Raw genomic sequence first — 115,343 nt, 5'->3', positions numbered from 1 at the left:
GCATCGTACGGAATGTATATCCTGCAATTACGTCTGCCATGTCTAGTTCTCCTCTTACCCTGTATATATCTATTGTAATCCAACGCATTGTTTGCAACTGGCATGTCATTGTTACCGTGTTGTATTCGGTGCGCTTTCTTCTCCAAGCTCCTGCTCGCGCTCTGCCTGCTTGCGATGGGCGATACGACTGCTGGCCGAGGCTGCAATCGCACCCACAATGTCGTCCAGAAACGTATGAATCGGCCCAAGGCTTTTATCGTTCAGGCGTTCCAGCACACCCGGTTTGAGCTTATCGACATAACCGTAATTGGTAAATCCAATACTGCCGTACACATTGACGATGGAAAAGGCTAGAATTTCATCCACTCCGTATAATCCCTCATCATTCTCAATCATATCCTGCAATGGGGGAAGAAGAGCCCCCTGTTCCGCGAGAATATCTAGCTGGATGCCCGTAAGCACGGCATTTTGAACCTCGCGCTTCATTAACACCTTGTCCACATTGTCCATACATTCTTCCATCGTTAGGTTCGGGTAATATTTTTTCTGTAGAAGCATAACCAGTTCTGCGATTTCAGTCATACTTACACCACGCTTGTGCAGCCACTCACGGGTGGCATCGGCTACCTTTTTACTATTCAGGCTGTAAGGTACTTTTTTCTTGTCCATAAAGTTGAAGTTACCCTCCTCGTGTAGATCCTAATTTTCTACTGCAATTATGACCAGTGTGTCCAGTCTGCTAAAAAAGTAGTTATTTTTTACGCGGGGCTCGTATACATATTAGTACAATCTGTACAAAATTGTTAGGGAGGAACTTCATTTATGAACATAAAACACCCATGGCGTATGACCTCTGTAGCCGGGCTGCTATCCCTGCCCCTGTTGTTGTCCGGATGCAGCCTTTTCGGCAACGAAGCCGCGTCCATCGACCCTCCGCCGTCCACGACAGAGCAGTCCATGATTAAGGCTGTAACCGGAAAAGCACCTGCCACTACCGGGCAGTTGAGGGCTGTTTTTTTGCAAGATCATAATGGTTTGCTGGCCCCTGTATCTTTACCGATTGCTTCAGGCGATGTACAGGCAGATGCCAAGTCGGCGCTGGAAACACTGGTTGAGGGCGGGCCTTATGCCGGCTTATTACCAGAAGGATTTAAAGGTGTACTGCCTCAGGGTACAGAAGTGAAAAGTGTGACAGTGGACAAGGATAACAAGCTGGCTGTTGTCGAATTTAACAAATCTTTCGCCAACTATAAGCCACAGGAAGAACGCAAATTAATGGAAAGCTTGACTTGGACCTTGACCGACCGTCCCGATATTAAAAGCGTGCAGATTTGGGTGGATGGTAAAAAGCTGAACGAAATGCCTGTTGGCGGCACACCACTGGACCATCCGCTCACGCGCGCAGTAGGGATTAATTTGGAGGTCGGTCATGGTGTGACCCCTCTGGATTCCAGTCCAGTCACCGTATATTTCTCTTCATCTTCGCCTGCTGGAGTACAATATTATGTACCTGTAACACGACTGGTCAGTCCGGAAAAAGATCGTGTCCAGTCCGCTCTACATCAATTAATTCAAGGTCCACAGACCAAGGATGGATTGCAGGAAGTGATGACAGGGGAGACGGCGCTGAAATCGGTAGAACGCTCCAAAGATAACGTCATTACGGTATCACTCTCGGATGATATGTTTGCCAAAGGGGAGGCCGTACCTGCTGAATTTTTGGAATCGGTCGTACTGACAGCAGCGGACAATTCGGATGATGCGGTCAAAACGAAGATTCGCATTGAACTGAATGGTGAGAAAAGCGTGATTGGACAAAATAATCAAAATTATGGAGAGCCTGTAGCCAAGCCGCAGCACATTAACGAAATTCCTCTTTAAGGACAGGGAATCGTCATTGGGGTGCTTTTGCCTGCACACTTTGGTAAAATAAACATATAAGAACAGGTTGCATACGACGTAGGAGGAAAAAGCATGAGTAGATCTAACGGACGAAACGGTGATGAGCTGCGCCCGATGAAATTGACAGCAGGAGTAAATAAATACGCGGAGGGCTCTGTTTTTATAGAGGTTGGCGAGACGAAAGTCATCTGTACGGCTACAGTGGAAGAGCGCGTTCCTCCCTTTATGAAGGGCCAAGGAAAAGGCTGGGTGACCGCCGAATATTCCATGCTTCCGCGGGCGACACATAGCCGCAATCAGCGTGAAGCTGCGCGCGGCAAGCTGACAGGCCGTACTATGGAAATTCAGCGTCTGATCGGAAGAGCGTTGCGTTCGGTTGTCAATTTGCAGGCGCTTGGTGAACGGACGATTACGTTGGACTGTGACGTCATTCAGGCGGACGGTGGGACACGTACAACCTCCATTACCGGTTCTTTCGTAGCGTTGGCGATTGCAGTAAATAAAATTGCAATCCAGCACAAGTTGCCTGTTTTCCCTATTACGGATTTCCTGGCTTCCGTCAGCGTAGGGGTTGTTGGTGACAAGGCGCTGCTGGATCTGAATTATGAAGAGGATTCCAAGGCTAAGGTGGACATGAATCTCGTCATGACTGGCAGTGGAAAATACGTCGAGCTGCAAGGTACGGGGGAAGAAAGCCCATTCGACCGTCAGGAATTGGATCAGCTGCTTAGCTTGGGTGAACAAGGGATTTTGCAAATGATCGAGCGCCAAAAAGAAGTACTCGGACCGATTGCCGATAAGATCGGTGCTGGACGTACAGGAGCTGGGGCCTAATGCGACTGGATGGTCCGGTTGTCATTGTCGCTACGAAGAATAAAGGGAAAGTGCGGGAATTTGCACATGCTTTTGCGCCGTTTGGCAAGGAAGTCAGAAGTATGTACGATTATCCAGACATTCCTGATGTCGTTGAGGATGGCACAACCTTTGCCGAAAATGCGCTGAAAAAAGCCAAAGCGGTGGGAGATGTGCTCGGATTGCCTGTGCTGGCCGATGATTCCGGCCTGTGCGTGGATTTGCTGGATGGTGCGCCAGGCGTATATTCGGCCCGTTATGCGGGGGAAGGCGCCAGCGATCACGAAAACAATATCAAGCTGCTTGATGTTCTGGAATCAAAGCAGCTTGGTGATGATACCGGACAGCCTTTGCTAAGCCCGGCTCAATTCGTCTGTACCTTGATTCTGTATAATCCACAGACTGGGGAGACGTTGGAATCGACGGGCTCCGTGGAAGGCTGGATTACGACTGAAACCGCAGGCAGCGGTGGGTTTGGGTATGATCCGCTGTTCTATTTGCCAGAGTTTGAAAAGACAATGGCGGAGCTGACGTTGGAACAAAAGCAGGCTATCAGTCATCGAGGCATAGCCCTGCGTAATTTGGCAACTAAGCTGGGAAATCCACAGGCATAGTTTGGCAGCAGGTTGAATATATACCTGTCATATACGAAAAAAAGGCTATCCGTCAGTCATAGGCGCGGATAGCCTTTTTGGTATTTTCTGTTCCACGTATAGCATGCATTGAGAAAAACAGGCGGTTACCATCTCGTAGTTTACGGCTTAAGCAGTTAGCACATTTTATCGAATAGCCACCTTGTAAGTGCGTAGCCAGTTATCCACTTGGGTCAAGTAAGCAAACAACTGCGGACCCGACATTAGCTGGCCAAACCAAGGCAGATTGGTGGATGCCTCCGGTGAGGCGGCAATATCCCGTATCTTTTTCGTATCGATCAGCTTGAGCAGTGGGGAAGAGGAATCATCCAGCAGTTGCAGCGCCTGCTTTTTCACAGCGGCAAGATAGGAGGGATTATGCGTTTTAGGATACGGGCTTTTTTTGCGATATAGCACATCATCCGGCAATACGCCCTCCAGCGCCTTGCGCAAAATACCTTTTTCACGTCCGCCTGTCATCTTAATGCTCCACGGAATGTTCCATACATATTGCACCAACCGATGATCGCAATACGGCACCCGTACTTCGAGTCCGACCCCCATACTCATCCGATCCTTGCGATCCAGCAGGGTAGGCATAAAGCGGGTGATGTTCAAATAGGACATGACGCGCATTTGCGCAGCTTTTCCTGTTTCCCCCGGTAGCTTTGGTACTTCTCCGACTGCTTCTGAGTAACGGTCGTTCAAATACTCCAGCGGCTTGATCCAGTCCCGCACTTCAGGGGATAGCAGACTCGCTCTCATATCGGGAGCAACCGCCCACGGGAATGTGCCTGAGTTCAGCATATCCTCCCGATGGAACCATGGATATCCGCCAAACACTTCATCCGCTGCTTCACCAGAAATGGCAACGGTAGCGCCCTTTTTAATCTCCCGGCAAAAGAGATACAGTGACGAATCCACGTCCGCCATGCCGGGTAAATCCCGCGTTAGCGTGGAGTTGTTCAGAGCGGCTACAACTTCAGGTGTATCGAATTCAATCCAGTGATGATTTGTCCCTAATTCATCGACCATCCGCTGTATCCAGGGAGCATCGGCTCCGGGCTGGAACGCATGGGCTTTAAAATGCTTGTCGTTGTCCACATAATCGACCGAATACGTATGAACTTGTCCCTGCCCGGTACGTTTGTAATAATCAACTGCTAATGCGGACAGAGCACTTGAATCCAGCCCACCAGATAATAAGGTACATACCGGTACATCCGAGATAAGCTGCCGTTCAACGGTATCCATTAACAGCTCTCGTACCTTAAGTGCCGTTTCTTCGGTGTTATCCTCATGCGCAATGCTTTCCAGCTTCCAATAGGCTTGAATGCGTACGCCGTCGCGGCTGTAGGTGAGGGTATGCCCGGGACGCAGCTCCTTCATCGACGAATAGACGCCGTGTCCGGGGGTGCGTGCAGGCCCAATGATAAAAATTTCTGCCAAGCCCTCGGCGTCTACTGCCGCCTCTACCGCTGGATGCTGGAGTAGGGCTTTGGGTTCGGAGCCAAATACAAATACATCTTCAGTTTGGCTATAAAATAGCGGCTTCACTCCCAGTCGATCTCGTGCCAGAAATACCTGCTCCCGCTCACTATCCCAGACCGCAAACGCAAAAATGCCGTTCAACCGATCTACACAATCCGGGCCCCATTCGATATAAGATTCGAGCAGTACCTCTGTGTCGCATTGTGTACGGAAAAAATGCCCACGTTGTTGCAGCTCTTTTTTCAGCTCAGGCGCGTTATATATTTCCCCGTTATATACAATCGTATAAGTGATATCCTCAAGCTGCCGGATCATGGGCTGAGCGCCGTTTTCCGGGTCCATTACGCTTAGTCTTCGGTGTCCGAAGGCACACGGATTGGATATCCAGGTACCCGCAGCATCCGGTCCGCGATCGGAGAGCGTTTGCGTCATATTCAGCAGCAGCTCAGATTGGTGCATTAAATCTCCGTTCCACTGTATGAAACCTGTAATTCCGCACATGTATATTCATCCTCTCTTTGTCGTGTTCATCCAGTGTTGGAATGAATCAAAAACTAAATCCCCAGTTCATCAGTATATATGCCGAAAAGAAGCATAAAATGTCTGTCCGTTCCGAAAACTACAGATGGGGCAACCCGCCTACACGTGAGGAAGGAGGGAGACAATGTACTACATCAAGGATGCCAAAATACGCCGCTTCACTGAACTTGACGGAGTGCGCTGCGCTGAGGTAGAAGTGCGTCCCGGTGCCGCAGATGACCCGGAACTGCTGGTTTATATCACAGCCTCGAATCAGAAGGATGGTCAGCCTGACTATGACATGGTAAGGATCATCCGCAATGATGCCGATCTGGAGCTGGATTGGTATGACAATAATCTGCATTCGGCATTTGAAGAAGTGACCGACAAGGCTTTTACGGACTCTACGCACATTACCGCTGGTGAGGAAAGGGAAAAGTTCAAAAGGGAATTGCTCTCCTATGGGCAGCTTAGTACAGAGTTTGCCAAGGAGTTCGGGGCATGAGGATATGGTGTGCACTACCTCGGCTTTTGTTAATTTGGACACCGGCGCCATCGCCAGATCAGCGTGAAAGGAGGGGGAAATCATAGACGGCAAAGCGAAGTATAAGAAAAACAAAGGCAGCAGTTATATTCATAACAATGAGTTCGCGGAAGAAGTGATGGAGAAAAATGTAAGACATGAGGTGCGAAGAAGTCCTAGACGCTTCGGTAATAAATAAACAGTCATAAACTGAGAAACGCTCATTTATAAATGACCCTGAAGAAGCCTCTGTATTCGTCAAAATTGCGAATGCGAGAGGCTTCTTTTGAATTAGGCCGCTTCACGCAGCGTCATGATCCCTTTGTAGATGTTATAGACAAAAACGCCGAGATAGACCACTACGAATAGCAGTACAAACCCGATAACCGAACCTGCATGATTGGCAGTGATAATAAAATAAACTAGCGGAATCGCCGCAATAATGGGGAAAATGTGCGATAAAATGGCTTTTTTCGCGTGTCCCTGAACATATTCGTCCCGGACTGCAATCCACACAATGACCGGCACCAGAAAAGGTGCGAAAAAAATGCTAAAATAACAAAGTGAAGACAAAAGGCCTCTCACGGATTAATCCCTCCTTTTTGGCATCGTTCTTTGTACATAATACCCCGTTAGCGTCCAAATGATTCCTTTTGCAGCCTGCTTTCCTGTATAATGAAAAAATGCTTTTGACAGTTGCCCAAAATGTGATATAATCATTAATGCACTGAATACATAAGGTTTTATGGATTATCATTTTGTCCCAGTAGCTCAGCTGGATAGAGCAACGGCCTTCTAAGCCGTCGGTCGGGGGTTCGAATCCCTCCTGGGACGTATAGCAAAAACTTCCTAATTCAATATTGGGAAGTTTTTTTTGTGTTCCAGTGTGGGATGAGAACCCCTTGGGGGGACGTCGGAGCTAAGCATCGTTAGCATAAACTTCGCAGTCTCGACCGTAGGGAGAGTATCCCTCCTGGGACGTATAGCAAAAACTTCCTAATTCAATATTAGGAAGTTTTTTTGTGTTCCGGCAGTATCATTGATTCTGGCTTTATACTGTCGCCTTCTCTTTATGAGCAAAAAATTGCGGCAGATGCTCTTTGTGTGCTTCCAGCAATTCATCCAGCACAGTTTGGGCGATATCGCCGCTTGGAACGAGCGGATTCAGGGTGAAGGCTTGCAGTGCTGTCGCATAGTCACCAGTGACCGCCGCTTCAATGGTCAGCTCTTCCATCGCCTTCATGACTTGCAGCAGTCCCCGTTGTGCTGGCGGGAATTTTCCGAAGTTAACGGGCTCCGCACCATGCGCGCGAATGACACTGGTTACTTCGATGGCGCTACCATAAGGGACATCATCAATCGCACCATTGTTACGCGTACTAACCACCATCAATGCGCCTTTGTTGTTATAAATAGAGTTGATGATTTCACAGGCAGCATCGCTGTAATGCGCACCGCCGCGTTTGGATAATTCCTCTGGTTTGTAATCCAGATTCGGATCTTTGTACAATTCAAACAGACTTTCTTCCAGACGTTTGACGACTTGGCCCCGAGTTCCTTCGTTTTTGGCCTCCTCTAATTCTTCCTTGAGCATGTTATCGGTCATATAGTAATACCGATGGTAAGGACAAGGCAGCATTTTCAATTGACGAACCTGATCATACAGGAAGCGCATGTTCTTAATATTTTCAACGACCTTCTCCGGTTTTGCGCCAGGAGCATACAGTCCTTCGATAACTTGTTCTGTTAATTCTTCTCCAGTTTTATCATAAACTTTGTGCCAATGAAGGTGGTTAATTCCTGCAAATTTAAAGAACAGCTCTTCTTCCGGTTTGTCCAGCACAGCCGATGCACTCTTGATCGCGCCGATTGGAACATTACATAATCCGATGACTTTATCCCACTGACCATAACGAAGCACTGCTTCGGTGACCATGCCCGCAGGGTTGGTGAAGTTAATCAACCATGCATTCGGACACAGTTCTTTCATATCTTCTACGATACTGAGGATAACGGGTATGGTACGAAAAGCTTTGAACATCCCACCAGCCCCATTGGTTTCCTGACCGATCATACCGTGTTTCAAAGGAATACTTTCATCTTTAATCCGGGCTTCCAATAAGCCTACCCGAAATTGGGTCGTTACAAAATCGGCATCCTTCAAGGCTTCCCGACGATCCAGTGTCAAATGTACTTCACAATCAATGCCGGCGGCTTTCACCATCCGTTGGGCCATGGCCCCTACGATCTCCAGTTTCTCGCGTCCTGCTTCAATATCTACCAGCCATAATTCCCGGATGGGAAGCTCTGCATAACGTTTGATAAAACCTTCTACTAATTCTGGTGTATAGCTGGAGCCTCCGCCAATAGTTGCGATCTTTATGCCTTTTTTCATGGTTAGTGCCTCCTGAGTATGTTTTTTAAAACCGCTTTCTTAAGCTCAAATTCACTGTAATCCCTGTAATGCATTACAGGTCAAGCGCTTTTAAAAAACTTATTTGGGGAAGGTGACAATTATAGGGCGGAGCCACGAAACATGCTAAACACGAACATGCTAAAATAGAAAGAACGAGGTGAGAAATGTGGCAAATATTCATGAAATTGCAAAGCTGGCGGGTGTATCCTCGGCAACGGTGTCTCGTGTCATTAATAACCATCCGTACGTAAGTGAACCGACAAGGCAGCGTGTACAGGAGGTCATAGACCGACAGGATTATGTACCTAATTTGAATGCGGTTTCATTAAAAAAGGGCATGACCAAGCTCATAGGAATTATTTCAATTTCTTTTAATGATTCATTGGGTTCATTTGTGCGTGGATTTACAACCTATGCCCAGGAGCATGGTTTTAATATGGCACTATTTATTACGAATGGAGAGAAGGAGCGGGAGCTTGAAGCACTGGAAATGTTGCGGAGAAAGCAACTGGACGCCTTGGTCTGTATGATTCGCGTCAATGAGTGGAGTGTGATTGAGCACTACACCAAATATGGTCCAATTGTGACATGGCAGCGTGTAAACATTGAGGCAATCCCGTCTGTATTTATGGACCAGTATCAGGGGTACATGCTTGCGCTGGAGCATCTGTATGCCAGAGGCTATCGCAGCATTGTGAATGTATATGGGAATATGAGGGGATTGAATACGAAGGAGCGCATACGGGCTTATCATGATTTTTGCAAAAAACATGATTTGAACGCTGATGCTTTCTCGCATTTTTATGGCTTAAATTCAATAGAAGCGGGTGAACAAATTGCTCACTGGTGGGGCGAACAATCCAACAAGCCGGATGCCTTCGCTTGTTCTACCGATTATTTGGCTGCAGGGCTGTTGACCGAAGCACGTAGGCTCGGTGTTTCTATCCCGAGTAATGTTGCAGTGGTGGGCTTTGATAACACCGAAATTTCGCATTTGCTTGATTTAACCACCATTCATTACCCGATTGACAAGCAAGCGGAAAATGCATTCATTATGATTCGAAATGCCCTAGAGGGGCTTCATGAAGAATTACATCCCTTGGAATTCAAGTTAGTAGAGCGAGCGACCACCTAATATCCTGGTTATTCTTTTTCGCTGTGGTTATCGGTGTGCTATTCAGGAATTAGTAAATAAAAATAAAAAAGGACTCCATAATAGAATAAATTCCAGAGGAGTCCTTCTTTGCACGTACTCTAATTCATCGGTCTCTCATATTTCCCATTACGAAATTAACGTCAGAATAAATGCACAGATCGTAAGTAGAATTAATTATTTAAAATAGGTATTTCCCCAAGCATATTCTTTAAGTTAATGGAATCCCATGGCATATGCTCCGTTATACCTAATCCAACAACATCGGTTTCTTCACATAGTTCTTTAATCAGATGAAGTAGTTGAGGTATTTGCATGGTTCCCGCAGGAGAAAGATTATAGGGAGCTTCAGGGTTGGCGAATAATAAAGAACGAAATGCTTTTGGATCAAGTACATCTAAATCAAGGTGAATCGCCAGGTGCTTGATGCCGCTTTCTTTAATCCACTCTTTTATTGATTCGGTACTGGTCGTTAACTCTTGGGTCCCAGCAGTTCGAATCCCTAATCTTTGAATTACTTCAGTATCTGTTTCTGTAGTGGTAACACCTAACCTTTGAAATGTCTCTGAAAATGCTTTTGTTTCTTCTTCTGTAGGAGCTGCTAATCCAGCGATAAAGACATTTTCAGGTTTAAGAGGTAATTTCACATGTTTTGCGAACTCCTCATCTCCTTCTCCTAATAGATTTCCAAGCGGTAATGTATGTCCGTTATCATAGCCCACATATCTAACTAAATCACTGTGAGCATCAATCCAAATTAATCCTAATTCTCCGCCGTATCGTTCGTTTAAATAGGCAAACGGGGCTTGCTCGACTAAGCAGTCACCACCAAACATTACTATGCGATCTGGCTTATGAGCGTCAATGATATGTTGAGCAGCCTCTAATTGTTCAAGTAGCTGTTTTCTCCCATTCATACCGTTCTCGTTATCAAGCGGGGTTCCATCATAAGCTTGAACTGGAACATGAATAAGGGGCTGATCATTGTCTGGGGCTAGCCAAGCCAGCAGTTCTGCTCCAAAAGAGTAGTTAGGATTGTTTCCTCCTTGCCATTGCGGCATTAATAGGCGTATTGTTTTAGTCATTTCTTTCTCTCCTTTACTTCAATTTACGGTTAGTATAAACTGAACGCAAATAAAAACGTAGTACGCACTAATTTGATAGGTACTACCCGAAAGGATAGTGTGAATATGAGTATGGCTGAATTTAAAGGTAAAGTTAAAAACATTCAAGATACACCTTTTGGTTATACAGTGTCAGTTATTGGTGGTAAATGGAAAATGGTTATTATTTATCTTCTGGCCGAAAACCAAGTGGTTCGCTTTAATGATATGAAAAGACAAATCGGAGCTATTACTTATAAAACATTGAGTTCACAGCTAAAAGAATTGGAAGCGGATGGTCTGGTGAATCGGAAAGAGTATCCCCAAGTTCCACCTAAAGTTGAGTACAGTCTTACAGAAAAAGCGGAAACACTATTACCTGTTTTGGAAGGGTTATGTGAGTGGGGAACCAAAAATCAATATAATTAAATATCGTTTTCTAATTGTTCTCGAATGCTATACGAATATTAGAAAAGACGATTGACATATATTTATAGTTAATCAGGTATTCAACGAGCTCAAGTGCACTGGGGATAGGAACGCTTAAAAATCAGTATCATTTGGGGGATGTGATATTTTGACTATGGCAATTATTTTATTTGTAGCGAATATTATACTTATTCTTGTTTCAATCGTTGGTATTGTTCTGCTCATGGGAATATTGTACAGGGGGTACATTTTGCTAGGATTACTTATTGCTGAGAAAAAGAACACAAGAAATCAAGCTGTAAAAGATTAATTTTATGACAACACAGAGCCTCATTTCTACTTTATTAGTGGAAATGAGGCTCTTGCGTAAACAATAAAAGTGACATAATGGGGTGAAGGAAGGGACATAGCATTTTATAGCTTTTGGGACATCCCCGGATGGTTGATGTTTAGCACTACCTTTTTCTTTAATTCCTCTGCAGCAGTTCGAATCTGTTTTGCCTGCGTCACAGCCGAAATCACCGCTACACCATCGGCACCCGCACTTACCACTTCCTCCACACGGTCTATCGTAATGCCACCGATCCCGACGATGGGCAGATCAATTCCCGCTTTGCGCATCTCATGCAAAATGGCTGGACCCTGCACCGCATGAGCATCATCCTTTGAGATGGTGGGATAGATGGGGCCGACGCCGAGGTAGTCCGCACCTTGCAGAATGGCTCGACGAGCTTCCTCAATCGTATGGGCGGAGACGCCAAGGATTCGGTTTCCGATCCGCGTACGCACAGAATCAGCCGATTCATCGTCCTGACCGATGTGAACACCGTCGGCGTTGAGCTCAAGAGCCAGCTCCACATCGTCATTGACGATAAAGGGGATACCAGCGTGGTGGCACAGATCTTGTAGCTGACGCGCAAGTTCAAACATAGGAACCCCTGTTAACGCGCTACGGCCCTTTTCCCGGAACTGGATCATGGTCGTGCCGCCAGCAAGAGCCTCCTGCACGACCCGATTTGGTTCCGCGAGGCAGTTCACGCTTCCAACAACCAGATACATCTGTAAATGCCGGCGCATGATCTCAGGTAATATTCGACCGCTCATTGGAGTATCTCCTGACGACGGCGGTAGGCCCAATGATTGGTTGGACCGTGTCCCTGGCCCAGATACAACGTATCTTCAATCGCCGCCTGAATGAAGGCTCTTCCATTCAAAATAGCTTCCGGTACAGACACGCCTTTCCCTAATTCAGCGGTAATCGCTGCTGAGAACGTACATCCTGTTCCGTGTGTGTGGACAGTTCGCACCCGCTTGCCGCCCAGCTCTGTGAAGGCTGTTCCGTCAAAGAGCAGGTCAATGACCTGACCGCTGTTTTCGCTCTCCTCATCGTGGCCGCCCTTGATCACAACGAATTTGGGACCCCGGCTGCTAATATGTCTCGCAGCTTCACGGCGCCCTTCCATCGTACGAATGCTTATCCCGGTTAAGGCCTCCGCTTCCGGGATATTTGGTGTGACGACCAGGGCCAAGGGGAGCAGGTCGTCGTTCAATGCCTGCACCGCTTCTGGTTGCAGCAGCTTTGCGCCCCCTTTGGCAATCATTACAGGATCGACGACAACCTTTTCCCAGCCGAACTTTCGGATCTGCTCGGCCACAAGACGGATGATGCCTGCATCAAATAGCATGCCAGTCTTTAGGGCGTCGACTCCAAGATCTGATCCTACAGCTTCGATTTGCTGCGCTGTTGCTTCCTGTGGCAACGGATATACACCGTGAACTCCCAAGGTATTTTGTACCGTAATGGCTGTAATAGCCGACATGCCGTATACGCCAAGCTCCTGAAAGGTTTTGAGATCGGCTTGAATTCCAGCGCCGCCGCCGCTGTCTGAACCGGCAATCGTCAGCGCTCTCGGTACATGCACGTCTCTCATCGCGCACCACCTGCTGTAGTTGTTCCAGCTTCACGGATCGTGACATGCCCCTCCAGCGAACCAGTATGTAGTTTGGCAAGCTCGTCGAGGAAGGCAATCTGGAAGCTGCCCGGCCCCAGCTTTGCGGTATGCGCTGCGGCTCGAGAAGCTGCTGCACCGTAAAATGCCAAACCTGCTGTGCCTGCGAGCAGCAGGTTGGGTTCAACTGCTGCAAACGCACCCAACACAGAGGTCAGCAGGCAGCCTGTTCCGGTTACCTTCGTAAGCAGCGCGTCTCCGCCACTAATCAATCGTACTTCAACTCCATCGGTGATGACGTCCTCTTTTCCAGTGATGACAACCATGGTATGGAGCGTTTGCGCAGCCCGAACTGCCAGATCGACATTACTGCTGTCAGCACTGTCGCCTGCATCTACCCCTTTAATTTCTCGGGCTTCTCCGATCAGATGAGCGACTTCGGCTGCATTGCCTCGTACTAGTGAGATGTTAACCTCGTTTAGAATTCGTAGTGCTGACTCGGTTCTAAAGCTAGTCGCTCCTGCACCGACCGGATCTAACAGAACTGGAACACCGTGAGCATTCGCCGATTGTCCAGCAAGGATCATGGCATCCACCAGCTCACGGTTTAGCGTACCGATATTTAACACGACGGCGCCCGCTATTTTGGCCATATCTGCTACTTCCTCGGGTGCATAAGCCATCACCGGGGAAGCCCCTAGTGCATATAGGCCGTTGGCTGTAAAGTTGGTGACCACCACATTGGTTATATTATGAACGAGGGGGTTGCTGTTTTGTACCTTTGTCAGGAGCGCCGAATAACTTTGTTCCCATATATTCATCATGTTTATCCTCTCTCATCTATACTGATTATTCCAAGACCGTAGCGCGCATCTGGACGGGCCATTGTTCCTGCTTATAAGCCATATCCCAGAACATATATTCCAGCTGGCAGCTTAGCATAAAATGCTCAATCATCCGCTCTCGCTCGGCAGCCGTGGCGACTTTCGCCCAAGCATCCACACGCTCTCGATATTTGAAGGTTACATCTTCAATTTGGTTGCCATAGAAGCAAATCCACTCATAGAACGGATGAGACTCGTCTGGTCTTACCTCATCCATTAGCCTGCGTCCAATTTCAAGATATGTCCATGGACATGGTAGCAGCACGGCCATGATTTCCCCAAGACTACCCTCATGTGCGACGGTCAGCATATGGCGGATATAATGATGAGCGGACGGAGCGAGTGGATATCCCTGCATCTCTTCATAGGTGACACCTGCGATAGCACAAAAATTTTGATGCGGATGAACCTCGCTGTTGAGAATAAAAGAGATCTGTTCGTTAAATACAGCCATATCCTCCCGGCTCGTGCTTTTGGAGATCGCGATGCCGTAAATCCGCATGTAGGCGTTCAAATATTCAAAGTCTTGTTTTACATAGTGAATCAGCTGTTCCCTTGTTAAATTTCCTTCAGCAATACCTCTCACAAAGGGATGCTCATAAATGGCTTGAAAAATGCCATCCGCCTGTCGACGGAGCTCTTGCGAAAAACTCATTTCCCCACCTCCAACAAAAATGGAGAACAAGAAGTCCCGTAAGATACAATTCTCGGAACAATGCCAAAAAGCCGCCCCGAAAACTGGAGCGGCTTCAACATAGGTTCAATGCGCAAAAACGCCTGAAACCCTATATAGAAGGCTCCACTTTCCTACGCTAGTACGAACTAGATCAGGTTCAAAGGGTCCAAGATTCATTCTTGTCTCAGCCATAATGGCTCCCCTAGTGGACTTTCCTATTCTTTTGACTAATACTGTACATTTGTTCCTATGTTATGTCAAACTGCTTATGCCTAGTGAAGGATTAGTGAGGGTGATGGATTACACTTTCCACGGCTTTGACCCTCACATATTCCGGTTTCCACATTGCATCCCGAATGGCTTGCTCAATATCTGGAAGGTGTGCCTGAGCTACCTGATCCTGAATTGCGGCCTTTGCTACCGCAACCGCAACCGCAAACGAAACATCACGTAATTTTCGAATATGGGGCAGCAGTGCGCCGCCAAGTTCATTCGAATCTACGGCGTTGGCAACGGCATCAGCTGCTGCGGTAAACATGGAAGGAGTGATTCTTTTAGCCTTGACCACAATCGTACCCAGACCCAGTCCCGGGAAAACAAAGGCATTGTTCGCCTGTCCAATTTCAAATTTCGTACCGTTATAGGTGACGGGCTCAAAGGGACTTCCCGTAGCAATCAATGCTTTGCCATCAGTCCATCGTATCAAATCCTCGGGTACCGCTTCAGCCAGATTGGTAGGATTGGACATGGGCATAATGATCGGGCGTTCCACATGCTTTCCCATTTCCTTGATAATCTCTTCAGAAAAGGCACCCGCTACACCGGAAGTCCCAATTAAGATTGTAGGTTTTACCTGACGGATGATCTCCAACAACGGTATTTTGCCGTCTTCCGATTGGGCCCATGAGCTGATTTCTTCCTTTTTACGCACATATGGTTTCTGATAATCGAGTACATCTTCCATATCGTCCGTTAATAATCCGCGATAATCAAAGGCCCAAAACGACCTGAATGAATCTTCTTCAGGAAGCCCGTCCTCGATCATAGCGCTCCGTATTTGGTCGGCGTTACCGATTCCTGCTGCCCCTGGACCAAAGACAAGTATTTTTTGTTCACGCAGCGGAGTTTTGGTGACACCTACCGCCGAAACAATCGCAGCTAATGTGACTGCTCCTGTGCCCTGGATGTCATCATTGAAGGTGAGAATGTTTTGACCGTATTTCCCTATAATGTGGCGTGCGTTCACGCTGCCCACATCCTCCCAATGCAAAAGCGCCTTCGGGAATTGTGTTAACGTTTTGCTGATAAAGGTATCAATAAATTGATGATAGGCTTCTCCGCGAATTCGTTTATGACGGTTTCCGATGTATAGCGGATCATTCAGCAGCTTCTCGTTATTCGTGCCCACATCCAGTACAATGGGCAGCACCCGCCCGGGATGAATACCTGCCGCAGCTGTATATACAGCAAGTTTGCCAATAGCAATGTTAATTCCCCCGACACCCCAGTCACCAATTCCCAAAATACTTTCTGAATCCGTGACCACGATCAGGTCAACATCCTCACTACGCAAGCCGGAATTATAGAACGCCTGTCCGATACCGTTCGGATGATCTATCGATAAATATACGCCCCCGGGACGGTTGTACTCATGGCTGTATTCTTGAATGGCGGTTCCTACAGTCGGTGTGTAGACTACGGGCAGCATTTCACTCAAATGGTCGGTTAGCAGCCGATAGTAAAGCACGACATTCCGGTTATGAAGGTCGTTAAGTGAAGCATTTTTACGCAGCATGGTGGGTTGTGCCAGGAATTGCTGATATGCCCGAACGCTCTGTTTTTCCAATGAAAGGACAGTGGGAGGAAGAATTCCTTCCAAGCCCAGTTCTTTGCGTTCTTCTTCTGTAAATGCCACCCCTTTGTTCAAAAGAGGGTTTGCTAGGACGTCCTTTCCTCGTAAGGGAGTAGATAATGACCCATCACGATTGACATGAAATGCTTCCATAAAAATACCTTCTTTCCCTATATTTTGATAATTATTCATGATGAAAATGACATGTTGTCCATAGTATGGACGTACAAATTGGTTTTATTCGCCTATCAATCTATGACAAAATGACCATATGTGTGTCTTTTTATTAATCCTATAGAACTATTTTTGTTTTCGGATACACCTTGTAATTCGTATAGTAATAGTCCTAATGAATCGGGTCTAAGTACTCTGTTTTTATCAAATATGAAAATTAGTTTTTCTTCTCTTGAATGCTTATATATCAAGGGATGTGAGCTATTATGTTAAGAAAATATGAAGTATTTGGACATTAATTTAATCTTACTAAGCAAACATTTTTAATTCTTTTTCAACAAAATAGAATTATTCGGAGGAAAAGGAGAGGTTTGTGTGCAGGGACCTATAGCCATTTTTAGCGATAACAACAGGGCTATTGATTATCCCAATGTGATTTGTTTTTACCAATATATACAGTGCGAGGACACGGAGGAAGCTTCAGTCTACGAGGGCGCAAGTTGCTGCCTGATAGATTATAGGGAGCCGGGGCAAGCCGTGCGAAAAGCTAATCAGATCCGTAGCCAATTTCCACAAATGCCATTGCTATTGGTGACGGATGTAACCTTTCCGTTCAGTGATCAGCATATGGTGCAGATTATCGGAGTAGGCCGATTGCGTCTGCTATTTTGGCAAGCCAATGATACCGAAGAAATACTTTCTGAAATACAAAGCTTGCTCTATCCCGAGTATTCGACTAAAAGCCAACATGTTGCATTCATCTTGTCTGTGTATAACGAAGAGAAACGTTTTGTTCATGTCAAAACCTTTGCTGAGCGACTGCAAGCCTTTATCCGCAGCCATATTATAGAGGGTTCGATTTATCTCATTGATGATGGTAGCCACGATGGCACGAATGCCTTGATTAAAGCGCTGGAGGCAGCAACGGACTTGTCCGTAAACCGGATTAACCAGAACTTGAGTCCACTGCTTCAAACAAGGGAATTGGGACGCAATACGCGCAAGGCAGGGACGTATCTGGAAGGAATGCGGACCATCGGTGCGGATTACTACGTATTTGTGGACGCGGACGATTCCTTTTTTATTGAGGATATTGCCAGAATGATCAATGTTGTTCAACAGGGCTACTATGATGTTGTGATTGGAACCAAAGATATGACCGCCGAGAATCGTTCTTTATTGCGATCTATCGTCAGCTTTGGCAAACGGGTCGTCTCTCGCCCCTTTTTACCAACCGGTGTAGTAGATTCCCAGACGGGTCTTAAAGTGATGAGCTCGGTTGCCGTGAAGCGGATGTTTCCACATTTGAAGGAACAACTCGGACTAGCGCTGGATCTGGAGATGATGTTCATTGCCAAGCGACTTCAGCTCCGTGTGCTGCAACTACCCGTCAAATGTATTGACCGAGATGGCTCGCACATTCATGTCTGGAAGGATTCCATTCGTTTTTTGCGCTCTATCATTGAGATTTGGCGACTGGATCGGCGGGTGAGATAACCACGTGAACAACCGATTGCGTTCGTTGATGTTCCCCCTCTTTAATGTGCTGCTTAACGGATTCAATTTTTTCTTCCACATTGCAGCGAGCTGGTATCTTACCGGACAAGCCTATGGTCAGGCGAACGCGCTGTTGGCCCTCTTTGCACTGTTGTCCGTATTGGGCTTATCCATCCAGCTGTTAACCGCCAAGCTGGTATCCAAGGCTGACCAGAAGCTTCCGCTACGCAGCTTACCGCTCGGTTCTCTATTACTAAAAGCACCTCTAGTGCTAACTTTGCTTGCCATGATCATTTCACTGTCCTTTCATCCGTTGCTGCGTTCGCTATTGGGCGTTGAGTCCGGCCCGCTGTTCATGCTGTATGCCTTGATCGGATTGCATATTCTGGTGAGTTCGTGCCGTGGAGATTTACAGGGGAGGGAACGCATGCTGGCGCTCAATGTGAACTATTACATTGAGGTATTAGGGAAGCTATGCCTGTTTTTTGTCCTGGCTGCCCTGGGGTTAAGGTTGGAAGCCTTACTATTAGCGAGCTGTGGGGGAATGCTGCTGTCGTTGCTTCACGGCTGGATCGTTTCGGCCCGAGGCTTGTCCCTATTGACATATAGAGGAGAACATATCCCTGCTGGGTTATGGAAGTCACTAGGTCAGGATTTCACCGATAGCCTTATGACGAATTTATTCATTCTGTTTTGTATATCCATCGACATGTTGTATGTACAGCATTACTTTCCTGAGCAGGCCAGCAGCTATGCCATTGCGCTGAAGTACAGCCAGTTGGTCTATTACGTTTCGTACAGCTTGATTGCTGCCTTTATTCCAAAGATCGGTGCGCAGGGGCATGACCGCCAGGCTTTGGGCAAGTTAATTGTAATCTATGCTGGATTAATGGCTGTAGCCGCGCTGTGTGTATATGTGGGCACAACTTATATATTCCCACCCTCTATTCCCATATTATTTGGAGCCTCTTACCAGGCGGCTGAGGCCTATATTCCATGGGGAGGCTGGGTGTATTGGCTTTTTTCCATCGTGCTATTTTTTGTGCATGTGCACGTATTAGTGGGCAGACGCACCTTTATGTTCAGTCTGATGGCGGGAGCCGCAGCTTTATTAGTAGCCTTTCATATGGCTCACACAGACCCGATCGATTTTTTGTTGTCAGAGTTCATTGTGTACGGAGCTATGTCTCTCTACTTTGTGATAGATGCCTATATGTATTTGTTCAAAATAAAGATAAGGGGAGGAATCACCCCATGAATACCATACTAGAGCAGGACGATAAAACCGTAGTTCTATTGCTTTCCTGGCGTGACATTCGTTCTCCGAAAAGCGGGGGAGCAGAAATTTTCACCCATGAAATGCTTAAACGCTCACAGCAAGGCCGGTTTCAGTTCATTCATTTCTCACCTCAATTTGAGGGGATGCCTGAGCATGAAGTCATTGACGGTGTTACGTATATTCGAAAAGGAAACATATACAGTGTTATTTATTATGCGATGCGCTATTACCGTCGTCATCGGCAGCAGATTGACTATGTAATTAATCAAGCGAATACGCATCAGTTCTTTACCCGATTTTGGGTGGAGGCATCCAAGCGAATTTTTTTCATACATCAGCTAACAAGGGAAATATGGTATGAAAATGCCAGGTTCCCGCTAAATATGATTGGATTTCATATGGAGCCCCTCATGCTTAAGCTGGCACGGAGGGATCGGACGCTCACCGTATCCCCGTCTACCCGGTATGATCTGCTTAAGCTGGGCTTTCATCCGGATCGTGTTCATCTTTTACCGGAAGGCATTGAGTTTGATCATTGGCCGCGTGAACAATTTTTGACGAAGGAGTCTAACCCAACCTTCATGTATGCCGGACGCTTTGTTAAATATAAGGGCATTGATCTGGTCGTTGAAGCCTTTGGGCGGCTCAAGGAAAAGTTCCCCCAGGCTATGTTATGGATTGCCGGAAAAACCGATAAAACCTATGTGACAGAACAATTATTGCCGATTATAGAACGGTATGGATTGACATACGGAGAACCGGATGAACAGGGACAATCACAAGCCGATATTACCTTTTATGGATTTGTTTCAGCAGAGTATAAGCTGGAGCTGATGAGCCGTGCCCATGCGCTCGTATTCCCTTCCCTGCGTGAAGGCTGGGGATTGACGATTACCGAAGCGGCAGCGGTTGGAACTCCCAGCATTGTGAGCAATTCTCCTGGTCTGGTGGATGCGACGGATTTCGGAAAAAGCGGATATTTATGCTTTCACGGCGATATTCGAGGATTGTCTGAACAAATGGAAAGAGCGGCAGAGGGTGGCGAAGATTACATGGCCATCCGTGAGCGAGCGTACCAATATGCGCTAAGATTTCATTTTGATCATACAGCTGCCGCGTTTGAGCAGTTGATGGAGAATTGGACAGAGGAGGCGGAACAGAGTGGACAAAGTGGTCATTCTCTTCTCCACGTACAACAATGAACGTACAATAGAGCCTTGTTTGCGAAGCTGTATGGGTCAAAATTACAGGGATCTGCATATTGTAATTGCCGATGATGGCTCCAGTGATCGGACGATTGAGACGATTCGTATGCTGTCCGCAGGGAGCTCAGTACCCGTTACCGTATTGGAGCTTCCTCATGGAGAGCGGGGAGTTGCTAGAGTCAAAGCGGTTGAGGAAGCGAAGCGCTTGGGTGCCGAATACATATTTGTATTGGATTCCGATATGATTTTAGCCGAACATCTAATTCAGCAAAGCATCGACTTTTTTGACGATCATCAAGATATTGGCGCCTTGGTTATTCCAGAGGAGGCATATTCGGAAGCAAATAATTTTTTCTCCAAAGTAAAGGTTTTCGAGCGGAATGTAATTAACAACGCGGGAGAGACCTTGGGAAAACGCTCCATTGAAGCTGCACGCTTCTGGCGAATGAGCGCTTACGAATCGACAGGTGGATTTAATGCGGAGCAAATTGCTTTTGAAGAAATACAGCCAACTTTACGCTATATAGAGTCTGGCGGAGTCATTCGCCGGGCGGTTTTTACACGGGTATATCATGATGAAAAACAGGTATATTTGCAGGATGTATTACGTAAAAAAGCCTACTACTTCTCGGTGATGGATCGTACGATGTCATCTGAGGAGGGCGGATTGCGAAAGGCACTGGAACGTTGGTACTTCTTCCGTCCGGTATTGTATACATGGGGGAATGTGAAAAACTACATCCGCCATCCGCTGCTAACGGGGGGGATGTTGTGGATGTACATCTGCCTGACTGTGATTGGGGTAGCCGCCGTGTTAAAGGGCGGCACCCGTCACTCAGGCGATCTCGCTAAGGCGGATAAGGCGTAACGATGAATGACCGAGGGTCAGCGTATCCAGCGAGTACAGGTCGGGATCGGAAGATTCCGGCTCCTCATACGGTATATATAATGAATGCGGAGTTAACTGAATACCTTCGCCATCAGGATGACGCAGTGAGCAGCCGACAGGATATAGCTCAGCAAGTGCAATGTGAACGGCGGTTACGATATCTTGTTCATTCAGCAGTACATACGGTCGGTACGGAGCATTCAAAATACTGTTTATAAATACCGGCAAGTCAGTTGCCACGTTCTGGTCTGCATGAAGACTTGTTCGATTGAGTCGAGCCTGATCGAGTGCCTCATACAGCATCTTTTTTAGCGTGTCATCATCTAGCTCCAGCGGTTTCGTTAAAAACCGGAACACGCCGACTTGATTAATGGCCGATAAAATGGACTGCGTATGCAGGTGACCAGATAAAATGATGCGTACGATATGCGGATAATCCTTCTTAATCATACGAAGGAACGTAATTCCGTCCAAACCAGGCATAAGCAGATCGGAAACGACTACATCAATCGGATACTTTTCTAGCACTTGCAGGGCTTCTTTAGGCGTGTGAGCGGTATGTAAGGTGAATGTTTCTTGCATCAATGTCCGTTCAAGCAGGGACAGAACCATTGGACTGTCGTCAACAAATAGAATGTTTTGGGGTGTCATAAGAACTGCGCAACTCCAATCAGGAAGTAAGAAATGAGGAACTACATGTATAATATCAGCGTTTTGGCATTTTTGAAAGATGTCAGTACAGAACGGGCGTTGCGTCTTTTTTGTGAACGATTTGATTCGGCTGAACATGCGCTCTGGGAAAAAGGGATGCGTCTTCTTCACGAATATCATGCTGCGCGACATACAGGGGTGACCTTGGCTGTCTCCAGCGCACTTCAGCATATGGACGATCGTCATGATATTTACGTTGTTGATCTGCGAGCATACAGCGAGGAAGATTTGGATCGTCTATATATAGCCAAAACATGCGAGTTGATCCTGCTGACAGACGGGGCAACGGAAACCGCTGCGAGGTTTGCCGCACTCCAGCGCCGCACTCCCCGGTTGCTGTGCGCACGGCTACCGCTGGTCAGCTACGAGCTGGAATGCCTGATGCAAGCGATTTTGAGCCGTCTTGAACAAAATGGAGGGGCCAGGTCATGAAGCAATGGGCTTTGTTGAAACCAAGTTGGCAAAAGCTGATCCTGTACCTGATGGTTTTGTGTGTGACAGTGTTCTTGGCCGCTGTGCTACAATGGTTCGTCATGCGGCAATTCAGCGGTCACTTGGCGGAAATTCAGAACGAGCAGCTCCAGGATGAGGTACAGGAACTGTCTGGCAGCATAACGGAGCATTATGCCGCATGGCAAGCTGAGCTAAAAGAGCTGTCGTCCAGTCTGGGCAGAGAGATGCTGAATCAGGGAACACGTCAATATGCTGTGGGGTTTAAGCGTGAGAGCGGGTCTTTTTATGTGCTGGATGAACAGTATCATGTGATGGTCGGACGTGACAATCGTGAGATGAGGAATGCGGTCCAGCAGATTAAATGGCTGCAAAATGGTTGTGCGGTAAGCTCTTTTGTGACTGAGGATCATCAGCCTGCCCAGTACATGGCGTGCAGGATTCAAGGGGCGCAGACGGGCGGTTTTATGGTGCGTACAGTTGACGCTGAAATGCTTAGTGGAATTGTTAAAAGTAAGCCGGTGAATCAGCATGAGACTTTATTTTATAACGGTCAATTCAAGATCGTAGCTTCCCGAAGTACTTCGGATATCAACCGGACGGACATCACGAGTGTAACCCGTAGGCTGCTGGAGGGCAATACGGGTATCGTTGAAGATCGTGGAGAGAAATACGGAATAGGATTCAGCCGCATTGGGGAAGAGGCCCTTTACATATCGGTTAAGGATATCAGTCAGGACACCCCCCAGCGAATTAGCTCCTTTCGCAAACAGTTGTGGATGGTGATGGCTCTAATACTCATTATTTTGTGGGCCATGCTCATACAGTTCCGCAAACGGATTGTGAAAGATGCCATCGTGAACAATCAAGTGCGTGACCAGCGGCGGGATGAAGATATGCGACAGCAGCAGGACACGTATTATTTGCCGTTAATGCAGACGATTGAGCAACAGCTGCAAGAGCTGCAAGAACAGACTAGCCGTCTCACAGGCGGCGATGATTTAAAGCTGTTGGGATTTTATCAAGATCTAGCCAACCGCTTTGAAGTGTCTTCCAGTCAGGGAAAAGGAGCATCTCATGAGGAACTGGAGTATTTCCGCGAGCTGAATGAAAATTTCATTCAGGGTCGTCTCAGACAGGAATCCTCACTAGGAGAATTACTGACAGGCGTCCGTAGTTTGCGTGATGAGCTGGAAGAGAAAATGCATGATAATAGCGGAATTAGCTTCACCGATATGAATGAGGTATTGTCCGAATCGCTGAAATGGGCGAACCGTTCGCTGAATATGAAGCACATTCAAGTGATCTTGCGGCAAGAGCCAGTTCCATCCATTGCAGCACAAGCACCCATGCTGTACAAAACAATTCAGGGGCTGCTGGAAAATGCAGTGCAGGCCATGAACCAAGATGGAGAGCAGCTGGAGGATCAGGAACGGAGCCGAACGGGTCTGCGGTCCAAGCGGCAATCTCATATGCTTAAGGTTAGCTCACGGCTGGAAGAAGCTGAAATTATGATTATCATTGAAGACACAGGCGGCGGGATTGATGACAAGATGCGTTGGAGCTATTTCCAGCCGGACTATTCCCAAAACGCACAGGAGCATACGTTCAGCCTGTATCACATGGATGCATATCTGAAGACTATAGGTGGTCGCTTAAAGCTGCGTAACACCGATCAGGGATTGCAGGCCATCGTTCATTTGAGAAGATAGATAGGCCCAAGATAACCAACAGATACAAGAGGTTCAAGAGAGGGGGACAAGCATGAAAAAGTGGATATTTCGCTACCGCTACGATATGGCGGCAATCCTATTGATGCTGGCTGCGATTGTCGCATATCTTGCCCCCATCTATGGATTAGGACAAATCGTATTCAGTGACATTGCCTTTGGAGCCACCTCTCATCGGTATCTGGAGGAAATAACCGGGGTATGGAACGAACGATGGTCTACCTCGACCTTGTTCAATGCTCCACGTATCCTGTACATCTTGCCCTTCTATGGACTTTCACTATTATTTGACGAAAGCGGCCCGGTCTTGCTCAAGTCGTTTATCACAGGCTTGTTATTTGTCTCGGCATTTTCGATGTATGCCTTTGCCAAGCGACTGGTCAGCGTGTATTATTCACCAAGTTTTACGAAAACCCGTATTTTTGCCATCATGGTTGGTTCGTTGTTTTACGCACTGAATCCGTGGGTTATTTTTCGCATCCAGCATATTTATTTGCTCTGTGGGTATAGTTTGTTTCCGTTAATGCTGCGATTCTTTTTCAGTGCGGTGGACCCCAAGTTTCAAATTCAACAAATTAAAAACTATCATCCCCATAAGTTGTATCAGCGGAACTGGATTGACCTGTTCCTGCTGGCTGCAGTATTCACTGTTAGTGCTGCGGCCATTCATTATTTTTTCTTCGGGATGATTTATTTGGGATTGTTCACCATGTTGCTGCTGCTCAAACTGACCTGGACTCATCGTAAAGCCGGGCGCGCCTATTTACAGCCCTTATACAGTAATTTTTTGCGTAAAGGCATGATTTTTGGTGTGTTTTTCGGACTGCTTAGTTTTTACTGGTTGTCCCTGTATGTAGGTAGCATGTTGATGGACGCTCAAGCGTCTCAGCATAATATCAACGTCGTGGATACGTTGTCTCTGTTCAGCCGTAATAGCAGTTTATATAATGTGGGTTATTTACTGAGCTATTGGTGGCCAATGTTCTCCTTTTCCTCACTGCCTGCGATGTTTTATGTAGGTGGGGGATTCTTATTGCTATTGATCGGATACGCGATGGTGACACGTTCACATAAAAATCCGATCATTCTGATCTTCTCGCTCCTTACGCTGTTATTTATGGTTGCAGCGACTGGAACGACATTTCCGTCCATTGCCAAGTGGTTTGTTATTTTGGTTACGAAAACCCCTGTGATTGGTTCGGTTTTCCGTGATCCTAACAAATTTATTGGACTGCTTTCCCTTAATTTCGGTGTGTTGCTGACCTTTGGCGTCATTCAATGTATGGAATGGTTTGGATCATCGCCGCTACAGCGTGTGTATAAAAAGCTGGCGGTTGTTATCGTCGTTTTGTGCCTGGGCGTATATTTTGCTCCCTTGCGTACCCAGTTCATTGAGGGGTACTACAAGCCGGTACAAGTGCCGAAGGCTTATAGTCAAATGGCTGAAAAGCTGACTGACCCAGATCGTTTTGACAGCAAGGCACTGTATTTTCCGATTGCTGATAATATGATTCAAAGCTATAACGGAGTAGCGACGCCCAAATGGAATAAAGGAAAAACGGCAACCGAGAAGGCGACCGGGGATTTTCAGGTATACTCTTCTCCTAAAAATACGATCTTTCATCATGAAGGCAATGATCCCGGTATCACATACTATATGAATTTTCTACAGTATGTTATGGACAACGGACTAAGCTCGCGATTAGGCTGGCTGTTCTCTACCTTTGGGGTCAACCAGCTGGTCTACCATGATGAATATGAAGGACAGGAGAAGCGGCAGGATTTCCACCTGTCTCAGCTGGAAGGTCAGACCGGGTTGAAACGTACGTATAAGAACGATTTGTTTTCCATATTCAATCTTGATCAGACACCGCCCTATATGAATATTCTTGCAAGTAAAATTGTGACACCTTACGGATTTAGCCGACTGGAGAGCTACAGTCATCTGCCTGGTTTTGATTTCAGCCGCTTTGGCGTGCTGTTCAGCGCGTTAAAGCCTGAGTTAAACACCATTCAGACGGTCAACAAGGGGGATTATGTGGAGGCAGCCTCCTTTAATGACTTGCTGTTGTCCCAGCTCCCGGCAGAGGATTACTTGCGGCCTTTTGATGCCATTGAGGATGGTAATGCATTTTTGAAATGGTCAAAAACTTTTGCATCAACCAACGATTGGTTGTGGTATTTATCCTCCCAAAATATACGGAACTTCCCGTTTGATATGGAGATGGATGCAGGGATTGCGGTCACCTTCGCCAGTAAGAAGCTGGATGTGGCACCCTATCAGATGAGCAGTATTGAAGGCAAAACGGTGCTTGATTTTGACTCTATGCTGAGAACGGAAACCTTTTTCAAGCCTGATAATCCACAGTTGTTCAGTGTGCAGGCTAACCCCCGAGAGGAATCGAACGACGTGCCGACTCTGCATGGTGAGATTATGAAGGGAGATCCGAGTAATATATGGCAGGTTGCTAGATCGGGATTGCTAGAAGCCAAGGAAAATAACCCATATCAGTTCCACATCACCGTTTCTGGTCGTGGGACGAACAAAATGCATGTAAAAATGAGGTTTTATGATAAGCAAATGCGTGAGCTGGGGGTTAGCTATGTTGTGGCGCCTTCAGAGGGATATAATTTTGACAGTGTAAAATTTTACGGGGAATACGTCTCGCCGCCTGGAAGCTATTGGATGCGAATGGATTTGTTAACCCTCCAGCGTCCGCAGCAAAAAAATTACTGGTGGATTCACGATATTCAGCTGCGTGATTTGGGGAAATACAGCAAGCCCAACACGTTTACGATGCATAAAAAGATAGAACAGCCTCAAACCTCGCATGTATATGCAAGAGTGTTCATGAATAAGGCAGGCGGGAAATTGCAAGTCACACTGCCGGATGGAGTGGCTAACATCAAGACCCGTGATGAGGGATTAAACCAATTTCATTGGGTTGATTTGGGAGAACATGTTTTTCCAAAGGGAGATAACCCAATCACGGTTAATAACCTGCAAGGCTTTAATGCGGTCAATCAATTTGCGATTGTTCCTGTGGATCAACTGGATCGGTTATCTTTTCCGGTGGAGCAGGCATTGAAGCGGGGTAAGCTCTTTTTTACCTTGGAGGCAGAGAACGATTTTAATGCTCAAGGGAATGTGCAGACGGAACGTGCTTTACCTAGACTTAGTATGGGGCGGGGAATCAGTTACCAAAAAGGGACGTTAAGCAGAGAAGTGGAAGTCGCCAAAACGGGAACCTATGCCACAGCTATTTTGGCTAACTTACCTGCCGGATATGAAGGATCGTTAACCATGAAATGGAAGAATGAAGAGACTGGAGAGGTGCTGACCAGAACGCTTCGTACGGAGGACTCTTATAAGCGATTACCCGCTACCTCTTTATCCGAAAAGAAGGTTATTGAAACGGTGCCCAATCAGGATGGTTTTGCCAAGAAAAGCATACAAATTCCCGGTCTGCTGAACGACTATGGCCGAGTCGAATTTAAAAATCTGTTCTTAACCAAGGGAAAATATCGCTTAACCCTTGTACTGGACAGTCAGGTGCCGTCATTGAGCCATTTTGCAGATATTCATCGAATGGGCGGGCAGGAAGTGATCGTGATGCCTGGGCAGGACACGAAGGAATCATTGAGCACGGATGTTGGTTGTGTAGCAGATATTCGACCTGGCCAGACGGATCTATCCATCAAGGACACAGAACTGTCCATCCGTTACGCACCTAGCTATTCCTGTGATTGGAATATTTATGCGTCCAAAAAAATGAAGGCGGAACCGCTGCAAGAGTATGCCGTGCAGTTGGATGCACGGTCAGAACAAATTGGAAGCCGGCACATGAAGGTCATTTTCTTAAATAAAGCGTCCCAGGTTCTTCAAACCTCCTATATTGATGAGGTGGAGGAGAGAGATAAGGAGCAATGGAATCATTATGACCAGATTGTAAAGGCTCCGGCAGGAACCACCATGATGCAGTTTCAGATTTTAGCGCATGCGCACAAGAAGCAGACGGGCTTATTTCAAATGAAGCAATATTCCATCATCCCTTATCAAGCGATGATTACAGTGGATCAATTTACGCTGTTTGAGGGAACGGATATGGATACCTTTTTTATAGCACCACACGCTGCGGAAAGCATTCAGGCTACTCGTGAAAATTCCATGGAACGTAGTTTTACGCTATATAATCCAATGCATCAGCAAGTGCTGATCCGGGAGACGGAATCACCCAATCCACTATGGGAGTTCAGGCTGGGTAACGAAAATCAGCGAGCGCGTCTATCTGTGAATGGAGTAACTACCGGATTCATAACGAATGGCAGCGGAAACGGTAAGGTTGTCGTTATTCTGGCTTCAGCCTACCGTTTTGGCTGGGTATTGTTTGTCATAGGGATCCTGGGCGGAGCAGCTTGTTTTCTTCCATATCGGCGATGGAATAAGCGGAAAATTCCATAAGAAGCAAGCTGCCCGGAGGGAAACAGGCGCCACAATATGGCTACATCTCGTATTTGTAGCCTCTGCCCCAAACGGTACGGATATGCTGAGGATTTTTAGGATCACGTTCAATTTTTTTGCGGAGGCTGGAGATATGTACGTCGATGGTACGGTCCAGATAAGCGCCATCTCCGCCTTTGACCCGATCCATCAGCTCGCTACGGGTAAAGACTTTCCCTGGATTGCTGGACATCTCTTTTATAATAGAAAATTCGATGTGAGTAACTTCGATTTCCTGGTCATCGACCAACAGGCTATGACGGTAATCATTCACCCAAACTCTTACCTTTTTAAGCTTTTGGGTTATCGTTCGTGATTCAGTGAGCATGTTGCTACCACTGCGGCGCAGCAAGGCTTTGATGCGGGCATTTAGCTCCCTCAGACTGAAAGGTTTGCATAAAAAGTCATCCGCTCCGTCATCCAAAGCCTTTATTCTTATATTCAGCAGGGTGTTATTAGAGATGACGAGCATAGGAACCGTGGTGAATTGACGGATGTGACTGATCAGCTCAGATTCGACTTTACCGGAAAACATTAGAGCGGTCACAATAATGTCCGGCTTAAAGTGCATTAATGTAGGAATTGCGAGTTTACAATCATAGATTAGTTCGGTATGATAGCCTTCCTCCTGAAGATGAAGAGCAATCATATCAGCCAAACTTTTTTGATCTTCAAGGATGAGTATTTTTATAGGCATGACTGACATCTCCTGTACGGACAAAGATACCATTAACATGGCATAACTATGTATGTTCTACGATGATACATACTTATGTATTCGGCAAAAGCACGAAAAGCAAACAGTCCAATAATGTAAGAAAATATGAATTTAGAGGAAGAAGGTTGCATCTTTGCGAATGATTTTATTATCCGGAGGCTCGGGTAAACGTCTATGGCCCTTATCCAATGTGAACCGTCCGAAGCAGTTTCTTTCCATCCTACGTCATGACGAACGGCCGGAAAGCATGCTGCAACGGATATGGAGGCAGTTGGATGAGGCGAATTTGGCAGATCAAGCCTATTTTTCTACGAGTGGAACTCAGGTCGAACTGATTCAGGGACAAATTGGTGGAGACGCTGTAGTGATTGAGGAGCCGACTCAGCGGGATACCTTCCCGGCCATTTCCTTGGCTACCGCTTACTTACATGACATTGCAGGTGCATCACGTGACGAGATCGTGGGGGTCATGCCGGTGGATGGCTATGCGGGGGATGAATTTTTCGAGCATCTGCGCAGGCTTCCTTCCATATTAGAGCAATCAGGAAGCCATATCGCGTTGATGGGGGCTGTCCCAACGGAGCCCTCAGATAAATATGGATATATTGTGCCTTCAGCTCCTTTACTTGACCAGGAATATTATAGGGTGAGTTCATTTGTAGAAAAGCCCGATCTGATTCGATCTGAAGCCTTGATCCGTGAAGGAGCCTTATGGAACTGCGGAGTGTTTGCTTTTAGACTCGGCTTTTTATTGGATGTGCTGGCGCAAATGAGTTTACCAGCCGATTATAAAACACTTTCGACAAATTACGCAGACTTGCCTAAAACCAGCTTTGATATTGCGGTAGTAGAGCACACTCGTAAGCTCTCCGTGCTCCCATATCATGGAGAGTGGAGGGACTTGGGAACGTGGGATTCGTTGGTGCGGGAAGTAAGTTCAAAGCTAAGCGGTCCCGGATATATTTCGGAAGCATCACATGACTCGCATATCATCAATGAACTGGAAATTCCGGTTAGCATCTGGAATGTCCCAAACATTATTGTTGTTGCTGGGCCGGATGGCGTGCTGGTTACGGATCGACAATCATCAACAGGAATTAAGGATATGGTGGCAGAAATTGAAATTGGACCGCGTTTTGAGGAGCGATTCTGGGGTAAGCAAACGGTCTTGTCCCATCAACAAGCGGCAAGCGGGTTACAAACGGTCACCAAACGTGTTGTCATTTCGAACGGGAGATTTATCAGCTATCATGAGCATCAGTTCCGAAAAGAGGTTTGGACCATTGTTTCAGGAACCGGAAGCGTCTGTATCAATGGGATGACACAGACAGTCAGCCCTGGTATGGTCATCGTTGTAGAACCTGGTACCAAGCATTTTATAGGTGCAGTAGAGGGAGATTTGGAACTCATTGAGTCACAAATCGGACATATCGTAACCGAAACGGATATTATTCGATATGAATTTCCCGATTCGATTGATGCTCGAACTGTATAATGCGCCTGCAATATAGGAACGGATGGGTATAAACAAGGCTTATCCGAAGCGAGTGAAGAGAGCTAGGAACTATTTTTAATCAGCTTGATGATTTGGACATTCTTAATAAAAGGTATTCATGCGTTGTTCGCTTGAATACCTTTTTTGCATGAACAACTCTATTATTCTCAATGAAATGGATAAAAAAGAGGCTTATAAAATGAGTTTTTTGGAGGTTAGCCATTCTTTTACGGCATCTGTACTGAGATCTCTTTTTGGCGTCCATTCTATTTTATCCACCAGCTTGCCGTTCCTGAATTCTGCAATCGTGGGGGTGTATTTTACGTTGTAATCTGCTTTGAACTTATTCCATTGGGATTTGTCCTTATGGATTTTGTGAACGTTTAAAAAAGTAATTTTGGAGCCCAGATTATACTGTTCAATCATCTTGTTAAAGTTAGGCTCAAACCGATTGCAGTCGCCACAACTGGGTCTGCCAACATAGACAAATACACTTTGATCCTGCTGAATCAATTGTTTAAAACCATCCATTGTAACCGCATTCAAGTGGTCATATATTTCGGGGTAATTGCTTTTGCTCGCTTGGATCTCTTTATCTTTCTGCTGAACTACCTGCTCCAGGTCTTGAAATTTAACTACAGCTGAAATAGCGATACCAATGATAAGCAACACAATGACACTTAACCCGGCGATATATCCTTTTTTCACAGAAATCCTCCTTTTTTTACAATCTCAAACTTACAATATATGATATTTCCATTTTTCGCTGTAACACTTGTCTCATGATGTATAAAAAAAGAAGCTTTCCATTAGGAAAGCTTCTTTTAGTCTGAAAGTTAAACGTTAGACTACAACGGTCAACAAGTAATCCTCACGCTTCACTTCCGTTTCCATGGTGTTCAGTACATCCAGGTATTGAGCGGAATTGGTTACGATGATCGGCGTAGTCGTTGTATAGCCTGCCGCTTTAATTTGTTCGATATCAAATTCAAGCAACAACTGTCCTTGCTTCACCACATCACCCTCTTTGACGCGTTTGTCAAAGAATTGTCCTTTCAGCTTCACTGTATTAACACCAACGTGAATCAAAATTTCTGCTCCGTCATTGGAAGTAATACCGATGGCATGTCCGGTCGGGAATACTGTTGTAATCGTTCCGTTAACCGGAGAAGTCAGCACACCCTCTGTAGGATCGATCAAGATTCCTTTTCCCATAGCGCCTGAAGCAAAAGCAACATCAGAAGATTGTTCCAATGACAGCACTTTACCTTGCAGCGGACTTACGAGGATTTCCTTTTCGATGGCTACTTCTTTTTTTACGGGTGCTGTTTCTGTTTTTGCAGCTACTTCTTTTGGATCATCAAAGCCCAAAATCATAGCCAATACAACTGCAAGTAAAAAGGCAACGAGTAAGCCGATAACAACCCACAAGAACCCAGCTCCAAAATAAGTTGGCAACGCCAGTAAACTAGGCAGGGAGAAGGATTTTGCAGTTGCTCCGCCGGAAGCGATAATCGCGCCCCCAATACCACCAGAAATACAAGCATAGATGAAAGGCTTTTTCAATTTCAAAGTTACACCATAAATTGTAGGTTCAGTAATCCCGAATACAGCTGCCAGTGTAGAAGAACCAGCCAAAGCTTTCATTTGAGTATTTCGTGATTTCAGGAATACCCCCAGTGTTGCACCTGCTTGAGAAAGTACGGCTGCTGTAAGCATTGGAAGCATCGTGTCATAACCCAATGTTTGAATATTGGACAGCATAATAGGAACGAAGCCCCAGTGTACGCCGAAAATAACAAATACTTGCCAGAATGCCCCAGCAACAGCTCCGGCAATCAATGGGCTTAAATTGTACACCCATGTAAAACCGTTCGCCAAGCCTTGACTGATCAGGTTACCGACTGGACCAAAGGCCAAAAACGTCAACGGAACAACAACTAGCAGTGATAGCATAGGGACGATAATGTTTTTAACCGATTGATGAACAAAGGAATTAAACCAACGTTCCACATAGGACTGTACCCATACCGCGAGAATAATTGGGATTACGCTGGAACTATATTTTATCAGAATGATTGGAATCCCGAGAAAAGCCAGTTTTGCCGGATGGTCCACCGCTGCAATAACATCCGGGTAGACGAGGGCTCCAGCAACTGCGACCGATACAAAAGCATTCGTCTTAAATTTACGGGACGATGTAATAGCTAGGAATATAGGCAAGAAATAAAACACGCTGTCCGAAGCGGCGTTCAGAATGAGATACGTACCGCTTGCAGTATCAATCCAATGGAGCGACGCAATTAAGGCCATAATCCCTTTGAGCAAACCAGCTCCGGCAAGAGCACCCAAGAGAGGTGAGAAAATGCTGGAAATGATATCGACCGCTTTGCCAAGAAAATTCGTTTTTTCGGAAGATTCTTCTTTTTTCGCATTTGGATTATCTGCATCCTGCAGATTTGTTTCTGCCATCATATGCTCAAAGACCTGACCTACATTGTTACCAATGACCACTTGGAACTGGCCACTGCTTTCCACCACTGTAATGACACCAGGTGTTGCTTCCAGTGCAGCTTTGTCTGCTTTTGTGCGATCTTTTAATTTAAATCTCAAGCGTGTAGCGCAATGGAATACCGAATTGACATTCTCTTCGCCGCCAACGAGAGTCACTATTTTTTTGGATAGCTCTTTATCACTCATGTTCAGAACTCCTTAAGTGTTATTCTTGCTACTGATAGGATTTACCGTTTACATTTGTTGCTGAGATGCGCCGGCGTGCATCTTTTTTAACCTTGTAAACAAGAAAAACCTAAACTCGTGGTGAAAACTGCGCACTCCTCCTATAAGGGAACGTCGATTTCACCATCAGTTTAGGTTTTGCCTGCCTTACCAGTCACAATCCATGAACCATGAGGATATAAAGTTTTTAGCCTGATATGTTATTACGCTCAGTTACCCGATGAATGTGAATCGTTAGATATACATACTCATCTTTGCTTAAATATTGATCATATGTTTTTTCCAGATACTCATTAATTTTTTGGGCACAAGCAAAAGCCTCGGTATATGTTTGCTTTACCTGGTTGTACAAAAATTCTTCACCACTGTGAATAACCTCTTTGCGAATCACTCGCATTGCAAAATATTGCAAATGGGTCAAAAATCTCGAATAGCTAAAAGAAGACTCATCCAGCACAATCCCGTAATGATACGTAATAATATTCAATATGTGTTGGACAATCTCAGTCATTTTTAGTGTAGCCTTCATTTCGTTACCGTCGATCCGCGCATTCACCATATGCAAAGCGATAAATCCCGCTTCGTCTTCGCCCAATTTTACACCGAGCGTATTTTCAATTTTTTGTAGAGCATCCAGCCCAACTGCAAATTCTTTTTTGTAAAAGCGTTTAATTTCATACAGCATCGCGTTTTTGAGTGCCAATCCTTTTTCTTCCCGCTGTATGGCAAAATGAATATGGTCGGTCAATGTTAAATAAATGTTATCACTTAACTCCGTATCCAGCACTTCGGCTGCATGGGTCACGATTTCATTCACGACCTCCAGATGAGACACAGGAATATCGTTTAGCAGCTCAGTTAGTCTGGCCGTGAACTCGTTTTCATTTAACATGAAAATCTTATCTATTTTATGATCATCGACTTGGTCCCCAGCCACCTTTTTGAAGGAAATACCTCTTCCCATGACGATGACCTCTTTGCCTTTATCGTTTTTAGTCAACAGGACGTTGTTATTGAGCACCTTCTCAATAATCATTGAAGTTCCCCCTCCCATCCTTTACCAATAAAAAATGCCCAAGCACAATTCAACACTATTGTTAGCAATAGCACTCAATTGAACTCAGGCATTGCCCGCATCACCGGTCACAATCCTTCGATATAGTGCTATTGTAGCACAAAAAAAAGCGATTTCAACATATTTTATTCTCTTTCGACAAAAAATATTTCAAATCAAGGCCCATTTGCCTAATTTGCAAGTCAATTGTGCCCTTAAGTGGTCGTACGCTCAATGAGACTGTATTCTAGCGAATGAAGCTCCATTTGGCGTCCAATCAGCTGAGGGGAAAGCATGAAAAAGGCATTTTCCGCCTGAGCCATAATGGGATTTTGAACCGTTGTAATCCCCATGGTGTGCGCCAGCTCCGTGTTATCAAACCCAACAATCGCCAGATCTTCCGGTACCCTCAGCAATTGTCTGCGCGCTTCGCAGAGAATACCCACTGCTACATAATCGTTAGCACACAAGATAGCCTCCGGAAATTCCTCCCGATGCTGTAACAAATTGCGCACGACCTGTTCGCCATCACGAATGTTATAAATAGAAGAATAGTTCCAGTGTGGCAGCATCGGCAGATTGTGTTCACTCATGATCTGCTCATAGGCTCGTTGTCTGCTGTGAGTATTGATGCTGCTTGGACGACCAAAAGCATTGGCTATACGTGTATAGCCTTTTTGTATCAAATGTTTTAATGCTAACATGTATCCTTCATACTGGTCCATAGCGACGGAGCGAATATCAGTATGCTCCATTCGTTGCCATGCCACGATCGGTCCATATTTGCAATAGGTACTCAAAAAATCAGTGTCATTCACGCAGGAAATGATGACCAGCGCATCGACTCTTTTTCTTTTTAAATCCTCGAAAGCTTGAAGCTCTTTCTTTTTGTCTTCTCCCGAAGTATAAATAATGGTTTGGAATTCATATTGGCCTGCGATTTCCACAAAGCTGTCCAGAAATGCCAGCACAATTTCATTGATAGTTGAAGTGATGATACCAATCTGAAGCGTCTGACCCTTGGATAGAGAGATCGCATTCCGATTAGGAACATAATCTAATTCCTGCATGATTTTTAAAATTTTAGCTCTAGTTTCGTGACTTACATGGGGGGACTGATTTAACACTCTGGAAACCGTAGCTTTGGAAAAGCCTGCCAGTTTTGCAATTTGATCAAGATTCGACATGATGCTTCTCCTCACCTAAGAAAAAAATACTTGACATGAAACGCGTTACAACAATTAGGATGCTTTATGAGGGCATTACGTCTATTTTAAAGCATCTGTCGATGCATTTCAAAGGAGAACGGTTACCGTTAGTTATGGATTCGCATTGCAGCACCTGACGGGTTACTGACTAAAGTGAAAACATTAAATTAAGGAAAGAGGTTTTCATACCATGACGAAGACGCTAAAAGGATTCCCGAAAAACTTCCTCTGGGGCGGGGCAACTGCAGCCAACCAATTGGAAGGTGCTTTTGACGTAGATGGAAAAGGTCTGTCCAGCGCAGACATGATAGCCTATGTACCTAAATCAGAACGTAAGAACGATCATGCTATAGAAATTTCGTCCGAACGACTGGAGGACATCTTGGCAGGGAAGGTAAACGCCCGTTTTCCAAAGCGTGAAGGTGTGGACTTTTACCACCACTACAAAGAAGATATTGCCTTGTTTGCAGAAATGGGCTTTAAAGTATTCCGGATGTCCATCCACTGGTCGCGGATTTTCCCGAATGGATATGATGCCGAGCCGAATGAAGCGGGATTGCAATTCTACGACAATGTATTCGATGAGCTGCGCAAGTATGGTATTGAGCCTTTGGTAACACTGTCGCATTATGAAACACCGCTAGGTCTGACACAGAAGTATAATGGCTGGTTGGGACGCGAAGTCGTGGATCATTACGTAAAATATGCCGAAACGGTATTTACACGCTATAAGGATAAAGTAAAATACTGGCTGACCTTTAACGAAATTAATGTCATGACTATGAGCCCGTTTACAGGCGGAGGTGTGGTTATTGACCGTGTAGAAAACAAGCAACAAGCGATATATCAAGCATTGCACCATCAATTTGTAGCAAGTGCATTGGCGACCAAACGGGGACATGAGATCATTCCGGGTGCTCAGATCGGCTGTATGCTGGCCCGCATTGAAAGCTACCCACATACGTGTAACCCAGAAGATATCCTGAAAGCACAGCATGAAAATCAAATGAACCTGTTCTTTACGGATGTGCATGCTCGTGGGGGATATCCCAACTATATGAACCGCTATTTTGAAGAAAATAATATTGTGATCCAGACAGAACCCGGCGATGCCGAAATTTTGAAAAATAACACGGTCGATTTTATCTCATTTAGTTACTATATGACCTTGACCGTATCGGCAGGGCCAGAAGGCGAAAAGGCAGCAGGGAACCTGATAGGCGGTGTGAAAAATCCGTATCTGCAGTCTTCCGACTGGGGATGGCAGATCGATCCGATCGGCCTGCGTGTTACACTGAATACGTTTTATGATCGCTATCAAAAGCCACTGTTCATCGTGGAAAATGGCCTGGGTGCGTATGATAAGGTAGAAGAAGACGGCTCTGTGCATGACACGTATCGCATTGATTACTTGCGTCAGCATATTGCCCAAATGAAGGAAGCGATTGCTGACGGTGTTGATCTGATTGGTTACACCAGCTGGGGACCTATCGACCTTGTGAGCATGTCTACGTCCGAAATGTCCAAGCGCTACGGATTTATTTACGTTGATCTGGATGATGACGGTAACGGAACGCTTCAACGCTCCAAAAAGGACTCATTTAACTGGTATAAAAATGTGATAGCAACCAACGGTGAAGAATTATAATTCCATATCGTTTTGGCGGGTACAGCAGAGAAAATCCTCAGGATGCAATCTGCTGTACCCGCTTTTTGTATAGACACTCTATTGATTCTTTCAGAGGGCTTCACAAATTTTTCACTTGTAATAAGCTGAAATTTTTCTGTATAATGAATAAAAATTTCATATGTCTGGTTGATGTTTGCGGGAGATGGAATGAAAGTTCCAACCGAAGGGGCAAAACTCTCAGGTGCTTAGGCTGATTTACAGCAACGAGCAGGGACCGTAAACGGACAGAACTCTGGAGAGACCCTTAATTGGGCGCCGAAGGTGCACCGCAGATCACATCTGCTTAAACTCTCAGGCAAAAGGACAGAGACGCGAATAACCTGTGACAGGGATAGCCCTAGGCTTTTTATAAGCTTTTAGAGGTGAAATCCTGCACAAGATGGTTGTATTTTTTCGTGCCTTTAACCTCTCCAAGAGTCGAATCAACAGATTTGACTCTTTTTTGTTTTCTACTATGCTGAAGGAGCGGGTTGAAATGAATTTGGTACATGTGTTAGAAACGATTGACAGTTGGATGTGGGGAGCGCCGCTTCTAATTCTCGTCATGGGCACTGGGTTGTGGCTAACGATCCGTCTGAAGATGCTTCAGATTATTCGATTGCCCTTAGCGCTCAAGCTAATTGGTAAAGCGCCGGACGAAGGCAGCGGGGATGTCAGTAGCTTTGGAGCATTGAGTACGGCACTTGCAGCTACTGTAGGTACGGGAAGTATCGTCGGTGTCGCAACAGCGATCAAACTGGGTGGGCCCGGTTCATTATTCTGGATGCTGGTTGCAGCTTTTTTCGGGATGGCAACCAAATATGCGGAAGGGCTATTATCCGTTAAATACCGTGTTAAAGACCGGAACGGACAATTTTCGGGTGGACCGATGTATTATATTGAAAATGGGCTTGGCCGCCGTTTCAAGCCGCTGGCGATGTTGTTTGCCTTTTCTGGTATTCTTGTAGCACTATTTGGAATCGGTACTTTTCCGCAAGTAAAGGCTATCGTTTCTTCTACGGAAAGTAGCTTTGGCGTGCCAACAGTAGTTACAGCAATCATTATTTCCGTGTTGACGGCTGTTGTTACGATTGGAGGACTCAAAAGTATCGCCAAGGTATCCACAAAGATTGTTCCATTCATGTCGGGGCTCTATATCGTGGTTTGTTTAATCGTACTCATTAAGTTTGCAGGAGAGCTTCCTCATGCGATCGCACTAGTATTACAAGGGGCTTTCTCGACAACATCTGCGACGGGTGGATTTGCCGGAGCCACGATTATGCTGGCGATGCGAAGCGGAGTTGCCAGAGGGATCTTTGCAAATGAAGCTGGTTTGGGAAGTGCGCCAATCGCAGCAGCAGCAGCTAAGACGAAATGGCCCGCAGAACAAGGGCTAATATCCATGACGGGCGTTTTTATCGATACGATGATTATTTGTAATTTGACAGGATTTACATTGCTGGTTACGGGAATATGGAGTGGAAATGATGATGGAGGTCTGATGACTCAGCATGCGTTTTCCAGTGCCTTTCCGGCTGGAGCAGAGCTCGTGACGATTAGCCTTATTTTATTTGCGTTCACAACGATACTTGGCTGGAACTACTACGGGGAACGCTGTGTTGAATATTTGCTTGGGGTCAAGTGGATTAAACCATACCGTTATCTGTTCATCGTACTGGTTGCCGGAGGCGCGTTCATCAAGCTCGATGCCATCTGGCTGCTGGCAGATATTTTTAACGCCATGATGGCTTTTCCGAACCTGATTGCACTGCTCGGCTTGTCGGGAATTGTTGTTGCAGAAACCCGGACTTATATGAATTCTTTGTATCCTAATAAGAACAAGGGTATTCTTGCTGGTGCCAATGTAGGGGCGGCTATCCAAGTAGAAGAAAAGGGACAAACGGTAAATTCATAAATACTAAAAGGGAGTATCCTCAGCCATCACAGGCTTGAGGGTACTCCTTTTTTTAGGTTATAAGACTGGTGATTACCGACATTTTATTTATTCTGAATATCTCTTAATCCATAACGTTTACAAACCTAAGAGTTATTACATGGGAGCATAATCGTAATTTGAAAATGCGAATCCGTAATAGTTGTATTTAAATAACCACCATATTTCTTTATCACTTGCTGGATGTTAAGTAATCCATACCCATGTTTTTTTAAAGGGGGATTGTATGTTTTGGTTGAGAATGCTGTATTGAGATAATTACTTTTTGAATTGCGAACATAAATCCATAGGGCAATATTATCGGTGAAAATTTCCAAATGAATTGAATGCTCTTTCTTTCTAGGAAGCTGCATTACAGCTTCAATAGCATTATCGAAAACATTACCTAAGACAATACATAGATCATGACTTCCAATACTAATATTTGCCGGGTTAATATGGATTTGATGGAAGAAAGCTATCCCACTTTTATTAGCGATGCTGAAAGTATGATTTACTAAAGCATCAATAACGAGATGTCCTGTTGTTATATGAAGTTTTGGTGAGTCTATATTTTTTAGAGTTTGGTTGATGTGATTAACACCCTCTTCCGTCCTCTGTTCTTGTAAACAAGCACGGACAAAAATTAACTGTTTTTTGAAATCATGAATACTTCGTTTGATATCACTAAGAGATCGAATTGTTTCTTTATAACGTTTTTCTTGCATCAGCATTTGCTTTTGAAAAAAGCATGAGAGGTTTGACTTTTCTATCAACTTGTCCGTTAGAAAGACATTAATCACGTTCATTCCAAGAATACTGATGATTGACATTATAAAGAATAAATTATGTTTCATAAAAGAAAATAAACCGTAATGTATGAGCAAGTTAAACGATGTTCCTATTAATATTACAAAATAATACACAATCCCTATCTTGTATTTTCTTCCTTTTTTAAAATAATGAACTACTAGTACTGTAATAAGTATGAAGTGTAAAGAGGCGAAAAGTAAAAAAAGGTTAACTATTGGATTGGAAAAATGACTTTGCTTTGTTGTGCTAAATAAAAATAAAGAGTAATTAGAAAACGAGGTGACATTAATGTAAACGCAATGATTCAAAAAACTCACCCTTCCTGAAAACGAGAAATTATAAAACGAGCATACGCCTCACGAAGTGATTTAGCGTGAGAACGACCTACAGGGAATTCTTGTTCGTTTGACATAATAACAGAAGTAGCTGAAAACTTACGTATATGAACTAAATTCACAATTATTGACCTATGTATAAACACAAACGGATATTTTAATTGTTCATAAACCGCTTTCAACGTTCCAGAAATAAAATAGTTGTGTGAATCCGTTGCAATACAAAGTTCATTATGGATGTAATTGTTTTCACCTTTTGAGATGGCTATGATCTCAGAGTGTCTCAATACAAGATGCTCAGTTTTATTTTTCACAGACAGAAAGTGGGATACTGAAGAACGCATATAATGACATAGTTTATTTATTTTTTCTACAAAGAGTTTATAAGTAAGGGGTTTAAGTAAATATTGAAATGCTTGTACTTCAAAACTTTCTAGCATGTATTCTGGATAGTTAGTTAGAAATATGATTTGAACTTCTCGGTCAGGAAAAAGGCGAATAAGTTTTGCAGTTTCAATTCCCGATAATTCCCTCATTTCAATATCTAACAAGATAATATGAAAGGGGTATCGCTCTTGTGAACTGTAAGATTTGATTAGATCTTCCCCAGATAAAAAGAATTGTAGATTAAAATCAAAGGATTCACTTACTGACATACACATGAAAAAGTGTTGTAAAATTTTATGCATTGCGGGATCATCGTCACAAACAGCAACTTGAAACAAATAGACCACCTCAAATATGTTATATAAATCCAGTATATTGTAAAAAAAGTCTATTCGAAGTGATGTTTTACATATGAAAAAAATTACCATCAGGTTATGGAATTTTTGTTAGTAAAAGTTCAAATGCATACTTATACTGTGGATAGGACGTAGCCCAGGCGAGGGAATGGATACGTTCTTCTTTATTGCTTAGAATAGGTAACAAAAATATTAATCTCACATGAAGCTGACATATTTGGTCGTTGAGATGGACTTTTTTGCATTTCAGGATACAAGCTTATTTTTTCTTTTTGCCTTATGCTACATTAAAAGCCGAGAAGGAAAAGCTATCTAGTATAGATATTGTCCAGAGAGAATAAAGTATATGAATAAACTATAAAGGTGTAGGATGGCTTTTAAATTCAGTCCGGTTTCGGATGATGGACATCTATTCTTGGTGGCTAGTGTGCACTGCGAGAATGCTATTACAACTCAGAATGAGCGTACATCTTATTTTTAAAACTTATGTGAATTTTGTCACTAGTTAATCGATTCATAATTACATAGGGACCGCATCCATTCTAAGGAGGGCTAAAATGAAAGCTTCGCAATATAACTTTATTTTTAATGACATTATTGAAAATACCGATAAAACGGTACTTTATAATTCTCGAACAGGTGCATTGGCAGTTCTTGAACCGGAGTACTATAAACAGTTTTGTGAACTTACAAACAATGGATTGGCAATAAATAATGATACTTATCTTAAAAATCTTATCGAATGTGGCTATATCGTAGAAGATAATATGAATGAAAAAGCATATGTAAAGGTAAACCTCTTAAAAAATCGGTTTGAATCTTCTAATTTAATGCTAACAATTGCCCCTACAATGGCCTGCAATTTTCGATGTGTATACTGTTTTGAGAAAGACCAATATCATAACAAAACTATGAGTGAAGAAACAGCTCAAAGTATAGTCAATTTTGTTAAAGCAAATGCTAGTAAACTTGACACTCTTAATGTTACATGGTATGGCGGTGAACCCTTGATTGCAATGAAGCAGATAGTTAGGATATCGGAAGATTTTTTGGAAATATGTAAAGAAAACAATATACAATATACGGCCAGTGTCATTACAAACGGCTATCTTTTAAATAAAGAAAAAGTTCAAACGTTAATATCATGTGGAGTAAATGATATTCAAGTCACTGTTGACGGTCCTAAAGAAGTACATGATCTTAGACGCCCTTTAGTAAGTGGAAGAGGGACATTTGATGTCATAATGAATAACCTCAAGCAAATTAAAGGGATGATTAAGATATTTATGAGAATAAATACTGACCAAGACAACTGGTTGAATTTACATGAAATCGTAGGATTCTTAAAGGAAAATTCTTTATTGGAAAATGTAATACCTTATCTAGGATTAGTTACGCCGACGAATGGAAAGTATGAGGGAACTAAGTGCTTGACAGACGAGATGTATTCAAAATTTAATTTAAAATTTATGTCGGAAAATGATATCCCAATTAGTTATATTTATCCTGCACCTAAAGGTAATTATTGTTCTGCGGACAAATATAATAGTTTCGTTATTGATCCTCTTGGTCATTTATATAAATGTTGGAGCGATATTGGAATTATTGAGCAGTGTGTTGGAAATATAAATGAAGATACATCAGTGAAATGGAATACTGAGCTTCTTGGTTGTTATTTATTATATGATCCTACTGAAGATGAAAAATGTTCAGACTGTAAGTACTTACCTGTGTGTTTAGGAGGATGTCCTCATAATAGAATGGCAGACTTTAACATATGTGAGCAATATCGTTATAATTTGCAGGAGTATATTACCGAGTGCACGAAAGTATTACTGGCTGGACAATTAACGGAAAATAAGAAGGAGGTTTCTGAATCATGTTAATGCTAAAAAAAATGTGTATTGTTTTATGTGGTTTCTTACTTATGGGGATGCCATTAGGTGCTTCAAGTAATGCAGCTTCAAATGATGTTAAGAATATCAATCTAACGGCTATAAATTGTAATGTCACCGTTACAAAAACTTCAGCAAGTGATTTTAGTTATGAGTATAACAAATCCTTGTATACTGTCACTTCTACATTAAGTGGATCTACAATTTACATCACAGTAAAGGGGAAAGGCTCAGCTAACGGCATTTCCGACAGAGTTAATATTTTAATTCCTGATAAAAGTTATGAAAAAATAACGGTAGAAAGTACAAAGTCTGGAGTTTCACTTCCAGAGCTAAATACTAATCTTGATATCACAGGTGTAGATGGTTCCTCAATGTCAGTTCGGGTGCCTGTAGGATACTCAAAAGCCATTAGTTATGACAATACAAAAGGTTCAGGTTCCTTAACTTTTAGTAAAGGAGCTTCGGATTACACAGTTACAGTTAAGACGACTGCAAGTGCATTAAGTGTTCCTGCGGGATGGCCATTGTTTAGACCAAACTTAACATATAACTATATAAATGGTGCAGGTAAAGCAAAGATAAATATCACGCTTGAAAACAGTGCATTTTCTATTGCAGCTCAAAAGTGATAAGTAGCATATAGTTTTTAAACTGTATGTTATTTATATAAATTAAATTTTAAGGAGGGAAAAACTATGGACGTATTGGTAAAAAGTGCTGTACAAGTAAGTGCACATTGTCCTTTCCACGGTTCAAGTGGCTGCACTCTTTCTTGTTCCTACAAGATGTAGCTTAAGAGAAGTAACATTACTTAGCGAGATGCTGTTTTTAGCATCTCGCTAAGATTTACCTAATATGAAACATAGGTGATGAATATGATAGTCCTAGAATACTTGAAAAAATACCTTTCAAAAACCCGCAAGTATGTATTTTTTTACATTGTTGTTACTTCAGTATTGTGGATTATAGGAATTATTGTTCCTTACATCACAGGCATATATATTGATTATTTAGTATCAAAAAGTAATATAAGTATCATTTTATATTTTGTACTGTTACTGGGGATTATAAATATAGTAAACATTCTCATACAATATTTAACTGCCCTTTTCTCTACGAAATTGAATAATTTATTATTATACGAAATCTGCAATGATATCTATCAAAAGATATTCAAAACTAAACTGTCGGTCTTCAAAGATAAGGATAATGCATACTTAGTTGACCAAATTAATAATGATTCATCCACAGTAGTTGACTTTTTTTCAAATAATATTTCCAACTTAGTATTGCAAGTAATCACAATAATTATCAGTGGTATTATTGTTTTAAAAGCTGATGTACTACTATGCGTTATAATTTTCTCGCTTATTCCTTGTTATATATTTACATATGTGGTTTTTAGAAAAAAATTGTATAAAGCAAATCTGAAATACAAAAAAGAAGCAAATGAATACTACTCTAAAAAAGTCGAACAAATTAACAAATTGGTTTTTATAAAGAAGAATGTACTCTTTAATGAAATGAATGAGCGGCTAAATAAAGCATTTAATTCATTATTTAGAGTTGCGACTTCACAAGTAAAAACTAATTATATTTTCTCCAATCTAAATCAATTTATATTGATCATCTGCTATATATTTGTAATCGGAATTGGAGGTCATAAAGTTGTAATTGGCCAAATGAGTATAGGGCAGTTCACCATAATTAACACGTACCTTTCAATGATCATCTCGTCAACTTCATATTTATTAAGCTTAGCAAGTTCATACCAAGAGACGAAAGTATCGATAGAACGGTTAAATGACGTTATGAACTCTGAAAATGATATTTATGGTAGTACAACACTTGAAGATTTAGAGAAAATAAGTATTAAACAATTAGGTGTTAAATATTCCGAGGAAAGCGTATTTAGAGACTTTTCTTATGATTTTTTTAAGGGGGGAATTTACGGGATTTGTGGTCACAATGGTTCAGGCAAAACAACATTACTTAATACTCTGATAGGTCTTTATAGTGATCTTTACACAGGAGAAATAGCTTTTAATAATTGCTCCATCAAAGATATAGATATGCTTGATATGAGGCGTTATAGAATTTCTTATGTAGAACAGAATCCGGAGTTTTTAAATCTACCAATAAAGGAATATTTGAAATTTGGAATTACTTTTTCAAAAGAGATTGCCAGTAATCAAGATGAGCTTATAACAGCTTTTGGGCTTGAAGAGATAATAACAAAAGCTAACCTTGAAAATATACTAATAAATGAAAATGGAAGCAACTTTTCTGGTGGTGAAAAGCAAAAATTAGCTTTGATTCGTGCATTAAGTAAAGATTCTTTCTTAACGATTCTTGATGAGCCCACATCAGCCTTAGATTCAAAGAGTGTAAGTGGACTTATAGAAATATTGACCAAGCAAAAGTCAAGAAGGATAACAATTGTAGTATCACATGACCAGAGACTATTAGCAGCATGTGACCATATTTTGAATATTGAAACCCAAGAGGAACGTGATGATATTGGATTCCACAGTTATGGAGTTCTTTAGAAACATCAAAAAACAGTATGGGAATTACTCACGATTGTTTAAGTTGTTTCAGACAAAGAATAAATCCTATTTGTATGATGTGGGCACAGGCAAAGTTATGGAATGCACTGAAATAGAGTATGTATTTCTAAATAACTTACAAGTGTACGGAGATATCGAAGAGGTAATAAAAACTACCAAAGTTAATGATGATACATTGACTATTCTAATTGACTTAATACATGTTGCGCAGGAACAGCATTTATTCCAAGCACCTCCTCTTTTATCCTTTGCACTATCAAAAGATGAGGTTTTAGAAAATGCAAGAAGTCATCTAGAACAGGTTACTCTGGAGTTGACCGAACAATGTAATATGGCATGCCACTATTGTATATATCATTCAGGGAACATAGACTTCAGGGAATTTGGACGCAGGCACATGTCCTGGCAAGTAGCAGAGTTAGCAATCGATTATACTCTGAAAAACTCAGGTAAAAAAGTGGCGGTAACTTTTTATGGCGGGGAGCCATTAATAGAATTTAAATTATTAAAGCATTGTGTAGACTATACTTTAAAAAATGGTGCTGATAAAGATTTAACATTTTCAATGACAACAAACTTAACCTTAATGACTGCTGAAATCGCAGAATATCTATCTACAGTTCCTAACTTTGGAGTAGTTTGTAGTATTGACGGTCCAAAGGAAATACATGATTGTAGGAGGGTATTTAAAAATGGTGAGGGCACGTATGACAAGGCAATTAATGGTCTTAAACATCTAATTAATGCTTATGGAGAAAAGAGTAATTCTCTTATATCGCTAAGCATGGTAACACCTAGACCAGCTAATGATGTAGTTATGAAAAAAATTCAAAATTTCTTCAATTCTCTTTCGTGGGTACCTAAGGATATTACTAAAAATATTTCTTATGTGAGACACTCGTCTGACATAGAAAAAACGATTACTGAAAAAAGCTCTATGCATTGTTATGATAACCCTGTAGGGAACTGGACAATTGATCTAATGTTAAATAATACTTCTATATCAAAAAATACTCCCTTTACAATCGATTTTTTACACAAACAATTCTCAATAATACATGATAGGATTTTAACTGAAACTCCTTACCCGGACTATTGCTTAAACGGCTGCTGTTCACCTGCCTCAAGAAGAATTTATGTAACGGTAAATGGAGACTTTCATTTATGCGAGCGCATTGGAAAATCACCTTCAGTTGGAAACGTTTATAGTGGTATAGACGAATCTGTATTAATCGATCGTTATATAGACGACTATGGTAAGGAGAGTTTGTCCCAGTGTTCCAAATGTTGGGCTATACGCCTTTGTTCGGTTTGTTACGTCGAATGTTACGATAGTGATAAGTTTAATATCGAAAAAAAGAGAATAGCTTGTAGGCGTTCTTTAGATATGCTGGAACATGCATTGATAAGCTATCATACTATCTTGGAACACAAACCACATTTATTAGAGGAATTAAACCATATTACATTGGTGTAATTCCAATCTATAATCAAAATGAGTCGAAGGAGGATTATAAATTGAGAATTGTAAATCCATTTGGAAGGAAGCCTTTAATGGCAAATACCCTTGGAATTGTTCCTTTATCTTGTATTTGTTCTTCCGGTGCTAATAATATACTTCATGACTTCGGACATGGCTCGAATTGCGCATGTAAATGTCGCTCTGATAGGCAAATGAATAGTAGTGCAAACTATGATATGGCTTTAAGTTGACCTATCAGAGAAACGCTTATATAATTTTTGAAAAATCGCTTCTACTCTGTTAAATGAGTGGAAGCGATTTTTATTAATCGTTAGATAACTATGGAGGCTAATTTACAAGGAAATATGGATAACAGGTAGACAGTACATGTTCAATCGTGTGTAAACTCAGCCTCGGAAGTAGCCTATTTTGTGTTCCGTTTAGAGCAATCGTTCCAATTAATAAAATCGCACGGAGCTCATAGTTGTGCAATTCCTCTCCAGAGCTTAAGTCCAGTTTCGATGACGCTTTAGAGCAAGTAAAAGGGGATTCAAGTGAAGGCTAATCTTTGATCGCTCCAGCGGCAAGATCGGAAATAAATTGGCGGCTGATGAAAAGAAACAAAATAATAAGAGGAAGTACAGCCAGCAGGGTGCCAGCAATGACCATCGCATAATCCGTATTGTAAATCCCGTTCAACTGCGACAATGCAATCTGGAGGGTGAATTTGCGCTCATCCGTTAAAACGATTAATGGCCATAAGTAATCATTCCAAGCTCCTATAAAGGTAAATGCGCCGAGAAAAGCGAACGCAGGGCGTAAAATCGGCAGTGCTACATTCCAGTACAGTCGAAAAAAGCTGCACCCGTCCATACGCCCCGAATCCAGGAGCTCCTTGGGAATAGATTCTTCTGCATACTGACGAATCCAGAAAATCCCGAAGGCATTTACCATACCCGGGATGATGAGCGCTTTGAACGTACCTACCCATCCAAAGGAAGCCATCATGACAAAGGAGGGAACGAGCGAAAGTTGTGAAGGGACCATCATTGTAGCTAGCAGAATGACGAATAGCGCCTTTTTGCCCGGAAAATCAAACTTTGCGAATGCAAAACCGGCCAGTGAATCAAAAAACAGCACCAATAGGGTAATCGAACTGGCTACAAAAAGCGTATTCAAAAAGGCGCCGGCAAAATCAATCTGCTGCAATACTCTCGTGATGTTATCCAGGAAGTGGCTGCCGAACCACAATTGTGGCGGAAAACGATAGATGTCTGAGGTTGTACGGGTTGCCATGACGATTAGCCAGTAAAATGGAAACATCGACAGGATGATACCTACCAACAGCCCAGCATATAAAACAATGGATTTTGCACGTGTCTGCATCATGTGGTAAAGCTCCTTCCATCGTTATTTTTTACCTTGAACGAGTTTCCAATTGATGATGGAGAATAGAGCAATGATGAGAAACATGCCCCATCCGACAGCAGCGCCATATCCAAAATAGTTGTTAATGAACGACTCGCGGTACAGGTATAAAACGATGGTCATGCCACTTGCCCCGGCACCGCCGTCATTACCGACCAGGACCTGTGGCTCGGTGAACAGCTGCATCCCACCGATGGTGGACGTAATGACTGTAAACAGAATGACTGGGCGCAGCATCGGAATGGTGATGCGGAAAAAAGCTTGCGCTCCGGTTGCCCCGTCTATTTTGGCGGCCTCATACAGCACATGTGGGATACTCTGGAGCCCAGCCAGATAGATAATGGCGTTGTAACCCATCCATCTCCAGACGACCATGGAAGAAATGGCGATTTGGATACCCCATGGCACATTCAGCCATTGGATCATAGGTAGCCCCAAGAGCTGCAAAAGGTAGTTGAGAAATCCAAAATTGTTGGCAAATAAGGCGCCAAAGATGATGGCAACAGCAACAATAGATGTCACATTGGGCAGGAAGAATCCAACTCGCCATAAGGTGCGCATTTTCACAAAAGGGGCATAAAGCAGAAAGGCAACAATGAGTGCTAGAAATAGCATTGGAATCGTGGCGTACACCCAGATCACAAACGTATTACCTACAGCCTGCCAAAATTCGTTGTCTGTCACAAGGTAACGAAAGTTGCCCCAGCCGTTGTAGGTCATGTCTCCGATCCCGTCCCATTTGTGAAACGCCAGGTACAATGAAAAGCCAATCGGAAACAAGCCAAAGATGCCAAACAGCAAATAAAATGGCGAGATCGCAGCATAAACGGCCCGGTGCTTCCAGATTTCTCTCAGCATATTGTCCACACGCCTTTTTTGAAGTTTTGTTTTTTAACGCTGTAATTCCCGTTCAATTCGTTGCATTGTTTCCGTCCATAATGCTTCGGGATCGGCATTTTGTTTGGCCACATTGGCAAGACGACGGGTTACAATGCCGTGGATGACAGGATAGCGCTCGCCGAAATAGCTATTTTTCACCTGACGTGCGGAGGCGGCAAAAATGAGGCCAGTGGCCTGACCACCAAAGAAAGGCTCGGGTGTCTCCATGACTGGATCGTCATAGACGCCGGGAGTGGATGGGAACAGGCCGATTTTATGGTAGGCTTCCAGTTGGTGTTCCGGGCTTTGCAGCCAGGTCAGAACTTCAAAGGCTTCTTTGGGGTGTTGGCTAGATTTGAGGATAGAGATGAAAGACCCTCCCAGATTTCCGTCTCCTCCAGGAGCACGGGCGACTCTCCATTTGCCCGCTGTATCCGGTGCGGCTTCTGTGAGAACTTGCTTCATCCAGATTGCCCCTACGAACGAGGCGATTTTGCCGTTATTGACCGAAGCATTCCATTCAGGAGTCCAGCCATCTGCATTGGCGAGCAGATGCTTCCTGTGGAAATTCACAGCGGTTTTCCAGCCCAGGCGGATGTCAGGAGATTGATTGCCGATATAACTTCCGTCCGGCTTGAAGTACAGGTTCGTATGTTGAGCGAGTACCTGATTGTAAACGTTTACAATATTATCGGCCAAAAATGAATGGCTTCCGAATTTCTGCCGAAGTTGTTCTCCGGCTGCCATATAATCATCCCATGTGCGGATCGAGGCGCTGACCTGTTCAGGATCACTTGGCAAGCCTGCCTGTTCAAACAGGTCGCTTCGATAGAAGAGGGCGGTAGGCCCAGTATCCATGGGAAATGCAATCATTTTACCATCAGGAGTGATGCCCTGATTCCATTTCCATTCCAAATATTGATCCTTCAGTCGGTCTGCTCCGAGTTCCTTTAGATCATAAAAACGATCCGCACTCGGGAATAGCTCCACCATCCAGTCGTTCAGAGCTACGATGTCTGGTTCACCGGAACGAGCTGCGAGCGTTGTCTTCAGCTTGGCTTTAAAGTCACCGCCTATTTTTTGAGTTTTTAATTCAATGTTGGGAAACTGTTTTTCGGCCTGGACGAGCAATTCATCGTCAATAGAACGATTCCAGTACCACAATGTAAGCGTTATCTTTTTACTGTTTGACAAATTAGCTTCAGATGATTGACCTTTAGAGGATAGGGACCCACTACAACCACTAATCATAGTGAGAAAAGCAAGACATAATACCAGCCATTGCCATTGTACTGTCTTCACATCATTTCCCTCCTTGCTGTCTGAATAATCTGCCTGCTGAACAAGTTGTAAATGGTTTAGCTCCATCATATGAAGCTGTTACCCATTTATGTGCATTGCCTTAACCAAAAACAAAAAATTTGAAACGTTTATCCATAAAAAAAGCACGTGCGTCTGTTATAGGAAGATCGCACGTGCTTAAGGCAGGGGATTAGCTTCATGACATCAATCGTTGTATCTCATCTTTCAGAGCTTCGGATCGAGTACCGAAAATAACCTGTAGGGTACCGTTCCCAAGCCTGATAATTCCTGACGCTCCGAGCTGCTTAAGAGCTTGATCGTTAACCGCTTTGTCGTCCTTGACGACAAGACGCAGCCGCGTGATGCAGGCATCAATGCTTTGGATATTGTCTGAACCGCCGAGATAGGTTAGGACCTGGCCTGCCTGACTGGACTGGGTGCCGGATGAGGCGCTTGCTTTTCCAACGGGTATGGATTTGTTAGCCTCAAATAGAAGGGTGTCATCTACATCGTCTTCGCGCCCGGGAGTCTTTAGGTTGAATTTGAGGATGATGAAGCGGAACAGAAAATAATAGATGAGGGCGAAGACAAGCCCAATCGGGATCATTCGCAATGGATGGGTGGAGAGCTTCATATTGACCAGATAGTCAATGAGTCCTGCTGAAAAGGAAAAGCCGAGTTTGACATCCAGTAGGTATACGACTAGGCCGCTCAGACCTGTTAGCAGAGCATGAATGCCGTAAAGCAGAGGTGCAATGAACATAAAAGAAAATTCGAGGGGCTCAGTAATACCGGTCAGGAACGACGCCAGCGCAGAACCGATAAAGATGGAAGCGACAGCTTTACGTTTTTCCGGCTTGGCCGTATGGATGAATGCGAGAGCCGCCGCTGGCAGAGCGAACATCATAATGGGGAAGAAGCCGGACATGAACATACCCGCCGATGTATCGCCTGCGAAAAAACGTGTCAGGTCACCATGAACAACTTCACCTGCAGCATTGGTATAGTTGCCAATTTGAAACCATGCGATCGAGTTCAGTACATGATGCAGCCCGAGCGGGATCAGCAGTCGATTGGCAATCATGAACACCATTGACCCGATTCCACCAAAGCCAACAATCCAGTTGCCGAAGGCTGCAATGCCATCTTGTATCGGACTCCAGATCATGCCGAGCAGAATGGCTAAAATCATGGTCGTGAAGGCTGTAATCATGGGGACAAAACGTTTGCCCGAAAAAAAGCCGAGCCAATCTGGAAGTTGAATATTATGATATTTTTTAAACAGATAAGCAGACCATCCGCCGATAAAAATACCGCCCAATACGCCCATGTCCAGCTTGACGTCGTCTGGAATATACGCAAATATACCCGGTACGGCCGCCAAAATACGGGTCAGCACCAAATAGGCAATGACTGCCGAAAGTGCGGCTACCGCGTCGCCTGCTAGACCAATAGCAACACCGATGGAGAAAATGAGCGCCAGATTGCCAAAGATAGCACCCGCCCCTTCATTCAGAAAAGGAGTGACATAATGATTCAGAAATCCACCAACTCCAGGGCCAAGCGGAATATCCGTCTCATAATTAATGAGAGCCAGCCCTTGCAAAATCCCTGCGGCGGGTAATGTAGCTACTGGAAGCATTAATGACTTGCCGATTTTTTGCAGAAATTTCAGCATAACATTCTTCCCTTCATCATCAAGTTTGGGAGTGTCGTATTCATCCTGAAATCCTTTCATTCAGCCATTTTTTTACATCATAAATCGGGCAATCTAACATGGTCAACGATTATTTTAGGATATCAGAAGACGTAAATCCGCAGTTGACATCGCTTACATGCTTATATAATATCAAATTTAAGTTAATAATCGTGACGGAGACAAGAGAGCCACGCAGACATCCCATGTTACAGCACAGGGTTGGTTTGTGATGGCTTTTCTTTTTTTTGCGCGATGAAAACGATCAAAATCGGATGATCTATTGAGGAGGTTGGTTGTATGTCGCCATACGCAGCCGAATTCATAGGGACAATGATTCTTATTGCCCTAGGTGGCGGAGTGTGCGCAGGGGTGTCCCTGAAAAAGTCTTTTGCCCACGCTTCCGGCTGGATTGTGGTCGGATTGGGGTGGGGGCTCGCGGTAGCTATTGGGGTGTATGCGGTGGGCCAAATCAGCGGAGCGCATTTGAATCCCGCAGTTACACTCGCGTTGGCATTTCAGGGTAGTTTTCCATGGCAGGATGTTCCCGGTTATATTGTGGCTCAGGTTCTCGGAGCCATGGCGGGTGCAGTGATCGTCATTTTGCATTATTGGCCCCACTGGAAAGAGACGGAGGACACAGCAGCCAAACTCAGTGTATTTGCGACAGGACCAGCTATTGATCATCCGTTTGGTAACGTGCTTAGTGAAATGATAGGTACTTTTATCTTTGTTCTTGCTTTACTGTCGTTTGGTGCCAATTCGTTTACAGACGGCCTTAAACCGCTAATTGTTGGTTTTTTGGTTGTCAGTATCGGTTTATCCCTTGGAGGCACAACGGGCTATGCCATCAATCCAGCGAGGGATTTTGGGCCGCGTCTGATGCATTATTTACTACCGATACCCGGTAAGGGAGCATCCAACTGGAAATATGCATGGGTGCCCATTGTAGGACCGCTATTGGGGGGATCTTTCGCAGGGCCGTTTTATCAGGCCGTTTTTAAGGGGAGTATGACTCCGGCGTTCTGGATTTTATTAGGGGTTATCGTGGTTGTACTCTTGATTACCTTCCGTATTAGTCGTATTTATAAAAATCATAAAATGGATCACAAGCTTACAGCGTAAAAACGATGGATTTACACAGGGAGAGATGAACATGGGAAAATATATTTTGTCACTAGACCAGGGAACGACAAGTTCAAGAGCGATTTTGTTCAATAGCGAAGGAGATGTGGTGTACTCGGCCCAGCGGGAATTTCCGCAATATTTTCCTCACCCCGGCTGGGTAGAGCAGAATGCGAATGAAATCTGGAGTTCTATTCTGGGCGTTATTGCCTCCTGTCTTTCCGAATCCGGTGTAAAAGCAAAACAAATTGCTGCCATCGGCATTACCAATCAGCGAGAATCGGTGGCCGTGTGGGACAAAAATACAGGATTACCCGTGTATAACGTACTCGTATGGCAATCACGCCAAACCTCGGATATTTGCGAAGAACTGAAGCGGCAAGGGCATGAGGAGTTGTTTCACAGCAAAACAGGGCTATTGATCGATCCGTATTTTTCAGGCACTAAAGTAAAGTGGATACTGGACCATGTAGAAGGAGCGCGGGAAAAAGCGGAACGAGGTGACTTATTATTTGGTACGATTGACTCGTGGCTAATCTGGAAACTATCCGGCGGAAAGGCCCATGTAACAGACTACTCCAATGCGGCCAGAACGCTGATGTACAATATTTATGAGCTAAAGTGGGATGAAGAGCTACTGGATATTCTGGGAGTTCCGAAAATCATGTTGCCTGAGGTAAGGCCTTCTTCCGAGGTATATGCGCACACCGTGGATTATCATTTTTTTGGTCAGAATGTACCGATCGCCGGTGCAGCGGGTGACCAGCAGGCAGCCTTGTTCGGTCAGGCTTGTTACGAAAAAGGAATGATCAAAAACACTTACGGTACAGGTTGCTTCATGTTGATGAATACGGGAGATCAGCCGGTTGAATCCAAGCACGGTCTGATCACGACCATCGCTTGGGGGCTGGAGGAAGGCAAAGTGCAATACGCACTTGAAGGGAGTGTGTTTGTTGCGGGCTCTGCGATCCAGTGGCTGCGAGATGGGCTGCGCATGTTCCGTGAAGCAAAGGACAGTGAGCCTTATGCGGCCCGTGTTTCCTCCACAGAAGGAGTATATCTTGTACCCGCTTTTGTCGGGCTGGGCAGCCCCTACTGGGATAGCGAGGTGCGTGGAGCGATGTTTGGTCTGACACGTGGGACCACGAAGGAGCATTTTATCCGTGCCACCTTGGAGTCCCTCGCTTATCAGACCAAGGATGTGCTTACAGCCATGGAGATTGATTCAGGAATTACGGTGAAGATGTTGCGAGTGGATGGAGGAGCCGTGTTGAACAATTTCCTGATGCAATTCCAGAGCGATATTCTGGATGCGACGGTGGAACGGCCAGTTATCCATGAGACAACGGCGCTGGGTGCCGCATGTCTGGCAGGATTGGCGATAGGATACTGGAAGAGTACAGATGAACTTCGTAAGCGAGTGAGAGTGGAAACTTCTTTTACCCCTACGATGGATGAAGCAACACGTGACAGCCTGTATGAAGGCTGGAAAAAGGCTGTGAATGCGACGATGGCCTACAAATAATGGCTTAAACGAAAGGGCTCTTGTTATATAACTGCAAAAAGGTGACTTCTGAATTCGACAGGAGTCACCTTTTTTAGGTATGTGCTATCCCTCAACCCTTGTAGGGTTCCAATGTTGCCGGGCTCCGCAGGAGGTGCGAATGACGAGTTCGGGCTCCACTTTAATACATTTCGTATCCATTTGTTTATTCATCAGGTCAAACAGCACCATAGCAGCCAGACGACCTATTTTTTGCTTGTCTTGTTTTACAGTCGTCAGTGGAGGATCAGTATAACGACAGGCTTCAATATCATCACATCCTACTACGGCAATATCCTCGGGTACCTTCAAGCCGCTCTCCTTGAAAGCACGAATGGCACCAAAGGCAAGCAGGTCGGTAGCCGCAAAAATAGCTCTTGGTAAATTTTCTTGCTGTATCCACGCCTTTGCGATCTGGTATCCATCCTCTGCTGCATAGTCCTTGCCATACACGATCCATTCCGGTCTGACATCAAGGCTAAACCGCTTTAGTGATGAGATAAAAGCTTCTTCTCTCTCTTTAATAACCAAGGAGGGGCGTTCTATGCCTATAAAACCCATTTCGCGGTATCCATTCATGTAAAAGTGCTCAACAACTTTCATTGAAATCTTCTGATTGTCGGACATGATGTAGCAGGAGCTGGCTCCGGTTAATTCGATATCAACACCGATGCAGGGGATTGGGCTGGCATCGAGATCAAAAACACTCTTCTCCACTTCGTCTCCGGCAATAATAATGCACCCGTCCACTGAGAAATATTTTGAGCGAGCCAAATAGTCCTCTCCATTATCCAGAAATTTCTCATTTGAAAAAAACAGCAGGTCGTAACCGAGCAAGCCAATCTGCTTTTTGAAAACATTAATGATGTCTACAAAAAAAGGATGACTAAAATCGACATTCAGCTTGCCAGCGAATATAACGCCTACCAGATTAGATTTTTTGGTAGCAAGCGTTTTAGCCGAGGAGGAAGGTCTATAGCCTGTTTCCTCCATAATTTTGAGTACTCGCTGCCGGGTTTCCTCACTGATATCTGTGTAATTGTTTATGATCTTCGAAACCGTTGCTACTGAAACGCCTGCCATGCTAGCTATTGTTTTTATATTCATGGAATCCTCCGTAACTAAACTGATTTAGTTCATTTGACCTTGCATTCTAAAATTAATGATTACTCGTATTCTATGCTACCTCATAGAAGAGAGTCAACCGTGCTATTATAGGATAAATCCTAATATATTATGGATAATGAAGTTCGATTTAACGATAGTTAATGATTTTTTGATAATTTACAAATTGCTATTTACAAATACAGGCTATTCGATACATAATAGTAGCTGTAATTAACTAAACCGCTTTCGTAAGAGTGAGTGCATTTATTCTAAGATTACAGGGGGAATTTTGCAATGCTAAAAAAGTGTTTTTCTTTACTTGTTGTAACCGCTTTAATCGTGGTATTAGCCGCTTGCGGTAAAGGTAACGAAGCTGGGCAGAACGGGAATAAAAAGGTCACGTTAAAAATTATTCATTGGCAGCAGGAGAATATTAATAACTATATAAAGGAATTTAATAAAAAGTTTGAAGAGAAGTATCCTGATGTTCAGGTGGAGTATACGACGGTTCCTGCTGATTCCACTTATGATCAACTGATGCAAACGCGTATGAATGCGGGTTCAACCGGTGATGCAGACATTATTCCTCTGAAATTCAGCTTCGTAGGCGCACCGCAGGAATGGTCTAAGGGAGCTGCTGATCCGATGTGGAAGCAGTGGATCGAGGGAGGACTCATTGCAGATCTGTCAGATCAAGCTTTTATCAAAAACTATAATCCTACAGATGTCAAAAATGCCATGACCTATAACGACAAGGTATACGGTGTAAACATGGGTAAGGTAGCACTGACAGGTCTGTTTTACAACAAAGAGATTTTTGAAAAATATAATCTTGCTGTGCCCACGACATGGGACGAACTGGTGAATGTTATGAAGGTGCTCAAGGATAACGGCGTGGAACCGATTGGTTTCGGCGGTAAGGATGTATGGCCTATTAATCTTGCAGTCCAAGGACTTCAAGCCTCTATCCATGATGATCAGCTGGAATATATCAAAGGGCTGTGGACAGGCAAGACCAAACTGACTGATCCTGTCCAGCTTGAGGTGCTGGAAAAAACACAAATTTTGATGAACAACGCCATTGGTGGATTTATGGGAATTGACTATGGAACCTTGCCAAGCTTATTTGCTTCCGGGCGTGTAGCGATGATTGCGGATGGTACGTGGGATGCAACTACGATTCAGACAGCCAATCCAGAGCTGAAATTTGGTTATTTCCCGATTCCGGGCAGTAACGACCCCGCCAAAAATAAAAACCTGGCAGGCAAGTATGATATGACCTGGATGGTACTAGAAAAGTCACCAAACAAGGAGTATGCGATCAAATGGCTTGAAATGCTCTCTGAGAAACAGAACTACACGGATTTTGTGAATGCTGCTGGATTTTTGCCAACACAGTCTGATGTGAAGATAAGCAGCGATTTCGTTAATGAAATCCAGCCTTCACTGGAAAACTTCAAGCTCTCTTGGGATCAGCTGTTTATCAATCGTAAGAATGTTGGACAGTACATTAAGGAAGCCAGTGTACATGCGGAATTTTTGGCGCCTGCCGGTCCGTTAAAAACGCCTTTGGAGCTTGCGCAGAAATCTCAAGCAGACTGGGATGCGGCAGCCCCTAAATAATCCATAGATTTTACATGAACACAATGGTAACTGCAAAGCTCCCATAATAATGTGAAAAGGTGTGAGACCCATGTATCCCTTTGGAAAGGGTGCAGCCCGGATAATGCCCTATCTTCTGCTGAGTATTCCGGTGCTGCTCTATTTGCTTCTTGGTTTTGGACCCTCTATGGTAACCGTGCTTTTTTCCTTTACAGATGCTACCGGGGTTCCGGGACAGACGTGGAATTTTATCGGATTTGAGAATTACACGACCTTTTTCACCTCCTCCGATTCTGGAGATCGTATTGCTTCCATTGGCCGTTCCTTATATTTTGCCGTAGCGGTGGTTGTGATCCAAAACGCAGTTGGGCTATTCATGGCTATCCTTATTAATAAAAAGCTCAAAGGTGATGTGTTATATCGCTCTGTATTTTTTCTGCCCGTTGTGCTCGGGGTAACGGTATCCGGTCTGATCTGGCAGTTGCTTGCCAATCCGCTTGGCGGTCCTGCGCAAGCATTGCTGAACTTTTTTGGAACCAGCTCCAACTTCTTTGGGGATTATGATATTGCATTTGAATTGGTCATTTTTGTGCAAATTTGGATGTACATGGGTTACTCGATGACTATTTTCTTAGCTGGACTCCAATCCATTCCTAGTGACTTATATGAAGCGGGATATATGGACGGCGCTTCTGGATGGAAAGCGTTCAAAAATATTACCTTTCCAATGATTGCACCGTCCTTTACCGTCAATATGCTGCTATCCATTATCGGCGCCTTGCAAACCTTTGACATTATTTATGTGCTGACAGGGGGTAAATTCAACACGACGACACTTGCATTTGATGTATATGCCACAGCCTTTGGCTCCGGGACATCAGATTATGGTCTTGCTTCCGCAGTTGCGATGATCCAGTTTGTATTCGTGTTTACGGTATCAATGATTGCACTTTATTACTTGCGCAGAAGAGAGGTGGAAATGTAATGAGCAGTAGCAAAGGAACCAAAATAGTGAGCTACACCATCGTACTGCTCATGCTTTCGTTATATGTACTCCCGCTTTTCTACCTTTTTAATGTATCGATGAAGACGCAAAGCGAGTATTTGATGGATCCTGTAGCGTTAGCCAAGGGTCTGCGTTTGGAGAATTTCATGGATGCTTGGGATAAAGGGAATTTCTCTCAATATATGTGGAACAGTATTTTGTATACAGGAGTTTCTACGTTATTAACCCTGATTATATCCGTGTTTGCCGCCTTTCCGCTAGCACGGGGATATGTTAAGTTCAGCACCTTCTTTTATGTGTTTTTCCTGATTTCCATGTATCTCCCCAATCCGCTAATTCCGCAATTTGCCCTTATTAATAGTCTGGGACTGTACAATACACAGCTTGGTTTTATTTTGCTGAAAACGACAGGTACCGGCATCGCTTTCCTGATGTTTGTGGGGTATATCAAGTCTGTCTCCCGAGAGCTGGATGAAGCGGCTGCAATGGACGGATGCGGTTATTCACGTTATTTGTTCACGATTCTTGTACCACTGATGAAGCCCGTGTTGGCGACAGGCATCATTTTGACAGCCATTGGTGCATGGAACGACATTATAGGTCCTACCATTTATTTGTCTGATCCCGCCTATCAGCCAGTGACCAAGGGACTGTTCTCTTTCTATGGACAATACATGAACAACTGGCCGCTGCTTGCTTGCGGTATCTTGATTGTTACACTACCGCTGGTTATTTTGTATATTTTCCTCCAGCGCTTTATTGTCGGCGGTGCAATGGCTGGAGCTGTGAAGTCTTGATTCCTGAAAGGACGGTACCGAGTATGAGCGAGAATACCTTTATATTTCCTGCCACGTTTATGTGGGGAACTTCAACCTCTTCTTATCAAATTGAAGGGGGTACAGATGAGGGCGGCAGAACGCCCTCCATTTGGGATACTTTTTGTCAAGTCCCCGGGAAGGTAATCGGAGGGGACTGTGGAGATGTAGCATGTGATCATTTTCACCACTTTAAAGAAGACGTGCAATTAATGAAACAGCTTGGTTTTTTACATTATCGTTTTTCTGTAGCTTGGTCACGTATTATGCCCGCGCCTGGCATTATTAACGAAGAGGGGGTGCTCTTCTACGAGCATCTGCTGGATGAGATTGAGTTGGCTGGACTGATCCCGATGCTGACGCTGTATCATTGGGATCTACCGCAGTGGATTGAGGACGAGGGTGGATGGACACAGCGAGAGACTATCCAACATTTTAAAACGTATGCCTCTGTAATCATGGATCGATTCGGCGAGCGGATAAACTGGTGGAATACGATAAATGAGCCTTATTGCGCCTCTATTTTGGGCTATGGTACAGGAGAGCATGCCCCTGGCCATGAGAACTGGAGGGAAGCTTTTGCTGCCGCCCATCATATTCTGATGTGTCATGGGATTGCCAGCAATTTGCACAAGGAGAAAGGGTTAACGGGTAAGATTGGCATTACGTTGAACATGGAACATGTGGATGCGGCTTCCGAGCGACCCGAGGACGTGGCTGCTGCCATCAGAAGAGATGGCTTTATTAATCGTTGGTTTGCGGAGCCATTGTTTAACGGAAAGTATCCTGAAGATATGGTGGAATGGTACGGAACGTATCTGAATGGATTGGATTTTGTACAGCCTGGTGATATGGAGCTGATTCAGCAACCGGGGGATTTTTTGGGCATTAACTATTATTCCCGCAGCATCATTCGATCAACGAACGACGCTTCGTTGCTGCAAGTAGAGCAGGTTCACATGGAGGAGCCAGTAACGGACATGGGATGGGAGATTCACCCTGAATCTTTTTATAAGCTGCTGACACGGATTGAGAAGGATTTTAGCAAGGGCTTGCCCATTCTGATTACGGAAAATGGAGCAGCGATGAGGGATGAAGTGGTAAATGGACAGATTGAGGATACCGGGCGTCAGCGCTATATTGAAGAGCATTTAAAGGCCTGTCATCGCTTCATTGAAGAGGGAGGTCAGCTCAAGGGGTATTTTGTCTGGTCTTTCCTTGATAACTTTGAATGGGCCTGGGGCTACAGCAAGCGTTTTGGCATTGTGCATATCAATTACGAGACGCAGGAACGGACTCCCAAACAAAGTGCGCTATGGTTCAAGCAAATGATGGCAAAGAACGGGTTTTAAACAGAAAAGGGGGATACGATGCAGCCGTATTATTTTGACAATCAAGGACGTTTTGTGATTGAAAATTTTGCGCATGCCAAGCCCTTTTCCAGTTTCTTGCCCGGCATTGCTGGTGTTCAGGGAATTCCCCTGTGGGCGTATTATGTTAATCGTGGACAAGGAATTGCGAGCTTTGGTGTGGAGGATAAAAATGGAGCGATCATGGAATTTTTTCCGGCTAACCGCAGCTATAGTCTCGTACCGATCCACGGCTTCCGTACCTTTTTAAAGGTAAAAAGGCAGGATGAGTGGAGCTATATGGAGCCGTTTTCGGCTGTGCGTCCTTTGGAGCATGAGCAACAAAAAATGTTAATATCCCGCCATATGCTGGAAATCAATAGCTCTCATCCAGATATAGGGCTGGAGGTGCGTGTGCAATATTTTACGCTTCCTCATGAAAGCTACGCTGCTTTGGTGCGCAAGGTTGAGATTGTCAATCATTCCGATCAAGAACTTGAGCTGGAGGTGCTGGACGGCATGCCGGCTGTGCTGCCCTTCGGTATTGACAATACGGCTTACAAGGAGCTTGGATATACACTGAAAAGCTGGATGGATGTGTATAACCTCAATAACAGCATACCTTACTATAAGGTACGTGGAAGTACAGTGGATACAAGTGAGGTCCATCAGATTGAGGCGGGACATTTTATGTATAGCTTTGTGGAGCAGGATGGCAAGGCCAGACTAGTACGTCCCATTGTCGATCCATCCATTATATTTGGTGAAAATACGTCCCTGACCTTCCCTGACTGCTTTATCCATACACGTGTCGAAGACCTGATTTCACAGCAGCCAGTGACGACGAATAAAGTGCCTTGTGGGTTTAGCGGTTATGCGGCACGATTGGCGGCAGGTACAGCTGTAAATCATTGTTCGGTCATCGGGCATGTGGATGATATTCAATTGATCAATGAACGGATTACAGAAATTGCAACGATGTCTTATATCGATCAAAAGGCGGAGGAAGCTAGAACGTTAATCGAAGAGTTGACAGATGGAATGGCCACGCAGACATCCATTCCATTGTTTGACGAATACTGCCGTCAAAGCTATCTGGATAATCTGCTACGTGGGGGTTATCCATTATTGCTGGACAATGGCACGGAGCAACCCTTTGTGTATCATGTATTTTCGCGCAAGCATGGAGACTTGGAACGAGACTATAATTTTTTCAAACTCCAGGCGGGGTATTATTCGCAAGGAAATGGTAATTTCCGCGATGCGAACCAGAATCGGAGAAATGATGTGTGGTTTAACCCGGGCGTCGGAGATTTTAATATTCGTTTGTTTATGAGCCTGATTCAGCCGGACGGCTATAACCCGCTTGTTGTAAAAGGCTGTAGCTTTCAAATACGAGAGCTCGAACCGTTGCTGGAACAGGTGGAAGTGGCGGCCCATTCGTCTTTGTGTACTTTTTTTCAATCATCATTTACCCCGGGCGAGCTGATTCAGCACATCATTCATGACAATATTGGACTAAAGCAAACGGTAGAGACATTTGTGATCGAAGCCCTCAAGCATTCCGAACAATGCTATGAGGCTGATTTTGGTGAAGGCTTCTGGATCGACCATTGGACTTATAATATGGATCTAATCGAAAGCTATTTGAGTATCTTTCCAGACAAACAAGAAGAACTCTTGCTCTCGACCAGGGAGTACATGTATTACGACAGTCCGGCATGGGTACAGCCGCGCCGAAACAAATACGTGCAGATGAAGGACGGACGTATTCGTCAGTACGGAGCGGTTGTAGAAAGCAAGGAGAAGAAAGCTCAACTTCACATGCGGACTCGCGATGTTCACTGGGTTCGAACCGGACGAGGCAACGGAGAGATTTACAAGTCCAATTTATACGAGAAGCTGCTATCCTTGGCTGCCATCAAGCTGTCTACATTAGACCCAGAAGGCTTGGGAATTGAGATGGAGGCGGGGAAACCAGGATGGAATGATTCCATGAACGGACTTCCGGGGCTGTTTGCTTCGGGCTTTAGTGAGCTATGCGAGTTACAGCGACTCGTAAGATTTTTAATACATGCACAGATGAAGCTTTCGGCAGACTTTGTGCTGAGGCTACCGCTAGAGGTAGCCAGGTTGATCCAAGAATTAGGGCTCGCAGTTGAAGAGTACTACCACGATTTTAATGATGCGGAGCCTGGGAATGGTAGTGACGATCATGGCTTCTGGTCACGGATTTCGGATGCTAGAGAAGCATACCGTGAAACGGTTCGCTTTGGATTTGAAGGGACAGAAGCAGCATTGTCGTTTGCTGATGTACTGGAGTTTTTGCAGCGGGCTGAACGTAAGATTCAAGAGGGAATGGATAAGGCTCTGCGTATAGGAAAGGGGATATACCCAACCTTCTTTTATTATGAAGCCAAAGAATTCGAGGTACAGCAGGATGAGAACGGGGGGGTGTTTGTAAATATACATTCCTTTAAACGCAAGGATATACCGTTCTTCCTGGAAGGACCAACCCGGGCTATGAAAGTAACTGGCGACATTGTAAATGGGAGGAAGCTGTATCGACTTATCAGACAGAGCGAGCTTTACGACAAAAAGCTGGGTATGTATAAGGTGAATGAGAGTCTGGCGGGACAGCCGTTTGAACTGGGCCGTTCCAGAGCTTTCACGCCAGGGTGGCTGGAAAATGAATCGATATTTATGCATATGGAATATAAATATTTACTTGAGTGTTTAAAGGTGGGTCTATACACTGAATTTTTTGCAGACATCCAAAAAGCGCTACCCCCTTTTATGGACGCTGCGATCTATGGAAGAAGTACGCTGGAAAACAGTTCCTTTATTGCTAGCAGTGCTAATCCTGATGCAAGTTTGCATGGAACGGGCTATATTGCGAGGCTGAGTGGATCAACGGCAGAATTTATTCATATGTGGCTATGGATGATGACAGGCGGGCAGCCATTTGGCTATGATTCTAGGGGGCTTACCTTGAAGCTGGAGCCCAAGTTGCCAGGCTGGCTGTTCACAGCTACAGGTGAGTTAACCTTCTGCTTTCTCGGAAGCTGCCAGGTGACGTATTATAATACAAGTCGCATGGATACTTACGCGCCGGACTGCATAGTGAAACAGTATATACTGCATTATAGCAATGAGGAACAGAAGACAATAAACCAGGCTGTATTAGACCCAAAAGAGGCTCAGGATGTGAGAGACCGGCTGGTTTCTCGTATCGAGGTGCATCTGGAGAGATTGCTTTAATTCATTTAAGCCGTCATGCTGCAAAATAGAGCATGACGGCTTTTTAAGACCCTAATTTCTTGTATTAGTGCGGAATTACGCGGAAATATCTTGCAAATCTAATATAACAGGGCAGTGGTCACTGCCTGTAATATGGCAATCAATACTCGCATCTATTAAAAGCGGACGAAGCCGCTCTGAGACGAGGAAGTAATCAATCCGCCAGCCGATATTCCGTTCTCTCACCTTTGGCATATAGGACCACCAGGAATAAACATCCGTTCGATCAGGATAAAAATATCTGAAGGTGTCTATAAATCCAGCGTTGAGCAGCTGTGACATGCGGTCTCGTTCCTCGGGCGTGAAGCCAGCATTTCCGTAGTTGGCTTTGGCATTTTTGAGATCGATCTCCTGATGAGCCACGTTCAAGTCTCCGCAAATGATGACAGGCTTCAGAGTGTCTAGTTGTTGCAGATAGTTGCGAAAACGGTCTTCCCATTCGAGCCTGTATGGCAATCGGGATAAATCCCGTTTGGTATTCGGTGTGTACACATTGACAAGATAAAATTTTTCAAATTCCAGCGTAAGGGTTCGACCCTCCGGTTCTTCATTTTCTTCGAGTCCATAATGCACAGAGAGCGGCTTGATTTTGGTGAAAATAGCTGTGCCAGAATACCCTTTTTTCTCAGCATAATTCCAGTATTGCATGTATTCCTCCATGTTCTCCATGAGGATTTGTCCTTCTTGAAGCTTCGTTTCCTGTACGCAAAAAATATCGGCATTCGTTTCTTTTAGATAAGTATAGAATCCTTTGGTTACACAGGCTCTTAAGCCATTTACATTCCAAGATATTAATTTCATTTGATTAAACTCCTTACTACTCCACGCAGTCAAGCGGTGTAATGGGTATATCCTCGATTAAAAGGCTGTCCCAGACAAGCGCTCGAACAGCGCTACGGAAACAGCCTTTTCTACATTAAAATAGGTTGTAATACGATGCTGGGCTCCAACGTTCACGGTGGGTCCTATTTCGCTGGAAAATAAAAAAAGCTTCCTAAATAGGAAGCTTCGGCTATACGTCCCAGGAGGGATTCGAACCCCCGACCGACGGCTTAGAAGGCCGTTGCTCTATCCAGCTGAGCTACTGGGACATAAAATTCAAGCGAATATTAATATATCATATGGATGGAAAAGATTCAAGTCTTATTTTGCATTTATCGTTTATTTGGGCTCTACACCACATAAATTCAGACTACACATCGTTTTTTTTGCCTTATAAAAGGGTATGTTAGAATACAGGTGAATATGTTGAAGACGAGTGGTTGAACTTCGGCTGCTGTTTCTCATATAATCTACAAATACTTTAGCTTGCGGAGGAGAGGGGGTGCCTTGAAAATAAAGGACTCCAAGGTGACGACAAAAGAAAATAATATCGTATTGTTTCCGAAGACACTGGACTACTATCAAATTCAACTTACGGTGATGCTTGAAAACGAACGTTACGGAGAGGCGATGGCGATGCTGCGCTTTTTGATGCAGTGTCAGGGACAGGAGCAGAAACAATACGATGAATGGAACGCTCTATCACAATGGTTGGAAGCTGCATTTCCACAGTATGCTGACAGCGGAGCGGTAACGGACAATGTGGAAGAAGACGAAGTCAGTGAAGTTGAGTTGGCTCGCCGTCATGCACGTTTTAAGCAGGAACAGAATGCAGGCTACGGTAACAAGCTTTTGCAGATGGCTATGGATCAACCGTTATCCGAACAGACGATTCTAGCTTTGGAACAGCTATCCTACTTGGAACTGCCGGAGATCGACGATGCTTTGCTTCGCTGGATTACTGAACGGGAAATCCATCCTCTTCTTCAATTCCGTGTTCTACAGACATTGAGACGCCGCGGAATGGAAGGAACGATAGAAATCAGACGGGGTGATGAACAGACGGAAATCGATATTGAAACGGTTCCGTTACAGCCTGATGAGTTTCCAGAGGCGATTATGCGTATTTTGGAACGGGTAGCCGACCAGACTGAAGTGCATGAGCCCACACTATTCTATTTTGCACAGGAGCTGTGGTCACAGTTTGTGATGGCCGTGTACGGTACGAAAGATTATAGATCAATGTTGGTAGAAGAGGACGGAATGCCGGATATTTGGGCAGCAGCACTCCATCAGACCGTTTCGGAAAGTTTGAACGGGAACAATAATGAAGAAGAAACCCGCGCTATATATGGCATTACAGATGCACTGCGCTTCCGTTTTGAGCAAGCATATCGGTCGATGCGATTATTCGTAGCGGCGGGAATGAACACTCCTTAATGACCGGAAACGTTTACCTGTTAAAGCATTCAAGGGCTGCTCTTGAAAAAGACAGTAATGTTAGATATACTATAGTGGTTATTTTGTGTGCGTTGATTGTAATGAAAACTAAGTGAAGATTTTGTTGGAGGGGAAAGCATAAAATGAAAGCAACTTGGGAGAAAATAGAGAAGAACCTTGGGGTTCTTGAAGTTGAGGTAGACGCGGATCGTGTAGCCGCTGCACTCGACAAAGCTTTTAATAAAGTGGTTAAACAAGTAAGCGTACCAGGATTCCGTAAAGGTAAAGTGCCACGTCCTATCTTTGAAAAACGTTATGGCATTGAAAGTCTGTACCAGGATGCAATTGACTTCCTGTTGCCAGAAGCATACAGCCAAGCTGTAGAGCAAACAGACATCTTCCCAGTAGATAGCCCAGATGTTGAAATTGATCAATTTGCTAAAGGCGAAACTTTCAAATTCAAAGCAAAAGTTACTGTTAAACCTGAAGTAACTTTGGGCGATTACAAAGGCGTAGAAGTGCCTGTAAGCAAAATCGAAGTAAGCGACGAAGAACTGGCTCAAGAGCTGGAGCGCCTGCAACAACGTCATGCTGAATTGGTTGTCGTTGATGAAGATGCTGCTCAATCCGGCGATACAGCTATCATTGACTTCGACGGTTCCGTAGACGGTGTACAGTTCGAAGGTGGACAAGCTGAGAAGTATTCTCTGGAACTGGGTTCCAATACCTTCATCCCTGGCTTTGAAGATCAAGTGATTGGTTTGCACACTGGTGATTCCAAGGACGTTGAAGTAACGTTCCCTGAGAACTACCATTCTGCTGACCTCGCTGGTAAACAAGCTGTATTTAAAGTGAAAGTTCATGAACTGAAACGCAAAGTTCTTCCTGAATTGGACGATGAATTTGCTAAAGATGTAAGTGAATTTGACACACTTGCTGAATTCAAGGAAGACTTGAAAAAGCAATTGCTGGAACGCAAAGAAAACGAAGCTAAAGCAGCTCGTGAGGGCGCTGTAGTGGAGAAAGTTGCTGAAAATGCAACAATCGACATTCCTGAGGCAATGGTTAAGAGTGAAGTGCAAAACATGGTTCGCGATTTCGACAACCGTCTGCGCAGCCAAGGCATGAATCTTGAAATGTTCCTCGGCTTCTCCGGTCAAAGCAAAGAAGACCTGGAAGAGCAAATGAAAGCTGATGCTGAGAAGCGCGTACGCAACAACCTCGTGCTGGAGCAAGTGGCTAAAGCAGAAAACATCGAAGTTTCCGAAGCGGAAATTAATGAAGAGCTGCAAAACATGGCTGATGCTTACAAACGTTCTGTAGAAGAGATCCGCAGCATTCTGGAAAGTAACGGCTCGTTCGCTAACTTGAAAGAAGAGATCTCACTGCGCAAAACAATCGCTTTGCTGGTTGAAAACAGCAAAGAAGTTGAAGCGCCAGCTGCAGCTGCTGAGTAATTTAAACGATAAAATATACGGTGTATGCTGTAACAGGCTGCAACGTAGTAATTAGATAAGGATAAGGCACGTAGTGAAAGTTACGTGCCTTATTTTTACCTTAGACAATCCAAATTTTAGTCGTTTATGGAAAGCGCTGTGAATGGTGTTTTCTGTTTTACATAAGTCACTACCGTACATTTGCACATACATACGAAACATGGTTAAATATGAGAAGGTCTCGGCAGGACGTCTGTAAATAGCCTGCATTTTATATATGAGCACAGGCAAATATGACACGAGACTCTGAACATGTTAAAATATTTTGTAAGGTGTTCACGTTTCATGATTGCCGCTTCCGTTTTAATGGGACTTAAGGAAGCGGATGAATACAGGTGTTCATTTTAATAAAGAAAAGAGGTTGGTCGTGATGAGTCTCGTCCCTATGGTTGTGGAACAAACGAATCGAGGAGAACGATCTTACGATATTTACTCGCGGTTGCTTAAGGATCGCATCATTTTCCTAAGTGGCCCGATTGATGACGATGTCGCCAATCTCGTCATTGCACAGCTATTGTTCCTTTCTGCGGAAGACCCGGAGAAGGACATTAATTTGTACATTAACTCGCCAGGCGGTTCTGTTACTGCAGGCATGGGTATATATGATACAATGCAATTCATTAAGCCGGATGTATCGACGATTTGTGTAGGTATGGCTGCTAGTATGGGCTCTTTATTGCTCACAGCCGGTGCACCAGGCAAGAGATATGCACTTACCAATAGTGAAGTTATGATTCACCAGCCGCTCGGCGGCATTCAGGGGCAAGCCTCCGACATGCTGATTCATGCGGACTGGATTATCAAAACACGTGCCAAGCTGAATCAAATCTATGTGGAGCGTACAGGTCAGCCCCTCGAAAAAATCGAACGTGATACTGACCGGGATTTCTTCATGGAAGCGGAAGAGGCGAAAGCATACGGTATCATTGACCAGGTGCTGTCTAAACCGATTAATCTGTAAAGGGGTGGCTCTATGTTTAAATTTAATGATGAAAAAGGACAATTAAAATGTTCTTTCTGCGGTAAATCTCAGGATCAGGTTCGCAAGCTTGTTGCCGGACCGGGCGTATATATATGTGACGAATGCATCGAGTTGTGCACGGAAATTGTGGAGGAAGAATTGGGTCATGAAGAAGAAGTAGATCTGAAAGACATTCCAAAACCAATGCAAATCCGTGAAATTCTGGACCAATATGTTATTGGTCAGGATCAAGCGAAAAAATCATTGTCTGTTGCGGTATATAATCACTACAAACGTATTAATACACAAAACAAAATTGATGATGTGGAATTGCAAAAAAGTAACATTCTGATGCTTGGACCTACAGGTTCGGGTAAAACGTTACTTGCGCAAACCATGGCTAAAATTTTGAACGTCCCATTTGCTATCGCAGATGCCACTTCCCTTACGGAAGCGGGTTATGTGGGTGAAGACGTTGAAAACATTTTGCTGAAACTGATTCAAGCTGCCGATTATGATGTAGAAAAAGCCGAGCGCGGCATTATCTACATTGACGAAATTGATAAAGTAGCCCGCAAATCCGAAAACCCGTCCATTACGCGTGACGTATCGGGTGAAGGTGTACAGCAAGCGTTGCTTAAAATTTTGGAAGGCACAGTTGCTTCTGTACCTCCGCAAGGTGGTCGCAAGCATCCACATCAAGAATTCATTCAAATTGATACCACGAATATCCTGTTCATTTGCGGTGGTGCCTTTGATGGTCTGGAGCAAATGATCAAACGTCGTATCGGTAAGAAGGTCATCGGCTTTAACGCGACTAGTGAACAAAAAGATCTAAAACCAGGCGAATATACCTCCATGGTATTGCCAGAGGATCTGCTGAAATTCGGTCTGATTCCGGAATTCGTAGGACGTTTGCCAGTTATTTCTACGCTGGAGCCGCTTGATGAGAAGACATTGGTTCGTATTTTGTCTGAACCAAAAAATGCCTTGACCAAGCAATATCAGAAGATGCTGGAACTGGACAATGTGCAGCTGGAGTTTAAGCAAGATGCTCTGGAAGCCATTGCTCGTGAGGCGATCAAGCGTAACACGGGTGCCCGTGGCCTTCGTGCAATCATCGAAGGTATTATGCTCGACGTTATGTACGAAGTTCCTTCCCGTGATGATGTGACGACTTGCGTCATCAACGAGCAGGTAGTAAAAGACAAAATCGCACCGGAACTCGGTGGTACAGATAAGGATAAAAAACAAGAAGAGAGCGCCTAAGGATTGATACTTCGCGATCTCTACAATATGAGAAGCCCGATCTCCACTTCACTAAACCCGTATGAGGTTTTATGGGGTGGAGGTTTGGCGTTAATGGGAGAGAAAAGTACATGTTCTTAAGACAAGACACACGTCCCGTTAAAGTCGGGAATCTGACGATTGGCGGCAGCAATGAAGTCATCATCCAAAGCATGTGTACAACCAAAACGGCAGATGTGGAAGCTACAGTAGCTGAGATTCTACGCTTGGAAGAAGCCGGATGTCAGATAGTGCGGGTTACCGTCAACAATGAGGAAGCTGCCGCAGCTATTAAGGAAATTAAGAAGCGGATTCATATTCCGCTGGTTGCAGATATTCACTTTAATCACAAGCTGGCTCTACTGGCGATTGAAAATGGGATTGACAAGGTTCGTATTAACCCAGGGAACATTGGACGACGTGAAAAAGTGGAAGCAGTCGTTAAGGCGTGTAAAGAAAAAGGGATTCCGATTCGGATTGGTGTGAACGCCGGATCATTGGAACAGCATTTACTGGATAAGTATGGCTACCCGACGCCAGAAGCGATGGTAGAAAGTGCACTGTACCATATCGGGATACTCGAAGAGCTTGATTTCCATGATATTATCGTATCACTGAAGGCTTCTGACGTTCCAATGGCGATTGCGGCTTACACGAAGGCAGCTGAAATTATTAAGTATCCCCTCCATTTGGGCATCACCGAAGCCGGTACACTCTTTACTGGAACGGTTAAAAGCGCAGCGGGTATGGGAGCACTGTTGGCAGCTGGTATCGGATCCACCATGCGTATCTCGCTAAGTGCCGATCCAGTCGAAGAAGTGAAGGTAGCACGGGAGTTGCTCAAAACGTTTGGGTTGATCACGAATGCAGCTACATTGATTTCTTGTCCGACTTGCGGGCGTCTGGATATTGATCTGTTCTCTATTGCGAACGAAGTAGAGGATTACATTGCAAAACTCAAGGTGCCGATTAAAGTATCCGTACTGGGGTGTGCAGTTAACGGTCCGGGTGAAGCGAAGGAAGCTGATATCGGAATTGCCGGAGCACGTGGAGAAGGTCTATTGTTCCGTTATGGAAAGATGATTCGTAAAGTCCCTGAGGCTGAAATGGTTGACGAATTGAAAAAAGAAATTGATATCATCGTCAAGGCTTATGAGGAAACAGGTAAAATACCGGGACGTGAAGAGCGTCACACTGCCGAGAAGGTGTAGGCAAAAGCGGTTATTTTAAAACAGGTATAATCATAAACTATGGTCATTGTATAAGCGCCGTGGAGAGCAGCTCTGCTACAGAACTGTTTTTCGCGGCGTTTTTGTATTTCTCTCTGATCTTTTGAAAGACAGCCGTTTAGCTCTCGTGGAAAAGGAAATACTGTCTTTCATAGAACAGCATTTTCAAATTGCTGAGATGAGAAACGGAGGAAATACGATGGACTTGACTATGATATTGTTATTGGTGCAAATGTTTTTCGGGATTGTCATTGGTCTGTATTTCTGGAATCTTCTGCGGAGCCAGAAAACGAACCGTAGTGCGGTGGATCGGGAATCTAGGAAGGAATTGGATAAGTTGCGCAAATTGCGCTCTATTTCACTTACTAAGCCGCTGGCTGAACGCACGCGACCTGCCACGTTACAGGATATCGTCGGTCAGAAGGACGGTCTGCGAGCGCTCAAAGCGGCGTTATGCAGTGCAAATCCGCAGCATGTCATTATTTATGGCCCTCCTGGTGTAGGGAAAACGGCTGCAGCACGTGTGGTACTGGAAGAGGCTAAGAAGAATCAGTCCTCCCCGTTCAAGGGGGATGCTAAATTCACGGAGATTGATGCCACAACGGCCCGTTTTGACGAACGTGGTATTGCGGACCCGTTAATTGGTTCAGTACATGATCCAATCTATCAAGGGGCAGGAGCGATGGGTGTAGCGGGTATCCCTCAACCTAAACCCGGAGCTGTAACGAAGGCTCATGGAGGGATGCTGTTCATTGATGAGATTGGCGAGCTGCATCCAACGCAGATGAATAAGCTGTTGAAAGTGCTGGAGGATCGGAAGGTATTTTTGGAAAGTGCATATTACAATTCAGAAGACTCGCATACGCCTGCTTACATTCACGATATTTTCCAAAATGGTTTGCCTGCGGATTTCCGTTTGGTAGGTGCGACGACCCGTTCGCCGCATGAGCTGCCACCTGCTATTCGATCCCGGTGTATGGAAATTTATTTCCGTGCCTTGCAACCTCAGGAGATTGCTCGTATTGCTGAAGATGCTGTACACAAGTTGGGCTTTGGTCCTTGTCCAGAGGCAGTCGAGGTTGTACAGCGTTACGCGACCAACGGCCGGGAGGCAGTCAATATGATCCAGCTTGCTGCTGGTTTGGCGCTTACCGAGAAAAGGGAACGACTCGATGCTTCGGATGTAGAGTGGGTAGCGGGTAGCAGCCAAATTCAACCCCGTCCTGATCGAAAAATACCGGGCTTGCCACAAATTGGATTCGTTAACGGATTAGCTGTATACGGTCCGAACATGGGCATGCTGCTGGAAATTGAGGTTACTGCGGTTCCGGTTCCTGAAGGAAATGGAAGCTATAATATTACGGGTGTTGTGGATGAAGAAGAAATCGGAGGTAACTCCCGTACACTGCGTCGTAAGAGCATGGCTAAAGGCTCTGTGGAAAATGTTCTGACTGTTTTGCGTACGCTCGGTTTGTCTCCGTCCAATTACGATCTGCATATCAATTTTCCAGGGGGGACGCCAGTAGATGGTCCGTCGGCAGGGATTGCGATGGCGACAGCTATTGCCTCCGCGATGCGGGGAATTCCGGTGGATCATGAGATTGCCATGACTGGCGAGATTAGCATCCATGGTCGAGTCAAGCCGATTGGCGGCGTATTAGCCAAGGTCGAAGCTGCTTTTCAGGCTGGTGCCAAAAAAGTGATCATTCCGCAGGATAACTGGCAAGCTCTATTTGACAGCATTGAGGGACTAAAAGTCATCCCTGTACAGTCGGTTACCGAAGTGTTCCGTCATGTGTTTGGAGAAGAGATGACCACGGATGCGCCTGTACATGCGCCAATTGAGACTTTTCGCCCATCTCAATCCTCCTTGTTACAGGCGGATGGAACACATAATGGGACGATTTCAGATACAGGATCTTGCTAATGAACTAGTCTTTCATTGGTTTTTTTATAAAACATTTGATAAAATATGAAAGATAGCAACGTGAGGATTGTAAAATCCGGAACCTGAGAATCACTGGAGGTGCGAAAGCGATGGGACCCACCAAGACAAAAGGTCGTCGTTTTCCTTTGCTGCCTTTAAGAGGACTTCTGGTTTACCCGAGCATGGTTCTGCATCTCGATGTGGGCCGGGAAAAATCGGTCAAGGCTTTGGAAAAAGCGATGGTTGAAGACAATTTGATTCTCCTGTGTTCTCAATCAGAAGTTAATATTGAAGAACCCACACAAGAGGATATTTTTCGAGTCGGCACGGTAGCCAAAGTACGCCAAATGCTCAAGCTTCCCAACGGAACCATTCGAGTATTGGTGGAAGGGCTGGAACGCGCTGAGATTATTCAATATACGGACAATGAAGAATATTATGAGGTAATGGCGAAGGAACTGCACGAGGCAGAAAACGTACAGCCTGAAACGGATGCGCTTATGCGCACTGTATTAACTCAGTTCGAGCATTATATCAATTTGTCCAAAAAGGTAACACCGGAGACTCTCGCTGCGGTATCTGATATTGAGGAGCCAGGGCGACTGGCTGATGTAATCACAAGCCATTTGACGCTCAAAATTAAGGAAAAGCAGGATATATTGGAGACGATCGACGTAACTCAGCGTCTGGAGAAGCTCCTAGATATTTTGAACAATGAACGTGAAGTGCTGGAACTGGAACGTAAAATCAACCAGCGTGTGAAAAAGCAGATGGAAAAGACGCAGAAGGAGTATTATCTGCGTGAACAAATGAAGGCGATTCAGAAGGAACTTGGTGAGAAGGAAGGTCGCGCAGGAGAAGTTGAAGAACTACGCAACCAGCTAAGTGAACGAGAGTTGCCTGTTCCGGTGAAAGAGAAGGTCGAAAAGGAAATTGACCGTCTGGAAAAAATGCCAGCAAGCTCTGCCGAGGGTGGTGTCATCCGCAATTACGTCGATTGGCTGTTAAGCTTGCCGTGGAACAAGTTCACCGATGATGATCTTGATATCGTCAAAGCAGAAGAAATACTCGATAACGACCACTATGGGCTGGATAAGCCCAAGGAGCGGGTGTTGGAGTATTTGGCCGTGCGCAAACTGGTGAAGACCATTAAGGGACCCATTCTGTGTCTCGTAGGTCCGCCAGGGGTCGGCAAGACCTCACTGGCTCGCTCGATTGCCAAATCCATGGGCCGGGAATTTGTCCGCATCTCTCTCGGTGGTGTGCGCGATGAAGCAGAAATCCGTGGTCACCGCCGGACCTATGTTGGCGCGATGCCGGGGCGGATTATTCAGGGAATGAAGACCGCAGGAACATCTAATCCAGTCTTTTTGCTGGATGAGATTGATAAAATGGCCTCCGATTTCCGAGGCGATCCATCGGCGGCGTTGCTCGAAGTGCTTGATCCTGAGCAAAACAACACGTTCAGTGACCATTTTGTTGAGTTGCCGTTTGATCTGTCCAACGTGATGTTTGTTACGACAGCCAATGCTGCACATAATATCCCACGTCCGCTGATGGATCGTATGGAGACGCTCTATATTCCCGGCTACACCGAACTGGAGAAGCTGGAAATCGCCAATCGATATCTATTGCCTAAGCAGAAGAGAGAGCATGGCTTGGGAGAGGAACAATTGGTTATTGGGGAGGATACGCTGCTGCGTGTCATTCGCGAATATACCCGTGAATCCGGTGTGCGGAATCTTGAACAGCAAATGGCTTCTCTGTGTCGCAAGGCAGCGAAGTCAGTTGTTTCCGGTGGTGAAGGACCGATTCAAATCACACCGGATAATTTGAAAGATTATTTGGGTATCGCCAAATTCCGTTACGGTGTAGCAGAACTGGAGGATCAGATCGGTACGGTTACAGGCTTGGCATGGACCGAGGTCGGTGGTGAAACACTGATGATTGAAGTGACGGTCGTGCCTGGTAGCGGGAAACTGATTCTTACGGGTAAACTGGGAGACGTTATGAAAGAATCCGCGCAGGCGGCATTCAGCTACACTCGTTCCAAGGCAGTCGATCTGGGCATTGAACTGGACTTCTATGAGAAAAATGATATCCACATTCATATTCCTGAGGGAGCGATACCAAAGGATGGCCCATCTGCCGGAATTACGATTGCTACCGCATTAATTTCCGCTTTAACCAACCGTCATGTATCCAAGGATGTAGCGATGACGGGCGAAATTACCTTGCGCGGTCGCGTATTGCCGATTGGCGGTTTGAAAGAAAAGTCGCTGGCTGCCCATCGGGCAGGCTACAAAAAAATTCTGCTTCCCAAAGATAATGAACGGGATTTGAAGGATATTCCCGACAGTATCCGGCAGGATGTTGAATTTGTCCCCGTTGCCCATATGGATCAGGTGTTAAAGCATGCTTTGGTTGAGCAGGCAAGGGTACATTAGAGAGGAATTAAAGACACAATGAAAGTAACAAAAGCAGAATTTATAATCAGTGCGGTTGGCCCGGATCAGTTTCCTGTGGACGCTTTGCCAGAGATTGCTCTGGCGGGGCGCTCCAATGTTGGAAAATCATCACTGATTAATCGGATGATTAACCGTAAAAATTTGGCGCGTACCAGTTCTACGCCAGGTAAAACCCAGCAACTCAATTATTACCGGATCAATGATGAGCTCTATTTTGTGGATTTTCCCGGTTACGGTTATGCTAAGGTATCCAAAACGTCTCGCAAGGCTTGGGGGCAGATGATTGAGTCTTATTTGCTGGAACGTGAGCCGCTTAAACTGGTGCTTCAAATGGTAGATTTGCGCCACCCACCGTCCAAGGATGATATCATGATGTACGACTGGTTGCGTCATAATGGGCTTCCGGTCTGTGTTGTAGGCACAAAAGCAGATAAAATCCCTAAAACACGGCGAGAAAAGCACTATAAGGTAATCAAGCAGGAACTCGGAATACTTCCCGGGGGTTTGTTTATCCCCTTTTCATCCGAAGAAGGCATGGGCAAGGAAGAGCTGTGGTCGGTCATCTCCAGCTATATCGAGAATGACGACGAAGAGCAGACGGAATTGTAAGGTTAGGGGCGTCCTGAAGGACGCCTTTTTTTCGTGATGTTGGATTAAAAACATTAAACTCATTAAATGGGTAGGAATAATATATAATAAACAAAGGAAATCGTGGGATTTAAGCATAAAAGTGAGCATATGGTGGATAATGCAGCTGCGACTCCGTTATTTTCCGTTTATTTCCGATGAATGCCGGATATTTATGATTTGATGCGCAAGAAAGCGCTGCGGGTCTGATGTATAATAAAGCATAAAGCTTACACTACAGGTTTGAGGAAAGAATTGAGGAGATTGGTATGGCACAGCGGTTAGCCACAGAGTATGTAAAAACCACTTTGACCTTGTCAGAAACCCAAATGGACGAATTTTTACAGGCAGTGAATGATCCTCAGGTGCATTACCGCATTAAGGTTCTGGATAACGGAAGACAGGAAATCGTTCTGGAGCATATTGCAGGTGAGGAAGTTCATTTATTTTTTGAAGCCAAAGAGGGAGCGTTTGTCTGTGAATTAACTTGCCGCTTAGTTCATCCACAGCTAACCCTGTTTATACGCCAACTATTTGTTCGTTTTAAGGGTGAAGGTATTGTTTACCGCATGTATCAAGGATTCACTATGGTGTATTTTTATAATGAAGGTGCGGTTCGCAGAATTATGGAAAAGAATGCAGAAGGCTCCAGGCTGGTGTTTGAATATAGAAATACAGTGCAAGAGCTGCAACAGCTTTTTCAACATCAGAACGTCGAAAAGGAAATAGCAGATGTATACAATCTCATTAATTCGTTACTTGATGAGCGGAATCTGGCGCGTACTTTCTCTGAGCTGGAACAGATTGACCACAAGCTTCGGATGAGTTGCTCCAAATTATTTGCCCTGGAAGCTTAAGAGGCTGAATATATGGAATGAATTGTTATACAGTGTAGTCCCTTTCTTTACCGAAAGGGGCTTTTTTATTCCAAAAAAATGATTGCATTTGCTGCACATAGATGTTATTTTTAATCTCGTTGAAAATGAATATAGGAACCAGGATTCACTCAGGACATTGAATGTTGCGAGAGGTTATCCCTCGGGAAGTGAATGACGTAGGTCCTAGCGGATGAAATTTTTTTCAAACATTTTATTCCTAGGAAGGGGGAACCGAAAGATGGAATTGGAATACTCAACTTTCGGAAGACACGTTGCCGTAGATACTTGGGGTGTTGAGTTTGAATTACTGAATGATGCGCAGTTTCTGGAGGCTCAATTAGTTGAAGCTGCTGAAGCTTGCGGAGCAACGGTGATGTCCGTTCAATCCAAGCAATTCGAACCACAGGGAGCTACCGTGCTTGTACTGTTGTCGGAGAGTCATCTCTCTATTCATACGTATCCTGAGAGAGGGTTTGCCGCTATTGATTGTTATACTTGCGGTGAGACTGTTGATCCGCAGTTAGCTATTGATTACCTGGTATCCGTTCTAAAACCGAAAAAAACATATGCGAAGAAGCTGATTCGCGGCTTGGGAGAACTTCAGGTGGAATCCCCGGAGTGCAAGCTGGCTGAGTTGGTGTAAATCTCCTTTATGGAGCCGTGTGCGTCCTATATCATAACCATGGAACATTTCCATGGTTATTTGTTTTAAAAGTGGTTTACACTAAACTAAATCATACAGAACGTGCTTGATGTTTATGAAAGCCATCCAATTTTCATAAACAATTCATAAAACAGCCGAAGGGGATTCGGACTTCTGTGATATAATTAACATAGTTTATGATAACAGTGAGTATTCTTATTACAGTTTAGGCAGGTGAATTTTACAATGCACATCGTCGTTGTTGGGTTGAATTATCGTACGGCGCCTGTGGAAGTCAGAGAACGGTTTACATTTGCAGAACAGGATTTGCCAAAAGCGCTGGAACAACTCAAACTTACCAAAAGTGTGTTGGAGGGCGTAGTTGTCGCAACCTGCAATCGGACTGAAATATATGTTGTGGTGGACCGCCTTCACATGTGCGGTTATTTTATACGCAGTTTTATGGAACAATGGTTTGGTATTCCTCGTGATCAGTTTACACAACATTTATATATATATGAGGACGAGCAGGCAATTCGGCATTTGTTCCGTGTGACTTGTGGTCTGGATTCTATGGTCATCGGAGAAACACAAATTTTGGGACAGGTAAAGAATGCTTTTCTTCAGGCTCAATCTCAAAAAATTACAGCAACGTGGTTTAATATGTTGTTTAAGCAGGCCGTCACATTGGGCAAGCGTGCCCATTCGGAGACGTCTATTGGAGAAAGCGCCGTATCTGTTAGCTATGCAGCCGTTGAGCTGGGCAAACGGATTTTCGGGATGTTTACGGATAAAAAGGTACTGATCCTCGGTGCCGGTAAAATGAGCGAGCTTACCGTTAAGCATTTGTACAGCGGCGGAGCTGCCGAGGTTATTGTAGCAAATCGAACTTTGTCCCGCGCCGAGGATCTGGCCTCCAAGTTTAACGGAACGCCAGTTACGATGGAGGAAGGCATGAATCGGTTGGCGGATGTGGATATTGTGATTAGCTCGACTGGTGCTCAGGGGTATATTCTGGATCGCAATCGTGTCGAAGCCAGTATGAAACGTCGTCAGTCTCGTCCTTTGTTTATGATTGATATCGCGGTTCCACGCGATTTGGACCCGGCTATTGGCGAATTGCAGAATGTTTTCCTATATGACATTGATGATCTGGAAGGGATCGTGGAGAGCAATCTGGAAATGCGTCGTACTGAAGCTGCAAAAATCGAGCATATGATTGAAGATGAGCTTAGCGAGTTTTATCAATGGTTGAAAACGATGGGAGTGCGTCCGGTGATTCGTGCATTACAGGAAAAATCGGAGTCTATACATCAGGATACGCTGGAAAGCTTGTATAACAAGCTTCCCGAGCTGGATGAACGGCAGCGTAAAGTGATAAGCCGTTTGACGAAGAGTATGCTGAATCAGATGATGCATGATCCGATCAATCGGGTTAAGGAACTGGCTGTCCAAAAGCAGGGAAATGAGGCGCTAGACATGTTTAGCCACATTTTTGCTCTGGAGGATCGTTTGGAGGACGCCGCTCAGAAAGTAGATAAAAGCGATGCATCTGCGTTAATAAAACCGGAGGCTGGTGTTCATGGAAAAACCGGTCAGGCTCAGGCTTTGCCAGCGTCGTTTGCGCCGGCCAGCCTGTAAAGGTGGGTGAACAGACGTGGCCTCAGGCATGCTTATATATGATTCAATGATTTATGTTTTTGCCCTGAGCCTTCTGTTTGTATTTTCGGATGGAATTCGTCGCAATGCGAATGCTAAACGGACAGGTACAGGGCTTCTTATTGTCGTTGTAATGCTCCAGCTTGTTTTTATGGGAATGCGAACCTGGAATGAAGGGCATCTTCCTATTTTTGTGACCTACGACTTTCTGTTTCTGTTCTCATTTATCCTGGTACTGATTTCTTTGATTCTGTCACGTTATCAGCGATCGGAATTTGCGGTGTTGCTGCTTAATATCATTAGTTTTGCTGTTCTTGTGCTCAACAATATATGGATGGAGCCGATCGACAACCCGCTTGGAAATTGGCATACCGTACATGGGCTGCTTCTGATTCATATTGCGCTGGCTAATCTTGGCTTTGTCGCGATGACGGTAGCGGCTGTATTTTCGGGGTTGTATCTGTTTTTGCATCGTAAATTGAAAGTCAAGAAATGGAATGACACGATCAAGCGCCTGCCGAGTCTGGAAATGATGGATCGGTATACACATATGGCGCTTTTAATTGGTACTCCTTTGCTGGGAGTTTCTATTGTTGTTGCTGTTATTTCTATTATTGCCGAGGAACGCTGGCGTCTTTTGCTAGATACCAAAGTGCTGATGACAGCGATTGCCTTATGCGTGTATATTGTATTTTTAGTGAGCAAAAGATTGAACCAGCGTTCTGGCCTGGTCATGGCAAAGTGGTCTTTGGTTGGCTACACGCTGCTAGTTCTTAATTTTTTGCTGAATTCCTGGTCTGTATTTCATCAGTGGACGGGGGAGTGAAAAGCCATTTGCAGCATTTTGTCCCGATTTCGTTGAATTGTAACAATAAGCTCTGTTGTGTTGTAGGCGGCGGCAGGATTGCGGAACGAAAGGTTAAGGGGGTGATGGAAAGTGGGGCATCCATTACCGTCATTAGCCCGAATATAACGCCGGATTTGCAGATCCTGGCCGATCACAAGCAGCTCCACTGGGTAAATCGCGTATATCGCGAGGGTGACCTCCAGGGAGCCTTTCTTGTATATGCTGCTACGAACCAGAGAGAAGTGAATAATAAGGTTGCGCATGAGGCCAGACAAAGGGGTATACTGGTAAATGTGGCGGATCGCTCGGAAGAGGGAGATTTTATAACGCCGGGCATCATCCGACGAGGGAGACTGACGATTAGTATTTCCACCGAAGGGGCAGGCCCCGCTGTGACTGCTGATATTACATCAGCCTTGGATACGTTGTTCGGTAGCGAATACGAGCCTTATCTGGATTTCATGCACGATATGCGACAGGTCATCAAACGCAAGATAAGTTCCCCACAGCAAAGGACCAAACTATTAAGACGCTTGGCGAGTAGCGGAATTTTGGAACAGATACGACGTCATGAATTTATGGCTTGGACCGAAAAAGAAATAGATCTATGGATTGCGCAAAATCAGGAGGAATAACATGCGAACAATTGTGGTAGGCAGCAGACAGAGCGCTCTTGCGTTAACTCAGACCGGGCATGTCATTGAGGATTTGAATGCACTGTGCGCGGAGCATGGATTGGATTTACAATTTGTCGTGAAGAAAATCCTGACCAAGGGTGATCGAATATTGGATGTAACCTTGTCCAAAGTGGGTGGCAAAGGACTTTTTGTCAAAGAGATTGAACAGGCCATGCTGGCTGGTGAGATTGATATGGCAGTACATAGTATGAAGGATATGCCGTCCGAATTGCCGGAAGGTCTTGTCAATGGCGCTGTACCGCGCCGTGAGGACCCACGCGATTGCCTAATTACATTGGGCGCCAAGAGTCTGGAGGATTTGCCTTTAGGAGCCAAGGTGGGCACAAGCAGCTTGCGCAGAGCCAGTCAAATCAAGTCCATGCGACCTGATCTACAATTAGAGCCAGTACGTGGCAATATTGATTCCCGTCTGAAAAAGCTGGAGACGGAAGGTTTTGACGCCATCATTTTGGCAGCAGCAGGTTTGCACCGGATGGGCTGGAAAGACCGCATTACGTCCTATATACCAGAGGAGGCATGCTTACCGGCAGTAGGACAGGGAGCGCTCGGTATTGAATGCCGTGCGAGCGATGATGAGCTATTGGCATTGTTGAAACTCTACAACCACCAGGATACCTCGGCTACGGTTGCGGCTGAGCGAACCTTTCTGGGTGTGTTAAATGGGGGATGCCAAGTGCCAATCGGAGCTCATGCGGTTTGGGCTGGTCAAGAAATCAGCCTCACAGGGATGGTAGGTTCGCCAGATGGCGAGGTTATTTTGAAGGAAACGCTCCAGGGAAATGATCCGCAGAAGCTGGGAGAAGCGGTGGCGGCCAGTTTGATAGCCAAAGGAGCGGAACAGATTCTGGCGCAGGTGAGGGGATAGTGGAATGGTGGGAAAGGTATATTTAGTAGGTGCAGGACCCGGAGATGCAAGATTGATTACGGTCAAGGGTTGGGAGTGCATTCAACTGGGCGATGTCATTGTGTATGACAGACTGGCAAGCCCTCGCCTCTTGGGGCTGATGAAGCCAGGGGCCCAAAAAATATATGTCGGCAAACTGCCAGATCGTCACACCATGAAGCAAGAGGAAATTAATCAGCTGCTGGTGGATTTAGCCTTGGAAGGAAAGAAAGTCGTCCGGCTCAAAGGGGGAGACCCCACTATTTTTGGGCGAGTCGGCGAGGAAGCCGGGCTACTGCGTAAACACGGTATTTCCTATGAAATCATACCTGGCATCACATCAGCCATCAGCGTGCCTGCCTATGCAGGCATTCCTGTTACGCATCGGGAGATGGCCTCGTCGCTGTCTATCATTACAGGTCATGAAAGTCCTGATAAACTAGATAAAAGTATTCATTGGGATAAAGTAACGAACGCAACGGGTACACTGATCTTTATGATGGGTGTAGCGAAGATCGGCTATATCAGTGATCAACTGATAAAGCATGGTAAGCCGTCCGATACTCCAGTTGCTTTGATCCGTTGGGGGACCCGCGCCGAGCAAGATACGCTAGTGGGTACGCTGGCGGATATTGAAGCCAAGGTGAAGGCAGCGAATTTTCAACCGCCCGCCGTCATCGTTGTCGGAGAAGTGGTCAATCAGCGTGAACAGTTAAAATGGGCAGAGGATATGCCTTTGTTTGGGAAGCGAATTTTGGTTACTCGCGCACGCGCGCAGGCCAGCAGTCTGGTTCACCGGATTGAGGAGCTTGGCGGCGAACCTTATGAGTTCCCAGTTATCCAGACCGTCGTCCCTTCGGACGAGCAGGCAAAACAGAAAATCAAAGAGGCGTTTGCGCGACTTCCTGAATATGACTGGGTGTTTTTTACCAGCGTTAACGGAGTGGAATACTTTTTCACTCATTTAAAGGAACAGGGCAAGGATGTACGTGCGCTATACAAAGCTCGTATTGCCGCAGTCGGACCAGCCACAGCAGACGCACTTCGAAAACACGGAATTGTAGCAGAACAGATCGAAGGTCCTTTTCAGGCAGAGGGATTGCTTGAAACGTTCGAGCAAGATTTGCAACCAGGGCAAAACGTATTTCTTCCAAGAGGTGATCTCGCTCGTTCATGGCTGCCGGATCAGCTGAGAGAGATGGGACTGCATGTGACCGAGGCTGATTTGTATCAAACGGTGCTGGCTGCCAACACACAGGATGATGAACTTCTCAAGCTGCTGGAGGAGCGTGCCATTCACGCGATTACGTTTACCAGTTCCTCAACCGTAACCTTTTTCATGGAAGCCCTCAGACAAATGGGGATCAGTGATCCAGTATCGCTGCTGGAGGGAGTTACGATCGCTGTGATCGGCCCCTTAACTGGTGAGACAGCAACCCAAGCCGGATTGACTGTCAGTTTGATGTCAGAGAAGGCGACCATTGAAAGTCTAATTCAATCGCTATGTGACTGGAAACAATCAAGTACGGTTATGACATTATAAATTTTATTTTTTACAAATGAATGTATAAAAAAATGGAGGTTTGTAATTATGAGTGTCCCTTTTACCAGACATCGTCGTTTGCGTCAGTCAGCTGCCATCCGCAGCATGGTGCGTGAAACGGTTTTGAATCCGTCTGATTTCATCCAACCGATCTACGTAACATTTGGTACTGGAGTGAAACAGGAGATTAGCTCCATGCCAGGTGTATACCGTTTTTCTCTGGATCGGCTGGAGGAAGAACTGAAAGAAATTAGTGAGCTTGGCATTCCTGCTGTGCTCCTGTTTGGCATACCAGAAACCAAAGACAGTGTAGGGACTTCAGCTTTTGTGGACAACGGTATTGTTCAGGAAGCTACTCGTTTGATCAAATCGCGTTATCCCGAACTGCTGGTCGTGGCAGATACTTGTTTGTGTGAGTTTACGGACCATGGACACTGCGGTATGGTACACATGCATGAGCATGATGGTGAAGTGTGCGGTGAAGTATTGAATGATGAATCTCTGGAGGTGCTGGTACGTACAGCCGTTTCTCAGGCCAGAGCCGGTGCAGATATTATCGCTCCTTCTAATATGATGGACGGTTTTGTACAGGCGATTCGGCAGGGACTCGATCTGGAAGGTTTTTCGCATATTCCAATTATGTCGTATTCCGTCAAATATGCGTCTGCTTTTTATGGTCCTTTCCGGGAAGCCGCTGATTCTGCGCCGCAGTTTGGTGATCGCAAATCCTATCAGATGGACCCTGCCAATGCACGTGAGGCGTTGCGGGAAGCGGAGTCTGACGTGATGGAGGGTGCAGACATGCTGATGGTGAAGCCTTCTCTTTCTTATCTGGATGTAATGCGCACCATTAAGGACCAATTTGATTTGCCTATGGTGGCTTACAATGTCAGTGGTGAATATGCAATGGTCAAAGCGGCAGCCCTCCAAGGCTGGATTGATGAAAAGGCGATGGTGCTGGAGATTCTGACAAGCATGAAGCGTGCCGGTGCAGATATGATTATTACCTATTCTGCCAAGGATGCGGCAAGATGGTTGAAGCAATAAGTGTATTTTTCAGAAGACAGGAGTGATTAGAATGATCGACGAACAACGAACGGTACGCAAGGATACGCGTTCCAAAGCAGCCTTTGATGAGGCAAAACAATATATTCCGGGTGGCGTAAACAGTCCGGTTCGAGCTTTTAAATCCGTGGGTATAACACCGGTATATATTGATCGTGGGGAAGGATCACGTGTATATGATATCGACGGTCAATCCTATATAGACTATGTATGTTCGTGGGGACCGCTTATTATGGGTCATGCGCACCCTGAAGTGGTTAAAGCCTTACAGGCTGCTGTTGTAAAAGGAACCAGCTTCGGAGCCCCAACGCTTGCGGAAACGGAAATGGCCAAGCTCGTATGTGAGCGTGTTCCTTCCATGGACATTGTTCGAATGGTCAACTCGGGAACCGAGGCAACAATGAGTGCGATCCGACTCGCGCGTGGATTTACGAAACGCAGTAAAATTCTTAAATTTGAAGGTTCTTATCACGGTCATGCAGACAGCTTGCTGATTAAAGCGGGCTCTGGTGTTGCGACCCTAGGTCTACCTGATAGTCCGGGTGTACCTGAAGTCGTGGCCACACATACAATCACTGTCCCTTATAATGATTTGGCGTCGGTGAAGCTGGCTTTTGAGAAATTTGGCGAAGAGATTGCTGCGATTATTGTCGAGCCAGTAGCCGGCAATATGGGTGTTGTACCGCCACAGCCTGGATTTTTGGAAGGTTTGCGTGAGGTAACCCGACAGTACGGAAGTCTGCTGATTTTTGATGAAGTGATGACTGGATTCCGGGTAGGACTTCATTCTGCTCAAGGGCGCTTTGGTGTGACGCCTGATCTTACGTGTCTGGGCAAAGTGATTGGTGGTGGCCTACCTGTAGGTGCATATGGCGGCCGTCGCGACATTCTAGAGCAAATTGCACCATCTGGCCCGATCTATCAAGCGGGTACGCTGAGCGGAAATCCGCTGGCTATGGCAGCAGGTTATTCGACGCTAAAATTGCTGACACCGGAAGTATATGATCGTCTGGAAGAGCGGGCAGCACGGCTTCAAGCCGGATTCGAACGTAACGCGCGAGAGCTGGGGATTCCTGTCACGATTAACCGTGTCGGTTCTATGGTGTGTCCGTTCTTCACAGACGAGAAGGTTGTCAATTTTGACACTGCTAAAACGAGTAATCAGGACCACTTCCGCCGTTACTTTACTGAAATGGTCAATGAGGGCGTTAGTGTAGCTCCATCTCAATTTGAGGGCATGTTCGTATCAGGTGTGCATACAGTTGAGGATATTGATGCGACCATTGAAGCGAACTACCGCGCGCTCAAACGTCTATGAGTTGGAAAGGCAGCTGGAAAAGAAGAGGACCGTGGCTGGAAGTCACACCAGGGCGAGAAATTGCAACTGATGAAAATCGCGCTGAAGCTGTGGACCGCTGGTTGCTGAACCGTCTGGGATTACCGGACAAGCTGTGGCGCAGGCTACGGCATGAAAAAGGGATTGAACTTACAGGGGACCGGCTGCGGCTGGCCCTTTTTCCTGTAGTGGACCTCGGCGTCATCCCACGTTGGTATGATTTGAAGATACTATACGAGGATGATTTTTGCTTGGTTGTACACAAACCAGCGGGGATGGCGGTCCATCCAGACGGTGGTGTAAAGGATGGTCCGCTAACATTGGATCATGCTGTCGCATCCTATTATGAAATCAACGACATTCATACAGCAGTACGGCATGTACATCGTCTGGATGTGGACACGACAGGCCCGGTGCTTTATGCCAAAAATGAATTTGCGTTGCTCAAGCTGGACAAACAAATGCGAGCTAAAGACATCGGTCGTCGTTATGTAGCTTTGGTACGAGGGAAAGTACCTCCATCGCTGCGGACGTTGGATTGGCCGATTGGCAAGGATAGGCATCATAAACAGCGCCGCCGTGTATCCCCAACTGGACAGAAGGCGGTTACCCATGTGGAAGTTGGAGAAGTATGGGGGAGTGGTCCGAATGCGGTCAGTCTCGTGTATCTGACGCTGGAGACAGGTCGGACGCACCAGATACGCGTACATCTTAGTCATGCTGGCTATCCTTTGCTTGGGGACGTATTATACGGCGGTCGTGCTGCTGATTTTGGCAGACAGGCCCTTCACGGAGAGCGCCTCACCTTCTGTCATCCGCTGAGCGGCGAAACGATTATCGTCGAGGATGCTTGGCCGGATGATTTTCAAAAGCTGCACAAACAGCTATAAAAGATGGCATGCCTTCTATTTTGGCGCATATACTTGAACCTAGAAACGGTTTGCAATATGGAGTTTCCGTGCGCCTGACACGAGTCAGAGGATGTGCGGAGGCTGCCCAAAGGAGGATGCCATCCTTGAATAAACAACAGAATGATCAGCCGCAAGGCTTGCGTTTTGATATTTATGAACGCATTCATTTGACGGAGGAAGCTGCCGGGATTGCCGAGTTGGAGGAAATTGAGCTTCTGCCACGCATTCAGGTTGTAACCCACGGCGACCATGCCGCTTTGCGAGGGCATTTGCTGCTGGAGGGCGTGTACCGCACACCTGAACAGATCACGAGCGAGCTTCATCATTTGATCCCTGTGGAAATTACCATTCCGCTTAACCGGGTAGGAAGATTGGAAGATATCTCCGTGGAGATTGAAAATTTTGATGTGGACCTGCTCTCTTTACGTAGTCTAAACATTACAGGGGTGCTTTCTTTGCATGGGGTGGAAAGCTCGCATGCAGAGGAGACTGCGGTTTGGCTGGATGAGGAATTTACTGTGGTGCATGCACCTGAACATCCGGCTCCATCTCTTTACGGCGCTGGAGAGCATCGTCACGAAGAGGCTTATTCTACCCAAGACTCGGTATACAACAACATTTCAGACCCGGAAACTTCATACAAAGTACCCGCACAACAAGAGTCAGCTTACTGGGAACAGTCGTCAGAGGATCAAGGGGAACAGAAGCCATCATTGGAGCATCAAGCTTATGATCCGATAGTAGATCCGAACCGATATTATGAGCCGTGGACGGGAAAAGTAGTTGAAGACAGCTCTTCCGAAGTTAAGCATGAGCAGGAGGCGTCGGAAGTGTGGGCATTTCAGCAAGAGGAAGCAGAGACGGAAGGGAACGAGCCCAAAGTATCCTCTGCATCTCCTAATGTAGCATACGACCCTTTGCTGTCAGAGCCACATTCTGCCACAGAGTCGGAGATTTATCTGGAGCCGCAGTTGGAAGCAAGTCAGGCGAATGACTTTGACTTCAGGCCTGAAGCGTCAGAACAGGTAAACCATGAAGTTCAGGATACCTTTACTGAGGAAAAGCCAGAGATGCGCGTGGCGCTTAACAGTAAAAAGAATGAAGGAGCAGACGAGCCGGACCCGGTTGTCTACTCATCATTGCTTCAATCCAGCCGTTCGGTGAAGGAAGCCGAACACCAGCAGCAGTTGGAACATGAACCGCAAGGTCAGGATCAGAAAGCCGAGGAAGAGCGTGAGGATGCCAAGTGGAAAAATCTTTTTTTCCATACACAGGATGAAACGCCTTTCCGCAAGGTGCGGTTATGCATTGTACAGCGCGAGGATACACTGGAAACGATAGCAGACCGTTATCAGCTCAGCACACGGGAGCTTCAATTGTATAATAGATTGGCAGAGCATCATGTAGAAGAAGGGCAGGTATTGTACATCCCTTGATTCGGTTGCTGAAACATGCGACCAAGTGCTGACTATCGTCAATGAGAAATGGGTGTTGACTATAGTCAATGGGAAATGTATGATGTGGTATAGTTATTGAAAGACTGAGATCGGGAAGAGTAGGCAGCAAGCCCTTCAGAGAGTGGAATTGCAGCGCTGTGAGGTTCCGCAGGAAGCTACTGGCCGAAGTCACCCGGGAGTCGCCTGTTTGAACGGTTCCTCATTTCATTCCTTCGGAAGGTAAGAGGTTCACGGTAGAATAAGGCCGGTCCGCAACCGTTATCTGCATAAAGTGTCACACCATGTGTAATGGATCAGTGGATACATGCACTAGGGGTGAAACAAAGGTGGTACCGCGAGAGAACAGCCTTTCGTCCTTTGAGGATGAAGGGCTTTTTTTATTTGCCAATTGAAAATCATGGAGGTATCCTGATATGTCAGAACAAGACAACAAGACAACCTTGGAAATGCCAACAACGTACGATCCCAAATCAGCAGAACAAAAATGGTACAAAACGTGGATGGAGAAGGGCTATTTCCGTGCCGGGCAACATCCAGAGGCAGAGCCTTTTACTATCGTTATTCCACCACCGAATGTTACGGGTATGTTGCATATTGGACATGCTCTTGACTTTACTTTGCAGGATATTATTATCCGCGCCAAGCGGATGCAGGGTTATGATGCCTTGTGGCTGCCAGGGGCAGACCATGCAGGTATTGCTACTCAAACAAAAGTAGAGCAGAAGCTACGTGAAGAAGGTTTGACTCGCTATGATTTGGGCCGTGAGAAGTTTTTGGAGAAAGTGTGGGAGTGGAAAGATCTTTATTTGGACAATATCCACAATCAATGGGAGAAAATGGGTTTTTCTCTCGATTATTCTCGTGAACGTTTTACATTGGATGAGGGACTGTCCAAAGCGGTACGCGAAGTATTCGTTAAACTGTACAAAAAGGGTCTGATTTATCGCGGTAAACGCATCATTAACTGGGACCCCGCTGCACGTACCGCATTGTCGGATATTGAGGTGGAATACAAAGAGGTGAACGGAAATCTGTATCACCTGCAATACCCTCTGAAAGACGGTAGCGGATTTATTACTGTAGCCACTACACGCCCTGAAACGATGCTGGGCGATACGGCTGTAGCTGTACATCCAGAAGATGAACGCTATAAGCAAATGATCGGCAAAACGCTTGTGCTTCCAATCATCGGGCGTGAAATTCCGGTCATTGCGGATGACTATGTAGATAAAGATTTCGGTAGCGGCGCGGTTAAAATCACACCGGCTCACGATCCGAATGACTTTGAAATGGGTCAACGTCACCAGTTGCCTCAAATTACGGTGATGGACGAGACGGGAACGATGAATGCTGAAGCAGGCAAATATCAGGGACTGGATCGCAGCGATTGCCGTAAGCAAATCGTCGCTGATTTGAAAGAGCAGGGTGTACTGATTCGTATTGAAGAGCATGTACACCAAGTAGGTCATAGTGAGCGTTCTGGCGTAGTTGTAGAACCTTATCTGTCGACGCAATGGTTCGTGGAAATGAAGCCTCTGGCAGCTAAGGCGATTGAAGCACAGAAGGCTGGCAACGGTGTAAACTTTGTACCGGATCGCTTTGAGCGTACTTATCTGCATTGGATTGAAAATGTGCGAGATTGGTGTATTTCCCGTCAATTATGGTGGGGACACCGTATTCCGGCTTGGTATGATGAGGAGACCGGAGAAGTTATTGTATCGGCGGAGGACCCTACCACTTTGCCTGAATATGCCGGTAGAAAGCTCAAACAGGATGAGGATGTACTCGATACTTGGTTCAGCTCTGCTTTGTGGCCGTTTTCGACCCTAGGTTGGCCTGAGCAGACAGAGGATCTCAAACGCTATTATCCGACGAATGTTCTGGTGACAGGCTATGACATTATTTATTTCTGGGTATCGCGTATGATCTTTACCGCGCTGGAGTTCACGGAAGAGATTCCGTTCAAGGATGTACTTATGCACGGTTTGGTTCGTGACGCGGACGGAAGAAAAATGTCCAAATCCCTGGGCAATGGTGTTGATCCGCTCGACGTGATCGACCAATATGGTACCGATGCAATGCGTTATATGATCTCCACCAGCAGCACACCTGGACAAGATCTTCGTTTCCGCTGGGAACGTGTGGAGCAGGCGCGTAACTTTGCCAATAAAATCTGGAATGCATCACGCTTTGCGCTGATGAATCTGGAAGGCGTCACTGCGGCAGATATAGACATTACTGGTGACTTGAGCACCGTTGACCGTTGGATTCTGCACCGTCTAAACGAAACTTCACGCGACATCACGCGTCTAATAGATGCTTATGAATTTGGCGAGACAGGCCGCCTTCTGTATAACTTTATTTGGGATGATTTGTGCGACTGGTACATTGAGTTTGCGAAGCTTTCCCTATATGGCGATAATGCAGAGGCGAAAAAGAAAACACAATCGGTACTTGCATACGTTTTGGATCGGACACTGCGCATGATTCATCCGTTCATGCCGTTTATCTCCGAGGAAATATGGCAGCATCTTCCGCATGAGGGAGAAACGATCACACTGGCCGCTTGGCCTGCTTACGATCCTGCTTTCGAGGATAAGGACGCGGTCGCTGAAATGAATTTGCTGATCGACGTGATTCGTGCTGTGCGCAATATCCGCGCTGAAGTCAACGTGCCGATGAGTAAAAAAATTGAATTGCTCATAAAACCCGGCGATCAAGCCGTTCTTGATATCATTAACCGCAATGGGGAGTATGTACGTCGATTCTGTAACACGTCTGAATTCGACGCAGGCTTAGAGTTCACCGCTCCAGATAAAGCCATGACATCTATTGTTAGCGGCGCAGAGCTATACCTGCCGTTAGCCGGACTGCTAGATATTGCCCAGGAAATTAGCAGACTTGAAAAAGAACTTCAGCATTTGAACAGTGAAGTGGAGCGCGTGGAGAAAAAACTCTCCAACCAAGGCTTTGTGGCGAAGGCACCAGCCAAAGTCATCGAGGAAGAGAAGGCCAAGCAAGCCGATTACTCAGATAAGCGCGCTAAAGTTATCGCACGTATTGAAGAACTCAAGGGATAATTTCACTCACAATAAAATGACCTGAAGGTGAAGAGGATGTCAGATACGATCAGGGGCGGCGACATAGCCCCTTTACAAAGTTATGATGAAGCAGTGGAATGGATTAATGGGTTGATTCCGTTTGGCATTAGACCCGGACTGGAGCGAATCGAACAGCTGATGAGTAGGCTGGGTGATCCGCAACGACATCTGAAATTTATTCATATTGCAGGAACCAACGGTAAGGGCTCGACTTGTGCCTTTCTAACCTCTGTGCTTCTGAAATGTGGATACGATGTTGGGACCTTTACTTCTCCGTACATCACCCGATTTACGAACCGTTTTCAATTCAACGGGACCGATATTCCAGATGAAACGCTGGTTTCACTGGCCAATCGCTTGTATCCGTTGGTGAAAGAAATCGCAGATAGTGAGTTGGGATCACCTACGATGTTTGAGGTGTCCACAGCGTTGGCTATTTTGTACTATGCTACGGTAGCTTTTCCAGATGTTGTGGTATGGGAGACAGGCCTCGGGGGAAGGATGGATGTAACTAATATCGTGAGTCCTATCGTTTCGGTCATTACGAATGTCGGCTATGACCATACGGACATTTTGGGAGATACACTGGAACAGATTGCAAGAGAAAAGGCTGGGATCATCAAGCCGGGTGTACCTGTCGTCAGTTGTGTTTCCCAGCCCGAGGCTATTCAGGTCATACGTGAAACGGCGACCAAGCAAGGAGCTACCTTGTACCTGGCAGGAGAACAATTTACGTATGAACGGTTAAACGGGAATGAAACAGGTCAGACCTTTTCATTCGCCGGACCCTTCCGACATATGGAAATCGACATCACGTTGTTAGGTGAGCATCAATGTTCTAATGCGGCAGGAGCTCTGATGGCACTTGAAGTCCTACGTCAGTATATGGCTTTTGTGTTGGATGATGAGGATCTGCTGGAGGGATTTAGGCAAGCTGCCTGGGCAGGGCGTCTCGAACAAGTCAGTACCTCGCCGAGAATTGTCCTTGATGGGGCTCATAATCCAGAAGGGGCACAAACGCTGGCCAAGAGTCTCCCACAAGTGTATTCGTACAAAAAATTGGTTTTAATGATGGGGATGCTATCAAACAAGCATCATGAGGCATACTTGCAGCATATACTGCCACTAGTGGATACGCTTATCCTGACCGAGCCCGATTTTCGCCGCAAAATGAATGCCGCTGATTTGGCTCATCTCGTGGAGAAGCTGCGGCCGTCTTATGCCAAAACGGATTTAAAAATTATTGTAGAAGGTGACTGGAAAAAGGCTTTAAACCTGCTTCAGTCACATACGGAAGCGGAAGATCTGGGGGTGGTGTCCGGCACGCTGTATCTTATTGCGGATGTACGGGCTACCCTTATGTATCAAACCGATTCGGAAAAAGGTTGGTGAAATTTGTTGATTACTTCGGAACATGTTCATTTTATCGGTATCGGCGGCTACGGGATGAGCGCGATTGCTCGGGTCATGCTGGAGATGGGATATACCGTGACTGGCTCAGATGTGGCATCACAGGAGCTGACAGAAAAACTGGCGGCAAAAGGCGCAAAAATATATATTGGACACACGCCTGAACATATTGCGGGCGCAGATATCGTCGTCTATTCAACAGCATTGTCACGTGACAATGTAGAGCGGGTGGCAGCAGAAGAATTGAATATTCCAACACTGCACCGTTCGCAGATGCTGGCTCGCTTGCTTAACGAACGTAAGGGTATAGCGGTTGCGGGTGCGCACGGGAAAACGACAACCTCTTCTATGATCGCTCTGGTTATGGAGAGATGTAACGTTGACCCAACGTATATTATCGGCGGCGAAATCACGAATTTGGGGACGAACGCCAAAGCGGGGAAAAGCGAGTTTGTCGTTGCCGAGGCGGATGAAAGCGATGGTTCTTTCCTACAATATCATCCTTGGCAGGGGATCGTAACCAATATTGAAGCAGATCATTTGGAAAATTACGATGGGGACTTCAATCGCCTAAAAAGTGCTTACGTGCAATTCTTGAGCCAAATTCGGCCGGATGGAGCAGCTATTGTATGCGCAGATGATCAGAACATCCGAGAGATGCTGCCTCAGCTCCAAACTCGGGTCATTACTTATGGGGTAGAGCATGAAGCGGATTACATGGCGACAGATATCCAACTGGGTGACCGCCGATTAAGCTTTACGATGAGCCGTAAGGGAACAGCACTCGGAACGATTGAATTGTCTGTACCTGGTAAACATAACATGTATAATGCGATGGCTACCGTGATTTCATGTCTGGAAGCAGGGATTCCATTTGATCAAATTGCTGCAACTATTGTGGAATTTCATGGAGCGAAACGTCGTTTTCAAGTGCTAGGTGAAGGCAATGACATTTTGATTATTGATGATTATGCGCATCACCCAACAGAGATTGAGGCTACGATCAGTGCAGCGAGAGCAACTGGCAAGCGTATTATTGCCGTGTTCCAGCCACAACGCTACAGTCGTACCTTTTTCCTGCTGGATGCGTTCAGCCGTGCGTTTAGCGAGGCTGGTGAAGTGATCATTACCGATATTTATTCACCAGCAGGAGAAAAACAGATTGAAGGTGTGCATTCTTCCAAACTGGTGGATTTAATCGTCCAAAACAGCAATGCGAATGCAATCTATTTACCAACCAAAGAAGCTGTGATCGAAGAGCTGAAAGATCGGTTACAACCAGGCGATCTTGTGCTGACAATGGGAGCAGGAGATATCTGGAAAGCTGGCGACGCGTTAGCACGCCATCTTCGCGGGCAACAAGTGTAATACGTATGAACATGGGCTGTTACGCCAATGTATTATAGCTTTGAAGGGTATTCCGAACACGAAGGTGTTTCGGGATACCCTTTTTTTGTAAAGCCGAGGCATATTCTCTCAGCTTGACTCATACAACAGACTATGAGGAAGTATGGGACAAGGAGGGAGTGCATCCATGAACAAGGCCAAGATGACATTCCGGTTCGATCAACAGTTGCCGGAAACAAGCCGGGAGGATAAGCTACAGGTGCTTCCGAACCAAAATGAGTCATTTACGAACGGACAGCGTGACACGATCAGAGATACGGAGTTATATCACGATGATGAGCTTTATCAAACGGATAACCAGCATAAAGGGATGGAACGGACTAGCAGTATGGAGAAACATACTCGAACTACACAACATTCAGAGCTTGGTAAGCCTGTGGAGACGAACAAACGCACTGCAACTCGGCGCTTTACTCCAACATTGAGGGTACAAGAGGGATGGGATGACCCTTTTGGTCGTTCGGCAGCTTCCTGGTCAGATGCGGACATTCTACCGGAAAGTCCGGAAGAGGACGATGTTGAGGTTGAGGAAACCTATTATTCCGGTCAAGAGTATAGAAAGCGTCCACCTCACCCTTCCAGATGGAGATTAATCGGTTCTGTAGCCAGCGCGTTGGTGACTGGAGGCATGTTCGGATATATTTTGTTGTTACTGTTTAACGGAGGCGGTATGGTCCCGGGATCTGATCCTTCTGCTGATGAGGCTGTGCCTGTTTTTAAAGAATCTGTTGATGTCGATAACACGTATGCAAAAGAGAATGCTGCCCCTGTCGCCGTCGTAGCAACTCAAGTGCCTCCACAAACCTATTATTTGCTGCAATATGGGGTTTTCAGCACTCCAGAGCGGGCTTTACAGGCAAAGGAAGAACTGTTGAAGGCAGGCATTGCAGCAGGGGGGGATAGCGAGGATCAAAACCGGGTATATGCAGGAATATCGTCGGATAGGGAGCAAGCCAAGTTGCTCAGTAATCAATTGAAGACACAAGGAGTGGAATTGTATGTCCGCGAGCTCGAATTACCCGGATTCGAAAAAGCGGCTTACGGAGGTAATGGTGATAAACTCACTACCTTTTTTCAGTTAAGCAACTCATTAGTGGGGAAGCTGAGCGGACTTTCTTCAAATTTGCTCAGAGAAGAAGGCTCAAATGCGGTGTCAGCCTCCGACATGAGCGAGCTGAACGACCTGCATCAGCAGTGGACACAAAATGTCGCTGCACTTCCCACTGGTCTTCCGAAGGAAGCGGCTGCCACCGCAACCTCGCTTGAAAAGGCGATGAACAGCGCAGTCTCTGCACTTGGAGAATATAACAAGAATACAGCCAAGGAACACATTTGGGAGATTCAGTCCTCCATGATGGAATATGTTTTGCGTGAGAAGGAATTTATTCAATTCATAAAACAGTAGACTAACCATACTTTCCGGCAAGGAACTGGAAATAGTTCCCCATGCCGGATTTCTGTTTGTATTGCAGTACAAATCACCGTATAATAATGAAGGTGTCAAAAAATGGCGAGGGAAGATCAGGATGAAAAAAAATGTAGGAATGCTTATACTGTTTTTATTGCTCGGTTGGCTTTTGGGTGCCTGGATTGCTAAGGCCCTTCAATCGGTCAAAGTCCTTTCCTTTCTGACCCACCCCACTACGATATCCTGGTCACCGAGAGCGGATCTGGATATTATCAGCTACAACATAACGATAAATTTTGAATTGAGCCTGCTTAGTCTGATCGGCATCATCGCCGCATTCTGGCTGTACCGCAGGCTCTAACTGATGAAAAGGAGCTTCCCTTATGGACGGGAAAATTACGCCCCGCATTATTCTGGCATCGACTTCACCAAGAAGGAAGGAATTACTCGCATATTTGAGACTCCCCTTTGAGGTGGTGCCGAGTCATGCGGATGAAAGCACGCCTGAGAGCTGGACGCCTCAGCAAATCGTGGAGACCCTTGCGGCCCGCAAAGCCGAAGCGGTCGTGCGCACTGCCGCACAGTCCCAGGAAGCTGGATTGGTGATTGGCAGTGATACGATTGTCGTGCTGGAGGATTCGGTATTGGGCAAGCCTGTCGACCATGCGGACGCGGTTCGCATGTTGACTGCATTGCAGGGAAGAACACACCGTGTGTACACCGGGGTAGCCTGCATACATACCGGAACCGGCAAGATGCTTGTTAGACATCGCCAAACGGATGTCACAATGAAGCCTTTGAGCCAAGAACAAATTGTGGCATACGTAAATACTGGTGAACCGTCTGACAAAGCAGGATCGTATGGCATTCAAGGCATGGGTGCTACGTTGGTGGAATCTATTCAGGGTTGTTATTTTAACGTCGTAGGATTGCCGCTTTCTTTGCTGTCGGACATGCTGTCCGATTTTGGAGTAGATGTGCTGCGTCCATAAAAGGGGATAAACATATGCTGGAGTCGCCAATACTGATGCTTCGCGACCTCCCCCATGAAGAACGACCAAGAGAGCGCATGATGACATATGGGGCGGATGCCTTGAGCAACGCGGAGTTGCTAGCAATACTACTGCGTACAGGAACACAAAGAGAATCATCTGTGCATTTAGCGCAGCGTATTTTGCAGCAGGCAGGGAATCTGCGTCAACTGGTGGATATGAGTCTGAGCGAGTTGACCCAGATTAAGGGTATTGGAAATGCTAAAGCGATACAGCTAAAAGCGGGTATCGAACTCGGGCGTCGATTGGCATTGTCACGCCACTTGGAGACCCCGGTGATTAGTTGCCCGCGGGATGTGGCAGATCTGCTGTTCGAGCAGCTTCGTTATTTGCAGAAAGAGCATTTTGTTTGCCTGTTTCTAAATACCAAAAACCATGTCATTGCTCAGGAAACGCTATCTATGGGCAGCCTGAATTCCGCCATCGTGCATCCTCGTGAAGTATTCCGGGCTGCAATCAAGTGCAGCAGTGCTTCGATTATTTGCGCTCATAACCATCCGAGCGGTGATCCGAAGCCAAGCCCGGAAGATATCCAGTTGACCCGCCGCTTGATGGAAGCGGGCAACATCGTGGGTATCGACGTGCTTGATCATATTGTGATCGGGGACGGGACCTTTGTAAGTTTGAAGGAACAAGGTCTGATATAATATAATATTTAAATCAAACATTTAAACACGACCGGATAAACCGGCCTGAATAAACCGTTTATACAGGGATAACAGATTTCAGGGAAGAGAAAAGGAGATTAACATCATGCTGGGTGGCTTTACAAAAGATTTGGGAATTGACTTGGGGACGGCAAACACGCTTGTATACGTAAGAGGTAAGGGAATCGTGGTTCGTGAACCATCTGTAGTCGCATTGCGTACAGATACAAAAACCATTGAGGCTGTTGGGGAATCTGCGAAAAAAATGATCGGCCGCACACCGGGAAATATCCGTGCAATTCGTCCAATGAAGGATGGAGTCATTGCCGATTTTGATACGACTGCAACGATGATTAAATATTTCATCCGTCAGGCGCAAGCACAACGTTCATTGTTTCCGCGCCATCCGAACGTGATGGTTTGCGTGCCCTCGGGCATTACTGCAGTGGAACAGCGTGCTGTTGAAGATGCGACCAAGCAAGCAGGCGCAAGAGAGGCGTACACGATTGAAGAGCCGTTTGCAGCGGCAATTGGCGCTGATCTGCCGGTATGGGAGCCTACGGGCAGTATGGTTGTCGATATCGGTGGAGGTACAACCGAAGTTGCGGTCATTTCCTTGGGAGGGATCGTAACAAGTCGTTCTGTACGAGTGGCTGGCGATGAAATGGACGAGTCTATTATTCAATACGTGAAACGTCAATACAACCTGATGATTGGTGAACGGACTTCTGAGCAGTTGAAAATGGAAGTTGGTTCAGCAATGCCATTAGAGCAAGTGGAAACATCGGAAATCCGCGGACGCGATCTGGTTACAGGCTTGCCGAAGACAATTACGATTACCTCCGATGAAATTAGCGAAGCATTGTCAGACACCGTGAATGCGATCGTGGACGCAGTCAAAGTAACATTGGAAAAATGCCCTCCCGAGCTGGCGGCGGACATCATGGATAGAGGAATTGTACTGACTGGTGGTGGAGCACTACTGCGCAACCTGGATAAGCTGTTGGCAGGTGAGACCGGAATGCCGGTGATCGTAGCGGAAAATCCTCTGGATTGTGTGGCAATCGGTACGGGTAGAGCACTGGAAAATATCCATTTGTTCAAATCGCGCAGCAGTTCTGCCGTCCGTTCCAAACGTTGAATCGGGGGTGTAGGAACTGTTTAAGCTGTTTGGCAATAAAAGACTATTTGTTCTATTGATTGGAATCGTTCTGTTTATTGCCCTTATGGGGATTACACTTGGACAGAGAAATTCCTTAACCTGGCCCGAGAAGTTCGCCAGAGATTCAATTGGCTTTGTGCAAGGTATCTTTTACAGGCCCGCTTCAGCAATAGCGGGCTTCTTTGAAGATATCGGCAATATGCGTAGTATTTACGAAGAAAATGAGCGGTTAAAAATAGCCGTGGCTAAGCTGACTCGTGACCAGATTCAGACTCATAATTATGTTGAGACAAATGCCAGATTGCAGAATGAACTGAAGTTCACCCAAACGCAAAAGGCGAAAAATAATTATGATTATCGTGTTGCTCAAGTGAACAGTGTTAGCAATGATTCCAAAACGCTCGTGATTGATATTGGTGAGAAGGATGGAGCCAAGGTTGGTCAGGAAGTCAGTTCACTTGAAGGATTTGTTGGAGTCATTAGCCGCACGGGGAATTTTACGTCTACCGTTACGCTGTTGACTACATTGGATCCTAAAAATCCGAATTCTTATGCTATTGCAGCGACAGTCTTGGGTAAGGAAAATCAATCGTTTGGTATGATTGAAAGCTATGATCCGGGTACGAACAGATTTCAAATGACTCGCATTGAAGAAAAAGATCCAATCGCAAAGGGTGATCAGATTATTACGTCTGGTGCAGGCGGGAAGTTCCGCAAAAACCTAATGATTGGAACGGTGGAGAAAATTCAGGTTGGAGAGTTCGGCAAAACACGGACAGCGATTATTAAACCGGCAGCCAGCTTTGTGGATTGGAAAGAACTGCTCGTCCTCTACACTCCTGAGGTACCGGAATAATGAAGATGCGCGGTCAGGTTTTGATACTGCTGCTGTTTGTCTTGTTTATAGCTGAAGGAACGATTCTTCCGTGGCTTCTCCCGGATAGTTGGCATTCAAGAATGGTCCCAAATTTTGTGTATGTCGTAATTTTGTTTGTATCTGTGTATTACAGCCGTCATACAGCGTTGGTGCTAGGTATTGTTTTTGGACTTATTCATGACGTAGTGTACTACGGGTTTATCATTGGCCCTTATTCTTTTGCAATGGGATTGTCTGCATACTTATTAGGGCTTGTGTTTACAGCTAGACGTGCACCGATGCCCATTATGATGGCGGCCGTGTTGATTGGTAGTTTCCTGCTGGATTCTATGCTCTTTGCCATTGATCAGCTGTTCCAGCTGAATCATCAGACTTTCAATTGGGCACTTGCTCAGTATATGATTCCTGATTTATTTATCCATTTTCTGTTCGCCCTCATCATTTATGTCCCTGTTCGCAAGCAATTACAGCGTTTGGGTACCCGTGTGAAAAAGGAAGAGACTGTCTAGGTCTTTTTACACACATTTTGTCCGGGTTAGCAGGGATTTGACGTCCCGGGGACGAAATGATTGAGATAGGAGGGACAGGCTAATGGCGGTGAAATCGAATCATGTCACGATTAAAGGCATCAAAGATGGCCTGGTATTCCTGCTTGACGATCAATGCGAATTTGAGGATTTGCTGGGTGAGCTGCGTTTTAAGCTGGAGCACAGTCATCAAAATATTTTAACAGGCCCGATCATTCATGTGGATATTAAGCTGGGAAGTCGGGAAGTAACGGAGGAGCAGAAGGAAAGTATTCTGGAGATTTTAAAGCGGAAGGGTAATCTGCTCATCAGGTCTGTAGAATCACCCGGATTGCCTGCGGTAGTGCAGGGCAAGCCCCCCATTCACACGGTGACAGGGATTATCCGCTCAGGACAAGTGCTTCATCACGATGGAAACTTACTCTTTTTGGGAGATGTTAACCCGGGTGGAATTATAACTTGTACTGGTGATATTTATGTCCTTGGCGCTCTGCGGGGCATGGCGCATGCAGGGATGGAGGGAAATAGTGAAGCGATTATCGCGGCCTCCTATTTTGCACCAACACAGCTGCGAATTTCCGAAATGATCAGCCGTCCACCAGATGAATGGGAGACGCGTGAATCCGGCATGGAATTTGCGTATCTCAAGGATGGCGCTATGCAAATAGATAAAATGAGCAATATTGTGCGTCTGGGCCGCGATTTTAACGTGTTCAAAGGGGTGTAGCACATGGGAGAGGCTATCGTCGTCACTTCAGGAAAAGGCGGCGTCGGCAAAACGACGACGTCAGCCAATATAGGAACAGCGCTTGCACTGCTCGGCAAAAAGGTGTGTTTGGTGGATACGGATATCGGTTTGCGTAATCTAGACGTTGTGATGGGTCTGGAAAACCGGATTATTTATGACCTTGTTGATGTAGCGGAAGGTCGTTGCCGTCTGAATCAGGCACTGGTTAAGGACAAGCGTTTTGAGGAGTTGTATATGCTGCCAGCTGCTCAAACCAAGGACAAGAGTGCTGTTACGCCGGAGCAGGTCAAGGATATTATTTTAGAGCTTAAGAAGGATTTTGAATATATATTGATCGACTGCCCTGCGGGTATTGAGCAAGGCTTTAAAAATGCCATTGCCGGTGCGGATCAGGCCATTGTTGTAACTACTCCAGAAAATGCTGCTGTACGCGATGCAGATCGGGTCATTGGTTTACTGGAAAGTTCACATGTGATATCACCTAAATTAGTGGTTAACCGCATTCGCAATAGTATGGTTAAATCCGGAGATATGTTAGATATTGATGGGATTCTACAAGTGCTTAGCATAGACCTTATTGGGATTGTACCGGATGATGAAATGGTAATTAAAGCAGCAAATACAGGAGAGCCTACTGTTATGAATCCGGATGCACAGGCAGCGATTGCCTATCGGAACATTGCGAGACGAATCTTGGGCGATACTGTGCCTCTTATGCAGCTGGACCAGAAGAAGAGCGTGATGACACGCTTTAAGAAATTTTTTGGTATGGGTGGATAAGGAAATCAGGAAGATTTCTAAGGTAAGTGTTACAGTAGCGTTCATTGTAATACTCGACACTTAAATAAGTGGCAACTTATTTAAGTGTTTTTGGTTTGCTTTTTTAATTTCTATGATAATGGTTCGTAAATTTAGGTCATTACATAAATGTTATAAATACAAAACATATCCGGTGCGCTAGCGCCGGTTTTTTTGATTTTTTAGGGTATGTATTTCCCACCCGGACAACATAAGTTGAAGCCCGTCCTCATAAGATGTAATAAACTTACCTCGCTGAGGGGGCTGAATAAGATGGACAAAAATTCCGGAATCAAGCAGCGCAGAAAAGAACGTATACAGCAGCTAATCGAGGAAAACAAAGCGGAGGCGTATTCCTCAGGCATAGATCAGAACAGGTACGGGTACAGAGAAATGAAATCGATGCCTGTAGTCAGTGCCAACTCGCCCAGAGACCCAGAAACCGAGTGGAAAAATGATCGACAACGTTGGCAGCAATCTTTTGGGGCAAATCGTGGTCCGTCTTTTTGGAGTTCCTTTTGGCGCAGAACTGTCATAGCAACAGTGTTATTTGGAGTGGTATGGGGCTTATTTCGCTGGGATATTCCCTATGCAGTAAATTTGAGAATGTTTGTCGCGGATGCCTTGAATAAGGACATGGATTTTGTAGCCGCCGGACAATGGTATAAAACTTATTTTGACGGAGCTCCTTCCTTTTTACCGATTTTTGGCGAGGAGCATGAAACGAACCAGGTAGACGCTAGTCGAAAGGGCTCTCCACCGATTGAAGGCAATATAACACAGCCGTTTGTACTGAGCCTTAAAGGAGTAGAAATTACGCCGAATGTTACCGATAACGGGGCAATCGCTGTTAAAAGTATAGATGCAGGACGTGTATTGGACGTATTAAACCATCCCAAAAGTGGGATTTCGGTTACAGTTCGTCACACTGGTGGCATCACAGCAACTTATGGAAGACTTTCACGCTCTATCTTAAAAGTGAACGATTGGGTTCAGGAGGGTGAAGAGATCGGTGTATTGCCAGCAAATCACGGCGGTAGTGAGGTGGCAACTTTATTTTTGGCAATTCAAAGAGGGGATCAATACATTGACCCGTCGGAAGTGGTAGCCCTTGATTAATGTCCGAGGGGTGACCCTATCACTGCATCCACTGTTTGTACTAGTTATGCTGACCTCTGTATTAACTGGACATTTTATCGAGATCATGACCTTGTTTACACTGGTGTTTATACATGAACTAGGTCATGCGACAGCTGCTTCGTTGTTGGGGGCGCGGTTGCTTTCCATACAGATGTTACCCTTTGGAGGAGTAGCTGTCATTGAGGATCAAGGGAAGCTCAATGCGTGGAAGGAAATTGTCATTGCTCTAGCGGGCCCCCTGCAAAACGGAATCATGATCATCATTCTTTTGTGGCTTAGGCATGTGAGTGGGTTGGAGCATGATTATGTAAATTATATAATTCAGGGAAATGCTGTTATTGCATTGTTTAATTTGTTGCCCATTTTACCGCTCGATGGTGGGAAAATATTACAGTCACTGATTAGCTTATTCTTTTCTTATCATCGCACATTAGTATGGACTTTTAGAGCCAGTATCGTAACCAGTCTGCTGTTTTGCCTGTATGGTATTTCGCCGTTATTAAGGCAAGATGAGCCTTTACATTTAAATCTGCTGGCGGTAGGGATTTTTTTGCTTTATTCTAATATTGTGGATTATCGGAATATCCCTTACCGTTTTATACGTTTTTTGCTGGGGAGGGACGAGCTTTTTTACCGCGAAGCGGCTAAAGGAAGCATTGCTTTACCTATTGTATCCCTGCCAGTGAAACATTTGGAGCCTGTTTTGCGTCTTTTCAGAAGAGATCGATATCATATGGTTTACGTTATGAATGAACAGGGACGGATTGTAGCTGTATTGCCGGAGCAACGACTTATACGCTCTTATTTTGCGGCACGCCCGCCAAATGGTGGAGAATCCAAGCCCAAATAATGTTTTATGAATTGAGGAAGAGGCTGTATTCAGAGAGGTTGAAAAACCATGAAGCAAATGATTGTACAATGCCAACAGCAGATGACCCAAATGGCACTGTTGGAAGAGGGACGGTTGGTTGAATATGCGGCTGAACTACCGCGAAAACGGGGAATTCTAGGTTCTTTTTTCAAAGCTAGGGTGGTCAATGTGCTACCGGGAATGCAAGCCGCCTTTGTTGACATTGGACAGCGCAAGAATGCCTTTTTGTATGTGGATGACGTACTTCATGCCCATTTGGACAAGCAGCCAGAGGTAAAGCCGTCCATTTCTGAACTGTTAAAGGTGGGGCAGGAAATCGTAGTACAGGTATTAAAAGAGGCAGTTGGTAGCAAAGGAGCCAGGGTGACCACTCATTTTTCACTTCCCGGCCGCTGGATTGTTTACATGCCCCGTGCTGATTATGTGGCCGTATCCAAGAAGATTGAGCGTGAGGGAGAACGTGCCCGTTTGAAAGCAATGGGAGAGCAACTGCGCACGGGTGAGGAAGGGGTCATCATTCGTACTGTTTCAGAGGAAATGAGTATAGAGGCGATTGAAAATGATCTGAATCAACTACGCAAGCAATGGGCGGCTATTCAGCGTAAAGCAAGTGAACACTCCGCACCGTGTGAATTGCACCGGGATCTGAGTATCGTTCAGCGTTTAATTCGCGATGTGTTTACACCTGAGCAGGATGAACTGGTCATTGACAGTGAGGAGCAAGCAAAGGATGCAGAAATAATGCTGCAACAGATCGGTTCTGCGAAAGCTCATGTAAGTATATTTCGCAGTGCAGAAGAAACTATTTTCAAAGCTTATGGCATTCATGAGCAGCTGGAACGCGATTTTGCGCGAAAGGTATGGCTTCAGGGTGGCGGATACATTGTCATTGATCATACGGAGGCATTGACCGTCGTTGATGTGAATACTGGGAAGTTTACGGGCGGCAGTAATCTGGAAGAGACGGTGACCCAGACTAACATTGAAGCAGCAGAAGAAATTGCCCGCCTGGTACGTGTCCGTGATATTGGTGGTATTATCATCATTGATTTTATTGATATGGAACAAGAGGAGAATCGTAGGGAAGTATCCTCTGTGCTGGAGGCAAGATTAAAAAAGGACCGGACTAAATCCTATGTTGTCGGTTGGACGCGGTTAGGTTTACTGGAAATGACCCGCAAAAAAGTGCGTGAAGAAAAGACTCTCGTATAGAACGTGCGTAATCAAAATTATTTCAAAACTAAAGGTTGAATGTGTACGAAGCTTGTGCTACAATCATTTAGTATGTGTGATGCGTAAGATTGGCTGCACATGCTGTAACCGCTCCAATCAGGTACTGAAGTGCAGTATCTTAAAGAAACTGCCACCTGCTATTAGGCGAGTCTGAGACATAAGGAGGTGCAAGCAAATGTACGCAATTATCGAAACAGGTGGTAAGCAATACAAAGTTCAAGAGGGCGACGTATTGTTCATCGAGAAGTTGGAAGCTAATGATGGTGAAACTGTAACGTTCGATCGTGTTCTGGCAGTGTCCGGCGACAATGGCTTGACAGCAGGTACACCGCTTCTTTCTGGAGCTTCTGTAACGGCTAAAGTTGAGAAGCATGGTCAAGGTCAAAAGGTCATCGTATACAAATACAAACCTAAAAAGAACTACCATGTGAAGCAAGGTCATCGTCAACCGTACACGAAAGTGACGATTGAAAAAATCCAAGCGTAAGAGGGTGCGATAATTGATTATCGTGCGTATTATACGACTGGAGGATGGCAGCATACAGGGGTTTTCTGTTAAAGGCCATGCGAATTTTGCTAAATCTGGCGAAGATATCGTATGTGCTGGTGTTTCGGCGGTAACCGTAGGAACTGTCAATTCGATTGTAGCTCTTACGGACGTTGAAATGGAAACGGAAATGGAAAACGGCTTTTTAAGCGCGTATCTATCTCCTGAAAGTTATCATGATGCGAACGCACAGGTTCAACTGTTGTTGGAATCCATGGTGATTATGCTGACAAGCATTGCTGAATCATACGGTAAGTATATTCAAATAGAAAATAAACAAAGAAGGAGGTAGACATCATGTTGAAATTGACATTGGATCTTCAGTTATTCGCATCGAAAAAAGGTGTAGGTTCCACAAAAAACGGACGTGACAGCAGATCGAAACGTCTTGGAGTGAAACGTGCTGACGGTCAAGCAGTTACCGGCGGTAGCATCTTGGTTCGTCAACGCGGAACGAAAATTCACCCGGGCACGAACGTGGGCATCGGTAAGGACGACACTCTGTTCGCGAAAGTGGACGGCGTTGTGAAGTTCGAACGTTGGGGCCGTGATCGCAAAAAGGTGAGCATCTACCCGATCGACGTTGCTCCAGTAGCAGCTACTGTAGAAGCTTAATAGCGGCTTAGACACGCTGAAAAGCCTCCGGCACTTTTGTCGGAGGCTTTTTTGCATGATGGTAATGAACTGGAAAGTTAGTCTGTGCTATACTGGATTAAGGTTGTTGACTAGTCCATTTAATTATCGCAGAACGGAGAGAAGCCATGTTCCAGCGGATAAGAGCGCCTTATCTGGCGTTGGGTTCCATTCTGATTCCTTTGGTTTTTTCACTGCTCTATCCCAAAGCATTAACGATTATCATACTAGCTGTGTGGGCTGTAGCTGCTGCTTGTTTTGGTATGTGGTATACCCATAGACAGGTTGAACTTGAGCGGAAAGCTGCTTTGCGTTCTTTTGAGCGTACAGCGATAGCAACGCTTAACCATCATCGGCATGACTGGATGAATGATTTACAGGTGCTTTATGGCTATATTCGTATGAATAAGCATGATAAATCAGCTGCTTATGTGGAAACAATAAAAGGGCGGGTGTCGGAAGACAGTAAAATATCTAAGCTGGGTATTCCCTCGCTGGTGTTTTATTTGCAGTCTTTTCGCGTGAACGCCGGAAATTTACAATTGTCGGTAAAGGTTGAGGAAGAGTTAAAGTTAGACGCTGTCATGTCTCCCGAAGACGGCGAGTCGCTTGCCTCGGCCGTCATACAAACGGTGCGTGCGTATCAATATGGCGGGGGCCGGTCGTCCTGGGGAGAAGTGCGCAGATTGACACTTTATTTCGGTATGGATCAGAATGATGTTATCGTCCGCTTTGAAGGAAGTGACATACCTGCCGATTTAAATATACTAAAGCAGGTCAGATCCGTACTCGGAAGTGAACGCCTTCGAACAGAGAAGCTCCCTACAGGAGATATGCTTCAAATTCGAATGCAGTGCCAGACATAAGGAAGGTGTAACCATGTTTGTAGATAAAGCGAAGATTTTTGTTAAAGGCGGTGACGGTGGAGACGGATTAATTGCGTTTCGCCGTGAGAAATACGTTCCTAATGGTGGCCCAGCTGGTGGTGACGGAGGGAACGGTGGAGATGTGATTTTCCGTGTAGATGAGGGTTTGCGCACCTTGATGGATTTTCGATACCAACGGCATTTTAAAGCCCAGCGTGGAGTAAAAGGTCGCAACAAAAGCCAACACGGAGCCAACGCAGAGCACATGATCGTCCGTATACCACCGGGAACAGTTATCATGGATGATGACACTGGTGAAGTATTGGCAGATATGACACGTCATGGCCAACAGGTCGTTGTAGCTAAAGGAGGACGCGGAGGACGCGGTAATATTCGTTTTGCTACACCGAGCAATCCAGCGCCTGAATTGGCTGAAAACGGTGCGGAGGGGCAAGAACGTTATATTACACTTGAGTTAAAAGTGATGGCTGACGTAGGCTTGGTCGGATTTCCTAGTGTAGGAAAGTCTACCTTGTTGTCAGTTGTATCTTCCGCAAAACCTAAAATTGGCGCATACCACTTTACAACGATTACCCCAAATCTGGGCGTCGTAGATGTGGGGGATCAGCGGAACTTTGTGATGGCCGATTTGCCTGGTTTGATCGAAGGAGCTCATGAAGGCACTGGACTGGGTCATGAATTCCTGCGGCATATTGAGCGGACGCGAATCATTATCCATGTTGTGGATATGGCGGGCTCTGAAGGACGTGACCCGTTTGAAGACTGGACCAAAATAAACGACGAATTAAAGCAATATAATGCAGCTCTGGCTGAGCGTCCACAAATTGTGGCGGCCAATAAAATGGATATGCCGGAAGCTGAAGAAAATCTTGCTCACTTCAAAGAGCAAATTGCTGCGATACGTCCTGACCTTGAAATCATGCCTATTTCCTCTCTGACACGTCAGGGGGTAAAGGAACTGCTCTATCGAGCTGCTGATCTGTTGGATCAAATACCGGACGAGCCGGTTGTTGAGGAAGTAGCAGAAGTCAATGAACGTAAGGTATTTAAGTTGGATACGGCCGAAGACGAGGGCTTTACGATTGTACGTGAAAACGACACATTCGTAGTGCACAGCCCCAAAATTGAGCGCATGATGAAGCGCATGCAGATGAATTCTCATGATGCCATCTTAAAATTAGCAAGAACGTTGCGTCATATGGGTGTGGATGCTGAGCTACGTAAGCGTGGTGCCACAGATGGTACATCTGTACGCATTGCTGATTTCGAGTTCGAATTTGTAGAAGGTAGCAGTTACTACTAAAAATGAAATAAGGCTTTAAAACCTGAACGGTTACTGCACTATAGGGAATTCTATAGAAGGCAGTAGCCGTTTTTTGTATTGTTAGCTTGCCGATTTTCAAGAGTTTCGATATAATGTCCTCTATACAAAAACATAAGTCTTTGAGGAGAGGACGTTCTTGAAAGAGCGCTATTACTTGGTACGGGAAGATATTTTGCCTGAATCTATTGTTAAGACCATACAGGTAAAACTGCTGCTGGCTTCGGGAGATGTTAAAACCGTACATGATGCTGTGGAGCAAGTTGGGCTAAGCCGAAGCGCCTTTTATAAATATAAAGATGGCATACATTTGGTTAACCAGTTGGAGCGCGAGCGAATTGTCAATATCTCTATTGATCTAGAGCATCAATCCGGCATGCTGTCCAGGGTGCTCGGTAGAGTGGCAGATTACGGAGGTAATGTGCTGACGATCCAGCAAAGTATTCCACTGCAAGGCAGAGCCAACGTAGTCATCTCAGTAGAAATGTCCAGGCTTAGTGATGAATTGGGTGTTCTGCTGGAGGGCTTGGAGAGCATTTCTGGAGTCAAGCGGGTCCGCCTGATTGGGCAAGGCTGAGCGATACAGTTCGTTAGATAAAAGTTGCAGGAGGGGAATGGATGAAACCGGTCAAAGTAGGATTGTTAGGCTTGGGGACTGTAGGTACGGGAGTCGTTCGAATCGTTGAGGGTAATCAGGAAGACTTGAGCAGACAAGTCGGTTCACCGATCGTCATTGAAAAAATAGCTGTAAAAAACATAGAAAAGTATCGTGCCATTGAAGTGGACACCGCCAAGCTTACGGAGGACCCGTGGGAAGTCATTCGAGATCCTGAAATTGATGTGATTATCGAAGTCATGGGTGGGATTGATCAGACGAAGGAGTACATTCTCGAAGCGCTAGAGAGGGGCAAGCACATTGTAACGGCCAACAAGGACTTAATGGCATTGCACGGTTCTGAAGTATTGGCAAAGGCACAGGAAAAACAATGTGATATTTTTTATGAGGCTAGCGTAGCGGGCGGTATACCGATCATTCGTACGCTCATCGAAGGTTTCTCCTCTGACCGTATTACCCGCATTATGGGGATTGTGAACGGGACAACAAACTATATTTTAACTAAAATGAGCCAGGAAGGAGCCTCGTATGAGGAGGTTCTTAAGGAAGCCCAAGAGCTTGGATACGCAGAATCTGATCCGACCTCAGATGTCGAAGGGTTGGATGCGGCCCGAAAGATGGCGATACTTGGGACCCTTGGTTTCCGTTCCAATGTAGAGCTCAAGGATGTAAGCGTGAGCGGTATTTCCAAGGTAACCAGTGAAGATATTGCTTTTGCTAAAAGATTAGGATATGAAATGAAATTACTTGGCATTGCAGAGCGTCAAGGTGATGAATTTACGATTAATGTTCAGCCAACTATGGTGCGCAAGCAGCATCCATTAGCTTCGGTGAACGGGGTGTTCAACGCAGTTTATGTACATGGTGAAGCGGTGGGTGAAACCATGTTTTATGGTGCAGGTGCAGGCGAAATGCCAACAGCTACATCAGTTGTGGCTGACCTGGTGGCTGTAGTGAAAAACCTCAAACTCGGCGTAAATGGGCTTAAAGCAATCGTACCCTACAATCCGAAGAAAATTAGCAATGACGAAGACGTGTATTTCAAAAATTTCGTGCTTTTGCACGTGGATGATAAAGCGGGGGTATTGGCACAGATTACGCAGGTATTTGCTGAATTCAATGTCAGTTTGGCATCTGTCGTGCAGCAACCGAATGAGACTAATCCCGATGCTGAAATTATTATCGTGACTCATTTAGCTAGCAAAGCAAGTATGAAAAAAGTTTTAGAGCATTTTGAAACTTTGGACGTGATCCGCCGCATCAAGAGTGTATATCGGGTAGAGGGATAGTCAATAAAAGCAGGAGGAATCATCTGTATGACCGTTTTGAAAACAGCAAGAGTGCGTGTGCCTGCTAGTACGGCCAACCTGGGCCCTGGCTTTGATACATTGGGCATGGCATTGTCTCTATACGCATGGATTGAACTAAAAGAGGCCAAGCAGACATCTTTTCATCTGTACGGAGATCAAATGAATGGCGTTCCCCAAGATAAAACCAATTTGATTTACAAGGTAGCACAAATGGTTTTTCGTGAAGCAGGTGTATCTGTTCCTGAGCTGGAAATTTCGATGTACTCGGATATTCCGCTTACCCGTGGTTTGGGCAGCAGTGCTTCCGCCATTGTAGGTGCCCTGGTGGCTGCTAATACGCTGATTGGCTCGCCTCTGTCGGATTCCAAGCTATTTGACATGGCAAGCGCTATCGAAAAGCATCCGGACAATGTCGGAGCCTCTCTGTTTGGTGGTATTATTACTGCTATGTGGGATGGCGAGCATGCCAAGCACTTACGGATTGAACCGGATGCTAATCTAGAGGTAATGGTAGTTATTCCAGATTTTCAACTGTCTACGTCGAAGGCCAGAGAGGTCCTGCCTACCCACGTATCCTTGAAGGATGCTGTATATAATATAAGTCATGCTTCAATGCTGGTAGCGGCATTGGCATCGGGCCGAACAGATCTAATCGCCGAAGCGATGCGGGATCAGCTTCATCAGCCTTACCGCGCGGCACTAGTGCCGGGTATGACAGAGATCCTACAGGATGCGCACCATTATGGTGCATTGGGTGTGGCCCTTAGTGGTGCTGGACCGACGTTGCTGGCATTGATGGATCAACGGGAAAATCGCAAAGCGGAGCTTGAACTGTATTTAACGGAGACAATGAACAAAGAAGGGATCACTGCGTCTGTTTTGAAATTGCGCCCAGAGGTTGAAGGGGTTAAAGTATATACAGAAGGGAATACACACCCTTTTATGGATATGATTAAAGGGGAACTTACGATATGAAACGAATTGCACTTCTTCCTGAGGGGACTGTTTCTCATGAAGCGATTAAATATTTGTTAGGAGATACACCCTGTGAACTTCTATTTTACAAACATATAGCAGACGTATTTCAGGCAATAGACAAGGGACAGGCAGACTATAGTGTAATTCCTATTGAAAATACGATTGACGGCTCTGTGAGTTTGCATATGGACTGGCTTGTACATGAGGTAGACATTCCAATGCAGGCGGAATGGGTATATCCTTCGATTCAAAATCTTATTGGACATCGTAGTGAATTTCTTGGGGATCAGGACGAGCTGGATTTGAGCAAAGTGGTCAAAATTATGTCCCATCCTGTAGCGCTTCCCCAATGTAAAGAATTCATACAAGCTTTCGCTCCTCAAGCTGAGCTGGAGAGTGCAGGAAGTACGGCCGAAGCCGTCGAAATTGTTAAACATAACCCAGGTAAAGGTTGGACCGCTCTCGGAACCAAGCTTGCGGCTGCCAAACACGGATTGGACATTTTGGCCAGCAAGGTGACGGATCACGATAACAATTTTACCCGCTTTGTCTTGATTGGACATGAACCTGTAAGGTTCCCGCGTACGCCAGAAGGCCAGCGAACCAGTATTTTGGTCACGCCGCCACAGGATTTCCCGGGAGCGCTGCATCAGGTTTTATCTGCATTTGCATGGCGCAGGTTAAACCTGTCTCGTATTGAATCGCGTCCGACCAAAAAGCAATTGGGGAATTATTATTTTTACATTGAAGTTCTGGAATCTCTGCATTCCGTTTTGCTTCCGGCAGCCTTTGCAGAGATCGAGGCTTTGGGGTGCCATGTACGCATTCTTGGCTCTTATCCAAGCTACAAGTATGTTGAAGCAGCGATCGAACCTATTTTGAAGGAACATTAATCGGAGGTGTGGTTGTAATGGCAGAACAATGGATTTATCTGGATGGGCAGCATGTAACTAAGGAGAACGCAAAGGTTTCCGTATATGACCATGGTTTCTTGTACGGAGACGGTATATTTGAGGGTATTCGTATTTATAACGGAAATATTTTTAAATGTAAGGAGCATTTAGAGCGCCTGTATGATTCTGCAAAATCTATTCAGTTGAACATTCCGCTGTCTCCTGATGAAATGTTGGAAGCCATGGCTGAAACGATTCGCCTTAACGAAATGCGTAATGGATATATTCGATTGGTTGTATCCCGTGGTGCTGGAAATCTAGGTTTGGATCCCCTTCGTTGTGCAAAGGCGAGTGTCATCATTATCGTCGAGCAGCTCGCCATTTACCCGGAAGAAGCTTATTTGACAGGTCTGAAGACAATCTCTGTCTCTCAGCGTCGCAACATCCCGGATGCTTTGAATCCAAAGATTAAATCATTGAACTACCTCAACAATATCCTGGTGAAGATCCAGTCTAACTATGCTGGTGTAGGTGAGGCTATTATGCTCAATTCCCAAGGATATGTGACGGAAGGTTCTGCTGACAACATTTTCATTGTCAAAAATGGAGTGTTGTACACACCGCCTTGTTATTTGGGAGCGCTTGAGGGGATTACTCGTAATGCTATCATCGATTTGTGTGCCAAGCTTGGATATTCGCTTAAGGAGCAACCTTTTACATTGCATGATGTATATGTCGCGGACGAGGTGTTTTTTACGGGAACCGCGGCAGAAGTGATTGCAGCTTATGAAGTAGATGGTCGTACGATTGGCTCCGGTGTTGCCGGTCCAGTGACTTTGGAGCTTCTGGCTGAGTTCCGGAAGATTGTGGATCAGGATGGCTATAAAGTGTGGCAGGACTAAAATAATCGAGATCCTTTTGACTGAATGCTTGTAAGAGTATTCGGTCGAGAGGATTTTTTTGTTTGTAGGGGGTCATTCGCCCGGGAGGTGCATAGGATGTAATAACAGAAGCCGGGCGTTTATCCCGCCCGAACGAAAGTCTAGGAGGTTTGTGACCTGTGAAAATACACATCGTCAAAAAAGGTGACACTCTATACTTACTGGCACAGAAGTATAATGTGACACTAGAGAAAGTTATCGCCGCCAATCCCCAATTGGCAGACCCTAATCAGTTGAGCATCGGTGAGAAAATCAAAATTCCGACAGATCCTGTTACGATGGAAACACAGCCGTCAACGGTCTATCAACACAAGGTTAAGCAAGGTGATACGTTATGGAAGTTGTCTAAGGCGTGGAATGTACCACTTAAGATAATTATTGATGCCAATTCCCAACTTAAAAACCCGAACGCACTTCTGGTTGGAGAAACAGTTAATATTCCACACTACAAAGAAAACGCATCTGATCTTTCTATGAATAAAAAAAATACCGCAGTGAAAGAAGAGATGACACAGCCTAAAACCGAATCCCCGACCAAGGAAGAACTTACCCAGCCCAAGGCGGAATTAACACAGCCTAAACCGGAGAATATGCCTAGCCCTAAAGAAGAAATGACACAGCCGAAAGAAACAGTGAATCCTCCTAAGCTTCCTGAATTAAAACTGCCTGAAGCTCCTATGGCGCCCGTCAATATGGCACCCGTGAACATGGCACCTGTCAATATGGCGCCCGTAAATCCTGCTCCACCTCAATTGCAGCCCATAATTACTCAACCTGCCCCACCTCAACAAATGCAACCTATAGTCACCCAACCTATAGTCACTCAACCGATTGCACCTAAACCGCAGCTTCCAATTAATATCGAAAAGCAACCTGTAACTGAAAAGTTTTGTGGCTGCACAAGCTCGAAGCCGATGGAAAATTCCTCATGGCCATTACAGCAACCGACATTTGATTACAGTCCGCCAATAAATGCAATGCCGAACTCGTTGTATCCGGGGATTGGGTCTCCTCAGAATTGGGGGGATGCTCCTGTAAATACTTCCTTTGCAGAACATGCCTCTCCTACTGTAGTTGCAGATCAGGGCTATCATCATGACTGTGAGCATCCATGGTGCTGGGGACCTGTGCAGACAGCAGCACCCATACATGCTCATCCCACACCTTATCCTGCCTATTCAGATTGCTGCTGCACCCCTGGATATTATCCGAGTCATGAAGCGTCTGAAAATACATCCTATCCTGTCTATCCTCCATTTATCCACCAAGGGGGTCCGCAGCAGCAACCAGAGAGTGCAGTCCAGGGTAGCCAGTGGGGCAACGCATGGGGAGGACCACAATATAGTATGCCTGCAAGTGGATACGTGTCCGACTTTAGCCAACCAATGGCTCAACACGCCGCGAATCATCCATATCATCCGTTCGCACATGGAAATGCACCTATGTATCCATTAGAGGGATATACAACGCCCTATATGTTTATGCCAGACTGTGGATGCCGGGAAGGAAACATCGAGTCGGCGCCAGCCTCTCCGGGAACGCAAGAGGTAGGTAACAATCTGACTATTCCATCGCAAAATGAAGGTGCTTCTTCAAAAAAAGACGATAGCGCGTCTAAAGGCAAATCAAAAGACAACTCTAGCAGTACATCCAAGGAAGAAACATCTAAAGCCAAGGTTTCAAGTGAACATGCTACTGTTAAGAAGCATAAATCCCGTAAATCGACAGGAGGAAGATCTCGCTCCTCATCCTATAGTGCTCGTGCACGTCAAAATCCATGGATTAATGACTGACGCAGATAAATATAAGAAAGAGGTAAACACTAGTACCGTCCCGATTTGTTAGTCATAAGGTGAAAGGAATAAATGTTAAAGAGGCTGTTATTCTGCTAGTTGAGAATGATAGTCTCTTTTTTTAATGCAGTAATCCTACACATGAATAATGTCACTAAAAAAGATGTTGCTAATTAGCGTAGTCATGTGGTATATTCTTATAGTTTTCTTTTACAAGATGATTAGCAACATAAAAACAAATTAGAATTAATTGAAAAATT

The 115,343-nt window shown here is 45.2% G+C and carries 97 protein-coding genes, 2 tRNA genes, 2 riboswitches and 2 other annotated features (1 of these 103 running past the window's edge); of the genes, 73 read left to right on the top strand and 26 right to left on the bottom strand.

Features of this window, described 5'->3' with window-relative positions; translation table 11 throughout:
• Window positions 1-40: the 5' portion of a GNAT family N-acetyltransferase gene (locus ACH59B_RS19475; RefSeq protein ID WP_031462109.1), read on the bottom strand. The gene continues 398 nt to the left of window position 1, outside the view; 40 of the gene's 438 nt are visible here — the first part of the coding sequence; its start codon is at window positions 38-40; its stop codon lies off the left edge, out of view.
• Between the two features lie 71 nt (window positions 41-111).
• Complete coding sequence (locus ACH59B_RS19470; protein WP_016818531.1) at window positions 112-669, bottom strand: phosphatidylglycerophosphatase A; 558 nt, start codon at window positions 667-669, stop codon at window positions 112-114.
• 153 nt (window positions 670-822) lie between these two features.
• On the opposite strand from ACH59B_RS19470, the gene ACH59B_RS19465 reads away from it, so the two are divergent.
• The 3 genes from ACH59B_RS19465 (at window position 823) to ACH59B_RS19455 (ending at window position 3,368) form a co-directional block, all read left to right on the top strand.
• On the top strand, window positions 823-1,881 hold the full coding sequence (locus tag ACH59B_RS19465; protein ID WP_016818532.1) for a GerMN domain-containing protein: 1,059 nt from the start codon (window positions 823-825) through the stop codon (window positions 1,879-1,881).
• 93 nt (window positions 1,882-1,974) lie between these two features.
• Window positions 1,975-2,736 carry a ribonuclease PH gene (gene rph, locus ACH59B_RS19460; protein ID WP_013372747.1) on the top strand — a complete coding sequence of 254 codons (762 nt, stop codon included), beginning with the start codon at window positions 1,975-1,977 and terminating at the stop codon, window positions 2,734-2,736.
• Entirely contained in the window at window positions 2,736-3,368 is a 633-nt protein-coding gene (locus ACH59B_RS19455) for an XTP/dITP diphosphatase (protein WP_013372746.1), read from the top strand. The genes rph and ACH59B_RS19455 overlap by 1 nt, the downstream gene beginning before the upstream one ends.
• Before the next feature lie 165 nt (window positions 3,369-3,533).
• On the opposite strand, the gene asnB is transcribed toward ACH59B_RS19455, so the two are convergent.
• On the bottom strand, window positions 3,534-5,378 hold the full coding sequence (gene asnB, locus ACH59B_RS19450; protein ID WP_016818534.1) for an asparagine synthase (glutamine-hydrolyzing): 1,845 nt from the start codon (window positions 5,376-5,378) through the stop codon (window positions 3,534-3,536).
• 163 nt (window positions 5,379-5,541) lie between these two features.
• Here asnB and ACH59B_RS19445 point away from each other — a divergent pair, with 163 nt between their 5' ends.
• Window positions 5,542-5,901 (top strand): hypothetical protein, encoded by a 360-nt coding sequence (locus ACH59B_RS19445; protein WP_242211274.1) that lies wholly within the window; start codon window positions 5,542-5,544, stop codon window positions 5,899-5,901.
• A 309-nt stretch (window positions 5,902-6,210) separates the two neighbouring features.
• On the opposite strand, the gene ACH59B_RS19440 is transcribed toward ACH59B_RS19445, so the two are convergent.
• Window positions 6,211-6,504: a DUF4870 domain-containing protein gene (locus tag ACH59B_RS19440; protein ID WP_016324668.1), complete on the bottom strand. Its 294-nt coding sequence runs from the start codon at window positions 6,502-6,504 to the stop codon at window positions 6,211-6,213.
• Window positions 6,505-6,679: 175 nt separating this feature from the next.
• On the opposite strand from ACH59B_RS19440, the gene ACH59B_RS19435 reads away from it, so the two are divergent.
• Window positions 6,680-6,753: transfer RNA gene (locus tag ACH59B_RS19435), tRNA-Arg, on the top strand.
• 217 nt (window positions 6,754-6,970) lie between these two features.
• On the opposite strand, the gene ACH59B_RS19430 is transcribed toward ACH59B_RS19435, so the two are convergent.
• On the bottom strand, window positions 6,971-8,314 hold the full coding sequence (locus ACH59B_RS19430; protein WP_263560761.1) for a 6-phospho-beta-glucosidase: 1,344 nt from the start codon (window positions 8,312-8,314) through the stop codon (window positions 6,971-6,973).
• A 187-nt stretch (window positions 8,315-8,501) separates the two neighbouring features.
• Between ACH59B_RS19430 and ACH59B_RS19425 the strand changes: the two genes are divergently transcribed.
• The gene (locus ACH59B_RS19425) at window positions 8,502-9,470 is read left to right on the top strand and encodes a LacI family DNA-binding transcriptional regulator (protein WP_102998252.1); all 969 of its coding nucleotides are present in this window, start codon (window positions 8,502-8,504) and stop codon (window positions 9,468-9,470) included.
• Window positions 9,471-9,661: 191 nt separating this feature from the next.
• Here the strand turns inward: ACH59B_RS19425 and ACH59B_RS19420 are convergent, their stop codons facing one another.
• Complete coding sequence (locus ACH59B_RS19420; RefSeq protein WP_193191182.1) at window positions 9,662-10,573, bottom strand: arginase family protein; 912 nt, start codon at window positions 10,571-10,573, stop codon at window positions 9,662-9,664.
• Window positions 10,574-10,678: 105 nt separating this feature from the next.
• Here ACH59B_RS19420 and ACH59B_RS19415 point away from each other — a divergent pair, with 105 nt between their 5' ends.
• Entirely contained in the window at window positions 10,679-11,020 is a 342-nt protein-coding gene (locus ACH59B_RS19415) for a helix-turn-helix domain-containing protein (protein ID WP_193191184.1), read from the top strand.
• A gap of 414 nt (window positions 11,021-11,434) precedes the next feature.
• On the opposite strand, the gene thiE is transcribed toward ACH59B_RS19415, so the two are convergent.
• The 5 genes from thiE to ACH59B_RS19390 form a co-directional block, all read right to left on the bottom strand.
• Window positions 11,435-12,124, bottom strand: a complete 690-nt coding sequence (thiE, locus tag ACH59B_RS19410; protein ID WP_193191206.1) for a thiamine phosphate synthase — start codon at window positions 12,122-12,124, stop codon at window positions 11,435-11,437.
• Complete coding sequence (thiD, locus tag ACH59B_RS19405; protein WP_031462102.1) at window positions 12,121-12,951, bottom strand: bifunctional hydroxymethylpyrimidine kinase/phosphomethylpyrimidine kinase; 831 nt, start codon at window positions 12,949-12,951, stop codon at window positions 12,121-12,123. Before thiD ends, thiE begins: the two co-directional genes overlap by 4 nt.
• The gene (thiM, locus tag ACH59B_RS19400; protein ID WP_044787377.1) at window positions 12,948-13,793 is read right to left on the bottom strand and encodes a hydroxyethylthiazole kinase; all 846 of its coding nucleotides are present in this window, start codon (window positions 13,791-13,793) and stop codon (window positions 12,948-12,950) included. The genes thiD and thiM overlap by 4 nt, the downstream gene beginning before the upstream one ends.
• 25 nt (window positions 13,794-13,818) lie before the next feature.
• Window positions 13,819-14,508: a thiaminase II gene (tenA, locus tag ACH59B_RS19395; protein ID WP_263560760.1), complete on the bottom strand. Its 690-nt coding sequence runs from the start codon at window positions 14,506-14,508 to the stop codon at window positions 13,819-13,821.
• A 132-nt stretch (window positions 14,509-14,640) separates the two neighbouring features.
• Window positions 14,641-14,743: riboswitch (TPP riboswitch) on the bottom strand.
• 69 nt (window positions 14,744-14,812) lie between these two features.
• Complete coding sequence (locus ACH59B_RS19390; RefSeq protein ID WP_263561007.1) at window positions 14,813-16,534, bottom strand: NAD-dependent malic enzyme; 1,722 nt, start codon at window positions 16,532-16,534, stop codon at window positions 14,813-14,815.
• Between the two features lie 396 nt (window positions 16,535-16,930).
• On the opposite strand from ACH59B_RS19390, the gene ACH59B_RS19385 reads away from it, so the two are divergent.
• Genes ACH59B_RS19385 through ACH59B_RS19370 form a run of 4 tightly spaced genes read left to right on the top strand, consistent with a single transcriptional unit; the run spans window position 16,931 to window position 21,404 of the window.
• A complete protein-coding gene (locus ACH59B_RS19385; RefSeq protein WP_016818594.1) occupies window positions 16,931-18,052 on the top strand; it encodes a glycosyltransferase in 1,122 nt (373 codons plus the stop codon).
• Between the two features lie 4 nt (window positions 18,053-18,056).
• A complete protein-coding gene (locus ACH59B_RS19380; protein WP_016818595.1) occupies window positions 18,057-19,310 on the top strand; it encodes a hypothetical protein in 1,254 nt (417 codons plus the stop codon).
• Window positions 19,307-20,533, top strand: coding sequence for a glycosyltransferase family 4 protein (locus ACH59B_RS19375; protein ID WP_016818596.1), 1,227 nt, complete (start codon window positions 19,307-19,309; stop codon window positions 20,531-20,533). Before ACH59B_RS19380 ends, ACH59B_RS19375 begins: the two co-directional genes overlap by 4 nt.
• Window positions 20,493-21,404, top strand: coding sequence for a glycosyltransferase family 2 protein (locus ACH59B_RS19370; protein ID WP_016818597.1), 912 nt, complete (start codon window positions 20,493-20,495; stop codon window positions 21,402-21,404). Before ACH59B_RS19375 ends, ACH59B_RS19370 begins: the two co-directional genes overlap by 41 nt.
• Here the strand turns inward: ACH59B_RS19370 and ACH59B_RS19365 are convergent.
• Window positions 21,372-22,076 (bottom strand): response regulator, encoded by a 705-nt coding sequence (locus tag ACH59B_RS19365; RefSeq protein ID WP_263560759.1) that lies wholly within the window; start codon window positions 22,074-22,076, stop codon window positions 21,372-21,374. The genes ACH59B_RS19370 and ACH59B_RS19365 overlap by 33 nt on opposite strands.
• A 45-nt stretch (window positions 22,077-22,121) precedes the next feature.
• Here ACH59B_RS19365 and ACH59B_RS19360 point away from each other — a divergent pair, with 45 nt between their 5' ends.
• From ACH59B_RS19360 to ACH59B_RS19350, 3 genes are read left to right on the top strand one after another with little or no spacing between them, the layout of a single operon-like run.
• The gene (locus tag ACH59B_RS19360; protein ID WP_263560758.1) at window positions 22,122-22,568 is read left to right on the top strand and encodes a hypothetical protein; all 447 of its coding nucleotides are present in this window, start codon (window positions 22,122-22,124) and stop codon (window positions 22,566-22,568) included.
• Window positions 22,565-24,298 (top strand): sensor histidine kinase, encoded by a 1,734-nt coding sequence (locus ACH59B_RS19355; RefSeq protein ID WP_404302421.1) that lies wholly within the window; start codon window positions 22,565-22,567, stop codon window positions 24,296-24,298. The genes ACH59B_RS19360 and ACH59B_RS19355 overlap by 4 nt, the downstream gene beginning before the upstream one ends.
• Before the next feature lie 52 nt (window positions 24,299-24,350).
• Window positions 24,351-28,778 carry a nucleoporin NDC1 gene (locus ACH59B_RS19350; protein WP_263560757.1) on the top strand — a complete coding sequence of 1,476 codons (4,428 nt, stop codon included), beginning with the start codon at window positions 24,351-24,353 and terminating at the stop codon, window positions 28,776-28,778.
• Window positions 28,779-28,818: 40 nt separating this feature from the next.
• Here the strand turns inward: ACH59B_RS19350 and ACH59B_RS19345 are convergent, their stop codons facing one another.
• Window positions 28,819-29,514, bottom strand: a complete 696-nt coding sequence (locus ACH59B_RS19345; RefSeq protein ID WP_016818602.1) for a response regulator transcription factor — start codon at window positions 29,512-29,514, stop codon at window positions 28,819-28,821.
• A gap of 160 nt (window positions 29,515-29,674) precedes the next feature.
• Between ACH59B_RS19345 and ACH59B_RS19340 the strand changes: the two genes are divergently transcribed.
• Window positions 29,675-31,030, top strand: coding sequence for a sugar phosphate nucleotidyltransferase (locus ACH59B_RS19340; protein WP_263560756.1), 1,356 nt, complete (start codon window positions 29,675-29,677; stop codon window positions 31,028-31,030).
• A gap of 192 nt (window positions 31,031-31,222) precedes the next feature.
• Here ACH59B_RS19340 and ACH59B_RS19335 read toward each other — a convergent pair whose 3' ends face one another.
• From ACH59B_RS19335 to ACH59B_RS19320, 4 genes are all read right to left on the bottom strand, one after another.
• Window positions 31,223-31,738, bottom strand: coding sequence for a thioredoxin family protein (locus tag ACH59B_RS19335; RefSeq protein WP_016818604.1), 516 nt, complete (start codon window positions 31,736-31,738; stop codon window positions 31,223-31,225).
• A 135-nt stretch (window positions 31,739-31,873) separates the two neighbouring features.
• A complete protein-coding gene (locus ACH59B_RS19330) occupies window positions 31,874-33,730 on the bottom strand; it encodes a beta-glucoside-specific PTS transporter subunit IIABC (protein WP_404302417.1) in 1,857 nt (618 codons plus the stop codon).
• A 226-nt stretch (window positions 33,731-33,956) separates the two neighbouring features.
• A complete protein-coding gene (gene licT / locus ACH59B_RS19325) occupies window positions 33,957-34,805 on the bottom strand; it encodes a BglG family transcription antiterminator LicT (RefSeq protein ID WP_016818607.1) in 849 nt (282 codons plus the stop codon).
• A 233-nt stretch (window positions 34,806-35,038) separates the two neighbouring features.
• Window positions 35,039-36,010 carry a LacI family DNA-binding transcriptional regulator gene (locus tag ACH59B_RS19320; protein WP_404302415.1) on the bottom strand — a complete coding sequence of 324 codons (972 nt, stop codon included), beginning with the start codon at window positions 36,008-36,010 and terminating at the stop codon, window positions 35,039-35,041.
• A 211-nt stretch (window positions 36,011-36,221) separates the two neighbouring features.
• Between ACH59B_RS19320 and ACH59B_RS19315 the strand changes: the two genes are divergently transcribed.
• Window positions 36,222-37,679 (top strand): glycoside hydrolase family 1 protein, encoded by a 1,458-nt coding sequence (locus ACH59B_RS19315; protein ID WP_404302413.1) that lies wholly within the window; start codon window positions 36,222-36,224, stop codon window positions 37,677-37,679.
• 264 nt (window positions 37,680-37,943) lie between these two features.
• Window positions 37,944-38,038: riboswitch (glycine riboswitch) on the top strand.
• A 158-nt stretch (window positions 38,039-38,196) separates the two neighbouring features.
• On the top strand, window positions 38,197-39,615 hold the full coding sequence (locus ACH59B_RS19310; protein ID WP_038978208.1) for a sodium:alanine symporter family protein: 1,419 nt from the start codon (window positions 38,197-38,199) through the stop codon (window positions 39,613-39,615).
• A gap of 125 nt (window positions 39,616-39,740) precedes the next feature.
• Here ACH59B_RS19310 and ACH59B_RS19305 read toward each other — a convergent pair whose 3' ends face one another.
• Both ACH59B_RS19305 and ACH59B_RS19300 read right to left on the bottom strand, forming a co-directional pair.
• Window positions 39,741-40,361, bottom strand: a complete 621-nt coding sequence (locus ACH59B_RS19305; protein WP_226888823.1) for a sensor histidine kinase — start codon at window positions 40,359-40,361, stop codon at window positions 39,741-39,743.
• A 398-nt stretch (window positions 40,362-40,759) separates the two neighbouring features.
• Window positions 40,760-41,515, bottom strand: coding sequence for a LytTR family DNA-binding domain-containing protein (locus ACH59B_RS19300; RefSeq protein ID WP_231124978.1), 756 nt, complete (start codon window positions 41,513-41,515; stop codon window positions 40,760-40,762).
• A 566-nt stretch (window positions 41,516-42,081) separates the two neighbouring features.
• On the opposite strand from ACH59B_RS19300, the gene ACH59B_RS19295 reads away from it, so the two are divergent.
• From ACH59B_RS19295 to ACH59B_RS19280, 4 genes are all read left to right on the top strand, one after another.
• Window positions 42,082-43,410 (top strand): radical SAM/SPASM domain-containing protein, encoded by a 1,329-nt coding sequence (locus ACH59B_RS19295; RefSeq protein WP_017427400.1) that lies wholly within the window; start codon window positions 42,082-42,084, stop codon window positions 43,408-43,410.
• Window positions 43,404-44,051, top strand: coding sequence for a hypothetical protein (locus ACH59B_RS19290; protein WP_017427401.1), 648 nt, complete (start codon window positions 43,404-43,406; stop codon window positions 44,049-44,051). The genes ACH59B_RS19295 and ACH59B_RS19290 overlap by 7 nt, the downstream gene beginning before the upstream one ends.
• Before the next feature lie 246 nt (window positions 44,052-44,297).
• Window positions 44,298-45,971, top strand: coding sequence for an ABC transporter ATP-binding protein (locus tag ACH59B_RS19285; RefSeq protein ID WP_164965621.1), 1,674 nt, complete (start codon window positions 44,298-44,300; stop codon window positions 45,969-45,971).
• Window positions 45,937-47,469, top strand: coding sequence for a radical SAM protein (locus ACH59B_RS19280; protein ID WP_102998265.1), 1,533 nt, complete (start codon window positions 45,937-45,939; stop codon window positions 47,467-47,469). The genes ACH59B_RS19285 and ACH59B_RS19280 overlap by 35 nt, the downstream gene beginning before the upstream one ends.
• 546 nt (window positions 47,470-48,015) lie before the next feature.
• On the opposite strand, the gene ACH59B_RS19275 is transcribed toward ACH59B_RS19280, so the two are convergent.
• The 4 genes from ACH59B_RS19275 to ACH59B_RS19260 form a co-directional block, all read right to left on the bottom strand.
• On the bottom strand, window positions 48,016-48,843 hold the full coding sequence (locus ACH59B_RS19275) for a carbohydrate ABC transporter permease (RefSeq protein ID WP_025365664.1): 828 nt from the start codon (window positions 48,841-48,843) through the stop codon (window positions 48,016-48,018).
• Between the two features lie 21 nt (window positions 48,844-48,864).
• Complete coding sequence (locus ACH59B_RS19270) at window positions 48,865-49,740, bottom strand: carbohydrate ABC transporter permease (protein WP_016818618.1); 876 nt, start codon at window positions 49,738-49,740, stop codon at window positions 48,865-48,867.
• A 33-nt stretch (window positions 49,741-49,773) separates the two neighbouring features.
• Window positions 49,774-51,063, bottom strand: coding sequence for an ABC transporter substrate-binding protein (locus tag ACH59B_RS19265; RefSeq protein ID WP_025365663.1), 1,290 nt, complete (start codon window positions 51,061-51,063; stop codon window positions 49,774-49,776).
• 196 nt (window positions 51,064-51,259) lie between these two features.
• Complete coding sequence (locus ACH59B_RS19260; protein WP_025365662.1) at window positions 51,260-52,741, bottom strand: PTS transporter subunit EIIC; 1,482 nt, start codon at window positions 52,739-52,741, stop codon at window positions 51,260-51,262.
• Window positions 52,742-53,059: 318 nt separating this feature from the next.
• Between ACH59B_RS19260 and ACH59B_RS19255 the strand changes: the two genes are divergently transcribed.
• Complete coding sequence (locus ACH59B_RS19255) at window positions 53,060-53,884, top strand: MIP/aquaporin family protein (RefSeq protein WP_019688424.1); 825 nt, start codon at window positions 53,060-53,062, stop codon at window positions 53,882-53,884.
• 31 nt (window positions 53,885-53,915) lie between these two features.
• On the top strand, window positions 53,916-55,409 hold the full coding sequence (glpK, locus tag ACH59B_RS19250; protein ID WP_025365661.1) for a glycerol kinase GlpK: 1,494 nt from the start codon (window positions 53,916-53,918) through the stop codon (window positions 55,407-55,409).
• Window positions 55,410-55,493: 84 nt separating this feature from the next.
• On the opposite strand, the gene ACH59B_RS19245 is transcribed toward glpK, so the two are convergent.
• On the bottom strand, window positions 55,494-56,534 hold the full coding sequence (locus ACH59B_RS19245; RefSeq protein ID WP_123797565.1) for a LacI family DNA-binding transcriptional regulator: 1,041 nt from the start codon (window positions 56,532-56,534) through the stop codon (window positions 55,494-55,496).
• Between the two features lie 294 nt (window positions 56,535-56,828).
• Between ACH59B_RS19245 and ACH59B_RS19240 the strand changes: the two genes are divergently transcribed.
• The 5 genes from ACH59B_RS19240 to ACH59B_RS19220 all read left to right on the top strand — a co-directional run bounded on the left by ACH59B_RS19240 (window position 56,829) and on the right by ACH59B_RS19220 (window position 64,567).
• Complete coding sequence (locus ACH59B_RS19240) at window positions 56,829-58,157, top strand: ABC transporter substrate-binding protein (RefSeq protein ID WP_017427402.1); 1,329 nt, start codon at window positions 56,829-56,831, stop codon at window positions 58,155-58,157.
• Window positions 58,158-58,227: 70 nt separating this feature from the next.
• Window positions 58,228-59,121: a carbohydrate ABC transporter permease gene (locus ACH59B_RS19235; protein WP_016818625.1), complete on the top strand. Its 894-nt coding sequence runs from the start codon at window positions 58,228-58,230 to the stop codon at window positions 59,119-59,121.
• Window positions 59,121-59,939: a carbohydrate ABC transporter permease gene (locus tag ACH59B_RS19230; protein ID WP_017427404.1), complete on the top strand. Its 819-nt coding sequence runs from the start codon at window positions 59,121-59,123 to the stop codon at window positions 59,937-59,939. The genes ACH59B_RS19235 and ACH59B_RS19230 overlap by 1 nt, the downstream gene beginning before the upstream one ends.
• 23 nt (window positions 59,940-59,962) lie before the next feature.
• On the top strand, window positions 59,963-61,309 hold the full coding sequence (locus ACH59B_RS19225; protein ID WP_167440923.1) for a GH1 family beta-glucosidase: 1,347 nt from the start codon (window positions 59,963-59,965) through the stop codon (window positions 61,307-61,309).
• 18 nt (window positions 61,310-61,327) lie between these two features.
• Window positions 61,328-64,567, top strand: a complete 3,240-nt coding sequence (locus ACH59B_RS19220) for a cellobiose phosphorylase (protein ID WP_123797564.1) — start codon at window positions 61,328-61,330, stop codon at window positions 64,565-64,567.
• Between the two features lie 75 nt (window positions 64,568-64,642).
• On the opposite strand, the gene ACH59B_RS19215 is transcribed toward ACH59B_RS19220, so the two are convergent.
• Together ACH59B_RS19215 and ACH59B_RS19210 are read right to left on the bottom strand one after the other, a co-directional pair.
• Entirely contained in the window at window positions 64,643-65,407 is a 765-nt protein-coding gene (locus tag ACH59B_RS19215) for an exodeoxyribonuclease III (RefSeq protein ID WP_016818629.1), read from the bottom strand.
• A gap of 216 nt (window positions 65,408-65,623) precedes the next feature.
• Window positions 65,624-65,697 (bottom strand) — tRNA-Arg (locus ACH59B_RS19210).
• 238 nt (window positions 65,698-65,935) lie between these two features.
• On the opposite strand from ACH59B_RS19210, the gene ACH59B_RS19205 reads away from it, so the two are divergent.
• The 45 genes from ACH59B_RS19205 (at window position 65,936) to ACH59B_RS18985 (ending at window position 115,083) form a co-directional block, all read left to right on the top strand.
• Complete coding sequence (locus ACH59B_RS19205; RefSeq protein ID WP_123797563.1) at window positions 65,936-66,868, top strand: hypothetical protein; 933 nt, start codon at window positions 65,936-65,938, stop codon at window positions 66,866-66,868.
• Between the two features lie 143 nt (window positions 66,869-67,011).
• Window positions 67,012-68,325 (top strand): trigger factor, encoded by a 1,314-nt coding sequence (gene tig, locus ACH59B_RS19200; RefSeq protein WP_017427409.1) that lies wholly within the window; start codon window positions 67,012-67,014, stop codon window positions 68,323-68,325.
• A 409-nt stretch (window positions 68,326-68,734) separates the two neighbouring features.
• Window positions 68,735-69,325, top strand: coding sequence for an ATP-dependent Clp endopeptidase proteolytic subunit ClpP (gene clpP / locus ACH59B_RS19195; protein ID WP_016324659.1), 591 nt, complete (start codon window positions 68,735-68,737; stop codon window positions 69,323-69,325).
• Window positions 69,326-69,337: 12 nt separating this feature from the next.
• Window positions 69,338-70,594 carry an ATP-dependent protease ATP-binding subunit ClpX gene (gene clpX, locus ACH59B_RS19190; RefSeq protein WP_013372695.1) on the top strand — a complete coding sequence of 419 codons (1,257 nt, stop codon included), beginning with the start codon at window positions 69,338-69,340 and terminating at the stop codon, window positions 70,592-70,594.
• A 110-nt stretch (window positions 70,595-70,704) separates the two neighbouring features.
• On the top strand, window positions 70,705-71,823 hold the full coding sequence (gene ispG, locus ACH59B_RS19185) for a flavodoxin-dependent (E)-4-hydroxy-3-methylbut-2-enyl-diphosphate synthase (RefSeq protein WP_017427410.1): 1,119 nt from the start codon (window positions 70,705-70,707) through the stop codon (window positions 71,821-71,823).
• A 217-nt stretch (window positions 71,824-72,040) separates the two neighbouring features.
• Window positions 72,041-73,768, top strand: coding sequence for an ATP-dependent protease LonB (lonB, locus tag ACH59B_RS19180; protein WP_123797562.1), 1,728 nt, complete (start codon window positions 72,041-72,043; stop codon window positions 73,766-73,768).
• Window positions 73,769-73,878: 110 nt separating this feature from the next.
• Entirely contained in the window at window positions 73,879-76,215 is a 2,337-nt protein-coding gene (lon, locus tag ACH59B_RS19175) for an endopeptidase La (RefSeq protein ID WP_016818409.1), read from the top strand.
• 18 nt (window positions 76,216-76,233) lie between these two features.
• Window positions 76,234-76,845 (top strand): ribosome biogenesis GTP-binding protein YihA/YsxC, encoded by a 612-nt coding sequence (gene yihA / locus ACH59B_RS19170; RefSeq protein WP_013372691.1) that lies wholly within the window; start codon window positions 76,234-76,236, stop codon window positions 76,843-76,845.
• Window positions 76,846-77,132: 287 nt separating this feature from the next.
• The gene (locus tag ACH59B_RS19165) at window positions 77,133-77,720 is read left to right on the top strand and encodes a hypothetical protein (RefSeq protein WP_039276198.1); all 588 of its coding nucleotides are present in this window, start codon (window positions 77,133-77,135) and stop codon (window positions 77,718-77,720) included.
• A gap of 265 nt (window positions 77,721-77,985) precedes the next feature.
• The gene (gene speD, locus ACH59B_RS19160; protein WP_025365654.1) at window positions 77,986-78,384 is read left to right on the top strand and encodes an adenosylmethionine decarboxylase; all 399 of its coding nucleotides are present in this window, start codon (window positions 77,986-77,988) and stop codon (window positions 78,382-78,384) included.
• 246 nt (window positions 78,385-78,630) lie between these two features.
• Window positions 78,631-80,025, top strand: a complete 1,395-nt coding sequence (hemA, locus tag ACH59B_RS19155; protein WP_016818411.1) for a glutamyl-tRNA reductase — start codon at window positions 78,631-78,633, stop codon at window positions 80,023-80,025.
• Window positions 80,026-80,041: 16 nt separating this feature from the next.
• The gene (ccsA, locus tag ACH59B_RS19150) at window positions 80,042-80,869 is read left to right on the top strand and encodes a cytochrome c biogenesis protein CcsA (protein WP_039276196.1); all 828 of its coding nucleotides are present in this window, start codon (window positions 80,042-80,044) and stop codon (window positions 80,867-80,869) included.
• 8 nt (window positions 80,870-80,877) lie between these two features.
• A complete protein-coding gene (locus ACH59B_RS19145; RefSeq protein WP_019688417.1) occupies window positions 80,878-81,525 on the top strand; it encodes a bifunctional precorrin-2 dehydrogenase/sirohydrochlorin ferrochelatase in 648 nt (215 codons plus the stop codon).
• Between the two features lies 1 nt (window position 81,526).
• Window positions 81,527-82,453, top strand: coding sequence for a hydroxymethylbilane synthase (gene hemC / locus ACH59B_RS19140; protein WP_039276194.1), 927 nt, complete (start codon window positions 81,527-81,529; stop codon window positions 82,451-82,453).
• Window positions 82,454-82,457: 4 nt separating this feature from the next.
• On the top strand, window positions 82,458-84,014 hold the full coding sequence (gene cobA, locus ACH59B_RS19135; protein ID WP_123797561.1) for a uroporphyrinogen-III C-methyltransferase: 1,557 nt from the start codon (window positions 82,458-82,460) through the stop codon (window positions 84,012-84,014).
• 48 nt (window positions 84,015-84,062) lie between these two features.
• On the top strand, window positions 84,063-85,061 hold the full coding sequence (gene hemB / locus ACH59B_RS19130) for a porphobilinogen synthase (RefSeq protein ID WP_017427414.1): 999 nt from the start codon (window positions 84,063-84,065) through the stop codon (window positions 85,059-85,061).
• A gap of 31 nt (window positions 85,062-85,092) precedes the next feature.
• Window positions 85,093-86,397 carry a glutamate-1-semialdehyde 2,1-aminomutase gene (gene hemL / locus ACH59B_RS19125; RefSeq protein ID WP_025365649.1) on the top strand — a complete coding sequence of 435 codons (1,305 nt, stop codon included), beginning with the start codon at window positions 85,093-85,095 and terminating at the stop codon, window positions 86,395-86,397.
• The gene (locus ACH59B_RS19120) at window positions 86,394-87,305 is read left to right on the top strand and encodes an RluA family pseudouridine synthase (protein WP_123797560.1); all 912 of its coding nucleotides are present in this window, start codon (window positions 86,394-86,396) and stop codon (window positions 87,303-87,305) included. The genes hemL and ACH59B_RS19120 overlap by 4 nt, the downstream gene beginning before the upstream one ends.
• A 125-nt stretch (window positions 87,306-87,430) precedes the next feature.
• Window positions 87,431-88,762 carry a LysM peptidoglycan-binding domain-containing protein gene (locus ACH59B_RS19115; RefSeq protein ID WP_123797559.1) on the top strand — a complete coding sequence of 444 codons (1,332 nt, stop codon included), beginning with the start codon at window positions 87,431-87,433 and terminating at the stop codon, window positions 88,760-88,762.
• Between the two features lie 97 nt (window positions 88,763-88,859).
• Window positions 88,860-89,144, top strand: a binding site (T-box leader).
• 52 nt (window positions 89,145-89,196) lie between these two features.
• On the top strand, window positions 89,197-91,863 hold the full coding sequence (locus ACH59B_RS19110) for a valine--tRNA ligase (RefSeq protein WP_017427418.1): 2,667 nt from the start codon (window positions 89,197-89,199) through the stop codon (window positions 91,861-91,863).
• Window positions 91,864-91,899: 36 nt separating this feature from the next.
• The gene (locus ACH59B_RS19105) at window positions 91,900-93,276 is read left to right on the top strand and encodes a folylpolyglutamate synthase/dihydrofolate synthase family protein (protein WP_123797558.1); all 1,377 of its coding nucleotides are present in this window, start codon (window positions 91,900-91,902) and stop codon (window positions 93,274-93,276) included.
• 6 nt (window positions 93,277-93,282) lie between these two features.
• Window positions 93,283-94,662, top strand: coding sequence for a UDP-N-acetylmuramate--L-alanine ligase (gene murC / locus ACH59B_RS19100; RefSeq protein WP_038978209.1), 1,380 nt, complete (start codon window positions 93,283-93,285; stop codon window positions 94,660-94,662).
• A 166-nt stretch (window positions 94,663-94,828) separates the two neighbouring features.
• Window positions 94,829-96,106, top strand: coding sequence for an SPOR domain-containing protein (locus ACH59B_RS19095; protein WP_017427419.1), 1,278 nt, complete (start codon window positions 94,829-94,831; stop codon window positions 96,104-96,106).
• Between the two features lie 121 nt (window positions 96,107-96,227).
• Complete coding sequence (locus ACH59B_RS19090; RefSeq protein ID WP_013372674.1) at window positions 96,228-96,470, top strand: DUF4321 domain-containing protein; 243 nt, start codon at window positions 96,228-96,230, stop codon at window positions 96,468-96,470.
• A gap of 22 nt (window positions 96,471-96,492) precedes the next feature.
• Window positions 96,493-97,101, top strand: a complete 609-nt coding sequence (locus tag ACH59B_RS19085; protein WP_123797557.1) for a nucleoside triphosphate pyrophosphatase — start codon at window positions 96,493-96,495, stop codon at window positions 97,099-97,101.
• A gap of 14 nt (window positions 97,102-97,115) precedes the next feature.
• Entirely contained in the window at window positions 97,116-97,808 is a 693-nt protein-coding gene (gene radC / locus ACH59B_RS19080; protein ID WP_017427420.1) for a DNA repair protein RadC, read from the top strand.
• 106 nt (window positions 97,809-97,914) lie between these two features.
• Window positions 97,915-98,949, top strand: coding sequence for a rod shape-determining protein (locus ACH59B_RS19075; RefSeq protein ID WP_013311600.1), 1,035 nt, complete (start codon window positions 97,915-97,917; stop codon window positions 98,947-98,949).
• Between the two features lie 55 nt (window positions 98,950-99,004).
• Complete coding sequence (mreC, locus tag ACH59B_RS19070) at window positions 99,005-99,826, top strand: rod shape-determining protein MreC (protein WP_017427421.1); 822 nt, start codon at window positions 99,005-99,007, stop codon at window positions 99,824-99,826.
• A complete protein-coding gene (gene mreD, locus ACH59B_RS19065) occupies window positions 99,826-100,356 on the top strand; it encodes a rod shape-determining protein MreD (RefSeq protein WP_013372670.1) in 531 nt (176 codons plus the stop codon). The genes mreC and mreD overlap by 1 nt, the downstream gene beginning before the upstream one ends.
• An 82-nt stretch (window positions 100,357-100,438) precedes the next feature.
• Entirely contained in the window at window positions 100,439-101,101 is a 663-nt protein-coding gene (gene minC / locus ACH59B_RS19060) for a septum site-determining protein MinC (RefSeq protein WP_019688409.1), read from the top strand.
• A gap of 3 nt (window positions 101,102-101,104) precedes the next feature.
• Window positions 101,105-101,902, top strand: a complete 798-nt coding sequence (gene minD / locus ACH59B_RS19055) for a septum site-determining protein MinD (protein WP_013372668.1) — start codon at window positions 101,105-101,107, stop codon at window positions 101,900-101,902.
• Window positions 101,903-102,193: 291 nt separating this feature from the next.
• Window positions 102,194-103,039, top strand: coding sequence for a peptidoglycan DD-metalloendopeptidase family protein (locus ACH59B_RS19050; protein WP_123797556.1), 846 nt, complete (start codon window positions 102,194-102,196; stop codon window positions 103,037-103,039).
• A complete protein-coding gene (locus tag ACH59B_RS19045; RefSeq protein WP_016818430.1) occupies window positions 103,032-103,910 on the top strand; it encodes a M50 family metallopeptidase in 879 nt (292 codons plus the stop codon). The genes ACH59B_RS19050 and ACH59B_RS19045 overlap by 8 nt, the downstream gene beginning before the upstream one ends.
• A 48-nt stretch (window positions 103,911-103,958) precedes the next feature.
• Window positions 103,959-105,143 carry an Rne/Rng family ribonuclease gene (locus tag ACH59B_RS19040; RefSeq protein WP_123797555.1) on the top strand — a complete coding sequence of 395 codons (1,185 nt, stop codon included), beginning with the start codon at window positions 103,959-103,961 and terminating at the stop codon, window positions 105,141-105,143.
• 96 nt (window positions 105,144-105,239) lie between these two features.
• Window positions 105,240-105,326, top strand: a sequence feature (ribosomal protein L21 leader region).
• A gap of 13 nt (window positions 105,327-105,339) precedes the next feature.
• Window positions 105,340-105,651, top strand: coding sequence for a 50S ribosomal protein L21 (rplU, locus tag ACH59B_RS19035; RefSeq protein WP_013311592.1), 312 nt, complete (start codon window positions 105,340-105,342; stop codon window positions 105,649-105,651).
• A gap of 13 nt (window positions 105,652-105,664) precedes the next feature.
• Complete coding sequence (locus tag ACH59B_RS19030) at window positions 105,665-106,003, top strand: ribosomal-processing cysteine protease Prp (RefSeq protein ID WP_016818432.1); 339 nt, start codon at window positions 105,665-105,667, stop codon at window positions 106,001-106,003.
• A gap of 5 nt (window positions 106,004-106,008) precedes the next feature.
• Complete coding sequence (gene rpmA / locus ACH59B_RS19025; RefSeq protein WP_013311590.1) at window positions 106,009-106,326, top strand: 50S ribosomal protein L27; 318 nt, start codon at window positions 106,009-106,011, stop codon at window positions 106,324-106,326.
• Between the two features lie 146 nt (window positions 106,327-106,472).
• Complete coding sequence (locus tag ACH59B_RS19020; RefSeq protein ID WP_025365643.1) at window positions 106,473-107,210, top strand: Spo0B domain-containing protein; 738 nt, start codon at window positions 106,473-106,475, stop codon at window positions 107,208-107,210.
• A 13-nt stretch (window positions 107,211-107,223) separates the two neighbouring features.
• Entirely contained in the window at window positions 107,224-108,534 is a 1,311-nt protein-coding gene (gene obgE, locus ACH59B_RS19015; RefSeq protein WP_019688406.1) for a GTPase ObgE, read from the top strand.
• A gap of 157 nt (window positions 108,535-108,691) precedes the next feature.
• Window positions 108,692-109,129 (top strand): ACT domain-containing protein, encoded by a 438-nt coding sequence (locus tag ACH59B_RS19010; RefSeq protein ID WP_123797554.1) that lies wholly within the window; start codon window positions 108,692-108,694, stop codon window positions 109,127-109,129.
• Between the two features lie 41 nt (window positions 109,130-109,170).
• A complete protein-coding gene (locus ACH59B_RS19005; protein WP_031462083.1) occupies window positions 109,171-110,457 on the top strand; it encodes a homoserine dehydrogenase in 1,287 nt (428 codons plus the stop codon).
• Between the two features lie 27 nt (window positions 110,458-110,484).
• Window positions 110,485-111,453: a homoserine kinase gene (thrB, locus tag ACH59B_RS19000; RefSeq protein WP_044788179.1), complete on the top strand. Its 969-nt coding sequence runs from the start codon at window positions 110,485-110,487 to the stop codon at window positions 111,451-111,453.
• Window positions 111,450-112,349: a prephenate dehydratase gene (gene pheA / locus ACH59B_RS18995; protein ID WP_016818437.1), complete on the top strand. Its 900-nt coding sequence runs from the start codon at window positions 111,450-111,452 to the stop codon at window positions 112,347-112,349. Before thrB ends, pheA begins: the two co-directional genes overlap by 4 nt.
• Window positions 112,350-112,366: 17 nt before the next feature.
• Entirely contained in the window at window positions 112,367-113,251 is an 885-nt protein-coding gene (gene ilvE, locus ACH59B_RS18990; RefSeq protein ID WP_013372655.1) for a branched-chain-amino-acid transaminase, read from the top strand.
• Window positions 113,252-113,409: 158 nt separating this feature from the next.
• Window positions 113,410-115,083, top strand: coding sequence for a LysM peptidoglycan-binding domain-containing protein (locus ACH59B_RS18985; RefSeq protein ID WP_113050808.1), 1,674 nt, complete (start codon window positions 113,410-113,412; stop codon window positions 115,081-115,083).
• Window positions 115,084-115,343: the final 260 nt, after the last annotated feature.

Source organism: Paenibacillus sp. DP01 (assembly GCF_044784315.1).
In the GTDB taxonomy this organism is placed as follows: Bacteria; Bacillota; Bacilli; order Paenibacillales; family Paenibacillaceae; genus Paenibacillus; species Paenibacillus polymyxa.
The sequence above is the reverse complement of the archived record's forward strand: the minus strand, read 5'-3'. Positions and strand labels throughout refer to the sequence as shown.

What these genes read in the sequence shown, in the direction of transcription:
- lonB (WP_123797562.1), top strand. Translation starts at nt 72,041, where the DNA reads ATGGACTTGACTATGATATTGTTATTGGTGCAAATGTTTTTCGGGATT.
- ACH59B_RS19110 (WP_017427418.1), top strand. Translation starts at nt 89,197, where the DNA reads ATGTCAGAACAAGACAACAAGACAACCTTGGAAATGCCAACAACGTAC.
- thiD (WP_031462102.1), bottom strand. Translation starts at nt 12,951, where the DNA reads ATGAGAGACGTGCATGTACCGAGAGCGCTGACGATTGCCGGTTCAGAC.
- ACH59B_RS19305 (WP_226888823.1), bottom strand. Translation starts at nt 40,361, where the DNA reads ATGCAAGAAAAACGTTATAAAGAAACAATTCGATCTCTTAGTGATATC.
- ACH59B_RS19230 (WP_017427404.1), top strand. Translation starts at nt 59,121, where the DNA reads ATGAGCAGTAGCAAAGGAACCAAAATAGTGAGCTACACCATCGTACTG.
- radC (WP_017427420.1), top strand. Translation starts at nt 97,116, where the DNA reads ATGCTGGAGTCGCCAATACTGATGCTTCGCGACCTCCCCCATGAAGAA.
- ACH59B_RS19340 (WP_263560756.1), top strand. Translation starts at nt 29,675, where the DNA reads ATGATTTTATTATCCGGAGGCTCGGGTAAACGTCTATGGCCCTTATCC.
- ACH59B_RS19345 (WP_016818602.1), bottom strand. Translation starts at nt 29,514, where the DNA reads ATGCCTATAAAAATACTCATCCTTGAAGATCAAAAAAGTTTGGCTGAT.
- thrB (WP_044788179.1), top strand. Translation starts at nt 110,485, where the DNA reads ATGACCGTTTTGAAAACAGCAAGAGTGCGTGTGCCTGCTAGTACGGCC.
- ACH59B_RS19390 (WP_263561007.1), bottom strand. Translation starts at nt 16,534, where the DNA reads ATGGAAGCATTTCATGTCAATCGTGATGGGTCATTATCTACTCCCTTA.
- ACH59B_RS19235 (WP_016818625.1), top strand. Translation starts at nt 58,228, where the DNA reads ATGTATCCCTTTGGAAAGGGTGCAGCCCGGATAATGCCCTATCTTCTG.
- clpP (WP_016324659.1), top strand. Translation starts at nt 68,735, where the DNA reads ATGAGTCTCGTCCCTATGGTTGTGGAACAAACGAATCGAGGAGAACGA.
- cobA (WP_123797561.1), top strand. Translation starts at nt 82,458, where the DNA reads ATGGTGGGAAAGGTATATTTAGTAGGTGCAGGACCCGGAGATGCAAGA.
- ACH59B_RS19290 (WP_017427401.1), top strand. Translation starts at nt 43,404, where the DNA reads ATGTTAATGCTAAAAAAAATGTGTATTGTTTTATGTGGTTTCTTACTT.
- tenA (WP_263560760.1), bottom strand. Translation starts at nt 14,508, where the DNA reads ATGAGTTTTTCGCAAGAGCTCCGTCGACAGGCGGATGGCATTTTTCAA.
- minC (WP_019688409.1), top strand. Translation starts at nt 100,439, where the DNA reads ATGGCGGTGAAATCGAATCATGTCACGATTAAAGGCATCAAAGATGGC.
- ACH59B_RS19330 (WP_404302417.1), bottom strand. Translation starts at nt 33,730, where the DNA reads ATGAGTGATAAAGAGCTATCCAAAAAAATAGTGACTCTCGTTGGCGGC.
- glpK (WP_025365661.1), top strand. Translation starts at nt 53,916, where the DNA reads ATGGGAAAATATATTTTGTCACTAGACCAGGGAACGACAAGTTCAAGA.
- ACH59B_RS19225 (WP_167440923.1), top strand. Translation starts at nt 59,963, where the DNA reads ATGAGCGAGAATACCTTTATATTTCCTGCCACGTTTATGTGGGGAACT.
- ACH59B_RS19095 (WP_017427419.1), top strand. Translation starts at nt 94,829, where the DNA reads ATGAACAAGGCCAAGATGACATTCCGGTTCGATCAACAGTTGCCGGAA.
- ACH59B_RS19285 (WP_164965621.1), top strand. Translation starts at nt 44,298, where the DNA reads ATGATAGTCCTAGAATACTTGAAAAAATACCTTTCAAAAACCCGCAAG.
- ACH59B_RS19415 (WP_193191184.1), top strand. Translation starts at nt 10,679, where the DNA reads ATGAGTATGGCTGAATTTAAAGGTAAAGTTAAAAACATTCAAGATACA.
- hemL (WP_025365649.1), top strand. Translation starts at nt 85,093, where the DNA reads ATGATCGACGAACAACGAACGGTACGCAAGGATACGCGTTCCAAAGCA.
- minD (WP_013372668.1), top strand. Translation starts at nt 101,105, where the DNA reads ATGGGAGAGGCTATCGTCGTCACTTCAGGAAAAGGCGGCGTCGGCAAA.
- ACH59B_RS19445 (WP_242211274.1), top strand. Translation starts at nt 5,542, where the DNA reads ATGTACTACATCAAGGATGCCAAAATACGCCGCTTCACTGAACTTGAC.
- ACH59B_RS19245 (WP_123797565.1), bottom strand. Translation starts at nt 56,534, where the DNA reads ATGAATATAAAAACAATAGCTAGCATGGCAGGCGTTTCAGTAGCAACG.
- hemC (WP_039276194.1), top strand. Translation starts at nt 81,527, where the DNA reads ATGCGAACAATTGTGGTAGGCAGCAGACAGAGCGCTCTTGCGTTAACT.
- ACH59B_RS19310 (WP_038978208.1), top strand. Translation starts at nt 38,197, where the DNA reads ATGAATTTGGTACATGTGTTAGAAACGATTGACAGTTGGATGTGGGGA.
- ACH59B_RS19470 (WP_016818531.1), bottom strand. Translation starts at nt 669, where the DNA reads ATGGACAAGAAAAAAGTACCTTACAGCCTGAATAGTAAAAAGGTAGCC.
- ACH59B_RS19220 (WP_123797564.1), top strand. Translation starts at nt 61,328, where the DNA reads ATGCAGCCGTATTATTTTGACAATCAAGGACGTTTTGTGATTGAAAAT.
- ACH59B_RS19420 (WP_193191182.1), bottom strand. Translation starts at nt 10,573, where the DNA reads ATGACTAAAACAATACGCCTATTAATGCCGCAATGGCAAGGAGGAAAC.
- ACH59B_RS19165 (WP_039276198.1), top strand. Translation starts at nt 77,133, where the DNA reads ATGGCACAGCGGTTAGCCACAGAGTATGTAAAAACCACTTTGACCTTG.
- ACH59B_RS19050 (WP_123797556.1), top strand. Translation starts at nt 102,194, where the DNA reads ATGGACAAAAATTCCGGAATCAAGCAGCGCAGAAAAGAACGTATACAG.
- ispG (WP_017427410.1), top strand. Translation starts at nt 70,705, where the DNA reads ATGTTCTTAAGACAAGACACACGTCCCGTTAAAGTCGGGAATCTGACG.
- ACH59B_RS19270 (WP_016818618.1), bottom strand. Translation starts at nt 49,740, where the DNA reads ATGCTGAGAGAAATCTGGAAGCACCGGGCCGTTTATGCTGCGATCTCG.
- rplU (WP_013311592.1), top strand. Translation starts at nt 105,340, where the DNA reads ATGTACGCAATTATCGAAACAGGTGGTAAGCAATACAAAGTTCAAGAG.
- ACH59B_RS19275 (WP_025365664.1), bottom strand. Translation starts at nt 48,843, where the DNA reads ATGATGCAGACACGTGCAAAATCCATTGTTTTATATGCTGGGCTGTTG.
- ACH59B_RS19005 (WP_031462083.1), top strand. Translation starts at nt 109,171, where the DNA reads ATGAAACCGGTCAAAGTAGGATTGTTAGGCTTGGGGACTGTAGGTACG.
- thiM (WP_044787377.1), bottom strand. Translation starts at nt 13,793, where the DNA reads ATGATGAATATATGGGAACAAAGTTATTCGGCGCTCCTGACAAAGGTA.
- ACH59B_RS19120 (WP_123797560.1), top strand. Translation starts at nt 86,394, where the DNA reads ATGAGTTGGAAAGGCAGCTGGAAAAGAAGAGGACCGTGGCTGGAAGTC.
- ACH59B_RS19465 (WP_016818532.1), top strand. Translation starts at nt 823, where the DNA reads ATGAACATAAAACACCCATGGCGTATGACCTCTGTAGCCGGGCTGCTA.
- clpX (WP_013372695.1), top strand. Translation starts at nt 69,338, where the DNA reads ATGTTTAAATTTAATGATGAAAAAGGACAATTAAAATGTTCTTTCTGC.
- hemA (WP_016818411.1), top strand. Translation starts at nt 78,631, where the DNA reads ATGCACATCGTCGTTGTTGGGTTGAATTATCGTACGGCGCCTGTGGAA.
- ACH59B_RS19075 (WP_013311600.1), top strand. Translation starts at nt 97,915, where the DNA reads ATGCTGGGTGGCTTTACAAAAGATTTGGGAATTGACTTGGGGACGGCA.
- ACH59B_RS19365 (WP_263560759.1), bottom strand. Translation starts at nt 22,076, where the DNA reads ATGACACCCCAAAACATTCTATTTGTTGACGACAGTCCAATGGTTCTG.
- ACH59B_RS19295 (WP_017427400.1), top strand. Translation starts at nt 42,082, where the DNA reads ATGAAAGCTTCGCAATATAACTTTATTTTTAATGACATTATTGAAAAT.
- ACH59B_RS19350 (WP_263560757.1), top strand. Translation starts at nt 24,351, where the DNA reads ATGAAAAAGTGGATATTTCGCTACCGCTACGATATGGCGGCAATCCTA.
- ACH59B_RS19260 (WP_025365662.1), bottom strand. Translation starts at nt 52,741, where the DNA reads ATGCTGAAATTTCTGCAAAAAATCGGCAAGTCATTAATGCTTCCAGTA.
- obgE (WP_019688406.1), top strand. Translation starts at nt 107,224, where the DNA reads ATGTTTGTAGATAAAGCGAAGATTTTTGTTAAAGGCGGTGACGGTGGA.
- ACH59B_RS19315 (WP_404302413.1), top strand. Translation starts at nt 36,222, where the DNA reads ATGACGAAGACGCTAAAAGGATTCCCGAAAAACTTCCTCTGGGGCGGG.
- ACH59B_RS19255 (WP_019688424.1), top strand. Translation starts at nt 53,060, where the DNA reads ATGTCGCCATACGCAGCCGAATTCATAGGGACAATGATTCTTATTGCC.
- hemB (WP_017427414.1), top strand. Translation starts at nt 84,063, where the DNA reads ATGAGTGTCCCTTTTACCAGACATCGTCGTTTGCGTCAGTCAGCTGCC.
- ACH59B_RS19020 (WP_025365643.1), top strand. Translation starts at nt 106,473, where the DNA reads ATGTTCCAGCGGATAAGAGCGCCTTATCTGGCGTTGGGTTCCATTCTG.
- lon (WP_016818409.1), top strand. Translation starts at nt 73,879, where the DNA reads ATGGGACCCACCAAGACAAAAGGTCGTCGTTTTCCTTTGCTGCCTTTA.
- mreD (WP_013372670.1), top strand. Translation starts at nt 99,826, where the DNA reads ATGAAGATGCGCGGTCAGGTTTTGATACTGCTGCTGTTTGTCTTGTTT.
- ACH59B_RS19090 (WP_013372674.1), top strand. Translation starts at nt 96,228, where the DNA reads ATGAAAAAAAATGTAGGAATGCTTATACTGTTTTTATTGCTCGGTTGG.
- rph (WP_013372747.1), top strand. Translation starts at nt 1,975, where the DNA reads ATGAGTAGATCTAACGGACGAAACGGTGATGAGCTGCGCCCGATGAAA.
- ilvE (WP_013372655.1), top strand. Translation starts at nt 112,367, where the DNA reads ATGGCAGAACAATGGATTTATCTGGATGGGCAGCATGTAACTAAGGAG.
- rpmA (WP_013311590.1), top strand. Translation starts at nt 106,009, where the DNA reads ATGTTGAAATTGACATTGGATCTTCAGTTATTCGCATCGAAAAAAGGT.
- ACH59B_RS19280 (WP_102998265.1), top strand. Translation starts at nt 45,937, where the DNA reads ATGATATTGGATTCCACAGTTATGGAGTTCTTTAGAAACATCAAAAAA.
- thiE (WP_193191206.1), bottom strand. Translation starts at nt 12,124, where the DNA reads ATGAGCGGTCGAATATTACCTGAGATCATGCGCCGGCATTTACAGATG.
- ACH59B_RS19375 (WP_016818596.1), top strand. Translation starts at nt 19,307, where the DNA reads ATGAATACCATACTAGAGCAGGACGATAAAACCGTAGTTCTATTGCTT.
- pheA (WP_016818437.1), top strand. Translation starts at nt 111,450, where the DNA reads ATGAAACGAATTGCACTTCTTCCTGAGGGGACTGTTTCTCATGAAGCG.
- licT (WP_016818607.1), bottom strand. Translation starts at nt 34,805, where the DNA reads ATGATTATTGAGAAGGTGCTCAATAACAACGTCCTGTTGACTAAAAAC.
- ACH59B_RS19105 (WP_123797558.1), top strand. Translation starts at nt 91,900, where the DNA reads ATGTCAGATACGATCAGGGGCGGCGACATAGCCCCTTTACAAAGTTAT.
- ACH59B_RS19355 (WP_404302421.1), top strand. Translation starts at nt 22,565, where the DNA reads ATGAAGCAATGGGCTTTGTTGAAACCAAGTTGGCAAAAGCTGATCCTG.
- yihA (WP_013372691.1), top strand. Translation starts at nt 76,234, where the DNA reads ATGAAAGTAACAAAAGCAGAATTTATAATCAGTGCGGTTGGCCCGGAT.
- ACH59B_RS19360 (WP_263560758.1), top strand. Translation starts at nt 22,122, where the DNA reads ATGTATAATATCAGCGTTTTGGCATTTTTGAAAGATGTCAGTACAGAA.
- ACH59B_RS19240 (WP_017427402.1), top strand. Translation starts at nt 56,829, where the DNA reads ATGCTAAAAAAGTGTTTTTCTTTACTTGTTGTAACCGCTTTAATCGTG.
- ACH59B_RS19040 (WP_123797555.1), top strand. Translation starts at nt 103,959, where the DNA reads ATGAAGCAAATGATTGTACAATGCCAACAGCAGATGACCCAAATGGCA.
- asnB (WP_016818534.1), bottom strand. Translation starts at nt 5,378, where the DNA reads ATGTGCGGAATTACAGGTTTCATACAGTGGAACGGAGATTTAATGCAC.
- ACH59B_RS19215 (WP_016818629.1), bottom strand. Translation starts at nt 65,407, where the DNA reads ATGAAATTAATATCTTGGAATGTAAATGGCTTAAGAGCCTGTGTAACC.
- ACH59B_RS19430 (WP_263560761.1), bottom strand. Translation starts at nt 8,314, where the DNA reads ATGAAAAAAGGCATAAAGATCGCAACTATTGGCGGAGGCTCCAGCTAT.
- ACH59B_RS19085 (WP_123797557.1), top strand. Translation starts at nt 96,493, where the DNA reads ATGGACGGGAAAATTACGCCCCGCATTATTCTGGCATCGACTTCACCA.
- ACH59B_RS19320 (WP_404302415.1), bottom strand. Translation starts at nt 36,010, where the DNA reads ATGTCGAATCTTGATCAAATTGCAAAACTGGCAGGCTTTTCCAAAGCT.
- tig (WP_017427409.1), top strand. Translation starts at nt 67,012, where the DNA reads ATGAAAGCAACTTGGGAGAAAATAGAGAAGAACCTTGGGGTTCTTGAA.
- ACH59B_RS19455 (WP_013372746.1), top strand. Translation starts at nt 2,736, where the DNA reads ATGCGACTGGATGGTCCGGTTGTCATTGTCGCTACGAAGAATAAAGGG.